The organism is Rhodococcus sp. 05-2254-2, assembly GCF_002259095.1.
Taxonomy (GTDB): Bacteria; Actinomycetota; Actinomycetes; order Mycobacteriales; family Mycobacteriaceae; genus Rhodococcoides.
Window position 1 is genome coordinate 566,910 of sequence record NZ_NOZJ01000001.1, and the last position, 114,227, is coordinate 681,136.

Annotated in this window: 111 protein-coding genes and 1 pseudogene (2 of these 112 cut by a window edge); 65 read left to right on the forward strand and 47 right to left on the reverse strand. The window is 65.1% G+C overall.

Annotation, left to right across the window (positions count from 1 at the left end; genetic code table 11):
* The 14 genes from CH283_RS02885 to CH283_RS02950 form a co-directional block, all read left to right on the forward strand.
* Positions 1–778: the end of an ATP-binding protein gene (locus tag CH283_RS02885; RefSeq protein WP_094641165.1), read on the forward strand. The gene continues 1,244 nt to the left of window position 1, outside the view; 778 of the gene's 2,022 nt are visible here — the last part of the coding sequence; the start codon falls outside the window, past its left edge; its stop codon occupies positions 776–778.
* A complete protein-coding gene (locus CH283_RS02890; protein ID WP_068283787.1) occupies positions 775–1,935 on the forward strand; it encodes an acyl-CoA dehydrogenase family protein in 1,161 nt (386 codons plus the stop codon). The genes CH283_RS02885 and CH283_RS02890 overlap by 4 nt, the downstream gene beginning before the upstream one ends.
* Positions 1,935–2,687, forward strand: a complete 753-nt coding sequence (locus CH283_RS02895) for an enoyl-CoA hydratase family protein (protein ID WP_094641166.1) — start codon at positions 1,935–1,937, stop codon at positions 2,685–2,687. Before CH283_RS02890 ends, CH283_RS02895 begins: the two co-directional genes overlap by 1 nt.
* A gap of 45 nt (positions 2,688–2,732) precedes the next feature.
* Positions 2,733–3,356, forward strand: coding sequence for a TetR/AcrR family transcriptional regulator (locus CH283_RS02900; RefSeq protein ID WP_094641518.1), 624 nt, complete (start codon positions 2,733–2,735; stop codon positions 3,354–3,356).
* A 61-nt stretch (positions 3,357–3,417) separates the two neighbouring features.
* On the forward strand, positions 3,418–4,824 hold the full coding sequence (locus tag CH283_RS02905; RefSeq protein ID WP_094641520.1) for a guanine deaminase: 1,407 nt from the start codon (positions 3,418–3,420) through the stop codon (positions 4,822–4,824).
* Between the two features lie 42 nt (positions 4,825–4,866).
* Positions 4,867–5,394, forward strand: a complete 528-nt coding sequence (locus CH283_RS02910) for a hypothetical protein (RefSeq protein WP_094641167.1) — start codon at positions 4,867–4,869, stop codon at positions 5,392–5,394.
* A 21-nt stretch (positions 5,395–5,415) separates the two neighbouring features.
* Positions 5,416–5,916: a DUF3558 domain-containing protein gene (locus tag CH283_RS02915; protein ID WP_373454795.1), complete on the forward strand. Its 501-nt coding sequence runs from the start codon at positions 5,416–5,418 to the stop codon at positions 5,914–5,916.
* Positions 5,913–6,440, forward strand: a complete 528-nt coding sequence (locus CH283_RS02920; protein ID WP_068052770.1) for a DUF3558 domain-containing protein — start codon at positions 5,913–5,915, stop codon at positions 6,438–6,440. Before CH283_RS02915 ends, CH283_RS02920 begins: the two co-directional genes overlap by 4 nt.
* 294 nt (positions 6,441–6,734) lie before the next feature.
* On the forward strand, positions 6,735–7,109 hold the full coding sequence (gene rpsL / locus CH283_RS02925; protein ID WP_008714048.1) for a 30S ribosomal protein S12: 375 nt from the start codon (positions 6,735–6,737) through the stop codon (positions 7,107–7,109).
* Between the two features lies 1 nt (position 7,110).
* A complete protein-coding gene (rpsG, locus tag CH283_RS02930; RefSeq protein ID WP_003941856.1) occupies positions 7,111–7,581 on the forward strand; it encodes a 30S ribosomal protein S7 in 471 nt (156 codons plus the stop codon).
* Between the two features lie 95 nt (positions 7,582–7,676).
* A complete protein-coding gene (fusA, locus tag CH283_RS02935) occupies positions 7,677–9,779 on the forward strand; it encodes an elongation factor G (protein WP_032380505.1) in 2,103 nt (700 codons plus the stop codon).
* 105 nt (positions 9,780–9,884) lie between these two features.
* Positions 9,885–11,075 carry an elongation factor Tu gene (gene tuf / locus CH283_RS02940; RefSeq protein WP_068052772.1) on the forward strand — a complete coding sequence of 397 codons (1,191 nt, stop codon included), beginning with the start codon at positions 9,885–9,887 and terminating at the stop codon, positions 11,073–11,075.
* A gap of 238 nt (positions 11,076–11,313) precedes the next feature.
* On the forward strand, positions 11,314–12,609 hold the full coding sequence (locus CH283_RS02945; RefSeq protein ID WP_373557656.1) for a 3' terminal RNA ribose 2'-O-methyltransferase Hen1: 1,296 nt from the start codon (positions 11,314–11,316) through the stop codon (positions 12,607–12,609).
* A complete protein-coding gene (locus tag CH283_RS02950; RefSeq protein WP_094641169.1) occupies positions 12,606–15,131 on the forward strand; it encodes a polynucleotide kinase-phosphatase in 2,526 nt (841 codons plus the stop codon). Before CH283_RS02945 ends, CH283_RS02950 begins: the two co-directional genes overlap by 4 nt.
* A gap of 65 nt (positions 15,132–15,196) precedes the next feature.
* On the opposite strand, the gene CH283_RS02955 is transcribed toward CH283_RS02950, so the two are convergent.
* The 5 genes from CH283_RS02955 to CH283_RS02975 form a co-directional block, all read right to left on the reverse strand.
* On the reverse strand, positions 15,197–15,586 hold the full coding sequence (locus CH283_RS02955; protein WP_094641170.1) for a hypothetical protein: 390 nt from the start codon (positions 15,584–15,586) through the stop codon (positions 15,197–15,199).
* Between the two features lie 33 nt (positions 15,587–15,619).
* Positions 15,620–16,138, reverse strand: coding sequence for a hypothetical protein (locus CH283_RS02960; protein ID WP_094641171.1), 519 nt, complete (start codon positions 16,136–16,138; stop codon positions 15,620–15,622).
* A gap of 293 nt (positions 16,139–16,431) precedes the next feature.
* On the reverse strand, positions 16,432–17,433 hold the full coding sequence (locus tag CH283_RS02965) for a GAF domain-containing protein (RefSeq protein WP_094641172.1): 1,002 nt from the start codon (positions 17,431–17,433) through the stop codon (positions 16,432–16,434).
* A gap of 132 nt (positions 17,434–17,565) precedes the next feature.
* On the reverse strand, positions 17,566–18,117 hold the full coding sequence (locus tag CH283_RS02970; RefSeq protein WP_094641173.1) for a hypothetical protein: 552 nt from the start codon (positions 18,115–18,117) through the stop codon (positions 17,566–17,568).
* Positions 18,117–19,055, reverse strand: coding sequence for a DUF6286 domain-containing Asp23/Gls24 family envelope stress response protein (locus CH283_RS02975; protein WP_176460391.1), 939 nt, complete (start codon positions 19,053–19,055; stop codon positions 18,117–18,119). The genes CH283_RS02970 and CH283_RS02975 overlap by 1 nt, the downstream gene beginning before the upstream one ends.
* A gap of 186 nt (positions 19,056–19,241) precedes the next feature.
* Here CH283_RS02975 and ilvA point away from each other — a divergent pair, with 186 nt between their 5' ends.
* Positions 19,242–20,405 carry a threonine ammonia-lyase gene (gene ilvA, locus CH283_RS02980; RefSeq protein WP_217901089.1) on the forward strand — a complete coding sequence of 388 codons (1,164 nt, stop codon included), beginning with the start codon at positions 19,242–19,244 and terminating at the stop codon, positions 20,403–20,405.
* A 22-nt stretch (positions 20,406–20,427) separates the two neighbouring features.
* Here the strand turns inward: ilvA and CH283_RS02985 are convergent, their stop codons facing one another.
* Entirely contained in the window at positions 20,428–21,564 is a 1,137-nt protein-coding gene (locus CH283_RS02985; RefSeq protein ID WP_176460390.1) for a hypothetical protein, read from the reverse strand.
* A 119-nt stretch (positions 21,565–21,683) separates the two neighbouring features.
* Between CH283_RS02985 and CH283_RS02990 the strand changes: the two genes are divergently transcribed.
* From CH283_RS02990 to CH283_RS03000, 3 genes are read left to right on the forward strand one after another with little or no spacing between them, the layout of a single operon-like run.
* The gene (locus CH283_RS02990; protein WP_094641176.1) at positions 21,684–24,815 is read left to right on the forward strand and encodes an arabinosyltransferase domain-containing protein; all 3,132 of its coding nucleotides are present in this window, start codon (positions 21,684–21,686) and stop codon (positions 24,813–24,815) included.
* A gap of 55 nt (positions 24,816–24,870) precedes the next feature.
* Entirely contained in the window at positions 24,871–25,839 is a 969-nt protein-coding gene (locus CH283_RS02995; protein WP_094641177.1) for an ATP-binding cassette domain-containing protein, read from the forward strand.
* Positions 25,836–26,630 carry an ABC transporter permease gene (locus CH283_RS03000; RefSeq protein WP_068052814.1) on the forward strand — a complete coding sequence of 265 codons (795 nt, stop codon included), beginning with the start codon at positions 25,836–25,838 and terminating at the stop codon, positions 26,628–26,630. Before CH283_RS02995 ends, CH283_RS03000 begins: the two co-directional genes overlap by 4 nt.
* A 70-nt stretch (positions 26,631–26,700) precedes the next feature.
* Here the strand turns inward: CH283_RS03000 and greA are convergent, their stop codons facing one another.
* Both greA and CH283_RS03010 read right to left on the reverse strand, forming a co-directional pair.
* Positions 26,701–27,195 carry a transcription elongation factor GreA gene (gene greA / locus CH283_RS03005; RefSeq protein WP_032394210.1) on the reverse strand — a complete coding sequence of 165 codons (495 nt, stop codon included), beginning with the start codon at positions 27,193–27,195 and terminating at the stop codon, positions 26,701–26,703.
* A 225-nt stretch (positions 27,196–27,420) separates the two neighbouring features.
* Positions 27,421–27,861, reverse strand: coding sequence for a DUF4307 domain-containing protein (locus CH283_RS03010; RefSeq protein ID WP_068052817.1), 441 nt, complete (start codon positions 27,859–27,861; stop codon positions 27,421–27,423).
* Positions 27,862–27,965: 104 nt separating this feature from the next.
* On the opposite strand from CH283_RS03010, the gene mca reads away from it, so the two are divergent.
* The 4 genes from mca (at position 27,966) to CH283_RS03030 (ending at position 32,151) form a co-directional block, all read left to right on the forward strand.
* The gene (gene mca / locus CH283_RS03015) at positions 27,966–28,841 is read left to right on the forward strand and encodes a mycothiol conjugate amidase Mca (protein WP_176460389.1); all 876 of its coding nucleotides are present in this window, start codon (positions 27,966–27,968) and stop codon (positions 28,839–28,841) included.
* Positions 28,838–29,110 (forward strand): hypothetical protein, encoded by a 273-nt coding sequence (locus tag CH283_RS03020; RefSeq protein ID WP_094641178.1) that lies wholly within the window; start codon positions 28,838–28,840, stop codon positions 29,108–29,110. Before mca ends, CH283_RS03020 begins: the two co-directional genes overlap by 4 nt.
* Complete coding sequence (locus CH283_RS03025; RefSeq protein ID WP_094641179.1) at positions 29,110–31,119, forward strand: thioredoxin domain-containing protein; 2,010 nt, start codon at positions 29,110–29,112, stop codon at positions 31,117–31,119. The genes CH283_RS03020 and CH283_RS03025 overlap by 1 nt, the downstream gene beginning before the upstream one ends.
* A 96-nt stretch (positions 31,120–31,215) precedes the next feature.
* Positions 31,216–32,151, forward strand: a complete 936-nt coding sequence (locus tag CH283_RS03030) for a diguanylate cyclase (protein ID WP_176460388.1) — start codon at positions 31,216–31,218, stop codon at positions 32,149–32,151.
* 6 nt (positions 32,152–32,157) lie between these two features.
* Here CH283_RS03030 and trhA read toward each other — a convergent pair whose 3' ends face one another.
* Positions 32,158–32,823 carry a PAQR family membrane homeostasis protein TrhA gene (gene trhA / locus CH283_RS03035; protein WP_068052828.1) on the reverse strand — a complete coding sequence of 222 codons (666 nt, stop codon included), beginning with the start codon at positions 32,821–32,823 and terminating at the stop codon, positions 32,158–32,160.
* A 146-nt stretch (positions 32,824–32,969) separates the two neighbouring features.
* On the opposite strand from trhA, the gene CH283_RS03040 reads away from it, so the two are divergent.
* Positions 32,970–33,752, forward strand: a complete 783-nt coding sequence (locus tag CH283_RS03040; RefSeq protein WP_037191390.1) for an isoprenyl transferase — start codon at positions 32,970–32,972, stop codon at positions 33,750–33,752.
* Positions 33,753–33,755: 3 nt separating this feature from the next.
* Here the strand turns inward: CH283_RS03040 and coaA are convergent, their stop codons facing one another.
* Complete coding sequence (coaA, locus tag CH283_RS03045) at positions 33,756–34,679, reverse strand: type I pantothenate kinase (RefSeq protein WP_037191653.1); 924 nt, start codon at positions 34,677–34,679, stop codon at positions 33,756–33,758.
* 165 nt (positions 34,680–34,844) lie between these two features.
* Between coaA and CH283_RS03050 the strand changes: the two genes are divergently transcribed.
* From CH283_RS03050 to CH283_RS03060, 3 genes are all read left to right on the forward strand, one after another.
* Positions 34,845–36,041 (forward strand): DUF885 domain-containing protein, encoded by a 1,197-nt coding sequence (locus CH283_RS03050; RefSeq protein WP_094641181.1) that lies wholly within the window; start codon positions 34,845–34,847, stop codon positions 36,039–36,041.
* Between the two features lie 46 nt (positions 36,042–36,087).
* Positions 36,088–37,371: a serine hydroxymethyltransferase gene (gene glyA / locus CH283_RS03055; RefSeq protein ID WP_037191396.1), complete on the forward strand. Its 1,284-nt coding sequence runs from the start codon at positions 36,088–36,090 to the stop codon at positions 37,369–37,371.
* Positions 37,372–37,903: 532 nt separating this feature from the next.
* On the forward strand, positions 37,904–39,229 hold the full coding sequence (locus CH283_RS03060) for a PhoH family protein (RefSeq protein ID WP_170945933.1): 1,326 nt from the start codon (positions 37,904–37,906) through the stop codon (positions 39,227–39,229).
* A gap of 86 nt (positions 39,230–39,315) precedes the next feature.
* Here the strand turns inward: CH283_RS03060 and CH283_RS03065 are convergent, their stop codons facing one another.
* Positions 39,316–39,723, reverse strand: a complete 408-nt coding sequence (locus tag CH283_RS03065) for a limonene-1,2-epoxide hydrolase family protein (RefSeq protein ID WP_176460387.1) — start codon at positions 39,721–39,723, stop codon at positions 39,316–39,318.
* A complete protein-coding gene (locus tag CH283_RS03070) occupies positions 39,720–41,312 on the reverse strand; it encodes a serine hydrolase (protein ID WP_094641524.1) in 1,593 nt (530 codons plus the stop codon). Before CH283_RS03070 ends, CH283_RS03065 begins: the two co-directional genes overlap by 4 nt.
* A 129-nt stretch (positions 41,313–41,441) precedes the next feature.
* Between CH283_RS03070 and CH283_RS03075 the strand changes: the two genes are divergently transcribed.
* On the forward strand, positions 41,442–42,299 hold the full coding sequence (locus CH283_RS03075; protein WP_068052840.1) for an acyl-ACP desaturase: 858 nt from the start codon (positions 41,442–41,444) through the stop codon (positions 42,297–42,299).
* 134 nt (positions 42,300–42,433) lie between these two features.
* On the opposite strand, the gene CH283_RS03080 is transcribed toward CH283_RS03075, so the two are convergent.
* Positions 42,434–43,834 carry a class II fumarate hydratase gene (locus CH283_RS03080; RefSeq protein WP_094641182.1) on the reverse strand — a complete coding sequence of 467 codons (1,401 nt, stop codon included), beginning with the start codon at positions 43,832–43,834 and terminating at the stop codon, positions 42,434–42,436.
* Positions 43,835–43,881: 47 nt separating this feature from the next.
* Complete coding sequence (gene glpX / locus CH283_RS03085; RefSeq protein WP_068052852.1) at positions 43,882–44,922, reverse strand: class II fructose-bisphosphatase; 1,041 nt, start codon at positions 44,920–44,922, stop codon at positions 43,882–43,884.
* Positions 44,923–45,057: 135 nt separating this feature from the next.
* On the opposite strand from glpX, the gene CH283_RS03090 reads away from it, so the two are divergent.
* Complete coding sequence (locus tag CH283_RS03090) at positions 45,058–45,630, forward strand: DUF4245 domain-containing protein (RefSeq protein ID WP_094641183.1); 573 nt, start codon at positions 45,058–45,060, stop codon at positions 45,628–45,630.
* Here CH283_RS03090 and CH283_RS03095 read toward each other — a convergent pair.
* From CH283_RS03095 to CH283_RS03105, 3 genes are read right to left on the reverse strand one after another with little or no spacing between them, the layout of a single operon-like run.
* Positions 45,627–45,851: an exodeoxyribonuclease VII small subunit gene (locus CH283_RS03095; protein WP_068052858.1), complete on the reverse strand. Its 225-nt coding sequence runs from the start codon at positions 45,849–45,851 to the stop codon at positions 45,627–45,629. The two genes, CH283_RS03090 and CH283_RS03095, sit on opposite strands and share 4 nt — an antisense overlap.
* Positions 45,852–45,865: 14 nt before the next feature.
* Positions 45,866–47,128, reverse strand: a complete 1,263-nt coding sequence (gene xseA / locus CH283_RS03100) for an exodeoxyribonuclease VII large subunit (protein WP_068052861.1) — start codon at positions 47,126–47,128, stop codon at positions 45,866–45,868.
* Positions 47,125–47,724 (reverse strand): lipid droplet-associated protein, encoded by a 600-nt coding sequence (locus tag CH283_RS03105; protein WP_094641185.1) that lies wholly within the window; start codon positions 47,722–47,724, stop codon positions 47,125–47,127. The genes xseA and CH283_RS03105 overlap by 4 nt, the downstream gene beginning before the upstream one ends.
* Before the next feature lie 122 nt (positions 47,725–47,846).
* On the opposite strand from CH283_RS03105, the gene CH283_RS03110 reads away from it, so the two are divergent.
* Positions 47,847–48,854, forward strand: coding sequence for a 4-hydroxy-3-methylbut-2-enyl diphosphate reductase (locus CH283_RS03110; RefSeq protein WP_068052876.1), 1,008 nt, complete (start codon positions 47,847–47,849; stop codon positions 48,852–48,854).
* Between the two features lie 62 nt (positions 48,855–48,916).
* Here the strand turns inward: CH283_RS03110 and CH283_RS03115 are convergent, their stop codons facing one another.
* Both CH283_RS03115 and CH283_RS03120 read right to left on the reverse strand, forming a co-directional pair.
* The gene (locus CH283_RS03115; RefSeq protein ID WP_176460386.1) at positions 48,917–50,089 is read right to left on the reverse strand and encodes a DUF6542 domain-containing protein; all 1,173 of its coding nucleotides are present in this window, start codon (positions 50,087–50,089) and stop codon (positions 48,917–48,919) included.
* A 20-nt stretch (positions 50,090–50,109) separates the two neighbouring features.
* Positions 50,110–51,276, reverse strand: a complete 1,167-nt coding sequence (locus CH283_RS03120; RefSeq protein WP_068052870.1) for a DNA recombination protein RmuC — start codon at positions 51,274–51,276, stop codon at positions 50,110–50,112.
* 122 nt (positions 51,277–51,398) lie between these two features.
* Between CH283_RS03120 and CH283_RS03125 the strand changes: the two genes are divergently transcribed.
* Both CH283_RS03125 and CH283_RS03130 read left to right on the forward strand, forming a co-directional pair.
* Positions 51,399–52,589, forward strand: coding sequence for an exonuclease SbcCD subunit D (locus CH283_RS03125; RefSeq protein WP_094641187.1), 1,191 nt, complete (start codon positions 51,399–51,401; stop codon positions 52,587–52,589).
* The gene (locus tag CH283_RS03130; protein ID WP_094641189.1) at positions 52,586–55,594 is read left to right on the forward strand and encodes an AAA family ATPase; all 3,009 of its coding nucleotides are present in this window, start codon (positions 52,586–52,588) and stop codon (positions 55,592–55,594) included. Before CH283_RS03125 ends, CH283_RS03130 begins: the two co-directional genes overlap by 4 nt.
* On the opposite strand, the gene CH283_RS03135 is transcribed toward CH283_RS03130, so the two are convergent.
* From CH283_RS03135 to CH283_RS03160, 6 genes are all read right to left on the reverse strand, one after another.
* Positions 55,576–56,856, reverse strand: a complete 1,281-nt coding sequence (locus tag CH283_RS03135; protein ID WP_082898946.1) for an AI-2E family transporter — start codon at positions 56,854–56,856, stop codon at positions 55,576–55,578. The two genes, CH283_RS03130 and CH283_RS03135, sit on opposite strands and share 19 nt — an antisense overlap.
* A 51-nt stretch (positions 56,857–56,907) precedes the next feature.
* Entirely contained in the window at positions 56,908–57,405 is a 498-nt protein-coding gene (locus CH283_RS03140) for a methylated-DNA--[protein]-cysteine S-methyltransferase (protein WP_094641191.1), read from the reverse strand.
* Positions 57,402–58,868, reverse strand: a complete 1,467-nt coding sequence (locus CH283_RS03145; protein WP_094641193.1) for a DNA-3-methyladenine glycosylase 2 family protein — start codon at positions 58,866–58,868, stop codon at positions 57,402–57,404. The genes CH283_RS03140 and CH283_RS03145 overlap by 4 nt, the downstream gene beginning before the upstream one ends.
* Before the next feature lie 57 nt (positions 58,869–58,925).
* Complete coding sequence (locus CH283_RS03150) at positions 58,926–59,096, reverse strand: YbdD/YjiX family protein (RefSeq protein ID WP_094641195.1); 171 nt, start codon at positions 59,094–59,096, stop codon at positions 58,926–58,928.
* Entirely contained in the window at positions 59,097–61,370 is a 2,274-nt protein-coding gene (locus CH283_RS03155; protein ID WP_094641528.1) for a carbon starvation CstA family protein, read from the reverse strand.
* Positions 61,371–61,511: 141 nt separating this feature from the next.
* Positions 61,512–62,693 (reverse strand): ROK family transcriptional regulator, encoded by a 1,182-nt coding sequence (locus CH283_RS03160; protein ID WP_094641197.1) that lies wholly within the window; start codon positions 62,691–62,693, stop codon positions 61,512–61,514.
* A 142-nt stretch (positions 62,694–62,835) separates the two neighbouring features.
* Between CH283_RS03160 and edd the strand changes: the two genes are divergently transcribed.
* Complete coding sequence (gene edd, locus CH283_RS03165) at positions 62,836–64,659, forward strand: phosphogluconate dehydratase (RefSeq protein ID WP_094641199.1); 1,824 nt, start codon at positions 62,836–62,838, stop codon at positions 64,657–64,659.
* A 29-nt stretch (positions 64,660–64,688) separates the two neighbouring features.
* Complete coding sequence (gene eda / locus CH283_RS03170) at positions 64,689–65,318, forward strand: bifunctional 4-hydroxy-2-oxoglutarate aldolase/2-dehydro-3-deoxy-phosphogluconate aldolase (protein WP_094641201.1); 630 nt, start codon at positions 64,689–64,691, stop codon at positions 65,316–65,318.
* Positions 65,319–65,337: 19 nt separating this feature from the next.
* Here eda and CH283_RS03175 read toward each other — a convergent pair whose 3' ends face one another.
* Positions 65,338–66,108 (reverse strand): SDR family NAD(P)-dependent oxidoreductase, encoded by a 771-nt coding sequence (locus CH283_RS03175; protein ID WP_094641203.1) that lies wholly within the window; start codon positions 66,106–66,108, stop codon positions 65,338–65,340.
* Between the two features lie 102 nt (positions 66,109–66,210).
* On the opposite strand from CH283_RS03175, the gene CH283_RS03180 reads away from it, so the two are divergent.
* The 5 genes from CH283_RS03180 (at position 66,211) to CH283_RS03200 (ending at position 70,073) form a co-directional block, all read left to right on the forward strand.
* The gene (locus tag CH283_RS03180; protein ID WP_094641530.1) at positions 66,211–67,047 is read left to right on the forward strand and encodes a helix-turn-helix domain-containing protein; all 837 of its coding nucleotides are present in this window, start codon (positions 66,211–66,213) and stop codon (positions 67,045–67,047) included.
* Between the two features lie 94 nt (positions 67,048–67,141).
* On the forward strand, positions 67,142–67,456 hold the full coding sequence (locus tag CH283_RS03185; protein ID WP_255183061.1) for a CD225/dispanin family protein: 315 nt from the start codon (positions 67,142–67,144) through the stop codon (positions 67,454–67,456).
* A gap of 176 nt (positions 67,457–67,632) precedes the next feature.
* Positions 67,633–68,712, forward strand: coding sequence for a redox-regulated ATPase YchF (ychF, locus tag CH283_RS03190; RefSeq protein WP_032386277.1), 1,080 nt, complete (start codon positions 67,633–67,635; stop codon positions 68,710–68,712).
* A gap of 216 nt (positions 68,713–68,928) precedes the next feature.
* Positions 68,929–69,282, forward strand: a complete 354-nt coding sequence (locus CH283_RS03195; RefSeq protein ID WP_068052898.1) for a DUF1801 domain-containing protein — start codon at positions 68,929–68,931, stop codon at positions 69,280–69,282.
* A gap of 173 nt (positions 69,283–69,455) precedes the next feature.
* Positions 69,456–70,073: a class I SAM-dependent methyltransferase gene (locus CH283_RS03200; protein ID WP_094641207.1), complete on the forward strand. Its 618-nt coding sequence runs from the start codon at positions 69,456–69,458 to the stop codon at positions 70,071–70,073.
* Between the two features lie 24 nt (positions 70,074–70,097).
* Here the strand turns inward: CH283_RS03200 and CH283_RS03205 are convergent, their stop codons facing one another.
* From CH283_RS03205 to CH283_RS03220, 4 genes are all read right to left on the reverse strand, one after another.
* A complete protein-coding gene (locus CH283_RS03205; protein WP_094641209.1) occupies positions 70,098–71,105 on the reverse strand; it encodes a polysaccharide pyruvyl transferase family protein in 1,008 nt (335 codons plus the stop codon).
* Positions 71,102–72,004 (reverse strand): glycosyltransferase, encoded by a 903-nt coding sequence (locus tag CH283_RS03210; RefSeq protein WP_094641211.1) that lies wholly within the window; start codon positions 72,002–72,004, stop codon positions 71,102–71,104. Before CH283_RS03210 ends, CH283_RS03205 begins: the two co-directional genes overlap by 4 nt.
* 66 nt (positions 72,005–72,070) lie before the next feature.
* Positions 72,071–73,243, reverse strand: coding sequence for a winged helix DNA-binding domain-containing protein (locus CH283_RS03215; RefSeq protein WP_094641213.1), 1,173 nt, complete (start codon positions 73,241–73,243; stop codon positions 72,071–72,073).
* A 4-nt stretch (positions 73,244–73,247) separates the two neighbouring features.
* Complete coding sequence (locus tag CH283_RS03220; protein WP_094641532.1) at positions 73,248–74,015, reverse strand: metallophosphoesterase family protein; 768 nt, start codon at positions 74,013–74,015, stop codon at positions 73,248–73,250.
* Positions 74,016–74,413: 398 nt separating this feature from the next.
* On the opposite strand from CH283_RS03220, the gene CH283_RS03225 reads away from it, so the two are divergent.
* On the forward strand, positions 74,414–74,746 hold the full coding sequence (locus CH283_RS03225; RefSeq protein ID WP_255183062.1) for a hypothetical protein: 333 nt from the start codon (positions 74,414–74,416) through the stop codon (positions 74,744–74,746).
* 7 nt (positions 74,747–74,753) lie between these two features.
* Here the strand turns inward: CH283_RS03225 and CH283_RS03230 are convergent, their stop codons facing one another.
* The 4 genes and pseudogenes from CH283_RS03230 to CH283_RS03245 all read right to left on the reverse strand — a co-directional run bounded on the left by CH283_RS03230 (position 74,754) and on the right by CH283_RS03245 (position 77,887).
* Complete coding sequence (locus CH283_RS03230) at positions 74,754–74,963, reverse strand: hypothetical protein (RefSeq protein WP_094641215.1); 210 nt, start codon at positions 74,961–74,963, stop codon at positions 74,754–74,756.
* Positions 74,964–75,094: 131 nt separating this feature from the next.
* Positions 75,095–75,562 carry a hypothetical protein gene (locus CH283_RS03235; protein ID WP_094641217.1) on the reverse strand — a complete coding sequence of 156 codons (468 nt, stop codon included), beginning with the start codon at positions 75,560–75,562 and terminating at the stop codon, positions 75,095–75,097.
* A gap of 148 nt (positions 75,563–75,710) precedes the next feature.
* Entirely contained in the window at positions 75,711–76,277 is a 567-nt protein-coding gene (locus tag CH283_RS03240) for a DUF2716 domain-containing protein (protein ID WP_094641219.1), read from the reverse strand.
* 236 nt (positions 76,278–76,513) lie between these two features.
* Positions 76,514–77,887 (reverse strand): annotated as a pseudogene (locus CH283_RS03245) (FAD-binding oxidoreductase).
* Positions 77,888–77,927: 40 nt separating this feature from the next.
* Here CH283_RS03245 and CH283_RS03250 point away from each other — a divergent pair.
* Positions 77,928–78,467 carry a hypothetical protein gene (locus CH283_RS03250; RefSeq protein WP_094641221.1) on the forward strand — a complete coding sequence of 180 codons (540 nt, stop codon included), beginning with the start codon at positions 77,928–77,930 and terminating at the stop codon, positions 78,465–78,467.
* Positions 78,468–78,473: 6 nt separating this feature from the next.
* Here the strand turns inward: CH283_RS03250 and CH283_RS03255 are convergent, their stop codons facing one another.
* Entirely contained in the window at positions 78,474–79,433 is a 960-nt protein-coding gene (locus CH283_RS03255) for an SDR family NAD(P)-dependent oxidoreductase (protein ID WP_094641223.1), read from the reverse strand.
* 71 nt (positions 79,434–79,504) lie between these two features.
* Here CH283_RS03255 and CH283_RS03260 point away from each other — a divergent pair, with 71 nt between their 5' ends.
* The 4 genes from CH283_RS03260 (at position 79,505) to CH283_RS03275 (ending at position 83,310) form a co-directional block, all read left to right on the forward strand.
* Complete coding sequence (locus CH283_RS03260) at positions 79,505–81,418, forward strand: alpha-amylase family protein (RefSeq protein WP_094641225.1); 1,914 nt, start codon at positions 79,505–79,507, stop codon at positions 81,416–81,418.
* A gap of 74 nt (positions 81,419–81,492) precedes the next feature.
* Positions 81,493–82,449 carry an alpha/beta hydrolase gene (locus tag CH283_RS03265; protein ID WP_094641227.1) on the forward strand — a complete coding sequence of 319 codons (957 nt, stop codon included), beginning with the start codon at positions 81,493–81,495 and terminating at the stop codon, positions 82,447–82,449.
* A 17-nt stretch (positions 82,450–82,466) separates the two neighbouring features.
* Positions 82,467–82,826, forward strand: a complete 360-nt coding sequence (locus CH283_RS03270) for a VOC family protein (protein ID WP_068283804.1) — start codon at positions 82,467–82,469, stop codon at positions 82,824–82,826.
* 10 nt (positions 82,827–82,836) lie between these two features.
* Complete coding sequence (locus tag CH283_RS03275) at positions 82,837–83,310, forward strand: SRPBCC family protein (RefSeq protein ID WP_094641229.1); 474 nt, start codon at positions 82,837–82,839, stop codon at positions 83,308–83,310.
* Here the strand turns inward: CH283_RS03275 and CH283_RS03280 are convergent.
* Positions 83,276–84,157, reverse strand: a complete 882-nt coding sequence (locus CH283_RS03280; RefSeq protein WP_068052950.1) for a PE-PPE domain-containing protein — start codon at positions 84,155–84,157, stop codon at positions 83,276–83,278. The genes CH283_RS03275 and CH283_RS03280 overlap by 35 nt on opposite strands.
* Positions 84,158–84,232: 75 nt before the next feature.
* Positions 84,233–85,600 carry a WS/DGAT domain-containing protein gene (locus CH283_RS03285; protein ID WP_094641231.1) on the reverse strand — a complete coding sequence of 456 codons (1,368 nt, stop codon included), beginning with the start codon at positions 85,598–85,600 and terminating at the stop codon, positions 84,233–84,235.
* A gap of 196 nt (positions 85,601–85,796) precedes the next feature.
* Between CH283_RS03285 and CH283_RS03290 the strand changes: the two genes are divergently transcribed.
* The gene (locus CH283_RS03290; protein WP_141215314.1) at positions 85,797–87,149 is read left to right on the forward strand and encodes a sialidase family protein; all 1,353 of its coding nucleotides are present in this window, start codon (positions 85,797–85,799) and stop codon (positions 87,147–87,149) included.
* Positions 87,150–87,203: 54 nt separating this feature from the next.
* Here CH283_RS03290 and CH283_RS03295 read toward each other — a convergent pair whose 3' ends face one another.
* A complete protein-coding gene (locus CH283_RS03295) occupies positions 87,204–88,025 on the reverse strand; it encodes a hypothetical protein (protein WP_068052956.1) in 822 nt (273 codons plus the stop codon).
* A 134-nt stretch (positions 88,026–88,159) separates the two neighbouring features.
* A complete protein-coding gene (locus CH283_RS03300) occupies positions 88,160–88,738 on the reverse strand; it encodes a TerD family protein (protein WP_068052993.1) in 579 nt (192 codons plus the stop codon).
* A gap of 226 nt (positions 88,739–88,964) precedes the next feature.
* Here CH283_RS03300 and CH283_RS03305 point away from each other — a divergent pair, with 226 nt between their 5' ends.
* Positions 88,965–89,714: a DUF1906 domain-containing protein gene (locus CH283_RS03305; protein WP_094641235.1), complete on the forward strand. Its 750-nt coding sequence runs from the start codon at positions 88,965–88,967 to the stop codon at positions 89,712–89,714.
* Positions 89,715–89,869: 155 nt separating this feature from the next.
* On the opposite strand, the gene CH283_RS03310 is transcribed toward CH283_RS03305, so the two are convergent.
* Positions 89,870–90,730, reverse strand: a complete 861-nt coding sequence (locus CH283_RS03310) for an Rv1157c family protein (protein ID WP_068052996.1) — start codon at positions 90,728–90,730, stop codon at positions 89,870–89,872.
* 303 nt (positions 90,731–91,033) lie between these two features.
* On the opposite strand from CH283_RS03310, the gene CH283_RS03315 reads away from it, so the two are divergent.
* The gene (locus CH283_RS03315) at positions 91,034–92,251 is read left to right on the forward strand and encodes a mannosyltransferase (protein WP_094641237.1); all 1,218 of its coding nucleotides are present in this window, start codon (positions 91,034–91,036) and stop codon (positions 92,249–92,251) included.
* On the opposite strand, the gene CH283_RS03320 is transcribed toward CH283_RS03315, so the two are convergent.
* A complete protein-coding gene (locus tag CH283_RS03320; protein ID WP_068052965.1) occupies positions 92,196–92,513 on the reverse strand; it encodes a 4a-hydroxytetrahydrobiopterin dehydratase in 318 nt (105 codons plus the stop codon). The genes CH283_RS03315 and CH283_RS03320 overlap by 56 nt on opposite strands.
* Positions 92,514–92,527: 14 nt before the next feature.
* On the opposite strand from CH283_RS03320, the gene CH283_RS03325 reads away from it, so the two are divergent.
* Positions 92,528–92,953: a (deoxy)nucleoside triphosphate pyrophosphohydrolase gene (locus tag CH283_RS03325; RefSeq protein WP_068052968.1), complete on the forward strand. Its 426-nt coding sequence runs from the start codon at positions 92,528–92,530 to the stop codon at positions 92,951–92,953.
* Here the strand turns inward: CH283_RS03325 and CH283_RS28175 are convergent.
* On the reverse strand, positions 92,919–93,095 hold the full coding sequence (locus tag CH283_RS28175) for a hypothetical protein (protein WP_094609726.1): 177 nt from the start codon (positions 93,093–93,095) through the stop codon (positions 92,919–92,921). The two genes, CH283_RS03325 and CH283_RS28175, sit on opposite strands and share 35 nt — an antisense overlap.
* 175 nt (positions 93,096–93,270) lie before the next feature.
* Here CH283_RS28175 and typA point away from each other — a divergent pair, with 175 nt between their 5' ends.
* From typA to CH283_RS03355, 6 genes are all read left to right on the forward strand, one after another.
* Complete coding sequence (gene typA / locus CH283_RS03335; RefSeq protein WP_068052974.1) at positions 93,271–95,208, forward strand: translational GTPase TypA; 1,938 nt, start codon at positions 93,271–93,273, stop codon at positions 95,206–95,208.
* 106 nt (positions 95,209–95,314) lie between these two features.
* Positions 95,315–97,096 carry an ABC transporter family substrate-binding protein gene (locus CH283_RS03340; RefSeq protein ID WP_094641239.1) on the forward strand — a complete coding sequence of 594 codons (1,782 nt, stop codon included), beginning with the start codon at positions 95,315–95,317 and terminating at the stop codon, positions 97,094–97,096.
* The gene (locus CH283_RS03345; protein ID WP_255183063.1) at positions 97,093–97,773 is read left to right on the forward strand and encodes a haloacid dehalogenase type II; all 681 of its coding nucleotides are present in this window, start codon (positions 97,093–97,095) and stop codon (positions 97,771–97,773) included. The genes CH283_RS03340 and CH283_RS03345 overlap by 4 nt, the downstream gene beginning before the upstream one ends.
* Positions 97,774–97,864: 91 nt before the next feature.
* Positions 97,865–98,758, forward strand: coding sequence for an N-acetyl-1-D-myo-inositol-2-amino-2-deoxy-alpha-D-glucopyranoside deacetylase (gene mshB, locus CH283_RS03350; RefSeq protein ID WP_094641538.1), 894 nt, complete (start codon positions 97,865–97,867; stop codon positions 98,756–98,758).
* A 43-nt stretch (positions 98,759–98,801) separates the two neighbouring features.
* Positions 98,802–98,960 (forward strand): hypothetical protein, encoded by a 159-nt coding sequence (locus tag CH283_RS28180; RefSeq protein WP_008714214.1) that lies wholly within the window; start codon positions 98,802–98,804, stop codon positions 98,958–98,960.
* Between the two features lie 45 nt (positions 98,961–99,005).
* Positions 99,006–99,458, forward strand: a complete 453-nt coding sequence (locus CH283_RS03355) for a hypothetical protein (protein ID WP_068052980.1) — start codon at positions 99,006–99,008, stop codon at positions 99,456–99,458.
* On the opposite strand, the gene CH283_RS03360 is transcribed toward CH283_RS03355, so the two are convergent.
* The 3 genes from CH283_RS03360 to CH283_RS03370 form a co-directional block, all read right to left on the reverse strand.
* Positions 99,385–100,080 (reverse strand): uracil-DNA glycosylase, encoded by a 696-nt coding sequence (locus CH283_RS03360; protein ID WP_094641241.1) that lies wholly within the window; start codon positions 100,078–100,080, stop codon positions 99,385–99,387. The two genes, CH283_RS03355 and CH283_RS03360, sit on opposite strands and share 74 nt — an antisense overlap.
* A gap of 1 nt (position 100,081) precedes the next feature.
* On the reverse strand, positions 100,082–101,530 hold the full coding sequence (locus tag CH283_RS03365; RefSeq protein ID WP_255183073.1) for a PH domain-containing protein: 1,449 nt from the start codon (positions 101,528–101,530) through the stop codon (positions 100,082–100,084).
* Between the two features lie 77 nt (positions 101,531–101,607).
* The gene (locus CH283_RS03370; RefSeq protein WP_068052988.1) at positions 101,608–102,087 is read right to left on the reverse strand and encodes a PH domain-containing protein; all 480 of its coding nucleotides are present in this window, start codon (positions 102,085–102,087) and stop codon (positions 101,608–101,610) included.
* A 160-nt stretch (positions 102,088–102,247) separates the two neighbouring features.
* Between CH283_RS03370 and CH283_RS03375 the strand changes: the two genes are divergently transcribed.
* The 5 genes from CH283_RS03375 (at position 102,248) to CH283_RS03395 (ending at position 107,931) form a co-directional block, all read left to right on the forward strand.
* A complete protein-coding gene (locus tag CH283_RS03375) occupies positions 102,248–104,848 on the forward strand; it encodes a bifunctional FO biosynthesis protein CofGH (RefSeq protein ID WP_373557657.1) in 2,601 nt (866 codons plus the stop codon).
* 36 nt (positions 104,849–104,884) lie between these two features.
* Positions 104,885–105,643 carry a hypothetical protein gene (locus CH283_RS03380; RefSeq protein WP_094641245.1) on the forward strand — a complete coding sequence of 253 codons (759 nt, stop codon included), beginning with the start codon at positions 104,885–104,887 and terminating at the stop codon, positions 105,641–105,643.
* A 113-nt stretch (positions 105,644–105,756) separates the two neighbouring features.
* On the forward strand, positions 105,757–106,080 hold the full coding sequence (gene fdxA, locus CH283_RS03385) for a ferredoxin (protein ID WP_008714223.1): 324 nt from the start codon (positions 105,757–105,759) through the stop codon (positions 106,078–106,080).
* Between the two features lie 4 nt (positions 106,081–106,084).
* Positions 106,085–107,188: a succinyldiaminopimelate transaminase gene (dapC, locus tag CH283_RS03390; RefSeq protein ID WP_068053014.1), complete on the forward strand. Its 1,104-nt coding sequence runs from the start codon at positions 106,085–106,087 to the stop codon at positions 107,186–107,188.
* A 125-nt stretch (positions 107,189–107,313) separates the two neighbouring features.
* Positions 107,314–107,931 carry a LysE family translocator gene (locus CH283_RS03395; RefSeq protein WP_094641247.1) on the forward strand — a complete coding sequence of 206 codons (618 nt, stop codon included), beginning with the start codon at positions 107,314–107,316 and terminating at the stop codon, positions 107,929–107,931.
* Between the two features lie 13 nt (positions 107,932–107,944).
* Here the strand turns inward: CH283_RS03395 and CH283_RS03400 are convergent, their stop codons facing one another.
* Positions 107,945–108,370: a hypothetical protein gene (locus CH283_RS03400; RefSeq protein ID WP_094641249.1), complete on the reverse strand. Its 426-nt coding sequence runs from the start codon at positions 108,368–108,370 to the stop codon at positions 107,945–107,947.
* A gap of 2 nt (positions 108,371–108,372) precedes the next feature.
* Between CH283_RS03400 and CH283_RS03405 the strand changes: the two genes are divergently transcribed.
* From CH283_RS03405 to CH283_RS03430, 6 genes are all read left to right on the forward strand, one after another.
* On the forward strand, positions 108,373–109,788 hold the full coding sequence (locus tag CH283_RS03405; protein WP_068053023.1) for an acyl-CoA synthetase: 1,416 nt from the start codon (positions 108,373–108,375) through the stop codon (positions 109,786–109,788).
* Positions 109,789–109,833: 45 nt separating this feature from the next.
* Entirely contained in the window at positions 109,834–110,892 is a 1,059-nt protein-coding gene (locus tag CH283_RS03410; RefSeq protein WP_094641251.1) for an ABC transporter substrate-binding protein, read from the forward strand.
* 71 nt (positions 110,893–110,963) lie between these two features.
* The gene (locus CH283_RS03415) at positions 110,964–111,623 is read left to right on the forward strand and encodes an SDR family NAD(P)-dependent oxidoreductase (protein ID WP_094641253.1); all 660 of its coding nucleotides are present in this window, start codon (positions 110,964–110,966) and stop codon (positions 111,621–111,623) included.
* A 190-nt stretch (positions 111,624–111,813) separates the two neighbouring features.
* Positions 111,814–112,326 carry an OsmC family protein gene (locus CH283_RS03420; RefSeq protein WP_094641255.1) on the forward strand — a complete coding sequence of 171 codons (513 nt, stop codon included), beginning with the start codon at positions 111,814–111,816 and terminating at the stop codon, positions 112,324–112,326.
* A 4-nt stretch (positions 112,327–112,330) separates the two neighbouring features.
* Positions 112,331–113,629 (forward strand): O-acetylhomoserine aminocarboxypropyltransferase/cysteine synthase family protein, encoded by a 1,299-nt coding sequence (locus tag CH283_RS03425; RefSeq protein WP_094629584.1) that lies wholly within the window; start codon positions 112,331–112,333, stop codon positions 113,627–113,629.
* Positions 113,626–114,111, forward strand: a complete 486-nt coding sequence (locus CH283_RS03430; protein ID WP_094641257.1) for a CoA-binding protein — start codon at positions 113,626–113,628, stop codon at positions 114,109–114,111. The genes CH283_RS03425 and CH283_RS03430 overlap by 4 nt, the downstream gene beginning before the upstream one ends.
* A gap of 13 nt (positions 114,112–114,124) precedes the next feature.
* On the opposite strand, the gene CH283_RS03435 is transcribed toward CH283_RS03430, so the two are convergent.
* Positions 114,125–114,227, reverse strand: partial view of an SDR family oxidoreductase gene (locus tag CH283_RS03435; RefSeq protein ID WP_068053041.1) — the 3' portion only. It continues 599 nt past the right edge of the window; 103 of the gene's 702 nt are visible here — the last part of the coding sequence; its start codon lies beyond the right edge, outside the window; the stop codon is at positions 114,125–114,127.

Consider the following 114,227-nt stretch of genomic DNA (forward strand, 5'->3'; position numbering starts at 1 on the left):
AGCGTTGCACAAGGCCACCGTTCACGGCCTGAAGACCAACCGCGATCTACTGGTCAACATCCTGCGGCATCCGGCGTTCCAGGCCGGGGATACCGACACGGCTTTCTTCGACACGCACGGGCTCGAGGTACTGGCTCAGCCGATCGCACACGGCCTCGCCGAGGAACTCTCGGCTCTCGCGGCTGCGTTGGCCGACGCAGCGAGCAACGTCGCGCAGGCGCGGGTGAACCGGGGACTGCCCGGCGGTTGGCGCAATCTCCGGTCTCAACCGCAGCGCAAGACGTACAACGACATCACCGTCGAATACTCGATCGGTCGCAGCGGACTCACCGCCTCGGTGGACGGCGTCGAACTCGAGGGCGTCGAACTGATAGAGCACACTCCGACGCGGGTGACGCTCGACGACAACGGAATTCGTCGTATCTTCCAGGTGAGCAGCTACGGTTCGGACGTCTTCGTCGATTCCGCGCTCGGTCCGGTCAGGTTGATCAAGGCCCCGCGGTTCACCGACCCCACCGACGAGGTCGCGGCCGGTTCGCTGCTCGCACCGATGCCCGGCAGTGTCATCAGAATCGCTGCAGCGCAGGGCGATACCGTCACCGCCGGTCAGCCCATCCTGTGGCTGGAGGCGATGAAGATGGAACACACGGTCACCGCGCCTGCCGACGGTGTGCTCACCGAATTGAACGTTGTGGAAGGCCAGCAAGTCGAAGTCGGCGCTGTTCTCGCCGTTGTCACCGAAGAAGCCGTCACCGAAGAGGGAGTGGAGCAATCATGAGTTTCATCGAAACCGAAGAGCAGAAGGGTCTGCGCAACGCAGTCTCGTCACTCGGCAAGCGCTACAACTACATCGACTACGTCCTGCCGAAGGCGCGCAAGGGTGAGCCGCTGACCGAACTGTGGAACGAGGCGGGCAAGCTCGGCTTCCTCGGCGTCAACCTTCCCGAGGAGTACGGCGGCGGTGGCGCGGGCATCTACGAACTCGCGCTCGTGCAGGAGGAGTTGGCCGCGCACGGTGCCGGTCTGCTGCTGGTCGTCGTCAGCCCGGCCATCTGCGGCACCATCATCGGCAAGTACGGCACGGCCGACCAGAAGCAGGAGTGGCTCACCGCGCTCGCCGACGGGTCCAAGATCATGGTCTTCGGCATCACCGAACCCGACGCCGGCTCCAATTCGCACCAGATCACCACCACGGCGCGTCGTGACGGTGACGAGTGGATTCTCAAGGGCAACAAGATCTACATCTCCGGCGTGGATCAGGCCGATGCGGTTTTGATCGTCGCACGCACCGAGGATTCGAAGACCGGCAAGCTCAAGCCGGCGCTGTTCATCGTGCCCACGGACGCTCCGGGTCTGCAGAAGACGCAGATGGAGATGGACATCGTCGAGCCCGATCATCAGTTCGTGCTGTTCCTCGACGACGTCAGGCTCCCCGCCGAAGCGCTCGTCGGTGAGGCCGACGCCGCCCTGATGCAGCTGTTCGCCGGCCTGAACCCCGAGCGCATTCTCGGTGCCGCGATGGCCGTCGGGATGGGTCGCTACGCCATCGACGCCGCCGTGAAGTACGCCAACGAGCGGACGGTCTGGAAGACGCCGATCGGAGCGCATCAGGGTCTCGCGCACCCGTTGGCGCAGTGCAAGATCGAGCTCGAGCTCGCGAAGCTGATGATGCAGAAGGCTGCGGTGCTCTACGATTCCGGCGACGACTTCGGTGCGGCCGAGGCGGCGAACATGGCGAAATATGCTGCGGCCGAAGCCAGCATCAAGGCGCTCGATCAGGCGATCCAGACCCACGGCGGTGCCGGCTTGAGCAGCGAGTACGGCTTGGCTGCGATGCTCGGGGCTGCTCGCATCGCCCGCGTCGCACCGGTGAGTCGGGAGATGATCCTGAACTTCGTGAGCCAGCACTCGCTCGGACTGCCGAGAAGCTACTGATGGCCGTTCTCGTCGAGTCGGGCAAGGACACAGCGTATTTGACGTTGGATTCGCCGGAGAACCGGAATGCGCTGTCCTCGGTGATGGTCGAGGAGCTGACAGCGGGACTCACCGCTGCGGCGCTCGACGACGACGTCAGAACGATCGTGCTCGGTCACACCGGCACCACGTTCTGTGCCGGAGCAGACCTCCGCGAAGCCGGGGCATCACCGGAACTTCGCACCCGGCAGATGCTGGATCTGATGCGGCTGATCATCGACACCCCGAAACCCGTCGTCGCGAAGATCGACGGACATGTGCGGGCAGGCGGGATGGGGCTCGTCGCGGCCTGCGACGTCGCGGTCGCCGGACCCGAGAGCTCGTTCGCGTTGACGGAGGTTCGGCTGGGCCTGGCCGCGTCGGTCATATCGGTGGCCGTGCTGCCGCGGCTGACGTCTCGCGCGGCGAGTCGCTATTTCCTCACCGGGGAGACGTTCGACGGGGCGACGGCCGAGGCGATCGGTCTGGTCACCGTGGCCGACGCCGTCCCCGCAGCCGTGGTGGCCGACTACATGATCGTGTTCAGGAAGTGTTCGCCGCAGGGCCTGGCCGAGTCGAAGCGCCTCACCACGGCCGCGATCAGGCGCGAGATGGACGAGCGTGGGACGGCCGTCGCCGAGCAATCGGCCAGGTTGTTTGCATCCGACGAGGCCCGAGAGGGGATGATGTCCTTTCTGGAGAAGAGGCCCCCGTCCTGGGCGGCCGAGAAGTAGAGCGGCCGAGAAGTCGGGTCGGTAGTAGGGAGTATGGCGATGGTGATGGCGCGCGAACCCAAGCAGGACCGCAGCCGGGTGACGCGTCAGCGACTGCTCGAGGCGACGATCGATTCGCTCGCCGAGCAGGGCTGGGTGGCAACGACGGTCGGGGTGGTCGCCGAACGTGCAGGCGTCTCCCGCGGCGCGACCCAGCATCATTTCCCGACGCGTGAGGACCTGATCACCGGAGCGCTCGAGTACATGTTCGACACTCGGATGGACAGCGCTCGCCGCGAGGCCCAGGAGATTCCGGCGGGCCCCGGCCGGACGACACTGGTGGTGGAGCGGCTCGTCGAGTACTACACCGGGCCGATGTTCAAAGCGGCACTGCAGGTCTGGACCGCGGCCTCGGCCGACCCCGAGTTGCGCGATCGGATCGTTCCTCTCGAAGAACGGTTCGGTCGTCGGGCCCACAAGATGGCCGTCGAGAACCTCGGGGTCGACGACAACGATCCCGTCACCCACCGTCTCGTTCAGGCAACCCTCGACCTCGCCCGCGGTCTGGGTCTGGCCGATGTTCTGACCGACGACGCACGACGACGTGCCGAGGTCGTGCGCTCGTGGGCAGAGGTGTTGGATGCGTCGTTGAACGCGCGGCTGTCCGCCGCGGGAGCGGTAGCGCAGTAGAGAGCCGCACGATCTGCAGTTCCGATCGACGTGTGCTTGAGTCTGGCGGGTGACTTCCGAAATCGCACGCGTGCACCGCGGCCATATCTTTCACGTCGCCGGCTCGCCCACGGTGCTCGACGCCGCCGCCGCGCTGGTGTCGATTCCCGACGGTGCCCTCGTGGTCGGCGACGACGGCAAGATCGAGTTCTGTGGTGAGTTCGATTCGCTCCCAACCGAATTCGCGCAGCATGCGGTTGCCGACCATCGGCCCGCGTTCCTGCTGCCGGGATTCGTCGACACCCACATTCACTTCCCGCAGACCTACGCCGGAGATTCCTACGGCGGCGGGCAACTGCTCGAGTGGCTGAACACGTGCATCTTTCCGTCCGAGTCCCGCTTCGCCGATCCCGAGTTCGCTGCCGCTGCGGCCAGAGACTTCTGCGCCGCGCGGATCCGGGCCGGAACCACGCAGGCAATGGTGTTCGGATCGGCGTTCCCGCATGCGCAGGATTCGCTGTTCGCCGAAACACTCGAGCACGGGCTACGCATCGTCAGCGGCCGAGGGGTCCAGACCACCGGCCCGGCGTCGGCGCAGGCATTGATCACCGGTGAGGACGAGGCCATCCGACTGGTGTCCGAGGAGATCGAGAAGTGGCACGCCGCCGACACCGGCGATGTCGACACGGCGATGCTGCACGTGGCCGTCGTACCGCGGTTCTCGCTCTCGGTGACGACGCAGACGCTGAAGAACCTCGGCGAGCTCTACGATTCCGTGCGCGCCCGAGGCGTCTACTTCCACACACACCTGAACGAGAACAACCGGCCGGGGACCGGCGAGATCGACGCCACCAAGAACGCCTACGGGGTGGAGACGTACCTCGACACCTACGACGGCAAGTTTCTGCCGGGCTCGCAGGTCGGTGGGAAGAGCTTTCTGGGCCCGCGCACCGTCCTGGCCCACGCGGTGCACTGTCAGGACGTCGAACTCGCGCGAATGGCAGAGACCGGCACGTCCATCGCGCACTGTCCCACCTCGCAGCAGTTCCTGGGCTCGGGCACGATGCCTTGGAAGCGAACCGTCGCCGCGGGGGTGAACATCGCCATCGGATCGGACTTCGGCGGCGGTGACGAGTGGCTGTTGCCGCAGGTCCTCGCCGACGCGTTCAAGGTGCACATCTCCGAGGCCGGTGACGCCGGACTGTCCCTGCATCCCGCCGAATTGCTGTTCACCGGAACCCTCGCCGGGGCACGAGCGCTGGACATGGAGAGCCGAATCGGCAACTTCGACGCGGGCAAGGAAGCCGATTTCGTCGTGGTCGATCCGTCCGCATGGCCCCAGCTCGCGGCGGCGATCGACCACGGCGTCCGCGCCGACGATGCCGAGCTCGCCCGAGACCAGACCCTGTTCGCGCTGCTGATGTCGATGCGCGAGCCCGCGATCGTCGGCGTCTACGTCCAGGGCCGGAAGCTCGCCGCTTCGCGGTAACGTATGGCGACTCGCTTCCAAAGGATCAGGAGACGCACAGGTATGGCTCGTCGGACTCGATTCGGTCTCCTCGCAGCCGCATTCGCGGCTGTGGGCACCATGGCCCTCGCGCCGGTCGCACAGGCGCAACCGCCTGCCGATGCGCCGCCTGCACCCACCGAGAACGCACCTGCACCCCAGCCCGGACCGGTTCCCGTCCCCGTTCTGCAGATTCCCAACCTCGGAGTCACCGTCGGCGGACTCATCGTTCCGGATCAGTGGATCGGCACGATCGAGGTCGCCGGTACCGAGACTCCGGGACTGACCCACATCTGGGGCCGTGCCGCCGATCCGCGGATCTGCACGTCGTACCAGAACTTCGCCAGCCTGCAGGTCGACTTCGTCAACATCGCCAACGGACGCACCGGGTCGGTCAACGCACCGATCTGCCGGCAGGGAAACGGCGTGTTCGAGCCCGCGGGGCCGGTCGTCGCCGATACCGGCAGCGGGCCGGTCCTGTTCACCGCGCACGTCCTTGCCTCCGGAATCGTGTTCGACATTCCCGGCGTCGGCGGATTCTCGGCCCCGTAGCAGATGACGAGACGGTTCGCGATGGTCGTGACGGCAACAGCCGTGCTGATCGCCGGGTGCGGCGGTGCGGAGGACGACGCTGCATCGACGCAAGAGACTGCTCCGACGACCACGGTCTACGAGCCGGGTCCCTTCTTCGGTGAATGCGGATCGATCACCGACGCCGAGGTGCAGTCCGCGTTCGGAGCGGGCCCGTTCGCTCAGATCACCCGTAATTCCGTCGGGTGCCAGTGGGAGACCACGGGGTTCGGCGGACCGGGAGTCAGCTTCTCCTGGTACCGCGGCAGCCCTATCGGACGCGAACGCGCCGGTTCCGAGCTGATCGGCCGTCCGGCGAAAGACATCGAGATCGACGGCAACCCGGGGTTCGAGGCCGAGCAGGACACCCTGTGCGAAATAGGCGTGCAGTTCGGCGACGACTTCTTTCACTGGTCGATCACGTACTCCCTCGGACCTGCCGCGCGCCCGCCGTGCGACGTCGGAAACGAACTCGCGACTCTGACCGTGGAGCGCAAGCAATGACGCGCAAACGAGTGGTCGCGGCGGCGTCGACCCTGTTGCTCGTCGCCGGGTGCGCCCAGACCGTCCAGGGAACTGCGAGACCGGCGAGCTTCGCAGGCTCCGGTGGCCAAGAATTCACCGAATTGTTGACCGAGTGCGATGCCGTCTCCGACGACCAGATCGCCGAGACCACCGGAGCCGACGCCATCGAACGCGGCTTCTTCGGGGCCATCTGTCGGTGGGATCTCGTCGGCTCCGCGGGCACGGTGAAAGTGACGTTCAACTGGTTCGAATCCGGCACTCTGGCCGCCGAGCGGGCGGCCGAGGAAAAGATGATGTACACCGTCACCGACACAACGGTGCAGGGCCGCAAGGCAATCCAGGCTCAGCGTCCGAACGATCCCGATTCGTGCGGAGTCTCGGCCGGGGCGGATCGGGACGGCATCTTCGGGTGGTGGGTGCAGTACCAGCCCGGTGCCGCTCATCCCGATCCGTGCCAGGCCGCGGCGAAGCTGGCCGACCTCACACTCAACCTGAGCAGATAGGTTGCGTATCAGGGCGAAGGGTGTTTTGACCCGAGGCCGCGCCGCCGGGTATCGTTATGGGTCGTGTCCGGCCTGGCCGGACCGTTTGTGTGCCTATGCGAGGTACAGCCGTGCGCACGTTCGCTCTGAGAGCGCGCAACCGGCTGGACGTGTGGGGGTATGCGACACACCCGACCGCGGGGTGCAAGAGACCCGCGGTAGCAGTACTGGAGCAGCAGCAGTACCGGGTGAGGAGCAGTGTTCTCTTGCTCCAACTGCTAGATCCCTGTTTATCGACACGAAGAAAGCCGGTTCATGCCAACGATCAACCAGCTGGTCCGTAAGGGACGCACCGACAAGGTCGCGAAACTGAAGACCGCTGCCCTCAAGGGCAGTCCACAGCGCCGTGGCGTGTGCACTCGCGTGTACACCACCACCCCCAAGAAGCCGAACTCCGCTCTCCGTAAGGTCGCGCGTGTTCGCCTGACCTCCTCGGTCGAGGTCACCGCATACATCCCCGGTGAGGGTCACAACCTGCAGGAGCACTCGATGGTGCTCGTTCGCGGTGGTCGTGTGAAGGACCTCCCGGGTGTGCGTTACAAGATCATCCGCGGCTCGCTCGACACCCAGGGTGTCAAGAACCGCAAGCAGGCTCGTAGCCGCTACGGAGCCAAGAAGGAGAAGAGCTGATATGCCACGCAAGGGCCCAGCACCCAAGCGGCCGCTGATCAACGACCCGGTCTACGGATCGCCGTTGGTCACGCAGCTCGTCAACAAGATTCTCCTCGACGGCAAGAAGTCGACCGCCGAGCGCATCGTCTACCAGGCGCTCGAGCAGGCTCGCGAGAAGACCGGCACCGACCCCGTCGTCACGCTCAAGCGTGCACTCGACAACGTCAAGCCGGCCCTCGAGGTTCGCAGCCGTCGCGTCGGTGGTGCCACCTACCAGGTGCCCGTCGAGGTTCGTCCCGGCCGCTCCACCACGCTGGCACTGCGCTGGCTGGTCACGTTCTCGCGCGCTCGTCGTGAGAAGACCATGGTCGAGCGTCTGGCAAACGAGTTGCTCGACGCCAGCAACGGCCTCGGTGCCGCTGTGAAGCGTCGCGAAGACACTCACAAGATGGCCGAAGCCAACAAGGCGTTCGCCCACTACCGCTGGTGATCTCCTCGCTCGGGCGGTATTCGGAACTATCCGATACCGCCGGAGCGTTGATCAGCTCAGGCAATACCTCTTCCAACACCAAGGCGGGTTAACTCGTGGCACAGGACGTGCTGACCGACCTCAACAAGGTCCGCAACATCGGCATCATGGCCCACATCGATGCCGGCAAGACCACCACTACCGAACGCATCCTCTTCTACACCGGTATCTCCTACAAGATCGGTGAAGTTCACGATGGCGCAGCCACCATGGACTGGATGGAGCAGGAGCAGGAGCGTGGCATCACGATCACCTCTGCTGCCACGACGTGCTTCTGGAACGACAACCAGATCAACATCATCGACACCCCCGGTCACGTCGACTTCACCGTCGAGGTGGAGCGCTCGCTCCGCGTCCTCGACGGCGCTGTCGCAGTGTTCGACGGCAAAGAAGGTGTCGAGCCGCAGTCCGAGCAGGTCTGGCGTCAGGCCGACAAGTACGACGTGCCGCGCATCTGCTTCGTCAACAAGATGGACAAGCTCGGCGCGGACTTCTACTACACCGTGCAGACCATCATCGATCGTCTCGGTGCCAAGCCGCTGGTCATCCAGCTGCCCATCGGCGCAGAGAACGATTTCGAGGGCGTCATCGACCTCGTGCAGATGAAGGCTCTCGTGTGGAGTGGCGAGACCAAGCTCGGCGAGAAGTACGAGATCCAGGAGATCCCGGAAAACCTCAAGGAGCGCGCGGACGAGTACCGCACCATGCTGCTCGAGACCGTGGCCGAGTCCGACGAAGCGCTTCTGGAGAAGCACTTCGGCGGCGAAGAGCTCACGATCGACGAGATCAAGGGTGCCATCCGCAAGATGACGGTCAACAGCGAGCTGTACCCGATCCTGTGTGGATCCGCGTTCAAGAACAAGGGCGTCCAGCCCATGCTCGACGCGGTCATCGACTACCTCCCGTCTCCCCTCGACGTTGCCGAGACCATCGGACACGCCGTCGGCGACGAGGAGAAGGAGATCACTCGCAAGCCGTCCGCAGACGAGCCGTTCGCGGCTCTCGCGTTCAAGATCGCCACTCACCCCTTCTTCGGCAAGCTGACCTACGTCCGGGTGTACTCGGGCAAGGTCGACTCCGGCGCTCAGGTCATCAACTCGACCAAGGGCAAGAAGGAGCGTCTGGGCAAGCTGTTCCAGATGCACTCCAACAAGGAGAACGCGATCGCGACCGCATCTGCCGGTCACATCTACGCGGTCATCGGCCTCAAGGACACCACGACGGGTGACACGCTCTGCGATCCGCAGAACCAGATCATCCTCGAGTCCATGAGCTTCCCGGACCCGGTCATCCAGGTCTCGATCGAGCCGAAGACCAAGTCCGACCAGGAGAAGCTGGGAACAGCAATCCAGAAGCTCGCCGAAGAGGATCCCACCTTCTCGGTGAAGCTGGACGAGGACACCGGCCAGACCGTCATCGGCGGCATGGGCGAGCTGCACCTCGATATCCTCGTCGACCGTATGCGTCGCGAGTTCAAGGTCGAGGCCAACGTCGGCAAGCCGCAGGTCGCGTACCGCGAGACCATCCGCAAGACGGTCGAGAAGCACGACTACACCCACAAGAAGCAGACCGGTGGCTCCGGCCAGTTCGCGAAGGTCATCATCAAGCTCGAGCCTTTCGAGGGCGAAGACGGTGCGACCTACGAATTCGAGAACAAGGTCTCCGGTGGTCGTGTGCCCAGGGAGTACATCCCCTCGGTCGACGCCGGTGCGCAGGACGCCATGCAGTACGGTGTTCTCGCCGGATACCCCCTGGTCAACGTCAAGGTCACACTGCTCGACGGTGCGTACCACGACGTCGACTCGTCGGAAATGGCCTTCAAGGTCGCCGGCTCACAAGCGTTCAAGGAAGCCGCCCGCAAGGCCAGCCCCGTCATTCTCGAACCCGTCATGGCCGTCGAGGTCATCACGCCCGAGGATTACATGGGTGAGGTCATCGGCGACCTGAACTCCCGCCGTGGTCAGATCCAGGCCATGGAGGAACGCAGCGGTGCCCGTATCGTCAAGGCACTGGTTCCGCTGTCGGAGATGTTCGGCTACATCGGAGACCTTCGGTCGAAGACACAGGGCCGCGCTAACTACTCCATGGTCTTCGATTCGTACGCAGAAGTTCCCGCGAACGTAGCGAAGGAAATCATCGCGAAGGTCAACGGAGAGTAATTCTCTCTTCGTTTGCTGGACCACGCTCGACCTGTAATAAGTAAGAACACATACGCGTGCCGGCCCCGGTCGGGGCCCGCACAGATCAGTCCAGGAGGACACACAGTGGCGAAGGCGAAGTTCGATCGGACGAAGCCGCACGTCAACATCGGCACCATCGGTCACGTTGACCACGGTAAGACGACGCTGACGGCTGCAATCACCAAGGTTCTGCACGACAAGTTCCCGGACCTGAACGAGGCCTCGGCTTTCGATCAGATCGACAAGGCTCCGGAGGAGAAGGCTCGTGGTATCACGATCAACATCTCCCACGTCGAGTACCAGACCGAGAAGCGCCACTACGCGCACGTCGATGCACCGGGTCACGCCGACTACATCAAGAACATGATCACCGGCGCGGCACAGATGGACGGCGCAATCCTGGTCGTTGCAGCAACCGACGGCCCGATGCCGCAGACCCGCGAGCACGTGCTGCTCGCCCGCCAGGTCGGTGTTCCGTACATCCTGGTCGCACTGAACAAGGCCGACATGGTCGACGACGACGAGATCATCGAGCTCGTCGAGATGGAGGTCCGCGAGCTCCTCGCTTCGCAGGAGTTCGACGAGGACGCACCGGTCATCAAGGTCTCCGCACTCAAGGCACTCGAGGGTGACGAGAAGTGGGGCGAGTCGGTCATGGAGCTCATGCAGGCCGTCGACGATTCGGTTCCGGACCCCGTCCGTGAGACCGACAAGCCGTTCCTCATGCCCGTCGAGGACGTCTTCACCATCACCGGTCGTGGCACCGTGGTCACCGGACGTATCGAGCGCGGCTCGGTCAACGTCAACGAAGAGGTCGAGATCGTCGGCATCCGCCCCGGCTCGACCAAGACCACCGTCACCGGAATCGAAATGTTCCGCAAGCTGCTCGACTCGGGTCAGGCAGGCGACAACGTCGGCCTCCTCGTTCGTGGCATCAAGCGCGAAGACGTCGAGCGTGGACAGGTCATCATCAAGCCCGGCACCACGACTCCCCACACGGAGTTCGAGGGTAACGCCTACATCCTCTCGAAGGACGAGGGCGGCCGCCACACGCCGTTCTTCAACAACTACCGCCCGCAGTTCTACTTCCGTACCACGGACGTTACGGGCGTCGTGACCCTTCCCGAGGGCACCGAGATGGTCATGCCCGGTGACAACACCGAGATGTCCGTCACGCTGATCCAGCCGGTCGCCATGGATGTCGGCCTCCGTTTCGCAATCCGTGAGGGCGGTCGTACCGTCGGAGCCGGTCGCGTCACGAAGATCGTCAAGTGATCTAGTTTCACCAGCTGTACCTGAAGCGGCACTCACCCGAAAGGGTGGGTGCCGCTTTTGCGTGCGTGCACCCCTCCCGTGACCGTCCACCTCCCCCTCCCAGTTGGGATCAATGTGGCTTTCAGTCACTCTGACTGCAACAAGGGGACATTCATCCCGGACCGGGGCAGGCGGGCGCCCGAAAAATGGGACGCATCGGGCGCGGCTGTCCCGTAACGTCGCTGCGGTGCTACTGACCGTGACTGCAAATGCCACAACCGATTTCCCGGACTCCTCCGACATCGGGTATTTGCTGCACAAGCACCCCGATCGTGTGCAGAGCTGGAACCTGCCCATGGGCACCACCACTGTGCTGTATCCGGAAGTCTCGGCCGAGCGCACCACCGTCGCAGTTCTGGTGAATGACGGCGCAGCGTCCGGGCTCGCGGTGGCATTGTCGCGACTGTTCAAGCAAACGCTGGCCGGGATGTGTACCGGAAGACCTGAATTACTCTCTGCTGCAATCGATCTGACGATCTCGATGCCTGCCGCGCCGTCTCGTGGTGCGACCGACCTGGCGTCACGGATGTTCGGTCCCCTCGGTTGGAAAGTGGACGCGACGCCCATCCCGCTCGATCCGACTCAGCCGCACTGGGGTAACTCCGAGTACGTCGATCTGGTCTTGACCGGAACATTCACGCTGTCGGCTGCCCTGCGGCACCTGTACGTCCTGCTTCCGGTCCTCGACGACGGGAAGCACTACTGGGTGGGCGAGGACGAGGCCGACAAACTCGTTCGAGCAGCAGGGGATTGGCTGGGGGATCACCCGGAGTCTTCGCTCATCGCCTCGCGCTACCTGGCGCACCGTCGCGAACTGGTGGCCTCGGCGCTCGACCGACTCGTGCCCGACGCTCCGCAGGGCGACGCAGCCCCGCGAGATCCGACGCTGGCCGAGCATCGGGTGCGTGCCGTGTTGGCGGCACTGACGGGTGCAGGCGCGAAGTCGGTGATCGACCTCGGTTGCGGTGAGGGTCGTCTGCTGCGAGAGCTGCTCGCGGACAACAGTTTCGATCGCATTCTCGGTGCCGATGTGAGTGATCGTGCACTCGCCAAGGCTCAGCGCAGGCTGCGTCTGGACGACATGTCCGACCGGCAGCGCGCTCGGATCGAACTGGTGCAGTCGTCGGCCACGTACCGCGACGTTCGGCTGCACGGATTCGACGCGATGGTGCTCATGGAGGTCATCGAACACGTCGATCTCGATCGGCTTCCGGCGTTGGTGCGTTCGGTATTTCTTCAGGCGCGTCCACGAACGGTTCTCGTCACCACACCCAACTCCGAGTACAACGTGCTGTATCCCGGCCTCGAACCGGGAACCTTCCGTCACGTCGATCACCGATTCGAATTCACCCGAGCGCAGTTCGAGCACTGGGGTTCGTCGGTAGCACGTGAACACGCCTACGACGTACGCATCGAGGGAATCGGCCCCGTCGACGATATGTACGGCACCCCGACACAGATGGCCGTCTTCACCCGAGAGGAGCAGACCCGATGAGTACCTTCGACATTCCGGATCGATCCCTCGTCGTACTCGTCGGCATCAGCGGGTCCGGCAAGTCGTCCTTCGCCGCGCAGCACTTCGGTCCGTACGAGACGGTGTCCAGTGATGCCTGCCGGGGCATGGTGAGCAACGACCCCAACCTGCAGAGCGCGACCAAGGACGCATTCGCGCTGCTGGAATTCCTCGTGGCAACCAGGCTCCGGGCCGGTCTGCTCACCGTCGTGGACGCCACGAACGTGCAACCCGCGGCGCGAAAGACGTTGATCGCGTTGGCCCGCGAACACGACGTGCTACCGGTCGCCGTCGTGCTCGATGTGCCCGAATCGGTGTGTGCACAGCGCAACGCCGAGCGCACCGACAGGATGTTCGGTCGAGATGTGCTGCGCCGCCAGCAGTCCCAGTTGCAACGCTCGCTTCGGGGACTGTCCAAGGAAGGCTTTCGCACGGTCCACGTACTCGACGGTGTCGAAGCGGTGGCGTCGGCGACGTTCGTTCGCACCCCGCTGCGCAGCGATCGACGTGAGCTGACCGGACCGTTCGATGTCATCGGCGACATCCACGGCTGCCTTGCCGAACTCGAAAGCCTGCTCGGCGTGCTGGGTTACACGATCGAGCGGGACGACGCCGGCCGCGCGGTCGGTGCGACGCCACCGCCCGGTCGGACTGCCGTGTTCGTCGGCGATTACGTCGATCGCGGACCGGACTCGGTGGAAGTCCTGCGACTGGTGATGGGAATGGTCGGTACCGGAGCAGCATTGGCAGTTCCGGGTAACCACGAGATCAAGCTCGTCAAGGCACTCCGCGGCCGGAAGGTCACTGCCTCGCACGGTCTCGCCGAGACCCTCGAACAGCTCGACGCCGAGTCGGCAGAGTTTCGCAGGGAGGTGCTCGAGTTCTGCGACGGCCTCGTCGCGCACCTCGTGCTCGACGGCGGCAAGCTCGTCGTTGCGCACGCGGGCTTGATCGAGAAGTACCACAACCGGGCGTCGGGCAGGGTTCGAAGTTTTGCTCTGTACGGCGACACCACCGGCGAGACCGACGAATTCGGCCTGCCGGTGCGGTACCCGTGGGCGCAGGACTATCGGGGCTCGGCGACGGTGCTCTACGGGCACACTCCGGTGCCGGAAGTGGAGTGGGAGAACAACACTGCGTGTCTCGATACGGGATGCGTCTTCGGCGGGAAGCTCACGGCGCTGCGTTACCCGGAGCGCGAGGTGGTGTCGGTTCCGGCCGAGAAGGTCTGGTACGAGCCTGCCCGCCCGATGGGCGCGTTCACGCGGGATGCGGCATCGCTCGATCTGTCCGACGTGATCGGCCCGACGGGCGTCGAGACGTCGCTGCGTGGGCGGGTATCGGTTCGGCCGGAGAATGCCGCGGGCGCACTGGAAGTGATGAGTCGGTTCGGCCTCGCTCCGCAGTGGCTGCACTATCTGCCGCCGACGATGGCACCGAGTGGAACATCCGAGCGCGAGGGCTATCTCGAATATCCGACGCAGGCATTCGACGCGTATCGCGCGCTCGGTGCGTCGACGGTGATCTGCGAGGAGAAGCACATGGGCTCGCGGGTGGTCGTGGTGGTGTGTCGAGATGCCGACACCGCTCGGGAGAAGTTCGATGCGCCGCAGGGATCGCTCGGCACCGCGTACACGCGGACGGGTCGTCCGGTGTTCGACGAGTCACTGACCGGCGAGCTGATCTCCGGGGTGTCCGACGCGATCGAGAAGGCCGGTGTGTGGGACGAATTGGATTCGAGCTGGCTGATTCTCGACTGCGAACTGATGCCGTGGTCCGCCAAAGCGGAGGGCCTGATCAAAACCGAGTACGCCGCGGTCGCTGCGGTGTCTCGGGCGAATCTCGTGGCCGAGGCGGCGGTGCTGGCATCGGCCGGTTCGCGTGGTCTGGATGTGCAGGAGTTGCTGGAACGGAACACCGTTCGGCAGGTCAACCTGGGCGAGTTCACCGGTGCGTATCGGCGGTACATCTGGCCGACGGACGGACTGGACGGGGTTCGGATTGCGCCGTTTCAGGTGCTGGCGTCGAACGTCGGGACGTATGCCGATCGTCCGCACGCCTGGCACCTCGATGTTGCCGACCGATTGGTGGCAGCAGCTCCCGATATGTTCGCCACCACCCGTCGAATCGAGGTCGATCTGTCCATGCCGGATTCGGTTGCGGCAGGGGAGAAGTGGTGGGAGGAGTTGACGGCGCAGGGCGGCGAGGGCATGGTCGTCAAACCGTCAGCGAACGCTCCTCGCGGAAAGATGCAGCCCGGCATGAAGGTTCGTGGCCGCGAGTATCTGCGGCTGATCTACGGTGCCGACTACACCGACCCGGATCGACTGACTGCCCTGCGCAACCGAAACGTGGGACACAAGCAGTCGATGGCCCTCCGCGAATATGCGCTGGGAATGGAAGCGCTGGATCGCTCGGTGCGCGGTGAGCCGCTCTATTCCATCCACCAGGCCGTGTTCGCCGTCCTGGCACTGGAATCCGAGCCGGTCGACCCGCGGTTGTAAGTGCCATGGGCAGTGGTGCGGTTATGTGCCGGCTGGGGCACATAACCGCACCACTGCCGCAGGCACTAGCCCCTCGGCGACGAGAAGGGACTGATGCCTGCACTGATCGGTGCCGCAATTGCTGCAACGACGGCTATGGACGCCCAGAACGTCGGTGAGTCCAGCATCAGACCGCCTGCGAGACCACACACGGCGACGACGCCGCCGCATCCCACCAGCAGTCCCGACCCGACGGTGACGTGAGCGAGGTGGTCTCGCGTCGGATCACGTCGGGCTCCGAGCCACACCATCGTTCCCGAGGTGACGAGGGCCAGAGGGGCGAAGAAGAAGAGGGAGCTGCCACCGAGCTTCGACGAGACACTGGCGATCAACAGCACGGATCCGAATGCCACCGGGGCGGCGAGGGGCATCCCGCCGGACCATCGCTCGAACTTGTTTCGGGTGGGAGCTGTCATGGCAATCGTTCCTTTCCTGGGGAGAAGGGCATGTCAGAGTAGGTACTCCGCGAATATTCCGCCGCCGCAGGACAATGCCGCGATCAGGCCGACTCGCCTCAGGACGAACTTGGCAGCCTTGTCCCACGAGTTCACCTGGCTTTCGATCGCCTCCCAAGCACCGACTGCGCCGAAGAAGTCGATTCCGAGGCAGGCACCGACTACTCGCTTGATTTCATCGGTGACTCCACGGGCCTGAGGTCCCGTGGGAGTCGGCTGCCGGTCGAGGACGTTGCCGGTCTCGTCGACGATCGTCACAGTCGCATCATCGCTGATCTGAAAGCCGGCTGTGCCGGCGGGGAGTGGATTGAGGCCTTGTTCTGCCAGCGAAGCATTGAGTGAGGCAACTTCTTCCGCGCTCACGGGGACGAATTCCTCGACGGTGGCGGACACCGCGGGTGGCGCGGGTTGAGCAAGAGCAACAGCGGCTCCGCTCATCGACGTCACGGCGATCATCGAGCCGGCGATCAGGGCGATGGATGCGGTGCGAGTCCGAGCAGAAATGCGGTTCATGATGTCTCCCGTTCGTGAGTAAGGGGCGATTCGGCGACGTGATGGTGGCTGTCGTTCGGACCGAGCCGGGTGCAGTGCCACAACGGATATGGGGCCACAACGGATATGGGCCGGTTGCGTACTCGATGGGATCGGCCTGGAACGAGAGCGCACGCTCGTCCGGCGATCTGTAGTTGTGCGGACCATCCCGAGAGACACAAGGTAGGTCGCGGGTTACGCCTCGTTGACCGAGTCATTGCGTAACACACCGAACTTTAAACCCGTCGGTGCCGAAGCGCCAGCGCTGCGCGCGATCAGATACAGGCCTCGGTCACCGTCACCAGCGCGAGCCGAGGTTCTTCGTCGTCAGGGAGAATCGGCAGAGCGCACGCGGTCACCGAGTGGGTGGTGTAGCCGCCGTTTCGGTCTCTGAACCGGACGGTGATGCTCGGCTCGTCTGCTGCGCCGCCGGCCCGGGACACTGATTTCGCGAGTGCGTCGACTGCTCCGTCGTCGTCCGGGTGCACTCGCGGTCGCGGGTCGGCTGGGTCGAGATTCCAGGCGATGGACGGTGGCGGCGGGCCGTGCCAGTACAAGGTCTCCAGGGTGCACAGATCGACTATTGCGGTGTGGCGTCGTGCGATGACCGAGGCACCCGCTACGAGCCCGCTCATCGTCTCCTGGACTCCGGTAGGGGATGGATGGTTCATGACGAACGGACCGCGGTCGATTGCGATGCCGCGCAGGTGACGAGCTTCCCCTTCGACGGTGGTGTGCGCCAGCACGCGAATTCGATGTAGCTCGTCCGTGGTCCAACGCTGGGTGGCGTCGAGATCCACGGTGTCGCCGACTGTGCTGGATACCAGCATCGCGAGGACGTCGGTGGCTCGCAATCCGAAATCCAACGTTGCCATCGCTTCTGCTACCGACAAGTGCGCCACATCGGAATTCAGCGCCGGGGAGTCCTTGGAGTGGGCAGTGCCGAGAGTCAGATTCCAGCGAAAGGCCCAAGCATTCGACGGCGGAGAATCGCACGTGCCCGGATGCAATCTGGCCCACACCGCCTGGACCGTACCGTCGTCCCCGAGAATCGGACGGGCCGAGACGTACCTGCCCGGCCCGCATTCGATGTCCACGTCCCTGCCCGATTCCGCGCACCGAGCCACCGCATCACGTGCGTGGATCGAGTCGGACGACCTCCTCAGGAACACCGCCATGGGAACCTGGCTCTTCTGCGTCGTCCCTACCGCCACCACGCACGCCACCGAATCCGGTTGGAGGAGAATCAACAGCCAGTCGCCGTTCCTACGCCCCATCGAGGCGGACTCCCTTCCACTCGAGTCGAGCTCTGCGGATCTTCCCTGCTTCGGGTCGTGTACCGACACCGTACCGGTGAATCCGACAGAAGGGACAGGTGACCGGGCCCGTCGCAACGCTGCGCGGCCGCGCTACCGCCGCTTGTCGACGTGCAGTTGGATGCGAGTGGCGACGTGTGCACCGGCGAGTGATTCGGCAACGAAGGCGGCACATGCTTCGGCGCGGGCGGTGAAGGCCACGACATCGAAATCGGCTGCAGCATGGACCGATACGGTGATGGTGGGCATTCCCCGATCGTCGATCGCCGTACCGCGGGCGCGTCGGACACCGGGGAACTCGGCCAGCTCCGCGGCGACGCCCGACGCGATGGCGCTCAGGTCCACGTGCGCCGAGAAGTGGGGCTTCTCGATGACGCTTGCCGTTCCGGTCGTGCGCGGAGAGAAGTTGCCGATCAACAGAAGCAGTGCCGTGACAACGGCGATGCAGCCGACCACGGCCAGGGTCGGCACCCACCAGCCCTGTTCCGGTAGGGCGGCGATTCGCGCACGATCGAAGCGAGAGAGCATCTCTCGTGCCCAGGGGGCGTCGTAGTACCAGGCCAGCGCGAAGCCACCTCCCGCGATCAACCCCACCCCGGCCGCGATGGCGAGGAGTCGGTCGATACCGGCAACGAAGGTCTTCATCACGACACCCTCGTCGGTGCTGCCACCGACTGCTTCACCGTCAGCCGTCGCTCGCCCGCAGCAACGGACAGCACAGGAGCGAGTGCCTCGCGCACGCCGACGTCGACACGGTCGGCATCGTACGCAGCGTCACGCTCCACCCGAACCTCGATCTTCTTCCGGGTGACGACGGTGTGCGCGTCCACGACTCCGCGGGTGGACTGCGCTGCAGCACTGCACAATCGAGCGATGTCGGTCGCCGTGGCCCAGACGGTCGACGCCGACTCGCCCAGGCCGGAATGCGTCTTCGTTCGGGGCTTGACCCCGATGAACACGAGGAACAACCCGAGGACGGCGGCTCCGATCGCGGCGGCGATCATCCAACTCTGCCAGTGCAATCGGGAGATCCAGGACACCGCGTCGGCGATCCACGGGCTACCACCGAGGTTGCCGTGTGTGATCAGGAATTCCCGGCCGGCGACAAAGGCCACACCGAGGAGGGCGAACCCGAACAACAGTGCCAACGGCATCGCGGCCGGGCCAGCAGTGGGTGGTCGAGGTGAGATGGGCTGCGATGCTTCGGTATTCGAGGTGGGCGAGGGGCCGGTGTCCAGTGTGGTGTCCGATACCAGGACGTTCACTCGATGCACGTGCAGGCCCGTCATCGTCGCCAACGCGGCCTCGACGGTGGCGTGCACGGATTCGGTCACCTCGGTGATCTGCGACGGCCAGGTCACCCCGATATAGAGGTTGACGGCAATCGTGTCCTCGCCGAGGGTGACGTCGGCGCGGGGGAGTTCTCGCCCGGTCAGCCGCGAGAAGCCGCCGGTGGTGCGCGTGACCCGAGGATCCTTCGATGCCGCCGCGATGGCAGTCCGCGACATGGCCCGATCCTTGATCTCGACGCTGCCACGCATCTCGCGGCCGTCGTCGACCTCGTCGGATCCAGCCTGCGTCATGTTCAGAGAATCCTTTGCGCCCGTCGCGGCTCGCCGTGGTGCGGCACGCGCTCCACAACTGTAGTGACGACCGGTGGCGGATGACGTCACGAGAGTAATTGTTCCTGGCATACTGCGATCGTGTCGGAAATTGTGCGGGTGACCGCGTCGGATATCGCGTCGGCCGAGGAGCTGCTGGAGCCGGTCATGCGCCGGACCCCCGTGGTGGCCTCGCGAATTCTGTCGGACCTGACCGGCCACGAGGTGCGGCTCAAGTGCGAGAACCTGCAGCGCACCGGATCGTTCAAGCCGCGCGGGGCGTACAACCGCATCGCCCGGCTCGACGGCGAGCAGCGCGCCCGCGGTGTCGTCGCGGCCAGCGCGGGCAATCACGCTCAGGGTGTCGCGTGGGCCGCCTCGCAGGTGGGGATCGACTCGACGGTGTTCATGCCGGTAGGCGTGTCGCTACCGAAGCTCGTCGCCACCAAGGCCTACGGCGCGACTGTTCATCTGGTGGGTAACACGGTGGACGAGGCGCTGAAGTCGGCGAGGGAATTCGCCGAACGCACCGGTGCCACTCTCATTCATCCGTTCGACCACCTCGACATCGTCGCGGGGCAGGCGACGTTGGGTACCGAACTGCTGCAGCAGATGCCGGACGTCGGCACCATCGTGATCCCCACCGGCGGCGGGGGACTGTTGGCCGGTGTGGCCGCGGCGGTCAAGCTGACCAAGCCCGGTATCAGGATCGTCGGCGTGCAGGCCGAGGGTGCTGCCGCGTGGCCTGCATCGCTGAAGGCGGGGCATCCGATCGCGTTGACGTCGATGTCGACGATGGCCGACGGCATCGCGATCGGCCTGCCCGGATCGGTGCCGTTCGATCACGTGCAGGCATGGGTCGACGACGTGGTGACCGTCAGCGAGGATGCGTTGTCGCGGGCGTTGGTGCTGTGCATCGAACGCGCGAAACTGATCGTGGAACCGGCCGGGGCGGCAGCGGTGGCAGCGCTGATGACGCATTCCGCGGACGAGCTCGGATTGACCGGTTCGGTGTGTGCCGTCCTCTCCGGCGGAAACATCGATCCGCTGCTGCTCACCCACGTCATCACTCATGGTCTCCGGGCCGGTGGGCGCTATCTCGCTGTGCGCGTGACGATTTCGGACAAGCCGGGCGGACTCACCGGGGTGCTCGGCGTGGTGCGCGACGCCGGTGCCAGCGTTGTCGACGTCGTCCACTCCCGTACGGGCGGACGCCTGGGGCTCGAAGAGGTCGACGTGATGTTGACCGTCGAGACCCGCGGACCGGACCACCGCGGCTCGGTGCTCGATGCCCTCGGTGCGGCCGGATACGCCGTGCACGTGGAGAACTGACCTGCTGGTCGACACAACCGATTCAACGCCGCAGACTTCGACGGATCACCTGGCCGATATACGAACCTGCACGACGCACGTGGAAAAGCGCCGGGGTCCAATGACTTCGGCGTATTGCTGTGTTCACGGCCCGCTGCAGTTCTGTGTCGGTGACACCGGCATCGTGCATCGCCGCGAGTGAGGTTCTCAGGTAGCCGCGATCGCGGCTTCTCATGTGCATTCGAGCCACAGCGCGCACATCCATGGTTTCGGGGAAAGTCGTGCACCGTGCACCCGCGGCCGCCAGCCCGATCTGTGTGCGAACGCATTTGGCACATCGGCCGCAATTGAATTCCCCGTCGAGGTTCTCCCAGCAGACCCGCAAATGGTTCATCGCGGTCCGGTTCTCGCCGATTCGACGAATTTTGCCCAAACGGTGCAGATCGAGTTCGTGATGCTCGAAGGCGACCGAGCTACTCGACCACAACGGGTCGAGGTCGGGATGAGAGCCCCACGGTGCGAGTTCCTCGCGGCAGTTCGAGGACGGGATGATGACGGTGCTCAGGTGCTGCGACAACGCCAGGCCGACGTGCGCCAACGCGGCACCGTGGAAGTCGTATCCCCAATCGAGAGGCAGTCGGTCGGCGAAGGCCGACCTGATCGTGGTCTTCACCTCGATCAACGGCTTTCCCAATTCCGCCGCCGACTCTCGAGCTCCGGCCAAAGCTCTGGCCGCCAAACTTTCGTCGCCGATACCGATATCGAAACCGTGCACGAAGATCAGGTGGGTCATGCGGTCGGATTCCATGATTGCCGAGTAGAAGCTGTCGACGCCCCCGCTGAAGAAGCAACCCACTCCCGTCGCGCCGGTGGCGACGCCGCCGGGTTCCGCCGCCATCGATACCTCTCGAAAACGCTTGGGATACCAGTCCAGGAAGATCTTCTGAGCCTCGGACGCACCTCGAAGTGCGGTCGAATCCACGGGGCCGTCGAAAGATAAATCCCACCCTTTGCGCATACCGGCGGTCAGGAGCGGAGGAAGCCAGGGAGTGGAGGAATGGTCCAGCGAGTAATTCGACTCGGTTCTCACTCGCACTTCGACACCCGATGGTGTCGTTATTCGCGCGGCAATGGAATCAGCACCGGTGTCGTCGACATGCACCTTCATCGGGCTGATCATCGGGCTGAGTGTGCCACAGCGAAGGTTGTCCGGGCCGGATTCGTATCGTCGGGCCCGCTCGGGCCCGACTGGTACCTTGATCAGCGACTTGGACCAGGACATCGGTGGGAGATATTTGCATGGCTCGGCTCGTCGCGATCGTCTCCGCAGTCCTGGGAATCCTGCTGACGATCGCGATACCGCTGTTGCCGATCGAGCAGCAACAGTCCTCCCTGACGTGGCCGCAGTCGGACACGATCGCCAGTGTCGAGGCTCCGCTCGTCGGATACACCCCGATCAGCGTCGACGCGACGGTCCCGTGTGCTGCCGCGAATCTGTTGCCCGACGGCGGGCTGTTGCTGTCCACCTCGCCCGAGGGATCGCCCGACGCCTATCGCTACGGTCTCGTCGCCGAGGTCACGGGTGGTGAGGCATCGCAACTGAAAGTGACGTTGCGTGATTCCGTCCTCCTCGAGGAGCCGATCGCGGAGCTGAGCTCTTCGACTGCTGGCGACTGCGCATTGACGATCACCTCGAACGGCACAGCGACCACCGTCGGGCTGACCGGTGCCGACACCGTCACTCGCGAGGGTGACGAGCGGCCTCAGCTGGTGGGCGTGTTCAGCGATCTTCAGGGCAACATTCCAGGTCTGTTGCTGCAGGCCGAGCTGGACAGTCGATTCTCGTCGACCCCGAGCGCGCTGAAGTGGTTCGCGATGATCGTCGGTGTACTCGCCACGGGCATCTCGCTGGTGGCACTGCACCGCCTCGACCTGTCCGACGGCCGACGTGCCCGACGGTTCCTGCCGCGTCGCTGGTGGACGTTCGGCGGTGCCGATGCGGTGGTGATCGGGACGCTGCTGGTGTGGCACATGATCGGCGCGAACACCTCCGACGACGGCTATCAGTTGGGCATGGCGCGTACGGCCGATCACGCCGGGTACATGGCCAACTACTTCCGTTACTTCGGTGTGCCCGAGACACCGTTCGGAACGCCGCTGTACGACATGTTCGGAATCATGTCGCACGTCTCGACGGCCAGTGTCTGGATGCGCCTGCCGACGCTGATCTGCGCGGTCGTGGCGTGGCTCGTCATCAGCCGCGAGGTGATTCCGCGGTTCGGGGCTGCTGCTCGCGCCTCGAAGACTGCCCTGTGGACGGGCGGGCTGGTGCTGCTCGCGTTCTGGCTGCCGTACAACAACGGCCTGCGCCCGGAGCCGTTCGTGGCACTCGGAGTACTGCTGACATGGTGTTCGGTGGAGCGCTCGATCGCGACCCGCAGGTTGCTGCCCGCGGCCGCGGCGATACTCATCGCTGCGTTGACGGTCACCCACGGACCCTCCGGTTTCATCTGCTTCGCACCGCTGATCGCCGGAGCCAGGCCGGTGCTGCAGATCGTCGTCGCTCGGGCCCGGCAGTTCGGTAGCACGGCCTTGGGCGCGGCGACGTTGCTCGCCCCGCTGGTCGCGTCGGGCACGGTGGTTCTGGTGTTCGCATTCGGCAACCAGACCGTGGCCGGCATGCTCGAGATGCAGCGGGTGCACAACGCGGCCGGGCCGAGTCAGGCCTGGTTCGACGAGTACCTGCGCTACCAGTGGCTGATGAACATGGACATCGACGGCTCGCTCGCGCGCCGCTTCGGAGTGTTCGTGATGATCGTCTCGCTGATCGCGGTCGTCGTCGCCATGCTGCGCAAGGGCGGCAAGATCCCCGGTACCGCAACGGGACCGGCTCGGCGGATCGTCGGCATCACCGTCGGGGCTATGGCATTGATGATGATCACCCCCACCAAGTGGACCCACCACTTCGGGGTCTTCGCCGGACTCGCCGCATCGGTTGCGGTGCTCGCAGCCGTGGCGACCGGCGCGGCGGTACTGCGATCGCGGCGCAACCGACTGCTGTTCGCCGCGTCGGTCTCGTTCGTGATGGCCGTCGCGTTCACCGGAACCAACGGGTACTGGTACGTCTCTGCCTGGGGAGTTCCGTTCTGGGACAAGCCGATCCTCGTTGCCGGTCTCGGCATCTCGACCATGTTCCTCGGCCTGACCCTGCTGCTGTTGCTCGCAGCCGTCTGGTTCCATCTCCGCGCGCCGTACGTGCGCACCGACAAACCGATGGCGCGATGGTGGTCGGTGCCGCCGATCGCTGTCGGGGCAGCACTGATGGTGCTGGTGGCCGTCGCGTCGATGGCCAAGGGTGCTGTGGCGCAGTGGCCGTCGTACTCGGTCGCGAAATCGAATCTCTCGGCGCTTGCCGGCGACACGTGCGGCCTCGCCAACGACGTGTTGCTCGAGACGAACCCCAATGCCGATGTGCTGCAACCGGTCACCGGGGATGCCTTCGCTGCGCTCGGCGAAGAGAACGACGGGTTCACCCCCGACGGTGTGGCGGGCGACCTCACCGCAGACAAGGAGTCCTCGGCGTCGGGCACCTCGAACACCGTCGACACCGACGAGCAGCAGCAGCCGACGTCGACCACCGGGGCCGGAACCGGCGGTAGCGCACTGCCGTTCGGATTGGATCCGGCCACCGTGCCGGTGCTCGGTTCGTTCGGGTCCGATGACAACGCCACGCTGACGACCGGGTGGTATGCACTGCCTGCCGATCCCGGCGACCTGATCTCGATCGCCGCTGCCGGACGCATCCGCTCGGTGGACTCCGACGGCATCGTCACGTACGGGCAGAGCCTCGAACTCGAGTACGGAGTCGACGGGCAGGCGCAGGGGCGGGTGACCCCCATCGACATCGGCCCGACGCCGTCGTGGCGCAACCTGCGTGTGCCGATGGATCGGATTCCGGCCGGTGCCAACACGATTCGGCTCGTGGTTGCCGACAACGATCGAGATTCCGACCAGTGGTTGGCGATCACCCCGCCGCGGGTTCCGCGAACCCAGACGTTGAACGAGGTCGTCGGCCGCGACGCTCCGGTGATGCTGGACTGGGAGGTCGGCTTCAACTTCCCCTGCCAGCATCCGTTCGATCACCGCCTCGGGGTTGCCGAAGTTCCGCAGTACCGGGTGCTGCCGGACCGCAGCGGTGCCGTCATCACCAACGCGTGGCAGGACCACTTCGGCGGTGGGCCGCTCGGGTGGATCGACATCGTCGCCTCCGCCCGCACCATCCCGTCGTATCTCGACGGCGACTGGGACCGCGACTGGGGGTCGATCGAGCAGTACATCCCGTACGACGAAACGGCGCAGGCGGCGCAGATCACAGCAGAAGAGGTCCAGCGTTCGGGTCTGTGGACGCCCGGTCCGATCAAGACCGGTTAATCTCTACGCGTTCGGAAGTCCTTACACCGACCAGTAGAGAAACGGGGAGAGGGCCATGGCGAACGCTATAGAAGTAGAGGACCTCGTACTTCGGTACGGCAAGAACGTCGCGCTCGACGGGATCGATTTCACCGTTCCCGAGGGCACGGTACTGGGTGTGCTCGGCCCCAACGGCGCGGGAAAGACCACGGCGGTCCGTATTCTCGCCACCTTGCTGCAAGCGACATCCGGCTCGGCCCGAATCTTCGGGCTCGACGTGGCGACGCAGGCCAACGAGGTGCGCCGCACGATCGGGCTGACCGGTCAGTTCGCGGCCGTGGACGAGTACCTGACCGGGTACGAGAATCTCGAGATGGTCGGCCGACTGTTCGGCCTACGCAAGGCCGAGGCCAAGAAGCGGGCCGACGAACTGCTCGCGCGATTCGATCTGGAGTACGCACGCGACCGGACGGCCAAGCAGTACTCGGGAGGTATGCGTCGGCGACTCGACATCGCGGCCAGCCTGATCGGTCGACCACGGGTGGTGTTCCTCGACGAGCCGACCACCGGGCTCGATCCACGTAGTCGAATCACCATGTGGGAGTTCATCGCAGATCTCGTTCGCGACGGCACGACCATTCTGCTGACCACTCAGTACTTGGAGGAGGCCGACCGGTTGGCCGATTCGATCATCGTGCTGAACAAGGGCAAGATCATCGCGCGTGGCACGGCCGACGAGCTCAAGGCCCAAACCGGCGGCGAGCGAGTCGAATTCGTGTTGACCGATCGGTCCCAGGCCGAGCGAGCGATGCAGATCCTCGCTCCGATCGGCGTCGAGCCACCCACCCTCGACGATCAGGTGGGCCGGATCGTCATGCCCGTCAACGGGGGATCGAAGGACCTGTCCACGGCGCTGGCCCAGCTGGAGGACAACGGAATCGGAGTGGTCGACGTCGGTCTGCGGCGGCCGAACCTCGACGATGTGTTCCTGAGTCTGACCGGTCAGACCACCGGCGAACCCGAGACGGCGGAGGAAGAGAAATGAGCAACGTTCTTCTGGATTCCGCGATCATCACCAAGCGAAATCTGATCAAGCTCAAGCGAGTTCCAGACCTACTGTTCTTCGCGACGCTCTCGCCGATCATGTTCGTTCTGCTGTTCGCGTACGTCTTCGGCAGTGCGATCGACGTCCCCGGAATCGACTACAAGAGCTTCCTGATGGGCGGCATCTTCGTACAGACGATGATCTTCGGTGCCTCGCTCACAGGGTCGTCGCTGGCCGAGGATCTGCAGAAGGGCGTGATGGATCGGTTCCGGTCGTTGCCGATGGCACGATCGGCAGTGGTGATCGGGCGGACCGCAGCAGATGTGGGCAACAACCTCGTCACCATCACGATCATGTCGCTCACCGGACTCCTCGTGGGGTGGCGCATCACGTCCTCGTTCTTCGATGCTCTGCTGGGGTACGTGCTGCTGCTGTTGTTCGCGTACTCGATCTCGTGGGTGATGGCCCTGGTTGGTCTGATCGTGCGGTCGCCCGAGATCTTCAACAACGCGTCGTTCATCGTGATCTTTCCGTTGACGTTCATCGCCAACACCTTCGTCCCGATCGACAACTTCCCCGCCGTGCTCAAGACGATCGCGGAGTGGAATCCGATCTCGTCGGTGACGTTGGCGGTGCGAGAGCAGTTCGGCAACACCAACCCGATGGCACCGCCGCCGGAGGTGTGGCCACTGCAGAACCCCGTGCTCTACACCCTGATCTGGGTCGTGTTGATGCTCGTGGTGTTCGTGCCGCTGTCGGTGCGCAAGTACCAGAAGACGATGACCGCCTGACATCCACGCAGAGAAGCACCCCCGGTCGCTCGGCGACCGGGGGTGCTTTCATGTCTTCTCGTGAGCAGGCCTAGGTGTGGTACGGCTCCGCGCTGACGAGGGTGACCTTCATGGTCTTGCCGTTGGGCAACGTGTACTCGCGGGTGTCGCCGACCTTGGCGTCGATGAGCGATCCGCCCAGAGGTGACGCGGGGGAGTACACCTCGAGCTTGTTGTCGCGGGCACCCTCTTCGCGGGTGGCGATCAGGAACGTCTCGGTATCGGACTCGTCGCCGTCGTAGTAGACCTTGACGACCGAGCCGGGCAGAGCGACGCCGGACTGGGTGGGTGCCTCGCCGACCTTCGCGTTGTTGAGCAGCTCCTGCAGCTGGCGGATACGTGCTTCCTGCTGGCCCTGCTCTTCGCGCGCAGCGTGGTAGCCGCCGTTCTCCTTCAGATCGCCCTCTTCGCGACGCTCGTTGATCTCGGCGGCGATGACGGGGCGATTGGAAATGAGCTGGTCGAGTTCGCTCTTGAGCCTGTCGTGTGATTCCTGGGTAAGCCAGGTCACCTGGGTCTCGGTCATCTCGATCACTCCCTCGTAGTCGGAATCTCGAGCTCGGATTCCGGTTTCTGAGCAGGTAGGGCACGCAACGAACAGGGGACTCCAATGGTTGGATCCCCTTGGTCGGCCCACATCCTGGAGCCGTCGTCATCGTTCGCAGGTGAACCCTGCCCGCAATGCAGCAATACACGGCACCTTCTGCGGTGGCCGTGTATGACCCGACCTTACCACGAACAGGCAGTTCGCCTATCGGGCTCGTAAATATTCGGGAACATCGAGGGTGCAGCCGTAGACGTCGCCGACGGCAGGGGCGGCCGACGTCGTCACCTCGGTGGTCATCTCCACGGTGGTGGACGCCGACTCCGGTGGGATGTACACCTCGCGCCTGCCGGTCTCGGAGCCGTCGCGCGAGCGAGCGCGGACGATGCAGACAGCGGGCTGCTCGGGATCTTGCCGGGTGACGCTGAACCTGATCGACATCGTGTCCTCGTCGACGATGTCGAACGAGAGCTGACTGCCCTCGATCGGTTTGACCGAGAACTTGCTGTACGCGTAGTAGGCCACGCCCAGCCCGACCAGCAGGACCAGAGCCACCAGTGCGATCTTCGTCGCACGTTTGGGGGCCTGTCGAATACCGCTCGGGCCTGAACCCGACGGGTATCTACCTGCGGGAAGTGCGTTGGTCATGGCCGCTCTCGGGATCGATTCGGGGGTGCCGCTGGGGGCCTGTCGGCGTCAGATGGAACTATAGGGGCAGGCAAGAATCAGGCGAATCCGAGGTGAGGAAGAACGTGTCCGGACTGCGGCTCATGGCAGTGCATGCCCATCCCGACGACGAATCCAGCAAAGGCGCTGCGACAACGGCTCGCTACGCGGCCGAAGGACACGATGTTCTGGTCGTCACCCTGACCGGTGGCGAGCGGGGAGACATCCTCAATCCGGCGATGGACATTCCGGGCGTGCACGAGCGTATCCACGAGGTTCGGCGTGAGGAGATGGCCGAGGCCGCCCGAGTGCTGGGCGTGCAGCAGACGTGGCTCGGGTTCGAGGACTCCGGGTTGCCCGAGGGCGATCCGCTCCCGCCGCTTCCCGACGGCTGTTTCGCGTTGGTCCCGTTGGAGGTCTCGACCGAGGCGCTGGTGAAGGTGGTTCGCGAGTTCAAGCCGCACGTCATCACCACGTACGACGAACGCGGCGGGTACCCGCACCCGGACCACATCCGGTGCCACGAGGTCTCGATGGCGGCATGGGAGGCAGCGGGCGATCCCGAACGCTTCCCCGACGCCGGTGAGCCCTGGACTCCGCTCAAGCTGTACTACTCGCACGGCTTCATTCGTAAGCGCATGCAGCTGTTCCACGACTGGTTCATCGACCGCGGTGAGGAGAGCCCGTTCGTGGACTGGCTGAAGCGGTGGGACGGCCAGCGCGACGAGATCATCGGCCGCATCACCACTCAGGTCACCGTCGGTGACTGGTTCGAGCAGCGCGACGACGCCCTACGCGCACACGCGACGCAGATCGATCCCAACGGCTCGTTCTTCGCCGTGCCGCTGGACGTGCAGCGCAAGCTGTGGCCCACCGAAGAGTTCGAGCTGGCCCGCACTCGGGTCACGACGTCGCTGCCCGAGACGGACCTGTTCGCCGGAATAGAAGAGACCGACAAATGATCGTTTCGATCCTCGCCCAGCAGCCGACCGGTCCCGAATTCGGTAAGTCCTCGCCCATCGGTCTGGTGATCCTGGTCGCGCTGTTGGTCGGAACGGCACTGCTGATCTGGTCCATGAACAAGAAGATCAAGCGTCTGCCCGCCACCTTCGAGCAGGAGGATCCGACGTTGGATCAGGCTCTCGACGAGGGCACCGATCGCGGCGGGTTGGCAGATCCGTTTCCGCCGGATCAGAACCGAACCAAACCCGTCGTCTCCGACGAGCCCTGATGCTCGACGCCAATGCCCTGGGTGAGTCCACCAGCCCGTATCTGAAGCAACATGCGGACAACCCGGTGCACTGGCAGCAGTGGGGACCGCAGGCACTGCAGTCCGCTCGCGATCGCGATGTTCCGATCCTGCTGTCGATCGGATACTCGGCGTGCCACTGGTGCCATGTCATGGCACACGAGTCGTTCGAGGACGAGGCGACCGCGTCGCTGATGAACGAGCATTTCGTGTGCATCAAGGTCGATCGCGAGGAACGACCCGACCTGGACGCGGTGTACATGAACGCCACCGTCGCGATGACCGGCCAGGGCGGGTGGCCGATGACGTGTTTCCTGACCCCCGACACCGAACCGTTCTACTGCGGTACCTACTTCCCGCCGGCTCCGCGTCAGGGAATGCCGTCGTTCCAGCAGTTGCTCACCGCGATCGCCGACACCTGGTCGACGCGGCGACAGGAGGTGTTCGACGCCTCCGCCGACATCGTCACCGAACTTCGCAAACACAGCGCAGGCGTGCCCGCAGGCGGTCGCCCGATCGACGCCGATGCATTGGCGGCCTCGGTCTCCGCGATCTGCGCCGACGAGGACACCCTCTACGGCGGCTTCGGCCGAGCACCGAAGTTCCCGCCCGGCGCGCTGCTCGAAGGGCTGCTTCGGCACTACGAACGCACCGGCGACACCGAGGTTCTCGGCGTCGTGCGCCGAACCGCGTCGGCCATGGCCCGCGGGGGTATCTACGACCAGCTGGGCGGGGGATTCGCGCGCTACTCCGTCGATGCCGAGTGGATCGTCCCGCACTTCGAGAAGATGCTCTACGACAACGCCCTGCTGTTGCGGTTCTACGCGCACGCAGCGCGAGTCGACGACGATGCGCTCGCCCGGCGGGTGGCGTCGGACACCGCGGAGTTCATGCTGCGTGAATTACGCACGGCCAACGGCTGTTTCGCGTCGGCACTCGATGCCGACACCGAGGGCATCGAGGGTCTGACGTATGCGTGGACTCCGGAGCAACTGACCGAGACACTCGGCTTCGAGGACGGTGTGTGGGCAGCAGGGCTGTTCGCGGTGAACTCGGCAGGCACGTTCGAGGCCGGCATGTCGGTCTTGCAGCTGCCCGCCGAACCCGAGGACTACGACCGGTTCGCCCGAGTGCGCAGCACGTTGTTCGCCGCTCGCGCGACTCGGCCGCAACCGGGCCGCGACGACAAGGTCGTCACCGCGTGGAACGGGTTGGCGATCACGGCGTTGGTCGAGGCCGGGACCGGGTTGGGACAACCGCGATGGGTCGACGCGGCAGTCGAGTGCGGCGAGCAACTGTTCGCCGGCCACGTCGAGTCGGGCCGAGTCCGCCGCGCCTCGCTCGGCACTGCAGTCGGGGAGGCCACGGGTGTGCTCGAGGACTACGCGGCTCTCGCCGTCGCGGCGGCAGCGTTGTTCCAGGCCACCGGAGACACGGTCTGGACCGAGCGCATGACGTCGATCGTCGATGCCGCGATCGACCACTTCGCGGACTCGGACGACGTCGGCGCGTGGTTCGACACCGCCGACGATGCCGAGACTCTCGTGACCCGGCCTCGTGACCCGATCGACGGGGCCACCCCGTCGGGCGCGTCGACGATGGCCGAGGCGCTGCTCACCGCAGCGGCGTTGGTCGATCACACGTCCTCGGCGCGATACGGCGAACTGGCGGCTGCGTCGCTGGCGCGATCGGCCTCGATTCTCGAACGAGCACCCAGGTCCGGTGGCCACTGGCTGGCGGTCGCGGAAGCGTCCGTTCGCGGTCCCATTCAGGTCGCGGTGTCGACGGCACCGGGCGGCGACCTGCTCTCGGTCGTCCGGGCTCTGGCTCCCGGCGGTTCCGTGGTGGTCGCAGGCGTGACGGATTCGTCGGTGCTGCTGACCGACCGTCCACCGGTCGACGGCCTCGAAACGGCGTACGTGTGTCGTGGCTTCGTGTGCGACCGTCCTGTGACCTCTGCCGAAGAATTGCCGTTCGCGCTGCGGAGTTGACCACGCTCGTCGATGCTTCGACGGAGCAACAGTACTGTTGCCGGGAGTTTCCTCGGCCTGGGGCGGTCGAGCGTCTACCAATGGATCGACGGTGTCATGAGCGAAGGTGTCATGAATGAGGGTGTGCTGCGTGCGGACACCGTGCACGAGGCTGTGACCGACGACCAGCGCGCTGCTGTCGCCCAGTTCGTGGCCGCGGTTCCGATGGCGGCCATGGTGCACTCGATGCACTACGAGGTGGTCGGGGCCAACACCCTGTGCGAGGGCGTGCTCGGGTGCGCCGTGGACGACATGATCGGCCGACCCGTTGCAGATTTCGTGCCGCTCGGGGATCGCGCGTCGGCGACGCGTATCGCGGTCCAACTCGAGCACCGCTACCCCGAGGCAGGCTCCACCGACCACGGTCGACCGATCGGAGCCTTGCGTCGAGTGCGGCGCGTCGACGGGGAGGTCGTCTCCTGCTGGATGCACGTCGGAATCTCGACGATCGCCGGGCGACGGTTCATCGTCGCACTGCTGGACCTGGTCAATCCCGTCGTCGACGACACCGTTCACTGGCGCGATCGCGCCGAGCGCGACGAGCTGACCGGATTGCTACGACGAGGTCCTCTGCTCGCCCACGTCGACGAATGGATCGCCGAGGATCTGCCGGTTGCCCTGGCCTTCGTCGACGTCGATCGGTTGAAATCGATCAACGACGCGCACGGTCACCCGGCAGGTGACGCCGTGCTCGAGGCAGCGGGCCGTCGACTGCACCAGTGGTCGCCGCGCGGGAGCGTCGTCGGCCGATACGCAGGAGACGAATTCGTGTTCGCGGTGACGTTCGACGGGTCGACGGGCCTCGACACCGCCGAAGTCACCGAATCGGTGCGGTCGGCGATCTGCGGCGAGCCGGTGCCGTTCGGATCGAATCTGCTCGGGGTATCGGTGAGCGTGGGCGTCGCAGTGCGTGAGCCGGGGGAGCCGAGAGACCGGCTGATTCAGCGCGCCGACGCACTGATGTATCGAGACAAGGCATCCCGAACCACCTGAGGTCGATCAGAACAGTACGAGCCAGACGGCAACCAGGTGGCAGGTTGCCGCCAATACCGTTGCCGCGTGGAAGAACTCGTGATGGCCGAAGGTCGTCGGCCATGGATTCGGCCACTTGGTGGCGTACAGCACGGCTCCGATGCTGTAGAAGACTCCGCCCACGAGCAGCAAGACGAACGGCGCGTAGCCGACATGGTCGATCAGCGTGGGTGCGACCGGGACGATCGCCCAGCCGAGGAGCAGGTACAGCGGTACCCCGACCCAGCGGGGAGCGGTGGGCCACAACATCTTCAGGGCCACCCCGGCGAGAGCCCCGGCCCATACGACGACGAGCAACGTGCGTCCGGTCGAGCCGGGGAGACCGAGCACGGCGAACGGGGTGTAGCTCCCCGCGATGAACAGGAAGATCATCGAATGGTCGGCGCGCTTCATCCAGATCTGCGACGCCGTGGTCTTCCAGTGCACGCGGTGGTAAGTGGCACTGACCCCGAACACGCCGCAGACGGTGATGGAATACACGCTCACGGCCACACCCGCACTGACCGAGACCATGCTGAACGCGAGCGTGACGAGAGTGATCGCGCACACCACCGCCACGCCGAACGCGTACAGGTGAATCCAGCCGCGCATACGCGGTTTGACGGGTATCTCGTCGAGTCCGAACATCGTCATGTCGATTGCCTCCCGTGTCGCCGCCTTGAACCTACGCAACCGTAGGTTCTGACGCTACTGTACCGGCGACCGCCTCGCAGACGTCGGCGTAAGGTGATCCTTCGTGGTGATGAGAGCAGCGGTGACGGGGCAGTGGTGACGAAGCAGTGGTGATCATTCCGCAGAAGGTCCGCGGCGTTCTCTACAACGTGTACGAGCGGCGTCTGCTGAGCCAGCTCGAAGGCGTGCAGCACCCGCGGCACGTTGCGGTGATGTGCGACGGCAATCGCCGCTGGGCTCGCGAGAACGGGTTCACCGACGTCGCGCACGGGCACCGCATGGGCGCACTGAAGATCGCCGAGATGCTCGGCTGGTGTGACGCAGCCGGAATCGAGATGGCGACCATCTACCTGCTCTCCACCGAGAATCTCCGCCGCGACGCCGACGAACTGGATTCTCTCCTCGACATCATCACCGACGTCGTCGAGGAGATCTGCGGACCCGAGATGAACTGGGGCGTCAAACTCGTCGGCACCCTCGATCTGCTGCCCGCGTCGACCGCGCGTCGACTCAAGGAAGCGGCTGCGCTCACCGAGGGACGGTCGGGAACACACGTCAACGTTGCCGTCGGATACGGCGGTCGGCAGGAAATCGCCGACGCCGTGCAGTCCCTGGTGACCGAGAAGATCGCCGAGGGCGTCAGCGGCGACGAACTGGTGGCCTCCATCAACGTCGACGAGATCGGTAGCCATCTCTACACCTCCGGCCAACCCGATCCGGACCTCGTCATCCGCACCTCGGGCGAACAGCGACTCTCCGGCTTCCTGCTGTGGCAGAGCGCCTACTCGGAAATCTGGTTCACCGAGGCCTACTGGCCCGAATTCCGACGCGTCGACTTCCTGCGGGCGCTGCGTGACTTCGCGGCCAGACACCGTCGGTTCGGTATCTGAGCTCTACAACTTACGAAGCCGCAGCCGGTTGATCGCATGGTCGTTGTCCTTGCGCAGCACCATGGTCGCTCGCGGTCGCGTCGGCAGGATGTTCTCCACCAGATTCGGCAGGTTGATCGAATGCCACAGATCCTCGGCCGCGATCTGCGCGTGGTCGTCGGACAGGCCTGCGTAGTGGTGGAAGTGCGAGGACGGGTCGGTGAACGACGTCTTGCGCAACGCGAGAAAGCGTTTGACGTACCAGCTCTCGATGTCCTCTATTCGCGCGTCGACGTAGATCGAGAAGTCGAACAGATCCGAGACCATCAACCGTGGTCCGGTCTGTAATACGTTGAGCCCCTCCACGATCAGGATGTCGGGCTGCCGGACCATGTGGTACTGGCCCTTGACGATGTCGTACGAGACGTGCGAATAGACCGGTGCGCCCACCTCTTCGGTCCCTGACTTGACCTCGGTGACGAATCTGAGCAGCTTGCGCCGGTCGTAGCTCTCGGGAAATCCTTTGCGGTGCAGTATGCCTCGACGCATCAGTTCGGCCGTCGGGTACAGGAATCCGTCGGTGGTGACCAGATCGACCCGCGGATGGTGGTCCCACCTGGCCAGGAGCGCCTGCAGCACACGGGCCGTCGTCGACTTTCCGACGGCGACGCTCCCCGCGACACCGATGACGAACGGGACCTGACGGTCGGGGTGCTTCTCGCCGAGGAACGTCGCGGTCGCGGCGAACAGCCGTTGCCTGGCCGCGACCTGGAGGTGAATCAGTCGTGCCAGCGGTAGGTAGACCTCGGCCACCTCGTCGAGATCGATCTGTTCGCCCAGACCACGCAGACCGACGAGTTCTTCCTCGGTCAGTACCAACGGCGTGGATTGACGCAGCGTGCGCCACTGCACACGGTCGAACTCGACGTACGGACTGGACTCGCTCACGCACGACTCCGACCAAAATCGTTCCGCAGGCTCCACTCTTGCCACATCGGAGCTGCAGAGGGTTCGGCTGAGCTCCTGTCGAGCGCGAGTCGCATGGTTCCAGATTGTGCTCGGTGCCGGTCGATCGCGCACGGGCGGGGTCGTTCGCCGTACTAGGGTTCGGTTATGGATGCTTCTACCCTGGTTCGCGAATACCTGTTGCTGGGCCTGAGTTTCGACCGGCTCGAAGACGGATTCGTCGACGCGTACACCGGCGATCCCGAGTTGCGTCGTATCACCGAGAACGCCCCGGCCCCCGAGCCGCGTGAGCTGATCCGTCGAGCACAGACACTGCGCACCGAGCTCGGCAACGTCGATCTGACACCCGAGCGCACGACGTTCCTCGACGTCCACCTGCGGGCACTCGAATGCTCGGCGCGCAAGTTCGCAGGCGAGGACATCGGCTTCGTCGACGAGGTCCACGCCTACTTCGACGTCCGAATCTCCGCCGGTGATCAGGACCAGTACCTGCAGGCACACCGCAAGATGGACGAGGTTCTCGCCGGTCCCGGGTCGCTCGGCGAACGGTTGATCGCGCATCGCCGTGCCGACGTCATTCCGGCCGACCGACTGCAGGACTGCGTCGAGGCGTTCTCGTCCGCGCTGCGCGACCGCGTCCGCGCCGAATACACGCTGCCCGACACCGAGAAGGTCACCTACGAGGTCGTCGGCGACAAGCCGTGGTCCGGATTCAACTACTACCTCGGCGATTTCCAGTCCACCGTCGCCATCAACTCCGACATCGAGCAGCAGATGGCCAATCTGCCGCACCTGATCGCGCACGAGTCCTACCCGGGTCACCACACCGAACACTGCCGCAAGGAGACCGGACTGGTCGGTGCGGGCCAACTCGAGCAGACACTGTTCGTGGTGAACACCCCGCAGTGCCTGATGGCCGAGGGGTTGGCCGATCACGCGCTCGGTGCCGTCGTCGGCGAAGGCTGGGGCCTGTGGGCTCAGGAGATCTACGCCGATCTGGGGCTGCGATTCGACGGCGAGAAGGCCGAGCGTCTCGCGGCCGCGTCGAGCCGGCTGTTGGGGGTGCGGCAGGACGCCGCGTTGCTGCTGCACGATCAGCACAAGAGCGAGGACGACGTGGCCGCCTACCTGGAGCGATGGTCGTTGGCATCGCCGCAGCGCGCCCGGCACAGCCTGCGGTTTCTGTCCTCCCCGCTCTGGCGGGCGTACATCAGCACCTACGTCGAGGGTTACAAGCTGCTCGCCGGCTGGCTGGACCGAGGTGAGACGGCCAGTGAGCGCGCGCAACTGTTCGGCAGGCTGCTCGACGAGCCACTGACACCCGGTGCACTGCGCGTCTCGTAAACTGGCCTGGCCCCCTTTATTCTGCTGTCCCTTGGAGACTCCTGTTATGACTGACGTCAACAACCTGTCACTGGCCGAACTCGATCCCGAGGTCGCCGAAGCGATGGCCGGTGAGCTGGGGCGTCAGCGCGACACGCTGGAGATGATCGCCTCGGAGAACTTCGTTCCCCGCGCGGTGCTGCAGGCCCAGGGCAGCGTCCTGACCAACAAGTACGCCGAGGGCTACCCCGGCCGCCGCTACTACGGCGGCTGCGAGCACGTCGACATCGTCGAGGATCTCGCGCGCAACCGCGCCAAGGAACTCTTCGGTGCCGAGTTCGCGAACGTGCAGCCGCACGCCGGAGCACAGGCCAACGCCGCGGTCCTGATGGCACTGATCAACCCGGGCGACAAGATCATGGGCCTCGACCTCGCGCACGGTGGCCACCTCACGCACGGCATGAAGCTCAACTTCTCGGGCAAGCTCTACGAGGTCGAGTCCTACGGGGTGTCGAAGGAAGACCACCGGATCGACATGGACGAGGTGCGCAAGCAGGCCATCGCCGCCAAGCCTCAGGTGCTCATCGCCGGTTGGTCGGCCTACCCGCGTCACCAGGACTTCGCCGCGTTCCGCTCCATCGCCGACGAAGTGGGCGCACTGCTCTGGGTCGACATGGCGCACTTCGCCGGACTCGTCGCCGCAGGCGTGCACCCCTCACCCGTGCCGTACGCGGACGTCGTCTCCTCCACCGTGCACAAGACCCTCGGCGGACCCCGCTCCGGCATCATCCTGGCCAAGAAGGAATGGGCCAAGAAGCTCAACTCCGCAGTGTTCCCCGGCCAGCAGGGCGGCCCGCTGATGCATGCCATCGCCGCCAAGGCCGTTGCGTTCAAGATCGCTGCGACGCCCGAGTTCAAGGAACGCCAGGAGCGCACCCTCCTCGGTGCATCGCTGCTCGCCGAGCGTCTCACCGGTGCCGACGTCGCAGACAAGGGTGTATCGGTCCTCACCGGCGGCACCGACGTGCACCTCGCACTGGTGGACCTACGCAACTCGGAAATGGACGGCCAGCAGGCCGAGGATCTCCTGCACGAGGTCGGCATCACCGTCAACCGCAACGCAGTGCCCTTCGACCCGCGCCCGCCGATGGTCACCTCCGGTCTGCGCATCGGCACCGGCGCACTGGCAACTCGCGGATTCGGCGAAGCCGAGTTCACCGAGGTCGCAGACATCATCGCCACCGCCCTGGCCACCGGTGAAGCCAGCGATTCCCTCAAGGACCGCGTCGTGAAACTGGCACAGAGCAAGCCACTCTACGAGGGCCTCGAAGACTGGGGACTGCTCGGCTGACGCTGGGCTCTTCTGCAGATTCGCCCACCCGGTCCGCGTGCGCCCTCGCCCGCGTGCACCCTTGTTTGCGTCAATGGACCATTGCAGTGCTCAGACGTCTGCAGTGGTCCATCCACACCGGCCGCCGATCTGCGTGAATGGACCATTGCAGCGCTCAGACGTATGCAGTGGTCCATTCACCCAACCTCGGTGGATCAATGTGGCTTTCAGTCGATCCGAGTGCAAGGAAGTCGCATTGATTCACCCCGGGGGAGGGCACTTTCGGCACCGGTCGGCCGGCGACCTGGGGCGATGTCGACGTAACGCGTTGTTCACCGACACGCCAGACTTCCAGCGAGCCGATACCCGATTTCGGCGGTACCGTCGGCAGTAACAGGCAGCGGGGAAGCTACCTGTGCGGGAGGTTCTGATACGTGACTGAGCTAGTGAGCGCGAGAGGGCCGGTACCCGGTCCTCGTGTCACCTGACACATCGGACCCGACCGGCCGAGCGACAGAGTTTGCGCGGTGCCGCGCAGACGTAGGAGCCCCACGTGACCACTTCACGCTCCGTTTCCGCCCCTCTTCGGACATTCGTGCTCGACACCTCGGTCCTGCTGTCGGACCCCTGGGCAGTCATCCGATTCGCCGAGCACAATGTGGTACTCCCGCTGATCGTCATCAGCGAGTTGGAGGGCAAACGCCACCATCACGAACTGGGATGGTTCGCGCGGGAATCCTTGCGCATGCTCGACGACCTGCGCGTAGAATTCGGTCGACTCGACCAGCCGGTTCCCATCGGAACCTCCGGTGGCACACTGCAAGTCGAGCTCAATCACACCGATCCTTCGGTTCTTCCCGTCGGATTCCGCACCGACTCCAACGATTCTCGTATCCTCGCCTGCGCCCTGAATCTGGCGGCCGAGGGCAAGGACGTGGTGTTGGTCAGCAAAGACATTCCGTTGCGCGTCAAGGCCGGTGCTGTCGGTCTCCCCGCCGACGAATACCACGCTCACGACGTCGTTCCCTCCGGTTGGACCGGCATGACCGAGCTCGACGTACCGTCCGATGCGGTCGACACGCTGTTCAACGACGGTGTCATCGACCTGGCGGAGGCGCGAGACCTGCCGTGCCACACCGGAGTTCGACTGCTTGCCGGACGGCAGAGTGCGCTGGGGCGCGTCACGCCGGACAAGCAGATCCAACTCGTTCGCGGTGAGCGTGAGGCGTTCGGTCTGCACGGTCGTTCGGCGGAACAGCGCGTGGCGCTGGATCTTCTGCTCGACGAGAGCATCGGCATCGTCTCGCTCGGCGGAAAGGCAGGCACCGGTAAGTCCGCTCTGGCGCTGACCGCCGGACTCGAGGCCGTTCTCGAACGTCGCTCGCATCGGAAAGTCGTTGTCTTCCGGCCTCTCTACGCCGTCGGCGGCCAGGAGCTCGGCTACCTCCCCGGTAGCGAGAGCGAGAAGATGGGCCCCTGGGGTCAGGCGGTATTCGACACCCTCGAAGGGCTCGCGAGCCCGGAGGTGATGGAGGAGGTCATCGCCCGCGGAATGCTGGAAGTGTTGCCGCTGACGCACATTCGTGGTCGATCGCTGCACGACTCCTTCGTCATCGTCGACGAGGCACAGTCACTCGAGCGCAACGTGCTGCTGACGGTTCTGTCCCGGCTGGGTTCGGGCTCACGCGTCGTACTCACCCACGACGTCGCTCAGCGAGACAACCTCCGCGTCGGACGTCACGACGGCGTTGCCGCAGTGATCGAAAAGCTCAAGGGACACCCACTTTTCGCGCACATCACCCTCACCCGCAGCGAGCGTTCACCGATCGCTGCACTGGTGACGGAAATGCTCGAAGAGTTCGGCCCGTCGGGAGCCTGACCCCCCTCGTGAGCGTGGAGCCTGCGGGTCGTTCCGCAGGCTCCACTCCTGCCTCGTAGCCCACTACGAGGTTCCGCTCACCTGGGTCACCGGCCCACGGCGACCCGGAAGATGCCTCGCACAACGCCTTTCAGGAAGTCGACGGTGTCGAAGTAGTCCCGCCACACGGCTATTCTGCCGTCGCGCATCTCGAAGGTTCCGCACACCCAGAACTCGATTCGGAGTCGCCGCCAGATCAGGACGTCGGTGCGCTCGGTGAGCACGACATTCCCGTCGGCCGCGATGTTGTGCACGATCACGTCGAAGCCGAACGCAGGTCTGGCCAGCATCGCCATGAACTTGCCCACGTTCGCGCGGCCGCGCACCTTGGGCAACCCGACGTTGTGCCAGACGATGCGGTTGTCGAGCAGAGACATCGCGCGATCGGTGTCTCGACTTCGCAACGCGTCGAACAGATCCAGCACGGTCTCGGTTGCCTGCTGTGTCTCGGTCATTTCGTGAACCGCCCCAATCCATCGCCGTCGAAGAACTCGAGCGTCAGCGTATTCGCGTCGAACGTCGCTTGGGAAATGGTTCCGTCGGGCGCGTTCTCGCCGGTCGGCTCGAACGTGAACGTGTCACCGTCCCAGGGCGACAACTCGTACGACGTCGAGTTCGGTCCGAGGGACAACAGCAGCTCACCGTTGACCTCCGCCACCGTCGCCGGCCCCCAGTAACTGTTCTGGTACACCCCGGTGTACGACGCGAGAGGTTGTGGCGCTGTGGGATTCGCGGGAGCGGTCTTGCCCGCGAGCTCGCCTTCCGGTTCGCTCATGCCGGCGAACGCATTCTTGTACAGCGTTCGCCAGTCCTCCCGCACCTCACCGAACTGAACGAGGTCTGCGAACTCGGCGGTCACCGTTTCGGCGATACCGAGGGGCGCGGCGTTGGTCAGTACGACGATGGCGACGTCGAGCGACGGAATCCACAGGAAGTTGGTGCCTGCCCCGAGCGCGAACGCTCCCGAGTGGCTCACCGTCGTGCGGCCGGCCGCACTGGTGGAGACGTTGAATCCGTACCCGTAGTAGCCGGAGCGTGAGTCCGGCGTCGCCGACGGGCTCGACACGATCTGCGCACTGACGGCGGGCAGGAGGGCGTCGGGATCGACGATCTCTCGTCCGTCGTGAGTACCGTCGGCCACCAGCATCGTCAGCCACTTCGCGAGATCGTTCACCGAAGAGCTGACGCCACCGGCCGGGGTCTGTGCATCGGGTTCCCGCTGATACTTCGCCTGATACTCGCCGTCGACGAGAACGTGAGGTACGGCCCGGTCGGCCCGCGCGATGTAGTCCGCGAACGACGAGCTGGTCGAGGTCATGCCGAGCGGGCCGTAGATCGTGTCCTGGCTGAGGGTGTCCCAGTCCTTGCCCGACGCCGCAGCGACGGCCTCGGCCGCGGCCGTGATTCCGAAGTTGGTGTAGTGGTACGTCGACCGGAACGGGTCGAGGGGCACCTCCCTGAGGCGTTCGAGAACCTGGCGCCGGTCGTAGCCGAGGTCCTCGAGCAGATCACCGGCATGCTCGGGAAGCCCGCTTCGGTGGGCGTAGAAGTCTCCGACCGTGATGTTCTCCGTCACCCAGGGATCGTCGAGCGCGAACCACGGCAGCTGCGAGACCACCGGCGTAGACCAGTCGACCACGCCCGCTCCCACCTGGGACGCGATGACCGTCGCACCGACCGATTTCGACAGCGAGGCCAACTGGAACACCGAGTCGCCGTCGACGGGGTCGTTCTCACCCACCTCGCGAACGCCGAAGCCCTTCGAGTAGACGACGTCCGAGCCGTGCACGACGGCAATGGCCATACCGGGAATGTTCGACGACGCCATCAACTCCTCGGCGATGCCGTCGAGCTTGCCGACCGCCTCGTCGACGCGGCCGGTCGGAACATCGACGCCTGCAACCTGACCGGGGGAGAGGTCGCTGGGCGGCGCGGGCTCCGATGTCGGCGGGCTTTCTGCGGCGGGTGTGTCGTTCGAGCACCCGACCAGCACGACCATCGAGCACACGACAGCAAGACACAGAAAATTTCGCCCCGACCGCATCATGAGGAGTCCTCACGTCGATGACTGGATGCACCTGAGAATAGACCCGCAACGACCTGGCGTTAGGAGAATTCACAATGGTCAGGGGCACGGCGTCGGGCGCTCGGGCGTAGGCGCTACGGTTACCGCATGTCTACGAACCTGTCCGACGGTGATCTGCTGGTCCGTTTGGAGCCCGCGGTCGAAGAGAATCTACGACGCCACATCGAGGCAGCCAGCGACTGGCATCCCCACGATCTCGCGCCGTTCGACGAGGGCAAGAACTTCGCGTTCCTCGGCGGCGAGGACTGGACGCCGGAGCAGTCGCACCTCAGTGATGTCGAAATCCTGTCCGCAACGGTCGGCGTGTTGGTGGCCGACAACCTGCCCGCGTACCACCGCGAATTGGCCCACGCCCTCACCGGTCTCGGAGCCTGGTGGAAGTGGACCGGCCGATGGACGTCGGAGGAGAACCGACAGTCGATCGTGTTGCGCAACTTCCTGGTGCTGACCCGCGCTGTCGATCCGGTCGCCCTCGAGCGCGTTCGGATGGAACACATGACGCTGGGATACGACGCCCCCAGCCAGCATCTGCTCGACATTCTCGCGCATTTCGCCATCGAGGAAGCCGCAGCCTCGCTGCGTAACCGCAACACCATCGCCCTCGGCAAGGATCCGGTGCTCGCCACCATCCTCGGCCGGATCGCCGACGACGACGCGCTGCAGTCGGCATTCTTCGCCAGCATCCTCGACGAGGCATTCGCCGTGGTGCCCGATCAGGCCGCTCGCGCCATCGCGGACCGGATCAACGGCTTCAAGATTCCCGAGGTCGACCTCCCGGACCGTGGCAGCAGCACCGCCGCGCTCGCCGAAGCCGGAATCTACGACGCCGACCAGGAACGCGACAAGGTGTTCAAGCCGCTGCTCGCAGGCTGGAAGATCTTCGACCGCACCGATCTGGGCGAGGACGGCCTGAAGGCACGCGAGGAACTCGCACACCTCGCCTGAGGTTCGGCCCTTTTCGAACGAACCCGCCCCCGGTTGGGATCAATGCGACTTTGTTGCAGTCAGAGTGACTGAAACCCACATTGATCCCACCGGGGGCGGGCTGTTTCAAGCGTCCGACGGGGCGAACGGGAAAGCTAGTCCTTGACCTTCGCCATGGCGAGTACGTCGAGGCGCTTGTCCAGTTCTGCTTCGCTGAGCTTGTCGCCGATCAGTCCGCGGTCGATGACCGTCTGACGGATCGTCTTCTTCTCCTTCAGTGCCTGCTTTGCGACGGCGGCAGCTTCCTCGTAGCCGATCGCGGAGTTCAGCGGCGTCACGATGGACGGGGAGGACTCGGCGAGGGTCTTGAGGTGCTCGACGTTGGCTTCGAGGCCGACGACACATTTGTCGGCGAACAGGACCGAAACGTTGGCGAGCAGCTTGAACGACTCGAGCACGTTGCGCGCCATCATCGGGATGTACACGTTGAGCTCGAATGCGCCCGACGCGCCGCCGAATGCGACTGCCGCGTCGTTGCCGATGACCTGAGCCGCGACCTGCGTAACAGCCTCGGGGAGAACGGGATTGACCTTGCCGGGCATGATGGAGCTACCGGGCTGCAGGTCGGGGAGGGTGATCTCGCCGAGTCCGGTGAGCGGTCCCGATCCCATCCAGCGAATGTCGTTGGCGATCTTGGTCAGTGAGACCGCGATGGTGCGCAGTGCGCCCGATGCCTCGACGAGTCCGTCACGTGCGGCCTGTGCCTCGAACGAATCCTTGGCCGCGGTGAGTGCGTCGATCCCGGTCGACGCAACCAGTGCTGCAACGACTTTCGGGCCGAAGCCGTCGGGTGCGTTGAGGCCGGTGCCGACGGCGGTGCCGCCGATGGGCAGTTCACCGAGCCGCGGCAGGGTGGCCTCGACGCGTTCGATGCCTGCTTCGATCTGACGGGCGTAGCCGCCGAATTCCTGACCGAGGGTGACCGGAACGGCGTCCATGAGGTGGGTGCGGCCGGACTTCACGACGTGCTTCCACTCGGTGGCCTTCACCACGAGAGCCTCGTGGAGGTGGCGCAGTGCGGGCACGAGCGACGTCACGGCGGCCTCGGTGGCGGCGACGTGCGTTGCCGTCGGGAACGTGTCGTTGGAGGACTGCGACATGTTCACGTGGTCGTTGGGGTGTACTTCGACGCCGGCCGCCTTCGCGATCGACGCGATGACCTCGTTGGCGTTCATGTTCGAGCTGGTGCCCGAGCCGGTCTGGAAGACGTCGATCGGGAACTGGTCGTCGTGCTTGCCGTCGGCGATCTCGGTGGCAGCGGCGATGATCGCGTCGGCCAGTGCGCCGTCGAGCAGACCGAGATCCTTGTTGACCTGCGCGCAGGCTGCCTTGAGCAGGCCCATCGCGCGAATCTGAGTGCGTTCGAGCGGACGGCCCGAGATGGGGAAGTTCTCCACGGCACGCTGCGTCTGGGCACGCCAGAGCGCATCGATGGGAACGCGAACCTCTCCCATGGTGTCGTGCTCGATCCGGAACTGCTGTTCGTTCTCTGTCATTGACCTCTTGCCTCGGTAGGGGAGCGGAAACTTCGTCGAGCGGACGGTCAGAAGGACGGGATGGCGCCGGAGGTGTCGCCGTCGAAGTCGATGGTCGAGTACTCCTTGAGCTTGTTGAGCTGGTGGTACGCGTCGATCATGCGGACGGTGCCGGACTTCGAGCGCATCACGATGGACTGCGTGTGCGCGCCGCCGCCCGAGTATCGGACGCCCTGGAGCAGGTCGCCGTCGGTGACGCCGGTGGCGGTGAAGAAGACGTTCTCGCCCGAGACCAGGTCTTCGGTGGACAGGACACGATCGAGATCGTGTCCGGCGTCGATCGCCTTCTGGCGTTCGTCGTCGTCGGTCGGAGCCAGCATGCCCTGGTGCGCGCCACCCATGCAGCGCATGGCGGCCGCGGCGATGATGCCCTCGGGAGTTCCGCCGGTGCCCATGAGGATGTCGATGGGGGAGGTGGGACGGGCGGCGGCGATGGCGCCGGCGACGTCGCCGTCGGAGATCAGTCGAATGCGAGCGCCGGTGTCGCGCACCTGCTGGATCAGCTCGGCGTGCCGGGGGCGGTCGAGGATGCACACCGTGACGTCGGAGGTGGATCCCTTCTTGATCTTGGCGACGCGGGCGATGTTCTCCGCGACCGGTGCGGTGATGTCGATGACGTCGGCGAAGTCGGGTCCTACGGCGATCTTCTTCATGTAGAAGACGGCGGACGGATCGAACATCGCGCCACGCTCGGCGACGGCGAGAACCGAGATGGCGTTGGGCATGCCCTTGGCCATCAACGTGGTTCCGTCGACGGGGTCGACGGCGAAATCGACCTCGGGGCCGTTGCCGTTGCCGACCTGTTCGCCGTTGTAGAGCATCGGCGCTTCGTCCTTCTCGCCCTCGCCGATGACGACGACGCCGCGCATCGAGACCGAGCTGACCAACTGACGCATGGCGTCGACTGCTGCTCCGTCGCCACCTTCCTTGTCGCCGCGACCGACCCAGCGACCCGAGGCGAGCGCACCGGCCTCGGTGACGCGTACGAGTTCGAGTGCGAGGTTGCGATCTGGCGCCATGGCGCGAGTGGACTCGGTGCTGGCCGTCATCGGTTTGTAGCCTCCTGGTTGGTGGGGTGTTACCCAGGCGCGATTATCTCACTTCTGTGATGTCTGCCGTGGGGTCGGGTGGTCTGTGAGGCACGCGCCGACCGAGCACTGCTGCGCAGAGGGGATACTGGTGGGGTGGCGAACAGCAAACCTCGGATTCTCAACAACAGTCGCGACATGGTGTGGTCGCTCATTCCGCTGGTCATCGCGTGTTTGTTGATTGCGGGCATCGCCAGTCAGTGCTCGCTGAGCCCCGGCGGGCCCCAGCAGGGGCCCATCCCCAACTTCGACGTGGACACCGCGTTGCAGTACGACGCGTCGGAAATCGGCTTTCCGGTGCGTAATCCGGCTGTTCCGGAGGATTGGACGCCCAACTCGGGCAGTCGTCCGACGATCTCCGGCGACAACGGGGGACCGGTGTCGACTGTCGGGTACATCACCGGATCGGGTGCGTATCTGCAGCTGACCCAGACCAGCGCCGTCGAGGAAGTGTTGGTCCCCTTCGTGGCCGGCGACGAGACGGTGTACGCGTCGGGCGCGCAGAACGTGTCGGGTCGAGACTGGGTCGTCTACGGCGAAGAGGGTTCGCGGAAGTACTGGGTCTCCGACTTCGGTGACGTGCGAATCCTGCTGGGCGGTACCGCGAACGACGCAGACTTCACCACGCTCGCCGAGGCCCTCGAGGTCGCCGAACCGCTGGAGCCCTAGCTGTCCTTCTCGGTGCTCGCGAGCGCGGTCTCGATCCGCTTGCGGGCTCCGGCGAGCTGCTCCTCACAGCGGGTGGCCAGCTGCTCTCCGCGCTCCCACAGGGCCAGGGAGGCGTCGAGATCGAGCCCGCCCTGCTCGAGGATCTTCACCACGCCCACCAGTTCGTCCCTGGCCTCTTCGTAGCCCAGTTCCGATACCGGCTTGTCTTCGTTCTCGCTCATACGTACTCCTTCTGTCATTTGACTCGCCCCATGACTGCGGCGGTGACGGCACCGTCGGCCACTCGCACTCTGATCTGTGTACCCGGTGGCGCGTCCTCGACCGAACGGAGAACCTCGGGATCCGAACCCGCAACCACCCGCTGTACGACGGCATAGCCCCGAGCAAGTGTGGCAGCAGGCCCCAGCGTCGACAGCCTGGCCCGCAGATGCTCGACGAGCGTGTCCTGGGTGGTGAGTTCGCGTTGCACGTCGCGTCGCGCCGCCTCCAGCAGACGTCGAACCTCCTCGCGGCGTTGCTCGAGCGAGGCCAACGGGTCCGCCAGTACCGGACGGTGTCGGAGCATGTCCAGTCCGCGTGCCTCGCGCTCGACCCAATTGCGCAGCGCTGCAGCACTTCTCGACTTCAACTCCGAGACCAGGGCTTGTTCGGCGACGGCGTCGGGCACCACGAGTTTGGCGGCATCGGTGGGAGTTGCGGCGCGCAGGTCCGCGACGTGATCGCTCAGTGGGCTGTCGGGCTCGTGGCCGATGGCACTGACGATCGGCGTGGTGGCGCGCGAGATGGCGCGGCACAGGGCTTCGTCCGAGAACGGCAGCAGATCCTCGACGCTTCCGCCGCCGCGGGCGAGGATGATGACATCGACGCTGGGGTCGTCGTCCAGATCTTTCAGCGCATCCAGAATCGCCGGCACCGACTGTGGCCCCTGGACCGGAGTGTTGCGAACCTCGAATCGAACCGCGGGCCAACGCCTCTGCGCCACGGTGAGCACGTCCTTCTCGGCTGCGCTGGCGCGCGCAGTGATCAGGCCGATGGTGCCCGGCAGAAACGGCAACGGGCGCTTGAGGCGTGGGTCGAACAACCCCTCGGCGGCGAGGAGCGCTCTGAGCCGCTCGATGCGGGCCAACAGTTCGCCGACGCCCACCGCGCGAATGTCCGTGGCGCGCAGCGAAATGGTTCCGCGGCCGGTGAAGAACGACAGCTTGCCGTAGAGGATGACGCGCGCACCCTCGGTCAACGGAACCGGAGAGCGGTCGAGCAATTGCGGCGAACACGTCACCGACAACGACATGTCGGCCGACGGATCACGCAGCGTCAGAAACGCCGTCCTCGTACCGGGACGCGCGTTGATCTGCGTGAGCTGGCCCTCCACCCAGATGGAGCCGAGCTTGTCGATCCAGCCCGCCACCTTCATGGCGACGGTACGCACCGGCCACGGCTGTTCGGCGGTGCTCGAGCCTGGCTGGGTGGGACCGGACTGGGTTGAGGGAGTGCTCACTTGGCCTTGGCGGTGGTGATGCGGTTGGCCAACATGGTCTGGAACGGTGCGCGGGCGAGCGTGTCGTTCTCGTAGTCCAGCAGAGTTTCGAGGTCCTCGATCGAAAGCGTGCGCAGGCGTGCGCGCAGCTGGGCAAGGGCGAGGGTGTCGAAGTCGATCATCTCGACGATCTCGGGCTTGTCCGCAGAGGGCGCGCGCTTGGCCGAGGTGTCCTGCACCGGCTCGTCCAGCGGAGGCGTCGAGTACAAGGCGAAGCGGCCGTTCGCCGCGACCGGCTCGGCCACGGGGGCGTCCGGCACATCGACGTCGTCGGTGACGACCAGGGCGTCGAACACGTCGTCTTCGTCCTCGTCGAAGCTGGCCCAGGAGGGCTGCTCCTCGGTGGGGGTCCCGATCACCGGCAAGCTCGCGATGATCAGATCGCCCTTGATGGCCAACGCCGTCACCTGCTGCTGAAATCGCATCCCGCGGGCCAGCGCTTCGCTGACGACCGTCATCGGCAGCATCAGAGCGGAACCGGGAAGCTTGCGAGCCTCTTCCACGACGGTCACGGCGACGCCTGCAGCCACACGCGCTGCAAAGGGGACTCGAGTCATGCCCACCAGACTGCCCGAAACGGTGAACTTTGGGTAGCCGACAGGCTGTAGGACCCGTTGCAGCCGGGGCCGGAGGACATGGAAACGAGGCAGGCGAGCTCGGTGCACGTATCCTGGGAGGTATGTCTTCGGCTGTTCCTCTGAATCTTGGTATTGCACAGTCCGCCGGTACGGGTAAGTCCTCGTACGCCGGGGGTAAGCGAGTGCTGCTCGCGGAGCCGCGGGGCTACTGCGCTGGTGTCGATCGTGCGGTCGAGACCGTCGAGAAGGCGCTCGAGCAGCACGGTGCGCCGGTGTACGTGCGCAAGGAGATCGTGCACAACAAGCACGTGGTCGAGACGTTGTCCGATCGCGGCGCGGTGTTCGTGGAAGAGACCGACGAGGTGCCCGAGGGATCGCTGCTCGTGTTCTCCGCGCACGGCGTCTCGCCCGCCGTGCACACGTCCGCGGCCGAGCGGAACCTGCGCACGATCGACGCCACCTGCCCGTTGGTGACCAAGGTGCACCAGGAAGCCAAGCGCTTCGCTCGCGACGACTACGACATCCTGCTCATCGGCCACGAGGGCCACGAGGAGGTCGAGGGCACCGCAGGCGAGGCACCCGAGCACATTCAGCTGGTGGACGGCCCCGACTCGGTTGCCAACGTCACCGTCCGTGACGAGAGCAAGGTCATCTGGCTGTCCCAGACCACGCTGAGCGTCGACGAGACGATGATGACGGTCGCCAAGCTTCGCGAGCGCTTCCCGACGCTCCAGGACCCGCCGAGCGACGACATCTGCTACGCCACGCAGAACCGTCAGGTCGCGGTGAAGGCGATGGCACCGGAATGCGATCTGGTGATCGTCGTCGGGTCGAAGAACTCCTCGAACTCGGTGCGGTTGGTCGAGGTCGCACTGGGCGCGGGTGCGCGGGCGAGCTACCTCGTCGATTACGCCAAGGAAATCGACCTGGCCTGGCTCGACGGGGTCGAGACGATCGGCATCACCTCGGGTGCATCCGTACCGGAGATCCTGGTGCAGGGCGTCATCGAACTGTTCGCCGAGCACGGCTACGCAGACGTACAGCCGGTCACCACCGCCAACGAGACCCTGGTGTTCTCCCTGCCTCGCGAGCTGCGCCCAGCCCGCTAGCAGCGGGAAAAGAGTTCACGGCCCCGTACAGGAATTCCTGTACGGGGCGTTTCTCGTTCGAACTAGTCGCTGTGACGGTCGCGGTAGCGAACCTTCGGCACCGGGTGCGGGGGAATGTCGTCCCGGCGCGGGGCAGGCAGAGAATGGCTGCCCTGGCCGTTTCCGGCGGTGTAGTCGGTGGCAGCGGGGGCGCTCGTCCGAGGAGTCAGGACCGGCCGAGCTCCGGAGCCGTACGGATCGGCAGCCTCCCGCGGAGCGTTGACCCGAGTCGATCGCTCGCGACGAGGTTCGGTCGAATACCGCGGCTCTGCCGAGTAGCGAGGCTCCGGCGCAAAACGCGACTCGGACGGTTGCGGCCGCTGTGCATCACGTGCTTCACGGGACTGCGCTCGACGAGACTCTGCCTGCGGATACTGCGTTCGTGGGTATTCAGGCTTCTGGTGCTCGGGCTTGTGGTCCTGACGCGGGGCCTCGGCGGAGTATCGAGTCTGCGGTGCCGAGGTCGGGGTAGACGATCGCCGGGGGCTCACGGTGGGATCTGCCGCAGCACGAGAGCCGGTGCGAGGGGTCGAACGCGGGCGAGGATCGGTGCTTCTGCGACCGACGTACGGCCCGGGCACGATGTCGGTCGCCTCGGCCGCGGAGTCGGTGCTGCGATCGGCTGCGCGCCTGCGGGAGCGTTCGGGGCGCTCTTCCTGTGCTCGACGCTGTGCTCTGGTGGGCTTGTCGTCGCTGGGCTTCGGGCTGCGTCGCACAGTGCCCTCGGCCTTCTGGCTTCGTCGAAGGGTGGGGGCATGCGTGTTCTGCCGTTTGAGCACGATGCGCAGGACTCCGAGTCCGACGGCGACCAGGGTGCCGAGCAGCATCAGCGGAAACCGGTTGACCAGCGGAATGGCCACGTTGAGGATGATGTCCTTGAGGCTGGTGCCTGCGTTGTCGGTGAAGTACTGGTACGACAGCGGCACGGCCACGAACAGGATCAGCGGGGCTTGCACCATCGCGGTGAACAGTCCACGGAAGCGGACGAGAAGGACGCCGGCGATGCAGCCGAGGACGTACATGAACGCGAACGCACCGGTCAGCTCGGTACCGCGTGCGGCATCGATCAGAAATCCGAGAAAGGTCAGTCCCGCGGCGATCGCGACGGCACCCCATGCGGGAACGCCGGGCAGGGTCGCGAGGATGGATCGGTGATCCAGCGGTACCCCGGAGCGGGCACGTTGGGAGGTAGACACCCCCCGAGGTTAGCCGTTGTTCAGCCCACTGCATCGCTGACATGACCGAAGTCGTGCCGGTAGCGGGACGAATCGGACAGTTTGGGTCGCTCGTCCACTCGGGCGATGTCCACCGGATCGGCGTCGAACAGCTCGAGTTCGTGCAACTTTCTCGCCGTCACGCTCACCCGGGTATCGACGGACCCGACGGTGGAATTGAAGGATTCCACGGCCTTGCCGAGGTGGGCACCGAGCTTGTCCAGGTGTGTCGAGACGACACCGATTCGCGTGTACAGCTCGCGTCCCAGTTGCTGGATGCGCGCAGCGTCCTCCGCCAGCGACTCCTGCTTCCACGTGTAGGCAACGGTTCGTAGTAACGCGACCAGGGTGGTCGGGGTGGCCAGGATCACGTTCCTGCCGAAGGCGTACTCGAGCATGCCGGTGTCCGAGGTCAGGGCCGCGTCGAGAAACGGGTCGCCGGGAACGAACAGCACAACGAACTCCGGCGTCGGCTCGAACGCCTGCCAGTACGCCTTGTCGGCCAGCTGGTCGATGTGAGTGCGCAGTTGCTTGGCGTGGCGTCGCAGATTCTTCTCCCGCGCGGCGGGATCCTCGTCCTGGGCGGCATCGAGGTACGCCGCGAACGGCACTTTGGCGTCGACGACGATCTGTCGACCGCCGGCGAGACGCACGATCATGTCGGGTCGGATGCCGTCCTTGCTCACCTGCGTGTCGAAATCGCAGTGCTTGACCATGCCCGCGAGTTCGACGACCCGCTCGAGCTGGATCTCGCCCCACCGGCCCCGGATCTGCGGTGCACGCAATGCCGTGACCAGCTGACCGGTCTGGGTGGACAGATGCATCGACGCTCGATGCATCCCGGTGACCTGCTCGGACAATCCCGCGTACGCCCGAATGCGATTGTGCTCGACCTGGCGCACGTGCTCGGAGAGCGCATCGACGGCGTCGTGCAGCGGCTCGACCAGGTGTGAGACCTGCTGGCCGATCACGGTCGAATTGCGTCGCGCGGAATCCTCGTTGACCGCACTCAACGACTGCCGAAGCATGCCCTCGTGCTCGCGGAGCGCGGCCAGCTGGGCTTCGGCTCGAACGGCACGGTCGCCCACCCGCGAGGCGTGCAACAACCAGCCGACGACAGCCCCGATACCGAGAGCGACGAGCAGGCCGAACGCGGTGAGAATGTTCATGGACCAGATGATGCAGGACGGCACCGACAACTTCGGTTCGCGACGGCATGCACCGCAGCTCACGTCCGACAGGCCGAGGCGCCTCGAGGAGTTTGTCGGTGGTTCCCGATAGCGTCGAACGCATGAGAATTCTGCACACCTCGGACTGGCACATCGGTCGCACCTTTCACGGTGTCGACCTGTTGGCCGATCAGGGCGCTGTGCTGGAGTCCATCGCGGAACTGGTTGCGGCGCAATCGATCGATGTGGTGGTGGTGCCGGGCGATATCTACGACCGCGCTGTTCCCAGTGCCGATGCCGTCCTGGTCTGCAACCGCGGACTCGAGGCGATCAGAGCGGCAGGCGCGGTGATCGTCGCGACGTCGGGAAACCACGATTCACCCGCTCGGCTGGGCGCGGGTGCCGCGTTCGCCTCGGCGGGAGGGCTGCATCTGATGACGCGGGTGGGCGACGTCGCCACCCCGGTCGTCATCGAGGACGAGCACGGCTCCGTTGCGTTCTACGGCATTCCCTACCTCGAGCCCGAGACGACGCGGGCCGAGCTCGACGTTCCCACCGCGCGGACGCACGCGGAGGTGCTCAGCGCTGCCATGGATCGGATCCGGGGTGATCTCGCGACGAGAAACGAAGCGGGACAACATCATCGCTCGGTCGTACTCGCGCACGCGTTCATCGTCGGCGGTGAGGCGACCGGCTCGGAGCGGTCGATTTCCTCCGGCGGTATCGAAACTGCGCCTGCGTCGGCGTTCGACGGGGTCGACTACGTGGCGCTCGGGCACCTGCATTCGCCCCAGACCCTCACCGATCGAGTGCGGTACTCCGGTTCCCCTCTGCCCTATTCCTTCGGTGAGCGGTCGCATCGCAAGGCGGTATGGATTCTCGATCTCGACGCGAACGGGCTCGGCACCGTCGAGCGAGTCGACCTGCCGGTGGTACGCGGACTCGCCCGCATCGAAGGCACGGTCGAGCAATTGACAACGGACGCAGCGTATTGCGAGTACGAAGATCATTACGTCTCCGCTGTGCTCACCGACGAGGTACGTCCGGTCGACGCAATGCGCTTGTTGCAGCAGCGTTTCCCGCACGCGATCCACTTGGAATGGCGTCGCCCCGAGGGATCCGGCGAGCTTCGCTACCGCGACCGTGTGCGCGGCCGTAGCGATCTCGACATCGCCACCTCGTTCGTGACGGACATGCGCAGCGTGCCGACGGCAGCGGAGTCCGGGCTCCTGGCTCGCGCGCTGGCCTCCGTGCATCGCGAGACCGAGGCCATCCGCGGGACGGCCACCACCGCCGACCGCGGTGCTGCATGAGACTGCATTCACTCGAGATCACCGCCTTCGGCCCCTTCGCGGGCACCGAGACGGTGGACTTCGACGCACTGGGAGCCGACGGGCTCTTCCTGTTGCACGGGCAGACCGGAGCAGGCAAGACGACGGTGCTCGACGCCGTGGCGTTCGCGCTGTACGGAACAGTGCCCGGAGCTCGTCGTGAAGGCAAGCGACTGCTGTCCGATCACGCAGCCAAAGGCGCGGTGCCACAGGTCACGTTGGAGGCGACACTCGCTGGGCGACGCATCAGAATAGTGCGCAGTCCGGAGTTCCTGCGGCCCAAGCTCCGCAGCACGGGCACCACCAAGCAGCACGCCAAAGCCAGTCTCACCTGGCTCGACGGCCGCGGGCAGAACCTCACCCGGCTCAACGAGATCGGTGACGCCGTCAACGCGCTGCTCGGAATGAGTGCCGACCAGTTCTTCCAGGTGGTGCTGTTGCCGCAGGGTGAGTTCGCGCGATTCCTCCGAGCCGACAGCGACGAACGCGGCAATCTGCTCGAAAGGCTCTTCGACACAGGCCGATTCGGTGATGTCGAAGAGTGGTTCGCGCAGCGCCGCCGGGAGCTGGCCGCCGAACTCGCGGACGCTCACCACGCCATCGACATCATGCTCGGCCGGGTGTCGCAGGCATCGGGGATACCCGAGCCCGCGGGCGAGGACGGCGAGCAGCCGGACCCGCTCGAGTGGGCGGCCGACGTCCTGGCCGATGCCCGGCAGAATCGGACTCTCGCGCAAGGTCGGGCGGTGCTGATCGATGCGGCAGCTCGGCGTGCGTCGACAGCTCTGACGAAGGCCACCACCGTTCTCGATCTGCAGCGTCGTCGGGCTCTCGCCGAGGCGCAGCTCGTGCAGTATCGGGAGGGCGAGACGGCGCGAGCTGCGCGCAGAACCGAGCTCGCCGATTCCGCGGCCGCCGGACCGATCGCGGCCACTGCCGCAGACCTCCGTCTCGCCCGCCAGACGGCCGAGGCCGCGACCTCCTCACTCGCGGCGGCGGAGCGTGCGCTGCCGGCAACGGGGGAGGGTCGACGCTTTCACACTGCGTTGCAGTGGCCACCTGCGCCGGCGGATCCGTCGGACGAGCGCACGGTCGTTGCACAGTTCGTGCGTGACTGGACCACCGACGTCGCGCGGTTGCAGTCGCTGCTCGGTCTCGCCCGCGAGGCCGACCGACTCGACGGCACCCTCGTCGAATATCGTGCGCAGCAACGTACTACCGCAGCGGCGATCGAACGCACCGGGCAATCGCAGGCCTCGATGCCCGAGAAGATCGCAGCGGTCGAATCACGGATGGCACGAGCCGCCTCGGCTGTGGCGGAGTTGCCGGGCCTAGAGGAGCGCTGCAGTCGGGCCCGCGCGGCAGCCGAGTCGGCTCTCGAACTGGTACGCACACGTGCGACTCTGGCCGAGGCCGAACGTGCCCGCGACAGCGCCCGGGCAGCGCACAACACCGCCCGGGAGCACCTGCTCGATCTCCGTGAGCGACGCCTCGACGGGATGGCCGCCGAGCTGGCGGCCCGTCTGGAGGCGGGCGAGCCGTGCGTCGTGTGCGGATCGGAGGTGCACCCGTATCCCGCTGCGACGTCGACGTCGACGGTGACCAAGGCACAGGAAGACAAGGCCGCTGCCGCAGAACGCAAGGCCGCTGCCGTGCTCGATCAGGCGGTCGCGGTTGTCGCTCGAGCTCAACGGGACGTGGATCTGCTGCACGACCGCACCGGTGGGGCCTCCGCTGCGGAGTCGGCCCAGACGCTCGATGCCGCGACCACCGCAGTGCAGGACGCGCGTGCGCGTGCCGCCGATGTCGAACCGGCAACCGCTGAGCTCGATCGCCTGCGGAGCGAGTCGGACGCGCTGACGGTCACGCTCCACGACCTGGTTGCCTCGCGGAGTGCCGTGGACGAGCGCATCGCGGCCACCGAGGAATCGCTGACGCAGATGCGTGCGTCGGTGGCCGAGGAAGTGGACGAGGGCGCGTCGCTGGCAGACCGAATCGCGGAGCGAGAAGCGTTGATCGACGGTGCCCGGCGAATTCAGGAAGCGCGCATCGCCTGGCTCGACGCCACTGCGCGGGCCGATGCGCTGGCAGCAGAACTGGACCGTCGGGTGGAGGCGTCGAACTTCGAGTCCGTCGACGCCGCCGCCGGGGCAGTCCTGACCGCAGACCGCGTCGAGCAGCTCGAGACCGAGCTGCGTACCGCCGAGGAGACGCGTGCGCATGCCGAGCACGTGCTGCGCGAGCCCACCATCGTGGACGTGGCCGGTCGGCCGCCGGTGGATCTGGCCCCGCTGGAGCAGGCGTGTGCCGAGATGGACGACGAAGTCAGGGTCGCCGCTGCGTTGGTGGCGGAATGTCGAAGGCGCGCAGACGATCTGGAACGGTTGATCGCCGAATTGTTCACCGCGGCCCAGGCCATCGCGCCGCAACGTGCGGAATTCGACGAGCTCGCCAACCTGGCGGACGTGGTGGCAGGCCGGGGACAGAATGCACGCAAGATGTCGTTGCGCTCGTACGTCCTCGCGTCTCGACTCGAGGATGTCGCCGAGTCCGCATCCGCGCGGCTGCGTCGAATGTCCTCGGGACGATACGAATTCGTGCACTCCGACGAGGCAGGCGTCCGCGGCAAACGGGGCGGTCTCGGACTGGACATCAGGGACGACTACACCGGTGTGGTGCGCTCGGCCAAGACACTGTCGGGCGGTGAGGCATTTCTCGCGTCGCTCTCGCTCGCGTTGGGCCTCGCCGATGTCGTGGCTGCCGAATCCGGTGGTGTCGTCCTCGACACCATGTTCATCGACGAAGGATTCGGCACGCTCGACGCCGACACCCTCGAATCGGTGATGGCGGTTCTCGACGAACTACGTGCGGGCGGACGCGTCGTCGGCGTCGTCAGTCACGTCGACGAGATGCGTCAGCGCATTCCCAGTCGCCTCTACGTCAAGCGGGAGCGCACCGGATCCACGCTTCAGGTAGTGGCTTCCTGACCCGAGTCCTTCTTGTCGGAGTTCTTCTCCTCGTCGAGGCCGGCCTGCTCCTCGGTCAACCCGTCGGGCGGCGGGATTTTGTCCTCTAGCTCGTCCTGGTCCGGTTCGTTCGAGCGCGCATCGATCTGCTCGGACAGGTACCGGATCAGCACGGCCGCAACCGCCGCAGCCGGGACGGCCAGGAACGCGCCGATGATGCCGAACAGTGAGCTGCCTGCCGTCACGGCGAGCAGCACGATCGCCGGATGCAGGTTCATGCTGCGGCTCTGCAGGATCGGCTGCAGCACATTGCCTTCCAACTGCTGTACCGCGACGATGATGGCGAGCACGATCAGTGCAGTGGTCAGCCCGTTCGCAACCAGGGCCACCAGCACAGCGAGTGCGCCGGCGACGAACGCTCCGACGATCGGAATGAAGCCACCGATGAACGTCAGGGTCGCCAGCACCAGCGCCAGCGGAACGCCGAGAATGACCAACCCGAGACCGATGAAGAATGCGTCGATGAAACTGACGATGGCCTGAGTTCGGATGAATCCGCCGAGGGTCGCCCACATCCGTGAGAGCACCTCGCCCAGATGGGTTCCGGCGCGGCCACCGGAGAACCCGTGCAACCACGGCAGAAACTTCGGTCCGTCCTTGACGAAGAAGAACGTCAACACCAACACCAACGCCAGAGTGACCAACAGCGAGCCGGCGGCGGATACGCCGGTGAACACGCCGGTGGCGATGACCTCCCCGCTGTCCTGTAGCCGCGACACGATCGCCGACACGGCCGAGTCGATCTGGTCGTCGCCGATGTTCAGCGGCGGCCCCTTCAACCAGTCCTGTACCTGTGCGATACCGCCCGATGCCTGGTCTACCAGCTCCGGTGCCTGCTCGGCGACCGACGGAACGATCAGAGTGATGATGCCGCCGATGACGACGAAGAACACCACGAGCGATACCGACGCGGCGAGGGCGGGAGGAAATCCCAGACGCATCATCAGTTTGGCCGGCGGCCACAGCACCGTCGCGACGATGACGGCGAGCAGGACCGGCAGCAGGATCACCCAGAACTGCCCGATCAGCCAGCCCAACACCCACGCCCCGGCTGCGATCGCAATGAGGATCAGCGACCACTTGGCCAGCCACATACCGCCGACCCCGATGAGGTCACCACGATCACTGCCGGACGTCGTGGACTTCGACGGACTGCCGGGCACTGCCGATTCGGTCACTGTGGCTTCCTCACATTCGGCGGATGGCGGATCGTGAAGAACCATAACGTCTCGGTAGGCCCAGCTGTATGTCACCGCCGTCCAAGGCGAGGCCTTTCAGGCCGCCTCGTGTGCCAACAGCCATTCCTTGACGGGCAGGCCCCAGCGAAAACCGCCGAGGGCCCCGCCGATTCGAACCACCCGATGGCACGGCACGAACAGTGCAGCCGCATTGCGCGCGCATGCCGACGCAGCACCACGGATGGCTGCCGGTCTACCCGACAGTTCTGCGAACTCGGAGTAGGTCACCGTCGCACCGGGTTCGACAGTGCGCAGAACTCCCCAGGCGTGCATGAGAAATTCGCCGGATCGTTGCGCGACGGCAACGGAGTCGATGACGGTCAGTTCACCGCGGTGATAGCTCTCGACGGCGCGCGTCACATCGCCGAGATCGGCCGCCGTGCGCACGCTGTCGGGGCGCATCGTCGGGTGGATCAGGACGCGGAGTTCTTCGACATCGGCGGTCCACCCGGATGCCACAACGCGCTGATCGGCGTCGACGATGGTGGTGAACGGGCCTATCGGGGTGTCCTGGGTGGCGGCGGTGGCAGTCATTGCTGTCTTCTTTCCAATGCGGTGATCCACAGGTGCATCGAGACGTACGAACGCCACGGTGCCCAGCGCTGCGAATTCTTCAACGAAACGTCCAAAGCCTCTGCGCCTTGGCGGACGACGAGATCGGTATCGAGCAGAACATCGGGATCGCCGAGCAGCCGCATCACGACGTATCGGGCGGTCCAGGGTCCGATTCCTTTGAGCGCGAGCAGTTCTCGCTCCAGTTCCGGCCCTTCTCGCGCAGGATGGAGCACGACGGTTCCCGACGCGATGGCGTCGGCGACGCGGATGACGGTCTGGACCCGGGCGGCAGGTCCGGTGAGTACCTCGTGGCCTCGTTCGGCGATGACGGCAGGTTCGGGAAACAGTCTGGTGACGGTGTCGTTGCCGAGATCGAGTGGTGCACCGAGAGCGTCGACGAGTCGGGCGGTGTGGGTGGCCGCGGCCTTCAACGAGATCTGTTGTCCGATCACTGTGCGCAGCAACATCTCTGCGCCGTCGACCACTCCCAGGGCGCGGATACCCGGGTGGGCGTCGACGCTCGGTGCCAACTGAGGGTCTGCGCTCAGTGCGTCGTCGACGGCGAGTGGATCGGCATCGAGATCGAGGAGGTGTCGGATGCGGGCGACGGCAGGAGCCAGATCGCGCATGTCCTGCAATGTCACTGCGGCGCTGACGAATCCGTCCATCACCCGTAGTGCCACGAGCCCGGCGGCGTGCGGCAGGCTCAGAGATCGCACGTATTCGCCGTCCTCGGAGAACGATTCGATGCCCTCGACCACGTGGCCCCGCAGGAACCACTCGATCCAGCCGCGGTCGAGTGGCGGGCGGTACGGCAAGCGCAGGGTGACGGTTCCGCCCGCGGTCGGTACGGCAGTGCGGTGCGCTTCTCGACGCAATGTCGACGGGTCGACGGCGAAGACTTCCTTGATGGTGTCGTTGAACTGCCGGACGCTGGAGAAGCCGGCCGCGAAGGCGATGTCGGCCATCGACATGTCGGTGGTTTGAATCAGTGTGCGGGCGGTGTGGGCGCGGTGCGCGCGGGCCAGCGCGAGCGGTCCTGCACCGACCTCGGCGGTGAGCACTCGGGTCAACTGCCGGGTCGAGTAGCCGAGGGTGCTGGCGAGGCCGTCGACGCCACCGCGTTCGACGGCTCCGTCGGAGATCAGCCGCATGGCACGAGAACTGAGGTCCGAGTGGATGTTCCAGCGTGGGGAACCGGGGGTGGCGTCGGGCTGGCAGCGGCGGCAGGCTCGGTAGCCGGATTGTTGCGCCGCCGCTGCGGTGGCGAGAAACGAGACGTTGCCCGGCTTGGGTGTGCGGGCCGGGCAGGAGGGTCGGCAGTAGATGCCGGTGGTGGAGACGGCGGTGAAGAACTGGCCGTCGAACCGTGCGTCACGCGAGGAGACCGCGCGATAACACCGATCGAAGTCCAGTTCTTGCACCTGCCGTTCACTGCTCATGCACCTACTGTGTCAGCGCGGACTCTTCGGTGCTAGCGGAAATCGGACATCACCGTGTCAGCAGCATCGAGCTCCTGGGTTCCGGTCCGCCTCCGCGTGCCTGTCCTTCCAGTACTGCCGCACGGTGGGCGGTTCCTGATCCGGATGGTGGCGGGCCAGATGGGCGACGTAGCGGTCGTAATCGTGATCGCCCATCACCGAGGTGATCCACCACCACAGTCCGCGCATCTAGTGCGCCGATCCGGGGCGACGGACGGTGCCCGCCTCGATCAGCTCGTCCCATTCGGCCTGGATCTTCTTCTCGGCCGGGGTGAGCACGAAGCCGGTGGGGCCGAAGATCTTCGACGGCACCTCGGGCTCCTCGTTGTCGGGCAGGTTGTCTCCTCGAACTGCCTTGATGCACACCCATACTCCGGCGAACACGACGACCAGGACCAGTACCGCGAAGATGATCGACAGCGTGCCCTGAATGAAGGTGTTGCGGATGACGGCGTCGATGGCCTCGGGGGTCTTGGCGCTGCCGAACTCGCTCAGGCCCTGCGCCTTGGCGTCGCGGAACTGGGAATGCTGCGTCCAGTAGCCGATGGCCGGGACGGAGGAGAAGATCTTCTGGTACGACGCGGTCATGGTGACGATCAGGTCCCACGCCAGCGGAACCCCGGGAATCCACGCCCACTTGTAGAGGCCGCGCTTGACGACGATGACCATCACCACCGTCAACGCGATGGCGGCGAGGAGCTGGTTGGCGATACCGAACAGCGGGAACAGGGTGTTGATGCCGCCCAGTGGATCGGTGACGCCCATGAGAAGGATTGCGCCCCAGGCTGCGACGACGATCAGCGAGCAGATCCAGGCGCCGGGGCGCCACGACGGATCCTTGAACTTCTTGGCCGAGGCTCCGGGGAGGTTGCCGATGCTGTCGGAGAGCATGAAGCGTGCGACGCGGGTGCCTGCGTCGACCGTGGTGAGGATGAACAGTGCCTCGAACATGATCGCGAAGTGATACCAGAACGACTTGAGCGATTCGCCGCCGAACACCTGGTGCAGTACCTCTGACATGCCGAACGCGAGTGTCGGTGCGCCGCCGGTGCGGGAGATGATCGTTTCCTCACCCACATCGGTTGCCGCCTGGCTCAATTCGGCCGGGGTGATGTCGCCGCCACTGAGGCCCAATCCGTTGACGTACGTCGCTGCAGTTTCCGGGGTGCCACCGGTCAGCGTGGAAGGAGCATTCAACGCGAAGTAGATGTGCTGATCGAGAACACAGGCGGTGATGAGCGCCATGATGGCGACGAACGACTCGGTGAGCATGCCGCCGTAGCCGATCATGCGCATCTGCTTTTCCTTCTCCAGCAGCTTCGGCGTGGTGCCGGAGGAGATCAGAGCGTGGAAGCCCGACAGCGCGCCGCAGGCGATGGTGATGAACAGGAACGGGAACAGCGAGCCTGCGAACGCCGGGCCGTTGCCCTCGGTGGCGAAGCTCGTCATTGCGGGCATCTGGATCTCGGGACGCGCGATGAGGATGCCGACGGCCAGCAAGGCGATGGTGCCGACCTTCATGAACGTCGACAGGTAGTCGCGCGGGGCGAGCAGCAACCACACCGGCAGGATGCAGGCGAGCAGGCCGTAGCCGATCAGCAGCCAGGCGACGGTCACCTTGGAGAGGGTGAACCAGTCGGTGCCCCAGTCGGTCTCGGCAACCCAACCGCCGGCGACGATGGCGAGCAGCAGCAGGACGACGCCGATGAGTGAGACTTCGGTGACGTTGCCCGGCCGCAGGAAGCGCAGGTAGACGCCCATGAACAGTGCGATCGGAATGGTCAGTGCGATGGAGAAGACGCCCCACGGGCTTTCGGCGAGAGCGTTGACGACGACGAGTGCGAGGACCGCGATGAGGATGATCATGATGACGAACACTGCAATCAGGGCGGCGGTGCCGCCGACGACTCCGAGTTCGTCGCGGGCCATCTGGCCGAGGCTGCGGCCGTGGCGACGCGTCGAGATCCACAGCACCAGGAAATCCTGTACGGCACCGGCGAACACGACGCCGATGATGATCCACATGGTGCCGGGCAGGTAGCCCATCTGAGCGGCGAGGACGGGGCCGACGAGCGGGCCTGCTCCGGCGATCGCGGCGAAGTGGTGGCCGAACAGCACCCGACGGTCCGTCGGCATGTAGTCCTTGCCGTTTTCCAGAATCTCGGCAGGAGTGGCGCGGTCGTCGCGTGGGAAGACGATCTTTCGTTCGATCAGCCTGGCGTAGAAGCGAAAAGCGAAGATGTACGTACACACCGCGGCGATGACGAACCAGACGGCGTTGGGATTCTCTCCGCGGACGATCGCGATGATCGTCCACGCAACACCGCCGAGTATGCCGATGGCGACGAGCATCAGGCGCTTGATCGGGGTCATCGGATGTGACTCGACGACGCCGACCGGCGGTAGGTCGGGATCTGTCTTCAGCAATTCGACGTGTGGTTCGTCGGCCGCTTTCAGTGACATGTGTGGGGTCTCCAGGATCGCAGGTGTGACTGCGATCACCCTATGTGGGCCGCCGGTGTGCGTCCTCGAATCGACGCATCGCGGTGCGCCCGGCGGTCGCTGGAGTGCGACGAGCGGCAATCGCGGCGACGATGCCCGCGGTCAGCCGCCCAGTGCGTCGTCGACGGCCCGGGCGCTGAGCACCTGATCCAGCACCAGCGCCGCACTGCCGATCACCCCGGAGAGGTCACCGTGGGTGGTGGCCTGGATGGTGAGGGCCTTGGTGGCCAGCGCGGTGGCGTTTCCGTAGACGGTCTCGCGGAGGCCGGCGACGAAGATGTCGTATGCGTTCGCCATGTCGCCACCGACGATGAGGACCTCGGGGTTGAGCAGGTTGACGGCACCGGCCAGAGTTTCACCGATATGGCGTCCGCTGTCGCGAATGAGCCTGCGCGCTTCGGGGTCACCGCTCACCGCGAGATCGACGACGCCGCGAACGTGGCCCACTTCGCGGCCCTGCTCGTTGAGTGCGCGCACCAGAGCCCAGCCGCCCGCGATGGCTTCGAGGCAGCCGCTGTCGCCGCACCTGCACGCGACGCCTGCCGCGGCTGCAGTTTTGGTGTGGCCGAATTCGCCTGCAGCGCCCAATGATCCGCGCTGCAATGCGCCGCCCGCGACGATTCCGGCACCGAGCCCGGTCGAGGCCTTGACGAGTAGGGCGTTCTGGAAGCGATCTCGATTGTCTCGACGTTCGGCCAGCACCATCGCGTTGGCGTCGTTGTCGAGGAAGACCGGAGCAGACGTGGTGTCGGCGAAGAACGGTGCCAGCGGCACTCCGTCCCAGCCGTGCATGATCGGCGAGTCCAGGCTGCACCCTCGGTCGGTGTCAGCGGTGCCGGGGATGGACAGTCCGACGCCGAGGATGCGGTGGTCGGTTCGGTGCGATTCGTCGAGCAATGCCTGCAAGCGCTTGGTGATCTGCGGCATCAGCTCGTCCGGGCCGACGCCGATTTCCTGATCGACGGTATCGCTCGCGAGCAACTCGCCGCCGAGGGTGAACACGCCCAGTTGGGAGCGGCTGCGTCCGATCGCGGCGGCGAGCACCACACCGGCGTCGATGTCGAAGGACAGTCTCGCCGGGGGTCTACCGCCGGTGGAGTGCGTGTCCTCGGTTTCGATGACCAGGCCGAGCTCGGTGAGCGCGGCGACGCGGGAGGCGACGGCCGACCGTGAGAGTCCGGTGATTCGGCCGAGTTCGGCACGAGTAGCTGCTTCTCCGTCGCGAATCAGAGCGAAAACCTCACCTGCCGTCGCAGGTGGAGCGCTCAGGCGCGGCATGGACATAGACGCCATTCAACCAACTGGCAACTTTTACGGCAACAGCCTAAGAAGTGCCACTTATAACTTTGAAAAGCATAAGTTGGGTTGTCGATCGACCTAATGGGCCTTAGGGTTAGTGATGAGAGACCGAACATCGGAGATAATCATGGACACACTCCATCCGGTCCTGCGTCAGGTCACCGACCGCATCGCAGACCGCAGCCAGTCCGACCGCACCACCTACCTCGCGCGAATCGCATCGGCCGGGGATCGAGGCCCGGCCCGTGGCCGCCTCGCCTGCGCCAATATCGCTCACGGCTTTGCAGCCTCCGGCAAGGCCGACAAACAGGCCCTGCGCGGCATGGTGAAGCCCAACATCGCGATCGTCTCCGCCTACAACGACATGCTCTCGGCACACAAGCCGTTCGAGACCTACCCCGCCGTGCTGAAGAAGTCGGTCATCGACGCCGGCGGCATCGCACAGTTCGCCGGTGGAGTTCCCGCCATGTGCGACGGCATCACGCAGGGCCGTGACGGCATGCAGCTCTCGCTGTTCAGCCGCGACATCATCGCGATGTCGACCGCAATCGCGTTGTCCCACGACATGTTCGACGCCACCCTGATGCTCGGGGTGTGCGACAAGATCGTCCCCGGAATGCTCATCGGCGCACTGAGTTTCGGTCATCTGCCTGCGGTGTTCGTGCCCGCTGGGCCGATGACGTCCGGACTCCCCAACGGGGAGAAGGCAAAAGCGCGCCAGCTCTACGCCGAGGGCAAGGTGGGGCGCGAGGCTCTGCTCGACGCCGAGGCCGCGTCGTATCACGGCAGTGGCACCTGCACGTTCTTCGGAACGGCCAATTCCAATCAGTTGCTCATGGAGGTCATGGGCCTGCTCCTGCCGGGATCGTCGTTCGTCAACCCCGGAACCGCGATGCGCGACGCGTTGACCCGCGAGGCGGCGCACGTCGTCACCGGTCTGACGTCGATGGGCGACAACTACACTCCGGTGGGGGAGGTCGTCGACGTCAAGTCGATCGTCAACGGCTGCGTCGCGTTGCTCGCCACCGGTGGTTCGACCAACCACACGATGCACCTCGTCGCCATCGCCAAAGCCGCCGGAATCACGCTGACGTGGCAGGACCTGTCGGATCTGTCGGCCGTCGTGCCGCTGATGGCCCGGATCTACCCGAACGGCAAGGCCGACGTGAATCACTTCCACGCGGCCGGTGGACTCGGGTTCGTCATCGGGTCTCTGCTCGACGCCGGGTTGATGCACGAGGATGTGAAAACCGTTGCCGGGCAGGGTCTACGGCGCTACACGCAAGAGCCGAAGCTCGACGGCGACGGGGTGATGTGGCAGGACGGTACTCGGATGAGCCACGACGACACCGTGTTACGAGGCGCGAACGAGCCGTTCAGCGCCGACGGCGGACTGAAGATGCTGACCGGGGCGATCGGCAAGTGCGTCATCAAGACTTCTGCACTGGCACCCGAACATCGCGTGGTCACCGGACCGGCACGAGTGTTCGACGATCAAGCCGACTTCCTCGAGGCATTCGACGCAGGGCTACTCGACGGCGACTTCGTTGCCGTGCTGCGTTATCAGGGCCCGCAGGCCAACGGTATGCCCGAGTTGCACAAGCTCACCCCGGCTCTCGGAATTCTGCAGGACAAGGGACGGTCCGTCGCGCTGATCACGGACGGCCGAATGTCCGGTGCCTCCGGCAAAGTCGCTGCGGCAATTCACCTCACGCCCGAGGCCGCGAGTGGGGGACCGATCGCGAAAATTCTCGACGGTGACATCATCACTCTCGATTCCCTCGGTGGCACACTGTCGATCGACGTACCGCTCGACGAGTTCGAGGCACGGCCGGTCACCGGCCGAGCCTTGGGCAAGGACGAGTGGTCCAGCACCGGTCGCGACTTGTTCTCGGGCATGCGTGCGCTCGTCGGCCCGGCCGACGAGGGTGCAATGTTCGTCATGCGCTGAGCCCCGTAACTCCAGAAGAAGGTAAGAACGTGACTGCATCTCTGCTCGACCGCGTCCCCGTCATCCCCGTCGTCGTCATCGAGAACCTCGATCATGCCGTTCCGATCGCCCGCGCCCTGGTGGCGGGCGGAGTGCCCGTCATCGAGCTGACCCTGCGGACACCGGTGGCCCTCGACGCCATCGAGCGCATCGCCGCCGAGGTCCCCGACATCCTCGTCGGTGCCGGCACCATCATCACTCCCGGCCAGGCCAAGCAGGCCGCAGATGCGGGCGCTCAGTTCCTGGTGTCGCCGGGCTGCACTTCGGGATTGACCAAAGCCATGCGAGACACCGGGCTACCCCACTTGCCCGGTGCTGCAACGGTGTCCGAGGTGCTCACCCTCCTCGAAGCCGGCTACACCGAGCTCAAGTTCTTCCCGGCCGAGGCGTCGGGCGGGGCGAACTTCCTGAAGTCGATCCACTCGCCGATCCCGGCCGCACGCTTCTGCCCGACGGGTGGAATCTCGACCGCCAATGCGTCGACGTACCTGGCCCTGCCGAACGTCGGCTGCGTCGGGGGATCGTGGCTCACTCCGGGTTCGGCCGTGGCGCAGGAGGATTGGGACGCCGTCACTCGGTTGGCCGAGGCCACCTCGACGCTGAAGACCTCAGCTCAGTAGCGGTCTTCGGTACGCGCGTTCATCCGCGGGTGACCGAGATACCGCCGTCGACGTAGAGCGTTGTGCCGTGCACCATCGCGGCGTCGTCGGAGACCAGGAACAACACACCGTTCGCGATGTCCTGTGGTGAAAGGACAATGCCTGCAGGCGTTCCAGCCGTCATGGCATCCAATACCTCCCGCGCGTCCTCGTTGCCCGGCGTCAGCGTCGCACCGGGTGCAAGGGCGTTGACCCGCACGCCGCGTGGACCGAATTCGGCAGCCCAACTGCGCGTGAGTTGTTCGTCGGCGGCCTTGGTTGCGGAGTACATCGCGGCGAACGGGCTCCCCATCGTGGCCATCCACGACCCGATGTTCACGATGGTGCCGCTCCCACGCTCGGCCATGGCCGGTGCCAATTCACCGACGAGCACGTGCGGGGCCCGTACGTTGACGGCGAGCATGGCGTCGAGTTGGTCGTCGGGAATGTCGGCGGTCGCGGTGGCCGGATAGATACCGGCGTTGTTGATCAGAATGTCCACGCGACCTTTCAGAGCTTCGGTGGCGGCCCCAGCGAAGTCGCGAATGTCCTGGTAGCTGCCGGCGAGGTCCACCGGCACGAAACTCGCGGCACCGCCAGCCGCGGAGATTCCATCGACCACCGCCGAACCCTTCGCGGTGTCACGGCCGCTGACGACGATCGATGCTCCGTGCGCGGCGAGAGTCGAGGCGATGGCGGCACCGATACCGCTGGTGGATCCGGTGATGACGGCGGTTCGTCCGGAAAGTCGCTGTGATGCAGAAGAAGTCATGACGTCATGTCTACGGACGCTGAACACGGCCAACCAGGCGTCACTCGACCTAGGTCTGACATGACCAGGCTGGCAACCATCGGTGTCGCTACTGTGGAATTCGTGAGCAACGACAGGTCCGCCCTCAGCGCATTTCTGCGTGATCGGCGCGACCGCATCACCCCGATCGAGGCCGGACTGCACACGTATCCCGGTGCCCGACGAGTGCCTGGACTGCGGAGGGAAGAACTTGCTGCGATGGCCGGAGTGAGCCCGGACTACTACAGCAAACTCGAACAGGGTCGGCAGGCGAACGTGTCGATCGAGGTGCTGCGAGCGATCGCTCGGGCATTGAAGTTGAACGAGGTGGAGTCGGCTCATCTGCTCGACCTTGCATCTCCCGCCGGATCCGTCGATGACGCCACCGAGCGACCGGATCCGGGATTGCTCCAAGTGATGAGGACGCTCGATCACGTTCCGGTGCTGCTACTCGGACGCTCGGGCACCATCCTGGCCAGCAACGCATTGGTTCGATCGGTGCTGAGTCTGCCGTCGTCGGCCGGAGACTCGCTGTTCGACTATCTGTTTCGCAATCCCATCGCCCGCGAGCGAATCGTCAACTGGTCGCAGTTCGCGGCCGCCGCGGTCGCCAATCTGCGCCGCGACCTCGCCCGTCGACCCGGGGACGGTGTGCTCACTGCGTTGATCGACGAATTGCGTTCCACCGAAACTTGTTTCGAGCAATGGTGGAGTGACCACGAGGTCCGTGAATTCGAACGTGCAACCAAGATCATCCAACATCCGGCGGCGGGGACCCTCGAATTCGGTATCGAGTTTCTGACCTCGCCCAGCGAGCCGGGGCAGAGTCTCATCGTCTACACGGTCGAGGACGGGTCGAGCACCGCCAAGATCCTGTCGATCCTGGCGAGCTGGGACCCCAATTCGGCAATCACCACCTGAACTCGAGATCGACCGGATTCGATTCGATGGAACCCGACGCGTCGGTGCGGCGTCCTACTAGCTGTCCGTCATCGAACAATCGGGGGAAATGGTCATGTCGAATCCGTACGAGCAGTCGGAGTTCCAGCAGCCCTATCCGGCAGCGCAGTCCTATGTACAGGCACCGACTCTGCCGTCGTCCAATGCGGGATGGGCCGTCGTCGCCGTCATCTTCTTCTGGCCGCTGGCCATCCCGGCCTTCAATCACGCACTGAAGGTGCATCCGCTGTGGATGATGGGGGACGCTCAGGGCGCGCTCTATTCGTCGAATCGTGCCGGGTTCTTCGGCAAACTGTCGCTGGGGATATTCGTCGTCCTGATGGTCCTGTACTTCGCCTTCATTGCACTGGTCGTCGCGAACTCGTACTAGGTCCCGACACTTGACCTCGACATGACTCAGGTTTTTCGCATCGCGGGCGTGGACACAGAGTCCGATCCCGATCGTGCCGCGCTGACGTGGTTGTGTCGGCTCCCAGGGTGCCCGGCCTCGTCGCTGGCCGGGCACTGTCCGAGCTGGTGGTGTCGTCAAAGTAGACTCCATAGACCGTGAGCCTCACCCTCGGAATCGTCGGACTGCCCAACGTCGGCAAGTCCACCCTCTTCAACGCACTGACCAACAACGATGTGCTGGCCGCGAACTATCCATTCGCCACCATCGAGCCCAACGTCGGTGTGGTCGCGCTGCCGGATCCCCGGCTCGAGAAGCTGGCCGAGGTGTTCGGTTCGGAGAAGCTCGTGCCTGCGCTGGTGTCGTTCGTCGACATCGCCGGCATCGTCAAGGGTGCGTCCGAGGGCGCAGGTCTGGGCAACAAGTTCCTCGCCAACATTCGTGAAGCCGACGCCATCTGCCAGGTCGTTCGTGTCTTCGCCGACGACGACGTGGTGCACGTCGACGGTCGCGTCGACCCGACCGCCGATATCGAGGTCATCGAAACAGAACTGGCGATCGCAGATCTGCAGACCCTGGAGAAGGCCATCCCGCGCCTCGAGAAAGAGGTGCGGATCAAGAAGGATCGCAAGCCTGCACTCGACGCGGCGCTGGCAGCGCAGGCTGTGCTGAACGACGGCAAGACGCTGTTCTCTGCCAAGGCGAAGCTGGACTTCGAGCTGCTCGGTGAATTCCAGCTGCTCACCACCAAGCCGTTCCTCTACGTCTTCAACGCCGACGAGTCGGTGCTCACCGACGACGCGAAGATCGGTGAGCTCGCGCGTCTCGTTGCTCCCGCCGACGCCGTGTTCCTCGATGCCAAGATCGAATCCGAGTTGCTCGAACTCGACAAGGAATCGGCAGCGGAACTGCTCGAATCCGTCGGACAGACCGAGCCCGGTCTCGACGCGTTGGCTCGCGCCGGCTTCCACACCTTGGGCCTGCAGACCTACCTCACCGCAGGCCCGAAAGAGGCTCGCGCGTGGACCATTCATCGTGGTGACACCGCACCTCAGGCAGCGGGCGTCATTCACACCGACTTCGAGCGCGGATTCATCAAGGCCGAAATCGTCTCCTTCGACGACCTCGTCGCCGCGGGTTCCATGGCCTCGGCCAAGGCTGCAGGCAAGGTACGCATCGAGGGCAAGGACTACGTCATGTCCGACGGCGATGTGGTGGAGTTCCGCTTCAACGTCTAGAGCGACGAATCCGCCGAATCGGTGGCGCAGTACGACCGCAGGTCGGATATTCTTACCGCGGTGGTACGCGCCACCGACTGCGCTTCCACGTGGCAACCACGTGAATCATCGAGGAGAGGCCTGACCAGCTCAGGACATGTCCGGATGGGGTGCGGCGCAGAAATGCGCCATCTTCATTCCGCCGATGCCCGACATCGGTTGACGAAAGGACATGACATGTCGTCGAAGGACGAGAAGAACCTGACTCAGGTGATCGAGAAGATCTCGAAGATGGAGGAACCGCGGCGTTCGGTCATGCAGCGTGTGCACGACATCATCGTGTCCGCGGCCCCCACGTTGAAGCCGCGGATCTGGTACGGAATGCCCGCCTACGCGAAGTCGGCGAGCACGCCGGCGCTTGTGACACTGCGCAACGACGATCGATTGAATCTGGCCATCACCGAGAAGGCGGCATTTCACGCTGCCGGTGGTGCGGACGGGCAATTGATGCCGGCGGCGTGGTATTTCGAGACTGTGGACGACGCTACGGCGCAGCGTATCGCCGAGATCGTTCGTTCTGTCGTCGACTGAGCGAGCACGCTCGGTAGACCGAGGGTCCCGGGGGGACAACGAGGCTCACGGGACCCTCGCCGTGACGGAAGATCCAACAGGTCCGTGGTGGCGTGATCTGCGAGTGGGGCGTCGTCGTCTGCGCCGCCCACCGATGCTGACTACGCTCCGAATCAGACGATAGGAGAACGTGAATGGGTCTGCAGGAACTCGAGGCATTGGTGCACCGAACCGCCACTGCTGGGGAACCTTTCGAGCGGGGAGCCGACGAGGCGGAGCAGGCATATTTGTCTTCGCTTGCGGCACGGCCGAGTACGAAGCTGATCTGTGAGGTCGGGTTCAATGCCGGCTTCTCGAGTTGGGCGTTCCTCGACGCATCGACCGACACGACCGTCGTGTCGTTCGACCTGGCCGCCTATGCCTACAGCGACGCCGCGAAAGTCCATATCGACGAACACTTTCCGGGCCGACACACGCTGATTCAGGGTGACTCGCACACCACTATCGCGGCCTATGCGAAGGAACATCCGGACATGCGGTTCGACGTCATCTTCATCGACGGAGACCACTCGGTGGAGGGGGCTCGCACAGACCTCGACGATCTACGTGCGCTCGCTACCGCAGAATCGGTCGTGATCATGGACGACATCACCCCGTGGCTCTGGTTCGGCGAAGGCCCCACTAAGGCGTGGCAGGAAGCGGTCGACGAGGGTCGGATTCTGCACACGCAGTACTTTCGCGACGGTGAACCTGTCGAGGCGGTGGAACCTCCCGCCGCTCGCGCCTGGGCCGAGGGCCGCTACCCCTTCTGAACTTCCGCGCGGTGCAAGCAGCGTTCATCCACGACAGTCGGACACGGCCTGCCGAACCAACTCGGCAGCCTCGTCGGAGTTCGATGCGTAGTGGACATTGTCGAAGCGGTGCAGGTAGGCGTCGTAGATGCTGGAGACCTTCTTGTTCGCGTTGTCCATCGCCACGACACGCTTACCCATCATTGCGGCCAGTACGGCAGCGTGCAGTCGATCGGTGAGGACAACGGGCGCAAGGTTCAGAATGCGTTGCGCCACACGAAGGTTGAGCTTGGCTGTTTGCTCGTACGAGCGTAGGAGAGCGGGGTAGAGCAGCCGATTCGTTCTGGGGAAACGTTGCGCAATCAGAGTCGGCAGCATCACCGCCGTCGAGATCGCCAGATCCGTTCCGCGTAGGCCCCAGTCGTAGTGCACGGACGAGGCGTCGATGTTCACCGCCGCGTGGCCGAGGCTTTCCGAATCGGCGCGCAGGAGTTTCACGACGTCCACAGCAGATCCTTCGGTGCTTCGAGCGATGTCGGCACCGAACGCCATGTCCGGACAGTATTCGACGCGGTTGCTCGGGAAATGGGCGAGCGCCAACTCGTACGAACGCTTTTCACGCAGCATCAGGGTCAGATCCGGGTGCTGTGCGTACAGGGCTGCGGTCCGCGTAAGGGCGTCGGTGTCGGCAAAGTCGATGCTCTGGGGGAGGCAGACGATCTTGTTGCGAGGAAACCGCGCAACGATCGTTTCACGGAATTTTTGGTCGATCGGCCACCGGTCACCGAAATTTCCCCCGCCTTGCAGAAACAGGGTCCCGTCACCGATTCGTTCCTCGAGAAGAGCATGGTTGTGAGTGAACGGATCCGACACGTAGTCGACGTGCACGTTCAACCGCTTCAAATACTCGACCTCGCCGGCGTAGATGAGCGAGTCGCCGGCGTTGTAATGATTCGGAAAATCCAAGTGAGCCACACGATCTCCCGGTGCCGCGTGAGTCCGTAGGACGGCGAGAGTCTCCTCGCGTATCGCGTCGATTGTCTTGCGGGTCATCGGACGCTCGGTCGCTGTCGTCGGCCCAGCGTCGTCACTCGAATCCGCAGTGCGCCGTAGTGAATCCCGATGTAGTGAGCCCACAGACCGACGGGCATCGGTCTCAGTAATTTCGGTAGCCACGGATTACGAACTGTCGCAAGATAAAAGATCGACACTGCATGTACGGGGATCCGGACGAACGACGACGGGTGCGGGCAGCCCGCCGCACGGTGCTTCGTCGACAGTTGGTAGGACGTGTGCCCGTAGGCGCGGCCTTGCACGAACGATCGGCGGACAGTGGTTCTGATGCGGTAAGCGACCAACGCATCGGCGGCATGTCCGAGCGTCAATCCCGCTTGCTGAATCCTCCACGAGTAATCGACGTCCTCGGCACCGCCGATGAGGTCCTCGTCGAAGTCTCCGACCTTCTCGAAAACTTCACGCCACATTGCGAAGTTGCTGCCCGGCGCGTACGGCAGGTAGGCAGTGGAAAACAGAGCACCGGGTGGCGGTACATTTCGCCACTCCGCCACGTCCGCCGAATTGAGGGATTCGATTTCCAGTGCGCCGCCCACGGCGTCGAAGCTGTCGAGCGCACGCACCATCGCAGTCAGCCACGTCGGATGAGCGACGTCGTCATGGTCGACGACGGCCACGATGTCACCGCGTGCGGCTTTCACTCCGACGTTTCTGGCGTACGACACTCCACGCTTGGCGGAGGCGTCGACCCTACGCATCGACAGAGGCAGGGACAGTTCTTCGAGGTGTGCGCGCAGGCCATCGCTCGAGCCGTTGTCGCTGATTATGAGCTCGACATCGCCCGTGTAGTCCTGTGCGGCGATGGCCTCGAGCTGGTCGTCCAGATCGGGCAAACCGTTGTACACGGGGAGGACGATGGAAACCAGACTGATCGGCACGGTCTGACCCTACCGCGAATTCGAGCGCCGATCGGTCGCGTGCACCGCTGACCAGGCGCAGGTCGGCTACTTCTTCCCACGAAGTTTCTTCTCCAGCGGTGTCGGGAAGGAGGGGACCACCGGGGTGCCGTCGAGCAGGGTGGTGAGTCGTTCGGCCTCGGCTGCAACTGCTTTCGATGCCGTCGATCCGACGTCCTTGAGCAATTCGGTGACCACCTCGCCGGAACCGGTCACCGCCCAGCCGCCGACGATGCGGCCCCCGGACCAGATGGTCGGGCCGATGTTGCCGAAGGTGTCGAACAACGGGGCCTTGTGTTCGCCGAGATACCAGGTGCGGTGCTTCCAACCCATCGGCGTCGGATCGAGTGCAGGTAGCAGCATGACACTCGTCTCGGACGGCTTGTCGAAGGTAGTGCTGGACAACATGATTCCGTCGCCCTCGGTCAGTTCGACCGTCTCGGTGTCGAGGCCCGAGACCGCACCGCGAGTCTGCGTCTTGTTCCAGCCCGTCCACCACTGCAGGTCGTCGAGGGTTGCGGGTCCGAATACTTCGAGCCATCGTCGTGCCAGGACCGTCCTCGCCTCGGTCTCGTCGAGTTCGGGAATCCCGTCCGGCCACCAGTGATCGATCGGTGCCCATGCGTGCCGTCGGGAAGTCCACGCGCCCCGCGGTTCGACGCGCACCAATTTTCCCTCGGCAGCCATCATCACCAGCACCTCGGAGGTGACGTACCTCTTGACGTCGTACACCTTGTCGGTGGTCGGTAGCAGCGCGGTCTTGAGCCCGGGCACGGCGGCCGAGAGCTCGGCTCCGGTCGCGGTCCCCATCGATCGCAACGCCGATTCGGTCTCGGCTTCGGTTGCGGCGAGCCATGATTCGACGTCGTCGATCACCGGTTCGGTGGGCAAAGTGGAGACCTGCTTGATCAGCCGCGCTCGCATGGTGCGCGCAACCCCGAGGCTCGCCGCAGCGTGAATCATCGGAACGTCGTCATGAGCGACGACGAACATCGTGCGCCGCATCGCCATCAACCGCACCAGGCTCCGGCGCTCGTACATCGCATCACGAACATCCGAGAGTCCCAGTGTTCGAGCGCGGGCGAGCACCGACAGATACACCGTCGCCGGATCGGTCGCATGCAACGCGAGGAGTGACGACACCACACCTTCGGTGGTCGAGGCACGGGCGAAGTGCTGCGCGACGAGCCGGTGTCGGCGCTGAGCGTCGGTGATCTTCACGCGATCAGTGTGACTGCTCTTGTGGCGCAGGGCCGACGAATCCGGTGAGAAGAGCGTCGGCGATGTCGTTCATCCCGTGTGCGCGGGCGTCGTCTGCCGCACCGACGTGGTCGTATTCGACCAACTCGAACGACACTGTCCAGCTGCCACTGTCGTGGTCGTCGAGCACCGCGTAGCGGGCATGCGGAGACCCGGATTCCATGACGTGAGGGTAGGGGAGATCGTCGTCGTACGCGGGGGTGCCGACGCTTCCGGGATTGACCACGAGTGTGCCGCTGGGGAGAGTCCACTGTCGCTGCAGGTGGGTGTGTCCGCAGGCGATGACAGCTTTGTCGGTGAAACCTGCTGCCCGGTCGAGAATTTCGGCATCGGTTGCCTCGCGAGAGCCGTCGGGGTCGACCGAGTGCAGAAAGTACTGCTGATCATCGGTGGGCGTTCCGTGCACTGCGAGGATTCCGTGATCGAGGTCGAGTGAGAACGGCAGCGAGCCCAGCCACTGTCGATGCTCGTCGTCGAGTCGATCATGGGCGTGCCGATCCCAACTACCCATCGAATCGGGATGCTGTTCGAGCAGATAGCGATCGTGATTGCCCGCGATCGTGGGCATGTCCAAGGCCATAAGGCGATCCGCAGTTCGACGCGGATGCAGGCCACCGGAGAGCAGATCGCCGAGATTGATCACCGAGTCGACGCGATGACGTTCGATGTCTTCGAGGACGGCGTCGAGCGCCGCGATGTTGCCGTGAATATCGGCAATGAGAGCTACTCGCACGACCACAGAATCGCAGCGTGGGCAGTCGACTGCAACACGGCAGCCGTAACGCGATCGAAGCAGGTTGTGGTTCCGCCGGACATACTTGCAGGATGGCAAGTCGTGGGCGGGTCCGGAGCTGGGAGATTCTCGGCATGCAGGGCGTGATCGATTCCGAAGACACCCCGGGAGGAAGTTGGACGCCGTCGGGATCCGTCGCGGTTCGCGGATTTCCTGCTCTGACTCCAGGCGAGGATGTGTAGTTCGAATGGCAGGCCCAGGAGGAACCTCGGTACGGGTACAACTTCTTCACAGTTCGCGCCTGGCCGGTGGACACCGAGCCGGTCGAACAGGCGAGTCGTCCGACGTCCGGTGCTGGGGATATTGCCCCTGACGGCACCATTACCGAAATCACAGACGTGGATTGGGAAGAGCCGGTTCGGGTCGGAACGTGGTCCGTCGGGGTTGTGTCCGTGTGGAACGGCGAAGAAAGTTGGGGCGTCATCGATTCCGAGGACACTCCAGGTGGGTGCTGGGCATTCTTCAGTGCACTCCATCCCGATGAAGTCGTCGACTCTCGATCGGTAGGAGGCTTCAGCATCGGTGGGGGTGTGTCCAACCTCGAGGTAGGCGAGCAGGTCGACTTCGAGTGGGAACCTGCTATCGATCAGGACGGCTATCGATTTCGTGCGATCAAGCTCCGACCGCGTCGCGAGATTCCGCCGTGGCGGATCGAACGGTTCGAGAGCTGACGCGGCTCTACCCGTACGGGCGGGGTGGCAAAGGATTGATGTCGTCGCTGTCCCAGGTGACCTTTCGGTATGCGCTGGTGTCGATCACTTCCAAGTCGGGATGCGAAGACAGTGCCAGGGCGCATGCAGTCGAGGAGCCGACGTAGGTCGACATCAGGTCGATGTCGGAGACTACGAACCACGCCCGGTCTTGGGGCCACCACAGATTCGGCCGCACGCTCCGAACGTGCGAACTGCATCGTGCACCGTCCCGCGCGTCAAGTAATTGCCTCGGCCCGGAATACGAACGAGCGGAACGGAATTGGGTAGTTTCATGCGATGTCCGGAACGGCCTTCCCGCAGGCCGAATCAGCATTCGTCCGGAGTGCTCGTGTGTTGGACGAGGACCTCGGCCAGCGCCGCGAATTGTTGTTCCGGCATGTCGCCTTTATCGGGTTCCTCGTTCCAGACGTCGTCACTCCCGTCACCGGAACCGGCAAGTCTGCCAGCGTGGAGTAACGATTCCCATTCGACGGTCTGATGGATCACGCCGCCTGTATGCGCGGCTACGTCGGCCCAACGCACCGAAATTCGCTCGCCGGTGTCGCGGTCGATACGAGCCGCGGGATGCAATACCCGTGAATACAGGGTGTAGATCGGCGGCACCAGCGATCCGATTGTGTACTCGAAACTGGGCAGCGCCTGGGCGATCCAATCGCCGGGCGATGCATCTGCTTCTACGTCGTCGACCCGCCACACCGACGACTCATGGGTTGGGTCGATGTGGTGGTCGGGGTGCTGAGGACCGCCGGCACCGGAGTTTTCGCGGTCGTTCACAAGCCCGAGCCTGCCACGCCGACTCAACCCGCTGCCCCTACGTCACGTCGGCCCCGTCACGTTGTTATCGTTCATCTCGCAAAACATGCGGACTCTGGTTTCGCATCGTTGACTCGTCGTCAATGAGACAACGGTGGGTCGGGCGCGGTTACATTCGGCGATCCGCGACCAGTTCGCCGTCGACGCGGACCGTGGGGAGCCATGTCGCCAAGGTGCGTCCGAGCGTGGCGACCATTCGCGGTCCGAAGACGCACAAGGTGCGTTCCCACGGGTGGCCGAAGGTGCCTTCGGCGAATCCGTCACGCGCGAAGATGTAGTAGTCGCCGTTCGGGTGGACGGGCACCCGCCATTCGGCGTTCTCGGCAGCGTCGGCATGTGCTTCCGCGTCGAAGCTGTAGCCGGGGTGTTGCCAGTCCAGGGCGACAAAGGTGGGGCTGTCCGCAAACTCGGTGACGAAGCAGCGCAAGGCTTCCGCGTTGACAGCGTCGGCTCGGGCAGACCAGGAGGCCGTGGTGCGGACAGAGTGGGCAGACAGGTCGAATGTCATGGATGGTGCAGGCTCGGCAATGGCCGGCCACGACTCAGGTTTGGTCCCGGGTCGAAAATCGAACCTCCTCTTGAACACCGACCAGTGCTCAGCTTCGACATTGCGGTCGAGTTCGGTCCACCCGATGGGTAACGCAGATCCGAAGTTCCTCGTCAGCTTGGTCGTCATCGGCCTATCGTCCCAGAGGCTGAGAAACCAGGCTGACAGGAACCGATAGGGAAAAGGGTGACTGTCGCATGGTGGCTACGGTGTGTGCCATCACCTTCGCTGTGCTGCTGCACATCGTCGCCGCTCGAATCTCCGCTCGTGAGAACTACCGCCGTAGATTGCCCACTGCGAACGGCTCGTATCCGGTCAGACCTGCACAACGGCAATCTGCGATCACAACCACAGGGCTGAAACCGTTACGGCGCGAACACCTTGCCGGGGTTCAGGATTCCGTGGGGATCGAGCGCCTTTTTCACCGCTCGGTGCATGTCCAACACCACCGGATCGAGTTCTTGCACCAGACCGTCCATCTTGAGCAGTCCGACTCCATGCTCGCCGGTGACGGTGCCACCGAGTTCCAGTGCCGCGTCGATGATTTCGGCAAAGGCGGCCTGAGCGCGTTCCCGGGCCGGAAGGTCGTCGTGTGGCGTGATGAGCAATGGGTGCAGGTTTCCGTCGCCTGCGTGGGCGATGTTGGCGATCGTCGTTTCGTAGCGTAGGCCGATCTGCTCGATGCGCGAGAGCATCTCGGGCACATGCTTCTTCGGCACGCAGACATCCTCGGTCAATACCGGCCCCAGGCGCTCCATCGCCGGATACGCCAACCGTCGGGCACTGAACAGCGCGTCGGCCTCCTCCTGATCCGTCGAGACCGCGGACCACGTGGCCCCGGCCTCCTCGAAGCAGGAGAGCATCTTCTCGGCTTGCTGATCGCCGATCGGTCCGGGATCGTCGATCCGCCCGAGCAGCACCACATTCGCCTCCACCGACAGCCCCATGTTCTTCCAGGCGTCGACGGCGATAAGGCACTGCTTGTCGATCAGCTCCAACGCGGAGGGCGTCAATCCGGCGGCGGCCACCGCGGCGACGGCACGCCCGGCGTCGACGATCGAATCGAAGTAGCCGGCGACGGTCCGCTGCGGATCCTGGAGCGGACGCAGCTTGAGGGTCACCTCGGTGATGATGCCGAGCGTGCCTTCCGATCCGACCATCAGGCCCGTAAGATCTTATCCGGCAACGCCTTTCGCGGTCTTTCGCCCGAGCCTCACCAATTCTCCGGTACCGGTGACCACCTGCATGCCCATGACGTAATCGCGGGTGACGCCGTACTTCACGCAGCACAGTCCGCCGGCGTTGGTGGCGACGTTGCCGCCGATGGTCGACCACGGAGCGCTGGCCGGATCCGGCGGGTACCAGAGACCCTGTTCGGCGACCACTGCCCGCAAGTGGTCGTTGACCACCCCCGGCTCGACGACGGCGTAGCGTTCGAGCGGGTCGATCTCCTTGATCGCGTCCATGCCGTCGAGGGCGAGTACGACACATCCCTCGGTGGCGTTCGCGCCGCCGGACAGCCCGGTGCCCGCCCCGCGAGTGACAATGGGCGCGCCGTGAACGAGGCATGCGCGAACGACGGCCTGCACTTCCTCGGCGGAGCGGGGCCGAACGACCGCGATCGGGACCGAATACGGTGCCCACTCTGCCTCGTCGTGTTGGTACGACGCGATGACGTCGGGATCGACAACGATCCGATCCGTGGGGAGCGAGTTCGACAACCGATCGACGAGCGACATGTCTCGACTGTAGCTATGCGATGTCCGATAGCGTCGGGTCATGGCAGTCGACTTTTCGTGGTCTCAGTTTCTGTGGATTGTCTTCATTTTCGTCGGCGTGCCGTCGACGTTCTGGGCTCTTGCTCTGTGGGCCGTCTTCGCGAAGCGTCGAGAAGGAAGGGGAACCGGTCCGCTCGGCTTGTGGGCCACCGGATCGACTGCTGCCGCATCGGGTTTCGTAGCGTGTGCAGGGTGGCTGAGCTGGTCTGCCGACTACCGAGGCGAAGTGCGTGGCCCGGGTCTCCCGGCCCCGAACGAGTTCCCATCATGGCAAGTCGCAGCGTGCGGTGCGACGGTCGTATTGCTGTGCCTGCTGGCCGCGCATCTGTCACGATGGCCGAAGACCGGCGGACACGTCGCTGCGTTGGGCACGACGGCGGGGTTCTCAACGGCGTTCTGCGTCGAAGCGAGTACCGATGTCACCGGGCAGTCGGGTGTGGGTGTCATTCTGTGCATGCTCGGCTGGGGATTCAGCTTGACCCTGCTGATCCTCATTCGAAACGCGGTCGTTGGGCGGAAACAGCCTGCACGCGAGCCGTGAACGACGTCAGATTTCGATACCCGTTGCCTCGACCACGCTGGCCCACAGGGCATCTCGCACGCGAGGTGAATCACCCCGCCACGACGGGTAGTGCGTCGGACGCGGGGCTCGGTCGTGCCAGAACGTGCCGGTACTGGTCAATGCCTGGTCGGATGCGACGAGCCAGACGATGGTATCGGCCCCGTCGTCGGCACTGCGCAGAATCGGCTTCATCACCGAACCGAACAGTGGCATCGATCCGGTGACGCCGGGTGTCGCCGCCCAGCCGGGATGCATGCTGTGCACCACCGGATCGTCTTCGAGCGAGAACCGCTCGGCCAGTTGCTCGGTCACCACCACCTGCATGCGCTTGGTCCTGGCGTACGCCGTCATACCGGAGTACTTGCCGTTCTCGTACTCGAAATCCGCGGACTGCAGCGGCACCGGATACATGCCGCCGCTGGAGACGAACACGACCCGCGATCCGGCGTCGAACAGTTCGCGCAGTCCCACCGTCAGTGCGACCGGCCCGAGAACGTGGGTGGCGAAAGCAGATTCGTGACCTTGTGCGGACAGCTGCCGCCCGTCCGGCATGACCCCGGCGCAGTGCACGAGCGCGTGCACAGCGGTGAGTTCCGACGCCAATGACGCGATCAACTCGGCAACGGAATCGAGGTTGCTGATATCGCACTCGCGCACCACGAGCGAGGCGTCGGGCACGTCGTCTCGGATGGCGGCGGCCGCGGACTCCAGCCGATCGGCAGACCTACCGACCAGATGTACCCGTGCCCCCAACCTGGCCAGTTCCTTCGCCGTGGCTGCGCCCAAGCCGGACGACGCACCGGTCACCACCATGTCGATGGGGGAGGGGAACGGCGTCGGATCCGCGGCCCAGAATCGGCGACGCACCGTGGCACCGATGCGGGAGTATCCGGGAACGACTGCTCTGTCGAGGATCGTGTCCAGCGTGCGGGTCAGCAATGACATGCCGCTTTGATACCCCGCGGTAACCGGATGTATGCGCGCCCGCACGCTGGGGTCGATGCCAGAATGTGTCCATGGTTCACCCCGCCGTCTCCGACGTCACCCGCGAGATCCTCGCCGAACTTCCCGCCCACCGACGCGAGACGTTCGAGTTGCGTCTCGAGCAGTGGTTTCCCGATCTGCACGACGCGGTGACTGCCGTCTACCCCGATCCCGACGCCGTGGCGGCCACCCTCGTGGAGATCGCTGCGCGCGCCTATGCCGCCCGCCCGGAGGATCTGCACCGGCTCGATCAGCGTCGTTTGCTCGAACCGGACTGGTTTCAGCAGCCGGACATGTTCGGTTACGCCTGTTACGTCGACCGGTACGGCCGAACCCTGCGCGGGGTGGGGGACCGGCTCGACCATCTGACCGATCTGGGTGTCACCTACCTGCACCTGATGCCGCTGCTGCAACCGCGGCCCGGCGACAACGACGGCGGCTACGCGGTGATGGACTACCGAGCGGTGCGCGAGGATCTCGGTACCAACGAGGACTTACGGGCACTCGCGGAGACGTTACGCGGCCGCGGCATCAGTCTCGTGGTCGATCTGGTGCTCAATCACGTTGCTCGCGAACATGAATGGGCCGAGAAGGCGCGCGCAGGCGATCCGAAGTATCGAGACTACTTTCTGATCTATCCCGATCGCACCACCCCGGACTCGTACGAGCGCACTCTCCCCGAGGTGTTTCCGGACTTCGCGCCCGGCAGCTTCACCTTCGACGACACCCTCGGCGAGTGGGTGTGGACGACGTTCAACGAATGGCAGTGGGATCTGAACTGGGCCAATCCCGCTGTGCTGCAGGAGTTCGCGAGTATCGTGCTGCACCTGGCAAACCTCGGGGTGGAAGTGCTGCGCCTCGATGCGATCGCATTCCTGTGGAAGCGGCTGGGAACCAACTGCCAGAACCAGCCCGAGGTGCACGCGGTCACCCAGGCCTTGCGCGCTACTGCTCGACTCGCTGCTCCGGCCACGTTGTTCAAGGCCGAGGCGATCGTCGGACCCCGGGATCTGCTGCCGTACCTGGGTCAGGGGCGGCACACCGGCCGAGTCTCGGACATCGCCTACCACAACTCGCTGATGGTGCAGGTGTGGTCGATGTTGGCAACGGGCAGTACAGCATTGGCGCGACACGCTTTGGCGTCTTTGCCCCCGACGCCGCCGAGTGGCACCTGGGTGACCTACGTTCGCTGCCACGACGACATCGGCTGGGCCATCGACGACGGCGACGCGGCGTCTCTCGGGCTCTCGGGCGCAGGGCATCGCCATTTCCTGGCCGACTGGTACTCCGGGGACTTCGACGGCTCCTGGGCCGAAGGCCTTGTATTCCAGTACAACCCGGACACCGGCGACCGCCGGATCAGTGGAACCGCAGCAGCGCTGACCGGTCTGGGCCCGTCCCGCCTGGATCCCGACGGCGCGTTCGGGCGAATCTTCTTGGCGCACGCCGTCATTGCTGGATGGGGCGGAATTCCGGTTGTGTGGAGCGGCGACGAGCTCGGCTCCCCGGGCGATCCGAACTGGGCCGAGGAGCCAGCTCATGCCGAGGACAACCGGTGGGTGCATCGGCCGCGCGTGACCGACGCCGATCGCGCCGGCCGATTCCAGCAGGGGAGCGACGCGCAACGAGTGTTCGACGGGATCGCGCGGATCGCGAAGGTGCGCGCCGGACTACCGATGTTGCACGCCGAGGCACCGGTGGACGTACAGAGTGAGTCGGACGACGGTCTGCTCGTGGTGCGCAGGCGGCATCCGAGCGGCACCCTCGTCGCCCTCTACAACGTCACCGCCGAACACCGGCAGTTCCCGCACGCGCAGCTGATCGAACTCGGAATTCCGGCCCCGGTCGAGGTCCTCTCGCAGCACGATCTGCAGGTCGACGACGCCGGCTGGGTGTGGTTGCCGCCGTACGCGGCGTGGTGGATCGTCGACAGCCCGCTGCGTTAGGAGAGGCGGAGCCGTGACCGGGCTGTTACCCTCCCCGAGACGGTCGGCTGGATACGAACAAGGGGACAATCTTCATGCTGCATGGTCGGATACGAAGTCTGGTGCTCGCTGTAGTGGCGGTGTTGGTCGCCACGATGGCAACGGTGCTGATGGGGACCGGTGTGGCGAAGGCCGACTCCGAGCTCGTCTACGTCTACTCGCCGTCGATGGACAAGAACATTCCGGTCAAGGTGCTCAAAGCTGCAGGCGGCGGCCCCGCACCCACCCTGTATCTGCTCGACGGCCTGCGTGCGCCCGAGAACGACAACGGCTGGCTCATCGAGACCGACGTCGAGAGCTTCTTCGCCGACAAGCACGTCAACGTGGCCATCCCGTTCGGCGGCGGCGGCACCTTCTACTCCGACTGGCAGCGTGACGACCCCAAGCTCGGGCGTGTGAAGTGGGAAACCTTCCTCACCCAGGAGCTGCCTCCGTTCATGGCGGATCGCTTCGGCAGCGACAACGTCAACAACGCGGTGGCCGGACTGTCGATGAGCGGAACCTCGGCGCTCAACCTGGCCGCCCACCACCCCGACTTCTACAAGGCCGTCGCATCGTTCAGCGGCTACCCGACCGCCAGCAGCCCCGGGTTCGCTCAAGGTATCGCCGTCGCCGTCGGCGAGATGGGCGGCAACGCTCGCAACATGTGGGGTACCTGGCCGTCCGCGGACTGGATCCGCAACGACCCGTCCCTCAACGTCGGTGCGCTGCGCAACACGGCAGTCTTCGTCTCCTCGGGAAGTGGCTCACCGGCCACGGACCCTGTGTTCAACCCGGCCAGCAGCAGCTTCGACCCGGTCAGGTTCGCGCAGATGGTGCCGCTCGAAACAGCCGCAGGCATGAGCAGCCGGGCATTCGTTCCGCTGCTGCAGGCTGTCGGTGGTCGACCCAACGTCAAGATCACCGGTACCGGCGTGCACTGGTGGAACCACTGGGAGCAGCACCTGCACGACGCATGGTTCGAGACAATCGCCCCTGCCGTCGGCGGCTGACAGCTACTCTTTCCGCCATGACGCCACCGCGGATCACCGTCGACTACACGGTGCTCGATTGCCCGGATCCAGCTGCGCTTGCCCGCTTCTACAGCACAATTCTCGGCTGGGAGCCTGCCGGCGACGACGGTGACTGGGTGGTGATTCACGGCCCGGGCGAGCTGCGGTTGGCGTTCCAGCGTGCGCCGGAGTTCACTCCGATCGACTGGCCGAACGACGGGATCAAGATCCACCTGGACCTCGTGGTCGACGACATGGAACAGGCCAGGGACTTCGTCGTCGACGCCGGGGCCGAACTCATCGACCACGCGCAGCCCTCGTTCTGGGTGTACCGCGATCCCGCGGGGCACATCTTCTGCTTGTGCAAAAGAGAATGAAGGAACCGTCATGGTCAGCGAAACCCACCCGGTACTCGTCGAGCGATCAGCCCTCGTCCGCGCCGACGCCGCGACCGTGCACGCTCTGATCGACAACTTTCACCATTGGCAACAGTGGTCGCCCTACGAGGGACTCGACCCTGGTTTGCAGCGCACCTACACCGGTCCCGACGCGGGAGTGGGGGCGTCGTACTCGTGGTCGGGTAACCGCAAGGCCGGCGCGGGGACGATGACCATCACCGAATCGATTCCCGAAGAACTGATCGTGCTCGACCTCGCGTTCACCAAGCCGTTCAAGAATCGGAACGTCACGGCGTTCCTGCTCGAGCCTGTCGCCGACGGGACCCGGGTGACCTGGCGTATGTCGGGAAAGCAGAGCAAGCTGTTCGCTCTGATCGGAAAAGTGTTCTCGATGGACAAGCTCGTCGGACCGGATTTCGAGAAGGGGCTCAGGCAGCTCGCCGTTGTGGCCGAGAAGGGCTGAGTCGGTTCTCCCGTAGATCCGCCTGCTCGCCGAGCCAGCGGGCGAGAACCTGGCAGCCGGTGAGGCCGTCTGCATAATCCTCGCGCGCATAAGCGATGTGTCGGCCACCGCCGGGGTTCGACCACTCGAATCGACGCCAGCGCATCGACTGCGGCAGATACCCGCCCAATTCTGCGGCCGCAGTGCGGAGGCGTCGAACATCTTTCGCCCACTGCGAGGGTCGAAGGCGCGTCCGGGTCGCGTTTTGGAAGCTGTTGCTGCGCAGTAAGTTCAGTAGTTCACGCAGCCAGATTTTCGGAGTGCGAAACGACATCCATCGGGTCAGGTCGGCAACGTCGCGAATGAGACTGTCGTCGCTTGCGTTGCAGATCATGTCGGACTTCAGACCGATCCACTGAACCGGAATCGACTCGGGCAGAGCCGGACCCGCACCGGCGACGCCGCGCCCGGTGCAGCCGTCGACGGCACCCACCGGCTGCTGAGGATCCGACACCAGACCAGCGGCAACGATGCGGCTGCCGTCGATCGTCCCGTCGTGGACGAGACCGAGGACCTCGCGCACCACCGTCGCTCCCTGGGAGTATCCGATCAGCGCAATCGGCCCGGCAGTGCTCTCGAGTGTGCGGCGTAGACGCCGGACACCGATGTCTGCACTGTGCCGAAAGCACAGTCCACCGAGCGCGACCGGACCGTACGACGCCGGATAGCCGATCCAGCGGCCGACGAAGCGGTCGTCGAGCTCGCGGGTGACGCAGGCCAGCAGGCCCGTCACTCGTGTCCGGTGGTCGGACGGGTGTGATTCACCGGTACCCCCGACGGCGAGTACGGTGACCGTTTCTTGGCTCATGGCTGTCAGTCTGGTCGGGGAACCTGAGCCCGACGCCCGACAAATGCTGAGAACTGTCTGGCAGTTCGGTCCCGGTCAGGTCAGAGCAGTGCGTACCTCGTCGAGGGCGTCGCGAAGGAGTGCCTCGTACAGATCCGGGTCGGGTACGGCTGCGCTGTTCGACGTGATTCCGATGGTGACGGTATCGCCGATGCCGTGGACTCCGTGGGTCAGGCTCATGGCGGGGGACAGGGCCGGAAAACCTGCGGTGAATCGGACGCGGCCGCCGCCGAGCGTCAGGTCTGCAGCACCGCGCGAAACACTGGACACGACGGTGTTCCCGGTGACCATCGGAGGGGCTGCGGTCGGATCGAACTGCGCGACGCCCCATTCGGCCAGAAACGCCGGCACGTGTACTTCGACGTCGTCCTGTGAGGCGCGGGCTGCCCGCGACAGCGGATGATTCGCGCGAGCTCGGCGCGCAGCCAGATCGGCGGCGACGAGCTGACTGCGAGTACGAATGTCCGGTTCGGCGGGAAACAGTCCGACGCCGACGTTGCCGAAATTGTTTCGCGCGTCGGCTCGCTCATCCCTGGCGACGGTGACCTCGGCGGCCAGATCCGGACCGTCGCCGAGAAGCCGTTGCAGTGCAACGGATACTGCAGTCAGCACGAACGTGGTGACGGTGGTCCCGCCGGACTGCAGCTCGGTTTTCGGAAGCACGATGGTCCGCACCGACATCCGGCCGGTGGGCGGCACGTCGAGGTCGGTCGGAGCGCGCGAAGGTGCGGGCGGGGGAATGTCGCCCGAATCGGTACCTCGCCCGAGGCTCAGCGCGTCGCGTCGCGCGCGGACACCGCCGCGAACCATCTGCGCCAGCCGAAGCGGAAGAGTTGCGGCGGCAACGATTGTGGATGCCGACTCGAACGCCGCACGAGGCTTTACTTGGACGCACGCCGGTGGGAGTGGATGCGTGCCGAACAGGTCGCGAGCAGCGCGCGCGGCCAGTGTTCCGTCGGCCGCCGCGTGCGAAAGCTGCAGCACGGCAACGAGGGCCGTGCCGCCTGGAGCCTCGACGATGTTCGGATACAGGTGCAGGTGCCACACGGACACTCGGGGGTCGACCTGACGTGCGAACGATGCAGCGATCGCCTCGAGGCACTCCGACCACGTGCTCGTTTTCCGGTGGACGGAGATCGCGTCGGAGCGCGGGCCCGCCTCGGTCCAACGGGGATAATCGAGGCCGCACGCGACGTCACTGATGCGTCGACTCAGGACCTCGATGCGGCTGCCGCGCTCGTGCAATCGGGCCACCTCGGAATCGAGGTCTCCCGATCCGCTGGCGAAGCAGTACAGCAGAAACTGGTCGCTCGGAATCTTCGACGCCATCCAGTACGCACGCGCGTCGGTCGGATGCAGGCGGGTCGATCCGGGGCGGTTGTGGGCGGCTCGAACGCGGGGCACGCGTCGAGCCTATGCGTCCCTGTGTGAACCGGAAATCCACAGACTGGCTGGTCCCATTCTGTGAACTGTCACCAGGATGGGCCGAGGACTTCTTCGATTGCCTGGAGGTCCGCCGGCGCCATGGGCGCTAGCCTGATCCAATGCATCGACCAGCACTGTGGCCGCGACGCCGCGGCGGCACCCAACGGCGGGTGTCGTGACGCCCAGAGTTGCCTCGGGCTATCGGGCTGGACTGCGTTCCTCGACCAACGCCGCCGCATCGGCCGACTTCGTCACCGACATCTCCTACACCGAGTACGGCTCCGCGGCCTGCACCCTCGGGGTCGCGGCGGACAACACCGTGTTCGTCGCACCCGCGTTCACCGTGGACGGCATCGGGGTACTGTGCTCGTCCGATTTCGGAAAGTCATGGCGTGCATCGGTTCCCGAGGGCCTGCGGCAGGGTCGGAATCGTCCGTATCTGTATTTCGACGACGTCGACGAGCGTCTGTTTCTGCACGCCGGACGATTCGACGCGGTGCCGCCCCATCAGATGCGAACGGGCTTCACCCTGGGGGTCAGTGACGATCGGGGCGAAACCTGGCGCACGCGCACAGTGGCATCGAAAGCCAGAATGGATGCCAAAGTGTTTGCCGGTCCGAGCAATTCACGGGCCGGAAGGGTTACGTATCTCTCCGCGCCCACGCCGTTCGCAGTACGTGTGCGGCCACTGATCAACGTCACCCGTCAGGTCATCTGGCGGTCCTTCGACGGCGGGGTGAAGTGGGAAGTAGCCGGTGGTTTCGACATCGATTCCAAGAACATCCCCGGATTGCCGAGTCGGGAGTACGTCTCGTTCGGTAAGGGTGTGGTCGGTCCGGACGGCACCGTCTACATCGGTGGCCGCTACGGTCGACGGTTCGCTGTGGCGGTCAGTCGCGACGAGGGTCTGACGTGGGACGTTCGGATGGTTCCGGGATCGGCGCTGGCGAAGTACCACAACGCAGTGCATTTTCTGCTGCTCGGTTCGCGCTATCTGCTGCCGGAGTCGATGGCCGTCGACGACGACGGAAACGTGTACGCGGTGTGGCCGGACCGCGACGGATTGCTGCATGCTTCCTGGTCCTCGGACGGCGCGGCGAATTGGTCGAGGCCGGTGGTGGTGTCGGCACCGGGAGTGCGCGACGCCCGCTTCGGCGCGATCACCGCCACCGGGTCCGGGCGGGTGGGCATCGCATACTACGGACGCGAGAAGGGGCGTGCCTTCCACGGCTTCATCGCGCAGTGCCGCGACTTCCGTACCGGCAGCCCGGTGTTCGTCGGCGGTAAGTACAACGAACCCGATGCACCGCTGTTTCCCTACGGATTCTGCAGTGGCGTTGCGGGTTTCGGTTTGGGTCGCTCACTCAACGAGATAGTCCGCGTGCATTTCGCCCCCAACGGTGACCTCGTGACCGGGGCCGCGATGCAGATGCGGGGACGAAACAGGCAACGCCCCTGGGCGGCGCGCTCGCAACACACCGAGATGCAGGCGGTCCTGGGACGGCTGGGTCGCATCGTCAGGGCATAGACGAAAGGCCCTGCAGCACAGCGCTGCAGGGCCTTTCGTGGTCTTGCTTACCTACTAGGCGACGTTGATCATGCCGACTGTGGGGAAGAAGAAGCAGCTCTTGTCCGAACCGTCGAGGGCCTTGTGGTTCACCGTGCCGAACACCGCGGCCAGAACGGTTCCCGATCCGGTTTCGACGGGTACGGCGCGGGCACCGGCGGCAGGCAGCGAGTCGATCGCTCCGATGACGAACGGCCGAACGATGTCCTTCGCGGCGTCGGGCACACCGGAATTGGTGAGGATCGAATCGGCGAGAGTGGTTGCCAGGCCGCCGAAGTCGGCGAATCCGCCCTGCAGGGTGTTGACGTTGAACCAGGCGACCTGCATCCCGGTCTTGTTCTCGGAATCGTTCACGATTCCGGCCGGGACGAACGCGAACATCGTCTCGCCCTTGTCGACTGCATTGAGCTCGGGAATCTGGATGGACGGCAGGAACGGCAACGTGGGGATGGCAGGCGCGGTCAGCTGCGGCCACGGTCCTGCCGCTCCGCCTGCGACACCGGGAACGATGCCGAGGGGCGAGCCCGCCGTTGCGGAGCAGTTGATCGCTGCGGTGGGGTAGAAGAACGGCGTGATGCCGAAGTCGGTGAGGGCTTTGTTGGCTGCGTTCAGTGCGGCGAACGGATCGACGTTCGCATCCTCGGCGACCGGGGTACGTGAGTCGGCGATCGCGGTCGCGGCGTCGAGCGAGGCACCACCCTGTCCCTGCAGTGCGGCGATCGCCTGCGCCAGCGGATCGGCCGGTGCCGGATCCGCTGCGGCAGTGGCGGGAACAGCGAGCAATGCCGCGCAGGAGAGCGCGAGCGCGCCCGCCAGACGGCTGAGGCGACGAGACATGTGTGACTCCTGTGACTGATGTGGCTTATGTTGCGGTTGCGCTGATATCACCACACATCATCTCGACGTCACAAGCTCAGAAAGATTCCGTTGTTCAATCGAGACGGTCCCAACAAGCCGGGCTGTGACTGTCGTCACCCCACGTCGATGCCGAAGTCGCGCACGATTCCCTCCAGCCCCGAGGCATAGCCCTGGCCGATGGCGCGGAACTTCCATTCGGCCCCGCGTCGGTACAGCTCGCCGAACACCATCGCGGTTTCGGTGGAGGCGTCCTCGCTGAGGTCGAAACGGGCGAGTTCGCGCCCATCGGACTTGTCGACCACGCGAATGAAGGCGTTGACGACCTGACCGAAGTTCTGGCCAAGGGCGTCGGCGTTGTGAATGGACACCGGGAAGACGATGGAGTCCACTTCCGGGGTCAGGGCAGCCAGGTCGACATCGATGCTCTCGTCGTCACCTTCGCCCTCGCCGGTCCGGTTGTCGCCGGTGTGCTCGATGGCACCGTCGGGGGAGCGCAGGTTGTTGTAGAAGACGAAGTAGCTGTCGCTCAGTGCCTTCTTCGTGGTGCGAAGTCCGATGGCGCTTGCGTCGAGATCGAAGTCTCCGCCGGTGGTGGCGCGGACATCCCAGCCGAGTCCCACGCTCACCGCCGTCAGATTCGGTGCTTCTTTGGTCAGCGAGACATTTCCACCCTTGGCAAGCGTTACGCCCATGTCCATCCACTCCTCAGCGCGTTCGTCCGTGCGTCGTCCTCCCCACCATATTCATGTTCGTGACGTGGGTGCGCGAGGTGCTCGTGTGAAGCCGGAGGGGAACGGGGTGGGTGTGAGCAGTGGGGCTGGCGGTACCGATGGGATTGTGGTGGGATACGACAAACGATGGAAGATAGCAGTGGTTGTGCGATTTATCGGGTAGGCGCGCCGCCGCGATCGAACGACGATGGAGATTTTTGTGCAGGTTTCGCGACGTGAACTGTTCAAGTACGCCGCCGCGGGGTCCGCGGCCGCCGTCGGATTGGTTGCGTTGGGTTCGACGACCGCGCACGCCGACGCCGGGCTCGGCACACTCGTCGACTACTCGGGTGGGGTGCCATCGGCATCCGCGATCAAGAATGCCGGTCACCTCGGAGCTGTCCGCTACGTGTCCGATCGGCGACCGGATGCGAACTGGATGATCGGGAAGCCGATGCGCAAGTCCGAGGCCGATGCCTTGACATCCGCGGGCCTGGAAGTGGTCTCGAACTACCAGTTCGGTAAGGGGGCCACGTCCGATTGGCGTGGCGGGTACGCAGCGGGAGTGAAGCACGCAGAGCGAGGCCTCGAGCTCCACCTCGCCGCCGGTGGTCCGGCAGACCGCCCGATCTACGCGTCGATCGACGACAACCCCACCGCTGTGGAGTTCGCAACCCTGATCGCGCCGTACATCCTGGGCTGGCAGTCGGTGATCGGAGCCGAGAACACGGGAATCTACGCCAATTCACCGACCATCGAATTGGCCTCGGTCGCAGGCCTCGGCCGGTGGTATTGGCAGCACAATTGGGGAACGCCGAAGGGCTTCGTTCATCCCGACGCGCACATTCATCAGATCCGAATCGACAAGGATTTCGTGGGCGGAGTCGAAGTCGACATCAACAATATTCTGAAGGCTGATTACGGGCAGTGGTCGAAATCTGCCGCTGACATTCTCTGAAACAACATCGATGTAATTCTTTTCCGACAATCTACGAATGCAGCACGGCATTCGTAGAACCCGTGCATATTCTTTCCGAATTCACCCCACGAACAGTTCGCCCCCGGCTTCTCGCGGAAGCCGGGGGCGAAGTGCGTCAGTAGTGCAGATACGAGCTACGGGACGTAGACCGTACCGATGGTGGGCAGGAAGGTGCAGCTGCGCGGTGCTGCCGCCGGGTCTTCCTTCGACTGCGTGGTGATCGAACCGGAGACGACCGAGAGAACGCGTCCGGGGCCGGTGTCGGCGATCGCGGACAACGTCGCCGGACCGTCGGTGTTGATCATGGATGCGCCGGTGAGATCCTGGGTGCCCGAGCGACGGTTGTCGATGTTGAGCCAGGTCACCGTCAGAGGAGCTGCCTGCTCGGCGGCAATCGGGGCGGTGCCGAGAGCGGTGAAGACGAAGCCGGCCTGACCTGCGCCGGGTCCGGGAGGCGGCAGGGTGGCTGGGCCGGGTACGGCCAAGGCGGTTCCGACGGAATCGGCGGTGTCGGAGATGCATCCCACGCCGAGCGTCGGGTACAAGAACTGGGCGATGACGGGTCCGTCGGACGGCAGTTCAGGTCCGCCGCCGCCGGAGCCGTCAAGGAACGTGATGACCCGTTCGAGCAGGGACTTGACCTGGTCCGGCAGCTGCGCCGTCTCGAGCAGCGCGCGGGCCTGACCGAGCAGGTCGGCGGCCGGGGCGGCTCCCACGTCGGCAGGTCCGGCTGCGGCACCGACGATGGCCGGTGCGAACGAGGCGAGTGCTTCCACCTCGGCCAGGTTGGGCATCGGCTCACCGGGGGCGGGAAGGAACTGAGCGATCAGAGCAGCGGGATCGGCCGGTGCTGCGGGCAGATCTGCCGGTGCCATCGGCACCAACGGCTGTGCGGATGCGCTGGTCGGCACGACTAGTGCGGCGGCTGCGGCTACGGCGAAAGCTGTAACTACGCGACGCGTTCCGCGGGTACGAAGCACGGTGATATTCCCCATTCTGATCATGACGCGGGCCCACGGCGACAGCCGGTGCTCGAGGGGTCACTCTATGTAGCGCAATCCCCGATGTACAGCTGTTGTCGATCGAGCCCTCCCCCGTCGCATCTATGCCAGGGCAGTCTATTGGTCACACGCTGCGAATTCTCCGCAGACGCACACGATAACCTGTTACTGAAGTTGTCAGTGTGAAAGGTGATGCAAATGTTACTCGGGTGCATCGGTGGTTGGGGCGCGTGAGCTGAGCCCTATAAGCTCGACGATCGATACACGGCATCGATACCGAACGGAACCGCACGCACAGTGAACCGACTTGTTCGGCTGGCCCCCGTTCTGCTCGCGGTCTCGGTGATCAGCCGATTCGTCTGGGCCTTCGCGACGCCCAACGGTATGAACCTCGTTGACCTGCACGTCTACGTCGACGGCTCCGCGACACTTCTCGGCGGAAATCTGTACGACTACACGTACTCGGTGCAGACCCCGGACTTCCCGCTCCCGTTCACGTACCCGCCTTTCGCCGCGCTCGTGTTCTTTCCGCTGCACTATCTGCCGTTCACGCTGGTCGGAGTGCTCTGGCAGGCCGCGACCATGATCGCGCTGTTCGCCGTGGTGAAGCTGACGCTGTCGATGGTTCTGGGCGACGAGCGTGCCGCCGAGCCGCGCTGGGTGCGTATCGCGATGCTGTGGACCGCGCTTGGTCTGTGGTCCGAACCCGTTCGAACGACCCTGGACTACGGCCAGGTCAACGTGTTCCTGGTGCTGCTGGCGATTGTCGCGGTACGCAGCAGCAGATGGTGGGTGGCAGGCGGGCTGGTCGGGTTCGCTGCCGGAATCAAGCTGACCCCGGCCATCACCGGCCTGTACTTCCTGGCCACTCGGCGGTGGAAGGCAGCGGCGTTCTCGGCAGTGGCCTTCGCCCTCACCGTCGCGGTCAGCTACGCGGCGCTCGGACACCAGGCGGCCACCTACTTCACCACGCTGCTCGGCGATGCCGACCGAATCGGCCCCGTCGGCTCGGTCTGGAATCAGTCCCTGCGGGGCGCGCTCAGCCGGATCGCGGGGGAGGACGTCGGGCAGGGGCCGGTGTGGCTCGCCGCCGCCGTACTCGCGACAGGACTTGCGATCGCGGCATGGCGGGCGATCGGGCGCGAGGACCATCTGGGCACGCTGGTGATCGTGCAGCTCCTCGGCCTGCTGATCTCGCCCATCTCGTGGTCGCATCACTGGATCTGGGTGATCCCGATGGTAATCTGGCTGGTGCACGGGCCGCTACGCGACGTCGCCGGGTCGAAGATCGTCGCGGGCTACTGGTTGGTGACGGTCACCGTGGGTGTGCCGTGGCTGCTCAGCTTTTTCCAGGAATCGATCTGGACCATTCCCCGTCCCGGCCTCGAGGCGTGGGCCGGTGCGGTCGATGTCGTCGGAGCGGCCCTGTTCCTGGGCTGGGTCGTCTATGCCGGACGCATCAAGTCGCAATCAGGGCATCGATCCGACGCGCCAGATCCACATCCTTCTGTGTGAGCCCGCTGACCTTCTTCTGGGTCGTTCCTGCAGGCTCCACTCCCGCGCTGTGCGTCGAGAGCGTGAACGTGAGCGTCCGCCATCTGATGTCGATGTCGGGGTGATGATCCGCCTCTTCCGCGGCCTCGGCCACGCGGTTCACCGCCTGGATCGCCGCTGGAAACGACGCCAGTTCGACGGTGCGCGTCAGCGATTTCCCGTCCACGGTCCATTCGGCGAGTCGGGCGTCCTCGATGTCTCGGTCGGTCAGCAGTTCGGTCATAGAAAGATGGTGGCATGTCCGGTACCCCCGCCGCTGTGGTTGTCGCAGCCGCATTGACGCACCAGGGCAGGCTGCTGCTCGCCCAACGAACTCGTCCGCCCGAGCTGGCCGGCCGGTGGGAACTGCCCGGCGGCAAGGTGGAGCCGGGGGAGTCGGAGGACGCGGCCCTGGTGCGCGAGCTGCGTGAGGAACTGGGAGTGGAGTGCTCGATCGGCGCGGCGCTCACCGGCGACGTCGACCTGCCCGGCGGTCTCGTGCTCCGCGCGTACCGGGCCTGCCTCATCTCGGGAGTTCCTGCAGCACTTGAACATTCGGCTCTACGGTGGGTGGACGCAGAAACCCTGCCGACGATGGATCTGGTCGATGCCGACCGACTCTGGATGCCCGAGTTGCAGGAAATTCTGCTCACTTCGCCCGAGCGGTCTTCAGGCCTTTCTTGAGGTCTTTCTTGGTCGCGCCCGCGGATTCCAGCTTCTTCATTCGCATGATCACGACGGGGCATTTGATGCAACGAACCTTCTTGCGGCAGCATTTTTTCTTGGGCTTCATCCCCGAGACATCTGCGGCCTTTATCTTGCCCATGAGCACCAAGACTAATGGGTGGCGCAGGTCACAGACCTGAGGGTGGCGCGGGGCACTGCCGAACTACGGGTAAACTCGATCAGTCGCGAGAACCTCGCGGTGCAGCGCGCTTCTCTAGCGACATAAGCCCGCTAGCGAACAAGAGCCCGCATTCGACTCCAGGAGAATTTTTCGCGTGAGCGCCCCAAGCAGTGCAGACAACATCGACAGCACCACCACTTTCCGCAACGTCGCCATCGTTGCACACGTCGACCACGGCAAGACCACCCTGGTCGACGCCATGCTTCGACAGTCCGGCGCGTTCGAGGAACGTGCCGAAGCGATCGACCGCGTCATGGACTCGGGTGACCTCGAAAAAGAAAAAGGCATCACGATCCTGGCCAAGAACACGGCCGTCCACAAGCGCAATGCCGACGGCACCATCACCGTCATCAACGTGATCGACACCCCCGGCCACGCCGACTTCGGCGGAGAGGTCGAGCGCGGCCTGTCCATGGTCGACGGTGTCGTCCTCCTCGTCGACGCATCCGAGGGCCCGCTTCCGCAGACCCGCTTCGTGCTCCGCAAGGCGCTCGCCGCCTCGCTGCCGGTGATTCTGGTCGTGAACAAGACCGACCGTCCCGACGCGCGTATCGAAGAGGTCGTCTCGGAGAGCCACGATCTGCTCCTCGACCTCGCGTCCGACCTGGACGACGAGGCATCCGAAGCCGCCGAGTTGGCGCTGGACCTTCCGGTTCTCTACGCCTCCGGCCGTGAAGGCAAGGCCTCGAAGGTTCAGCCCGAGAACGGCCACGCCCCCGACGCCGAGAACCTCGACGAGCTCTTCGAGGTCCTGCTCAGCTACGTCCCCGCGCCCAAGGGCAACGTCGACGCTCCGCTGCAGGCGCACGTCACCAACCTCGACGCGTCGGCCTTCCTCGGTCGCCTCGCCCTGGTTCGTATCCACAACGGACAGCTCTCCAAGGGCCAGACCGTGAGCTGGATGCGTGAGGTCGACGGCGAGCCCGTCGTCCAGAAGGCCAAGATCACCGAGCTGCTCAACACCATCGGCGTCGAGCGCGTGCCCGGCGAGAAGGGTGTTGCAGGAGACATCGTCGCCGTCGCAGGCTTCCCGGACATCATGATCGGCGACACCCTCGCCGACCTCGAGAACCCGGTTGCCCTGCCGCGCATCACCGTCGACCAGCCGGCCATCTCGGTCACCATCGGCACCAACACGAGCCCGCTCGTCGGACGCGTCAGCGGCCACAAGCTGACCTCGCGCATGGTCAAGAGCCGTCTGGACCAGGAGCTCATCGGTAACGTCTCGCTCAAGGTCCTCGACATCGGTCGCCCCGATGCCTGGGAGGTCCAGGGTCGTGGCGAGCTCGCTCTCGCCATCCTCGTCGAGCAGATGCGTCGTGAGGGCTTCGAGCTCACCGTCGGCAAGCCCCAGGTGGTCACCCAGACGGTCGACGGCAAACTGCACGAGCCCTTCGAAGAGCTCATGGTCGACACACCGGAGGAGTACCTCGGTGCCGTCACTCAGCTGCTCGCCGCACGCAAGGGCAAGATGGTCCAGATGACGAACCACGGCGCAGGCTGGGTTCGCATGGAATTCATCGTTCCGTCGCGTGGCCTGATCGGTTTCCGCACCGAGTTCCTCACGGACACTCGCGGTACCGGTATCGCCAACGCCGTCTTCCACGGGTACGCACCGTGGGCCGGTGAGATCCGCGCGCGCCACACCGGCTCGCTCGTGTCGGACCGTCACGGCACCGTCACTCCGTTCGCGATGATCCAGCTGGCCGATCGCGGCACGTTCTTCGTCGAGCCGGGCGCAGACACCTACGAGGGCATGGTCGTGGGCATCAACCCGCGTCAAGAAGACCTCGACATCAACGTCACCCGCGAGAAGAAGCTGACCAACATGCGTCAGTCCTCCGCAGACGTCATGGAGACCCTGGCCAAGCCCAAGAAGCTGGACCTGGAAATGGCCATGGAGTTCTGTGCTGGCGACGAGTGCGTCGAGGTGACCCCCGAGGTCGTCCGCGTCCGCAAGGTGCACCTCGATTCCAACGAGCGCGCTCGTGAGCGTTCGCGGAGCAAGACTCGCGACAAGGCTGCTCTCTAAGACTCACTTCGTGCGGCAGAAGCGACGTGTCACCCTTGTGGGGCGCGTCGCTTCTGTCGCACAAGGTAGCCGACTACGAAGGAGATCCTCGTTGCGCAAGGTGCTGATGCCGACGGTTCTGGTTTCTGCCATCGCTCTGGTACTCACCGCGTGCACTGCGGATCCCCCGCCCCCGATCGAGAGCATCGAGACCACGGTCAGCACCACGATGGTGCCGGCGAAGACCGGTGACCCGGTCGTCGTCGCCATCGACGATGTCGGCATCGGCTTCAACCCCCATCTTCTGGCAGATCAGTCGCCCGCCACTGCCGCGGTCGGTTCGCTGGTACTGCCCAGCCCGTTCCGTCCCTCGCGCGACCCGGACACCGGGGTGACGACCTGGGAACCGGACCTGTCGCTGTTGATCTCGGCCGAGGTGACGTCGCAATCGCCGTTCACCATTCGCTATCAGCTGCGCAACGAGGCCCAGTGGTCCGACAGCGCGCCGATCGCCGCCGAGGATTTCCGCTACCTGTGGCAGCAGATGACCACTCAGCCCGGCGTCGTCGATCCGGCCGGGTACGCCTTGATCGACGACGTCGCATCCTCGGGCGGTGGCAAGACGGTCGACGTGACACTCTCGGCGCCGTACCCGGCCTGGCAGCGACTGTTCGCCGATCTGGTGCCCTCGCATCTGCTCAAGGACTCACCCGGCGGTTTTCAGGGCGGCCTGACGGACAATGTGCCGGTCTCCGGTTCTCGGTTCAACATCAAGACCGTCGACCGGGGTCGGGACGAGATTCTGCTCGAACGCAACGACCGATTCTGGGGCGAGCCCGCATCACCCGACCAGATCCTCATCCGCCGCGGGGGCACCTCCGCGCAGCTGGCCGATTCACTGCGGTCCAGTGACGCTCAGATCGCCCAGGTTCGTGGCGACTCGGCCCTGCGAGCCCAACTCTCGGCAATTCCCGGCGTGCGGACCGACACCATCCGGCAATCCCGAGTGCTGTCGATGACGGTCAACGGGCGAGCGCCGAACATGTCGAATTCGATTGTGCGACAGGGGATACTGGGTCTACTCGACCCCGATCTGCTGGCGACGGTCGGAGCAGGCGGTGGCGCGACGGATCGCCGGGCTGCAGCGCAGCTGTCCTCGCCGTCCGACCCCGGATACACCGCGACGGCACCGGCCCCCATCGGCAGAACAGCTGCCCTCCAACTGCTCGAACGGGCCGGGTTCGTACCGACACCCGATGCCGTGGTGACATCGACCCCGAACCCGAGCGCGCCGACCACCGCCGCTCCGACGACAAGTCCTGACCCGACGGCCACCAGCGCTCCGGGCCCGAGTGTCACCAGGCTTGCGGACGCGACCGGCACCGCGTTGCGGTTCGTGATCGGTGCCGTCGAGAACGACGACATCGCGCTCGCGGTCGCCGGAACGGCCGCAGACGAACTCGTCGGCGCAGGCATCGATGCGACCGTGACCCCACTTCCCGCCGACGAGCTGTACTCGACGGCGTTGACCGACGGAACCGTCGACGCGGTGGTCGGATGGACCAGCGCGGGAGTCGACCCCGCCACGGCCCTCGCCTCCCGGTTCGGCTGCGTCGACGAGCCCGCCGACAGCAGCGGCGACGGCGTCGAGATACCGCGAAATCTGTCCGGCCTGTGTGTTCCGGAACTGCAACCGACGATCGACAGGGCACTGGTGGGCGGTCTCGAGTCCTCCGTGGCCAGAAACGACGTCGAGCCGAGGCTGTGGTCGCTGGCGTCGACGCTGCCGATCATGCAGGACGCGTCCGTGGTGGCCGCCGTACCCGGCATCACCGGCGTCTCGCTGACCGGCCCGGTCGAGGTCGGGATCTTCGCCGGCGCTCCGCAGTGGATGCGGACGCCCCGGTGACTCGCATCGATCGCCCCGCCGTCATCGTGTTCGACGTGAACGAGACGTTGTCCGACATGTCCACGATGCCGGCACGGTTCGCCGACGTGGGCGCTCCGCCGCACTTGTTCGCGACGTGGTTCGCGGGCCTGCTCCGTGACGGCTTCGCGTTGGCAGCAGCGGATGCTGCCCAGCCCTTCGCCGTCATCGGTTCCGGTTCGCTTCGTTCGCTGCTGTTCGACACCGCCTCGAACTCGGATCTGGACGCCGCGGTGGACCACATCATGGGTGGTTTCGCGGAGCTCGACGTTCATTCCGATGTGGTCGAGGGAGTGACTGCTCTGGCAGCACTCGGCATCCGGCTGATCACTCTGAGCAACGGTTCGGTCCAGGTGGCACAGACTCTGCTGGACAAGGCCGGAGTGCGCGAGACTTTCGAGTCGTTGCTGTCGGTGGAGGCCGCCGGTCGATGGAAGCCGCACGCGGACTCCTACCGCTACGCACTCGAACAGTGCGGCGCGAAGCCCGAGGACGCCATGCTCGTCGCGGTTCATCCCTGGGACATCGACGGCGCGCATCGTGCAGGCTTGGCGACCGCCTGGATCCATCGCGACGGCGGGCCGTACCCGGATTACCTTGCTGCACCCGATGTGACGGCACTATCGCTGCCGCATCTGGCGCAGCTGCTCGGCCGATGACAGCAGTGATGCCGATGCCGGCAGTGACACGGACGACAGAACGAACGGCGAGTAACCAGCGATGACAGGGCAGGCAATGACGGATCAGGCGATGACGGAGCCACAGCGGTTGCTCCTGGTACACGCGCATCCGGACGACGAAACCATCACCACCGGCGGCACCATCGCGCATTACGTCCGCGCCGGGGCCGAGGTCACGGTGCTCACCTGCTCGCTCGGCGAGGAGGGAGAAGTGATCGGTGAGACATGGGCCGATCTGGTGGTCGATCGCGCTGATCAGCTCGGCGGCTACCGGATCCTGGAATTGCACCGCGCGCTCGCTGCCCTGGGCTGCAACCCGCCGCGCTTTCTCGGCGGTGCCGGACGCTGGCGGGATTCCGGGATGGCAGGGACGTCGGCGGCTCGCAAACCGCGCGCATTCGTCAACGCGGACCGTGACGAGGCCCTCGGAGCGCTCGTGGCGGTCATGCGGGAGCTCCGGCCGCAGGTCGTCGTCGGTTACGACCCCGAGGGCGGGTACGGCCACCCCGATCACCAGCAGGTGCACTCGCTGGTGACCGAGGCCGTCGAGATCTGCGGAACCGAGGTCTACCCCGTTGCCGGAGCGCCGTGGGAGGTGTCGAAGTTCTACTGGACCGTCACCGGACACGATCAACTGCAGTCGGGTCTCGCCGCGATCGACGAGCTTCCGGCCGGATGGCGACTGCCGGTCGACGGTGAGCTGCCCAGCGTCCCGGAAAGCACGATCACCACCAGTATCGACATTCGGGGCGTGCTCGACGCCAAGCGGGAAGCACTGCGCGCACATGCGACTCAGGTGACCGTCGCGCCGTCGGGCAACGAGTACGCACTGTCCAACGACATCGCCCAGCCGATATTGCTCGACGAGCAGTACGTGCTCGTGCGGGGCGAATCCGGCAGCGATGCGACGGGCAGGGAGACGGACCTTTTCGCAGGCGTACTAGGCTGTGCTTCGCATCACTGAATGACCACGGCATCGATCTCACCACAGCAGGGGCGGAACACACATGTACAACTGGGTAGTGCAGGACGCCATCGTCGCGTTCGTCGATTCTCTCAAGCCGCAGTTCGGCGCACAGGCAGATCTGTACCAGTACGTTCTGGGTCAGATCGCCATGGGCGCGAGCAATCTGCTCACCTCGCTCGGGTACCCGCCGGTTTCCTGAGTGCCGGCGCACTGAAACAACCAGGGTCAAGGCAGTATTGGGCGCATGATCTCGAAAGCTGCATCCAATACTGTCGCCCTGGTGTCCTGGGCGACGGTCGCAGTGCTGGTGTTCGACGGCTTTCTGTCCGGAATTCTGTCGGTCTTCTTTCTCCCGACCTACCTCGGTTCGGTGCAATTCCCCGTCAGCGCACTGCTCGGCGGAGTTGCCAACGTCGCGTTGATCCTGGCGGCGCGCAAGGTCGCCGAGCGGCCGCTCTGGGTGGCGTCACCCTTGATCGGATGGTTCGCCGCGGTTCTGCTGTGCATGTTCGGCGGGCCTGGCGGCGACGTTCTCCTGCTCGCCGATTGGCGCACCATGCTGCTGATCGTTGCCGGAGCGGGCCCCGCGGGAGTGCTGCTGTTCATGTTCCGGATGAAGGCGATCACAGCAAGTGTGCATGCCGACCCGCATCCCGCAGTACGTCCTCGATCATCGTCGGAGTCAACAGTCCGGTGAAGGTGTTTCGCTGGCTGACGTGATAGCTGGCGAACACGGTGATCGAGCCCAGATCGAGCTTGGCTCCATGCCCGAACTTCGGTGCAGGCCTTGGTATCTCCCATCCATTGGCCGCCAGTATGGGCAACAGGGACTGCCAGCCGAAGGCGCCGAGAACGAGCACCGACCGTAGCGTCGGGCGCAGCAACCGCAATTCGTCGTCCAGCCAGGGCCTGCATGCATCTCGCTCGGCGGGAGTCGGCTTGTTCTGCGGTGGAGCGCAGTGCACCGGCGCGGCAATGCGAACTCCGTTGAGCGCCAACCCGTCTCCGATATGTGTCGCGGTGGGTTGGTTGGGCAAACCGACCGCATGCATCGCGCGATAGAGAACGTCCCCGCTTCGGTCTCCGGTGAACATCCGGCCGGTGCGGTTGCCGCCGTGCGCTGCCGGGGCCAGCCCGACGATCAGCATGGCCGCGTCGGCGGGTCCGAAACTGGGAACCGCTCTACCCCAATATGTTTCGTTCGCAAAAGCGGCTCGCTTCTCGAGCGCGACCTGCTCGCGCCATTGCACCAGACGCGGGCAGGCGCGGCATTCCGACACTGCGAGGTCGAGTTCCTCGATGCTCTGCGGCCGCGTCATGTCAGGTTCGGTGCAGCCAGATGTCCCCGGCACCAGGGGTGACGGCGTCGATCATCGCCCACGCGTTCTCGATGGGGATGTCGATCACCTCGTAGTGGCCGACGCCGGCCGGAGTAGCGGCGACGATGGTGGCCACCCCGGCGCGACGCTGGAAGAACGTCTGCCGCACCGTCCAGCCGATGATGCCTGCGGCCTCGAGGCTGTGCCGACTCCTGTCGAGCGAGCCGTGTCGGGTGATGAGCCAACCGGGCAGTACCGCGTGGCCGAGTCCACGGAAGCGATCGTGCGCGAGCCCGAAGGCGGCGAGGAACAACACCCCGAGCGTGATCCAGGCGAGTATCGGGATGGGCGCGCCGACGTACTGCGCGATTGAAAGGCCGGCCGCGATGACCACCACCGGCAGCACCGCCCGGGTGTGGCGGCGACGCCGCGCCGCAGGTCCGTGCTGCAGCAGGGGGCGGTCGGCACCGCCGTGCAACCCGGCGTCGCCGAGGACCGTGGTCATCATGCGGAGTGCCTCGGCGCGCGGGGCCTGGGGGAGCAGCAGCGACGATTCCTTCTTCTCGGCGCTGACGCCGGTCATGATGGCGTCGAGCCTGGCACCTTTCACCGCGCGCAGCAGCAGTGGTTCGGACAGTGACGTGCCGCGCAGCCGCTTGCGATCGAGTGTCGACTGACGGGTCCGCAGCAGTCCGTGACTGACGTGCAGCGTGCGCCCCTGATCGGTGACCGTCAGGTTGGCGTAGGTCAACAGGTAGCGAACGCACGCGAAGATGCTCGACACGACCAGCAGCGCAATCAGGGCCACGACCACGAACAATGCGATTCCCAGTTGCTCTGCGGAATCGATACTGTTGGAGACCACCGAGGACTCCGCCAATGTTCGCCCGAGTCCGTACTGGAACAGCACACCGACGGCCGCGGCGATGGTGACGATGCCGGTGATGGAGAACGGTGCGAACCGCACCCACGAGAACTGCCAGTGAGCGATCTCCACTTCGGGCCCCGATGCCGCCGTTGGCATCCCGTCGGACGTCGGTATCTGTCCAGAGACCCGCTGCAGCAGATCTCCACGAAGCGCAGGCACCAGTGATGTGTCGAGAGCGTTGAGCTCGAAGGCCTCGCCGTTGCCCGCTTGTCGGCCGGTGCCGATACGCAGGATGGACAGCCCCAGCACCCGGTGCAGAACGTTGGCCTCCACATCGACCGACCGAATCCTGTTGCGCGGAATGGACAGAACTTTCTTCTGCAGCACCCCGCTGCGCAGCTGCACGTGCACCGGACCGATCCGGTAACTGGTGGTGAACCACCGCAGGATCGCGAACACCACGACGACCACGAGAATGCCGAGACTCCAGTAGTGGTTACCGCTCTGGCTGCCGACGAAGAACGAGATCAGCAATACGGGCAGGAGCTTGATGCCCTCGTTCACCGGATGTACCAACAACATTCGCTTGTCCAGGCGCAGCCACGGTTGCTCCTCCTCGACGGCCAGCAGTTCTGCCTGATCCTGAGGGTCACCAACGGTCACGTTGCGTCTCCGACGGTACGGCCGGCGATGTCGGTGAGTCGCGCGACCGTCTTGTCCGCGACTTCCTGGTCGAGCGCCGTGATCTTCACCGCGCCGGCAGAGGACGCCGTCGTGACCGTGACCGTGGCCAACCCCAGCAGGCGATCGAGAGGTCCGCGCTCGGTGTCGACGGTCTGTACCCGCGAGATCGGTGCGATGCGTCGCTCCTGGCTCAGCCAGCCGGTGCGGGTGTAGACCGCGGTGTCGCTGATCTCCCAGCGATGCACGCGATACCGCCACTGGGGCACGATCGCGATGTGCAGCACAGCGAGCACCACCGAGGCGACGAGGACGGCCACATGCGGCCAGGTCGTCCAATTCGAGTCGACGATTGCCCACACGATCTGGGCGACGAAGATCGGTACCCACAGCAGACCGGCACTCAGAGCCCAGAGCAGACGTGCGCGCGGAGACGGTTGCCACTGTGGATCGGTCATCGTTGTCACGGGTACAAACCTATGGGTGTCGTTTGGTATCCACCACCCCGGAGCCTGCGGAACGACCCGAGTAGCCGGGAGTGGAGCCTGCGGAATGACCTAGCAAGCCGGGAGTGGAGTCTGCGGAATGACCTAGCAAGCCGGGAGTGGAGTCTGCGGAATGACCCGAGTAGGGGAGGGGTGGGTGGCACGTGCGTACCAGGAAGCGCATGATCGACTGGTGACTTCGTTGCCTGACACCGCTCCAGCTGCTTCTGCCATGCGCCGCGTTCTGCGTCGTGCCCGGGACGGAGTCTCGTTGAACGTCGACGAGGCGACGGTTCTGCTGTACGCGCGTGGGGACGATCTGGTGGATCTGATGGCGTCGGCTGCGCGGGTTCGTGATGCGGGTCTCGAGTCGGCGGGGCGTCCGAAGACGGTGTCGTACTCGCGAAAGGTGTTCGTACCCATCACCCGGTTGTGCCGCGACAAGTGCCACTACTGCACGTTCGTCACGGTCCCGGGCAAGCTCAACGCTTCCGGGCACGGGATGTTCATGGATCCCGACGAGATCATCGACGTCGCCCGCAAGGCTGCCGCGCTGGGCTGCAAGGAAGCGCTGTTCACTCTCGGCGACCGGCCGGAGGAGCGGTGGCCGGAGGCCAAGGCGTGGCTCGACTCCCGCGGCTACGACTCCACACTCGACTACGTGCGTGCGATGTCGATCAGGGTGCTCGAGGAGACAGGTTTGCTGCCGCACCTCAATCCCGGTGTGATGTCGTGGCAGGAACTCTCGCGCCTCAAGCCGGTCGCTCCGTCGATGGGGATGATGCTCGAGACCACCTCGCGTCGGTTGTTCGAGGAGAAGGGGCAGGCGCACTACGGCAGTCCGGACAAGGATCCCGAGGTTCGCCTGCGCACGCTGACCGACGCGGGACGGCTCAACATTCCGTTCACGACCGGCATTCTGGTCGGTATCGGCGAGACGCAGCGTGACCGCGCCGAGTCGATCATGGCAATTCGCAAGGTGCACAAATCTTTCGGGCACGTGCAAGAAATCATCGTGCAGAACTTCCTGGCCAAGTCCGATACCGCGATGCGGTCCGTTCCCGACGCCGGTCTCGAGGAATTCCTGGCGACGATCGCGGTGACGCGGATGGTGGTCGGCCCGTCGATGCGGATTCAGGCTCCGCCGAACCTGGTGGCAGCGGAGGAGACCGCAGCGTTGCTGGGCGCAGGCGTCGACGATTGGGGCGGGGTCTCGCCTCTGACCCCCGATCACGTCAATCCCGAGCGGCCGTGGCCGAACCTCGACACCCTGGCGGAACTGTCCGACAAGGCGGGCTACCGCTTGGTGGAACGTGTTGCAGCGCAGCCGCAGTACGTCCTCGCCGGTGCTCCGTGGATCGATCCGCGCATATCGGCGCACGTGCGGGCGCTGGCCGATCCCGAAACGGGCATGGCGCGCGAGAACGTGAACCCGACGGGGCTGCCGTGGCAGGAGCCGGACGAGGAGTGGGAGTCCTCGGGCCGCGTCGACCTGAACACCGAGATCGACACCCAGGGGCGTAACACCGAGACGCGTTCGGATCTGGCGAATGCGTTCGGCGACTGGGATTCGATCCGCGAGCAGGTGCGTGATCTCGCGGGCCTCGAACGGGTGGACCGGGACCTGGTCTCGGCGTTGACGGCTGCGGAGAAGGACCCGGCCGGGTTGTCCGACGAGCAGTACCTCGCGCTCGCGACCGCCGAGGGCCCGGGAATGGACGCTGTCGCTGCCCTCGCCGACGATCTGCGCAAGCAGGTCAACGGAGACACCGTCACCTACGTGGTGAACCGGAACATCAACTTCACCAACATCTGCTACACCGGCTGCCGTTTCTGCGCGTTCGCTCAGCGCAAGGGTGACGCCGACGCATTCACGTTGTCCACCACCGAGGTCGCCGATCGGGCGTGGGAAGCGCACGTCGTCGGGGCCACCGAGGTGTGCATGCAGGGCGGGATCGACCCCGAACTGCCGGTGACGGGTTACGCCGATCTGGTTCGCGCGGTCAAGGCCAAGGTGCCGTCGATGCACGTGCACGCCTTCTCTCCGATGGAGATCGTCAACGGGGCATCGCGGGGCGGTCAGTCGATCCGTGAGTGGCTCACCGAACTCCGGGCCGCGGGGCTGGACTCGATCCCGGGAACGGCCGCGGAGATTCTCGACGACGAGGTCCGCTGGGTACTCACCAAGGGCAAGCTGCCCGCGGCCGAGTGGATCGAAGTGATCACCACCGCGCACGAGGTCGGTCTGCGGTCGAGTTCGACGATGATGTACGGCCACGTCGACAATCCGTCGCACTGGGTCGGCCATCTGAACGTGCTCAAGAAGATCCAGGACAAGACCGGTGGGTTCACCGAGTTCGTGCCGCTGCCGTTCGTGCACCAGTCCTCGCCGCTGTATCTGGCCGGGGCCTCGCGACCCGGCCCGACCAACCGGGACAACCGCGCCGTGCATGCTTTGGCCCGGATCATGCTGCACGGCCGAATCGACAATATTCAGACCTCATGGGTGAAATTGGGAATCACGGGTACACAGGCGATGCTGAACGGGGGCGCGAACGATCTGGGCGGGACCCTGATGGAGGAGACGATCTCACGCATGGCGGGTTCGCAGAACGGTTCGGAGAAGACCGTTGCGGAACTGCACGAGATCGCCGACGGCATCGGACGACCGGTTCGTCAGCGCACCACCACGTACGGCCCGGCTCCGGCGGTGTCCGTTGCCGGCCTGATCTGACCCTCGGGGTCACTCTCGAAATGGAGCTTGTCTGACATGGACGACCGTCGCGTCGCCGCGGTGCTGAGCAGTGCCGTCGCCATCATCCATCCCGTGCTCGACATCCTCGCGACACGCGACCCGATAGGGCTCAAGGGCAGGACGTTCCGCGAGTCCTCTGCGGATGATTCGACCCTCGACAACGTCATCGATTTCCTCGCGAAGGCCTTCGACACCACCGACTTCCCGGGCACCGCAGGCTGGGAGAAGCTCGGCAGTGACGCTCGGTCGCAGTGGTGGGTCAATCGCATCGGAGCTCTCAACACCGTTGCCGTCGCGTTTCCCGGTGTGTTCGGCATCCTGGTCAACCGCCTGCCGATCCAGGATCTGCTCGGGTTCGCCAACCAGGCGATGGTGCTCGTCGCCGTGGCCCGTGAATCAGGGGTGACCGACCGCGAGACGCATGTGGCGCTACTCGGTTCGGTGCTGTGCAAGCGCGACCTGACGTCCCTGGCCGACAGTGCTCCGGCGAAGAAGGAAGAGTCCCCCAAGTCGGGTCCGTTCGCGCTGCTGCGCGGCATGTGGCAGATCGCCAACGTGCTGCGCGACGTCGCAGGCGAGTTGGAGAAGCGTCCGCATCCTCGTGGCATCTACCGCGTGCTCGGTGCCATCCCGGTCGTCGGTGGTGTCGCCGGATACTTCGGCGAGCGAGGCGCGCTCTCTCGTGCCGCCAAGCAGGGCCGCAAGTGGCTTGCGGCCCACAAGAATGCCTCGAACCTCGGGGCCGACTCGCCCGCGAAGCAGCTGCGGCGATAGCCGATCGAGCCAGGTGAGGTCACCCTGGTCGGTTTGCTCCAGGTTCGGACCGCGATACTAGGATGCTCAGGGCGCGCGAGCGCCCACGATCGATACAGGAGGGGAGAGCAGCAGTGACCTACTCGATTGCAGAACCGTGCGTAGATGTACTGGACAAAGCGTGCATCGAAGAGTGCCCGGTGGATTGCATCTACGAGGGTAACCGAATGCTGTACATCCACCCCGACGAATGCGTCGACTGCGGAGCCTGCGAGCCCGTGTGCCCCGTCGAGGCCATTTTCTACGAGGACGACGTGCCCGAGCAGTGGAGCGCATACGTCGGTGCCAACGTCGACTTCTTCGACGACCTGGGATCTCCAGGCGGCGCTGCGAAGCTCGGCAAGACCGACTACGACCCGCCGTTCATCAAGGCTCTGCCTCCCATGGGCGAGAACTGACGCCTTGGCACGCAGAGCGGTGGCAGCGGCGCTGCCCGATTTTCCATGGGACTCGTTGACCGCTGCCAAGGAGAAGGCGTCGGCGCACCCGGGCGGCATCGTCAACCTGTCGGTGGGTACACCGGTGGATCCGGTTGCGCAGGTGATCCGTACGGCCTTGAATTCCGTTGCGGGCGAGCCCGGTTACCCCACCACGGTCGGTACCGTCGCGTTGCGCGAGGCCGCGGTGGCCGCGCTCGAGCGTCGGTACTCGATCACCGGTCTCTCGCCCGACGCGGTGCTCCCGGCCATCGGCACCAAGGAAATGATCGCTTGGCTGCCGACGCTGCTCGGCCTGGGAGCCGACGACCTGGTTGTCATCCCCGAATTGGCCTACCCCACTTACGAAGTGGGGGCACTGCTGGCGGGCGCGCGAATTCTGCGAGCCGACGGGCTGTCGCGTCTGGGCCCCGAGCGGGCGTCGCTGATCTTCGTCAATTCACCGTCCAACCCGTCCGGCAAGGTGCTCGGAGTCGAGCATCTCCGCAAAGTCGTCGAGTGGGCCCGCGAGCGTGACGCCATCGTCGTCTCGGACGAGTGCTACCTGGGACTGACCTGGGACGCCGAAGCGGTCTCCGTGTTGGATCCGCGCGTGTGCGACGGCGATCACACCAATCTGCTTGCGGTGCACTCGCTTTCGAAGACCTCGAATCTGGCCAGCTACCGCGCCGGCTTCGTCACCGGCGACGCATCCCTGGTTGCCGAGTTGCTCGAGGTACGCAAGCACGCGGGCATGATGGTGCCGTTGCCGATCCAGGCCGCCATGACCGCCGCACTGGCCGACGACGAACACGAGAACATCCAGCGCGAGCGTTACCGATCACGCAGGACTGTATTGAAGGAAGCCGTCGAAGCAGCCGGATTCACCGTCGACCACTCCGAGGCCGGGCTGTACCTGTGGGCGACGCGGGGCGAAGCGTGCCGCGACACCGTCGACTGGCTCGCCGAACGCGGCATCCTCGCTGCACCGGGAGAGTTCTACGGTCCGAACGGTGGACAGCACGTGCGCATCGCACTCACGGCCACGGACGAACGCATCGAGGCTGCGGCGGATCGCCTGCGCGGGTAGTCGGGTTTCTCTGGTGCGCTGAGTGTCCACTATTCGGTTCGGCGAACGGGATTCCGCTTCTCGATGAGAATTGTGGACACTCACGTCAGTTGGACCCAACTCGAACCGGGTGTTCTCATGTACCCATGACCCTCAGCCTGCTGCTCAGCTTCGCCGGTGTGTGCTTTCTGCTGGCGATTCTGCCCGGGCCCGATTCGTTTCTGGTGCTGCGTTACAGCATCGGCGGTCTCAAGCCCGGGATCGCGGCGGCGATGGGCGTCGCGATCGGTGGACTGTTCTGGGCGGTGCTGGTAGCCGTCGGGCTGGCGGCGATCGTCGAGCAATCCGCGACCGCGTATCGCGTCGTCAAGATTCTCGGCGGACTGTATCTGCTGTACCTGGGCGTGAAGGCTTTCCGCGCCCGACGGAAGAACAAGGTGGCCGGTGAGCCGCTGGTGCCTGTCGCTGCGTCTGCGTGGTCGGCGTTCGGCGCCGGAGTTCTCTCGTGCGCGCTCAATCCCAAGGTCGGGCTGTTCTACCTCGCAGTGGTGCCGCAGTTCCTCACCGTGGTCACCTTCACCGGTGCCATGACGCTCGGGCTGGTCGAGGTGGTGGTGGCCGCTCTGGTGATGGGAGTGTTCTCCGTTCTCGCCTCACGTGCGGTGGCTCTGCTGAGCAGGCCCGCGGTGACCGACTGGCTGGACCGCATCAGCGCCGGATTCCTGGTCGCGCTCGGCATCGGAACTGTCGGGTCCGCCGCCTAACGGAGCGCGCCGATCACGGCTCGAGGTCCGGCTCGCCCACGTCCCAGCCGCCGCGTCGGATGCGCAGGATGTAGACCAGTTCGTTGCTGCCGAACGCCTCGACGGTGGTGAAGCGTTTGGGCTCCGTGTTGACCTCGGGATTGCGTGCGTGCGCTTCCTCGTAGAGCTGAGTGGCTCGAAGATCGGCCAACTCCACACGGGTCCAGAAGTCGTCGGACTGCACCGAGTAGACCAGCCTGGGCGCGCCGTCGGTGACGTGTGCGATGTCGATGTCGTCATCGTCGGAATCGGAGTCCTCGAGGTCCAGGTCGAGGTCGTCCTCGGAATCGGTGTCCTGCTCGGCGTCGGTTCCGATCAGATAGACACCCGCCTGCAGGTCACCGGCGGCGACCGTCATGTACTCGGCGTAGTCGCCGGTGTCGATTCCGTCCACGTCCATGTATGTACGGTAGCCATGTGCTGCTTCGTTCACTGAACCCACTCGCCGTTGCGCGGGGAGACGACATTCCCGACGCCATCACGATCGACGGAGTCTCGCTCTCCCGTGCCGACATCCTTGGCGCGGCGACGTCCGTGGCCGAACGCATCTCGCGTGCCGACCGGCTGGCGGTCTACGCGACGCCGTCGGTGAAGACGGTGCTCGCTGTTGTGGGTGCACTCATCGCCGGTGTCACCGTGGTGCCGGTTCCGCCCGACGCCGGGGTGGCCGAACGTGAGCACATCCTCCACGACTCGGGCGCGCAGGCGTGGCTCGGTGAAGCGCCGCCGGACACCTCCGGACTCGAGGTCCTGCCGGTGCGTCAGCATGCACGGTCGTGGCACAGCTACCCCGAACCGCAACCGTCCTCGGTCGCGTTCGTGCTCTACACCTCCGGTACCACCGGCCCGCCGAAAGGCGTGTTGATTTCTCGCAGTGCCATCGCGGCCGGGCTCGACGCGTTGGCGCAGGCCTGGGCCTGGACATCGAGAGACACTGTGGTGCAGGGACTTCCGTTGTTCCACGTGCACGGTCTCATCCTCGGCGTCCTCGGCCCCCTGCGAGTGGGCAGCCCGCTGATCCACACCGGGAAGCCGACGCCGGAGCTCTACGCGGCAGCGCGCGGATCCCTGTACTTCGGGGTGCCGACCGTATGGTCGCGTGTCGCCGCGGACGAGGCGTCGGCCCGCGCCCTTGCCGGTGCCCGACTGCTGGTTTCCGGTAGTGCGCCGCTCCCGGTCCCGGTGTTCGAGAAGCTACGTGAACTCACCGGCCAGGCCCCGATCGAGCGATACGGCATGAGTGAAACCCTCATCACCATCAGCACCCGCGCCGACGGGGAGCGTCGAGCAGGCTCGGTGGGACTGCCGGTCGCAGGCGTCGAGACCCGGCTGCGCGGTGAGAAGGGTGAAATCCTGCCGCACGACGGCGAATCCATCGGAGCGTTGCAGATCCGCTGCCCCATGCTGTTCGACGGCTACCTGAACAACCCGGACGCGACGGCGAAGACCTTCACCGAGGACGGGTGGTTCGACACCGGAGACGTCGCTCTCGTCGAGCCCGACGGCTTCCACCGAATCGTGGGACGAGCCTCGACCGATCTGATCAAGTCCGGCGGCTATCGCGTCGGCGCAGGGGAGATCGAGACGGTGTTGCTGGGGCATCCGAGCGTCGACGAGGTGGCCGTGGTCGGTGTGCCCGACGACGACCTCGGCCAGCGCATCGTGGCGTACGTCGTCGGCACCGATGTGGAGGATCGAGTGCTGATCGATCTGGTGGCCACCGAGCTCTCGATTCACAAGCGGCCCCGCGAGATTCGAGTGGTCGACTCTCTCCCACGCAACGCGATGGGCAAGGTCCAGAAGAAGTTGCTCGGCTGATGACCCCTTGACGGCATAGGTTAGGCATGCCTATTGTTTCCGGTCATGACCGCACCTGCGCCTGAATCGGCCGCCGCTTTCGCTCTCGGAGCACACCGATCGGAGGCAACCATCATCGAGGCGGCGACGCGTCGTGAGTTCCTCATCGGCAGCGTTGCCCTCGCTGCGTTGATCGCCGGCTGCGGTAGCGGTGAGGAGCAGGCCACGGGCGATGGGACGGTAGGGGACGGCTATCCCCGCACGATCGTCGACGATGCGGGTGAGTCCGTCGTGATCGACCGTCGACCGCAGCGGGTTGCCTGTGTGGCCAACCTGTGGGATCTCGATACAGTACTTGCGCTCGGGGTCGTCCCCGTGCAGTTCGGGGTGCGCGAGGGCTTCGCCGAGATGATCGGCGCACCGAACAGATCATGGGAGTGGCACGAGAACGCCCTCGCCGAACTCGGTGGGACGAGTGAGCGGATCTCCCTCGGTGAGTCGATCGACACCGAGCGCATCGCAGCCGCCGAACCCGATCTCATCATCGGCGACGACGGGGTGGCCGATTCCCGTTCTCAGCTCGAATCGCTTGCCCCGGTGGTGCAGATCGCGTCGTTCGATTGGCGGGCCAACCTCGAGATGATCGGTGAGGCACTCGACCGGCGAGATCGCGCCGACGAGCTCATCGCGGACACCGACGCCAGGATGTCCGCCGCGCTCGAAGGGCTCGACGTCGGCGGTGCCACCGTCGGCTTGATCGCCGCCTACGACACGTCCATGTTCTACGGGCTCGGTCACGAGTCGATCCCCGCCGTCGATCTGTTCCGGCGAGCCGGGTTCACGACGGTCGCCGCACTGTCCGACGGAGCGACAGCCGACGCCCCGCGTCCCGAATTTTCCGCCGAGAACGCCGACGTCCTCGCCGATGCCGATGTGCTCGTCGTGTTCGACTTCGGCTCGGCCGGAATCGTCGAGACCGGACTGTTCACGTCGTTGCCGAGCGTCGCAGCGGGCCGGGTGGTGGTGCTCGAACAAGGTGAAGTGGCTCAGGGCTTCTCGACGTTGAGCCCGCTCAATCTCGACCTCTGCATCGACGTGGTTCGCCGTGCGGCCGAACTGCTGTGAGTACACGCCCCGGGCAACGTCGTTCGGCCGGTCGTCAGCGAGCGTTCGAGTAGGCGGTTAGCCTCGAAATCATGACCACTCTCGACGGCGCACGCATTCTCGTATTCGGTGCCAGCGGCGGTCTCGGCGGACCGATCGTCGAGCAGCTCGCGAAGGCCGGGGCTCGGTTGACTCTGAGCGGCCGGAGCATCGAGTCGGACCATCACACGGTGAACGCCGATCTGACGCTGCCCGATTCGGCCCGATCGGTGGTCGCGGAGGCCGTCGAACACCACGGCGGGTTGGACGGAATCGTCATCGCCGCAGGTGTTGTGGCGTTCGGGCCGGTGACCGAGGTGGACGACGACACCGTCGACGAATTGCTGCTGCTGAACTACCTGGCACCGCTGCGTGTGCTTCGAGAAGCACTGACCACGCTGGACCAAGGCGGGTTCGTGCTCAACATCAGTGCAGTCGTGGCCGACAAGCCGATGCCGAACATGGGTGCCTATTCGGCGAGCAAGGCAGCGGTGAGCGCGCTGCTGAAAAGTGTTCGTACAGAAGCGCGGAAGTCGAAGATCAGGATCGTCGACGTGCGTCCGCCGCACACCGAGACGGGGCTTGCGACGCGGCCGATCGCCGGGCAGGCACCGAAACTACCGCAGGGTCTGACGCCGGATGCGGTGGCAGCACGCATCGTCGCGGCGATCACCGACGACGAGACCGATGTCGGCGCGGATCAGTTCTCGTAAGCTATTGTCGGCATCGTGACCGAGACACACGTGACCGACGCAGCCAGAAGGCTCGTGCGTCGTCGCACCATCGACTTCGGTCTCGTCTGCACTTCTTCCTGTTCGTAACTGTCGATCGAACCCATCCCCGACGAGCATTTCGCGCTCCTCGGGTAGTTCCGGCAACCCTCGAATCGAACAGGAATTCTCCATGACCACTTCTGTGTCCCACATCGGCGGCGTCATCGCTGCCACCGACGATGCCGTGCAGGCCGACGCCAAGAACGCCCACGCGGTGTTCCGTGCCTCCGCCACCGCGCACGATGCCGTCGCGAGCACCGTCACCTTGGGCAAGTTCAGCGTCGAGGTCGACGAGCCGCCCGCCCTCGGCGGTGAGAACAAGGCCGCCAACCCGGTCGAGTACTACCTGGCTTCGCTGCTGTCCTGCCAGGTGGTCACCTACCGCGTTTGGGCCGAGAAGCTCGGTATCGTCGTCGACGACATCAAAGCCAAGGCGGAGGGTGACCTCGACGTTCGCGGATTCTTCGGTTTCGACGACAACGTCCGTCCCGGATTCGGTGAGGTGCGCGTCGTCGTGACCGTCACCGGTCCCGAGAGCCGGGAGCGGTACGAGGAGCTGCAGAAGGCCGTCGACGACCACTGCCCCGTGCTGGATCTGACGCGCAATCCCACCCCGATTCACACCGTTCTCGAAACGGCCTGATGTCATGAGCGAACGGACATTCGGCCTGCGTACCAGAGCAATTCACGCCGGAGCGAGACCGGATCCTTCCACCGGTTCGCGTGCTGTGCCCATCTATCAGACGGCCAGCTACGTGTTCGAGAATTCTGCGGACGCAGGCGATCTGTTCGCTCTGCAGAAGTACGGCAACGTCTACAGCCGCATCGGCAACCCCACGGTCGCCGCCTTCGAGGAGCGCATCGCGAGCCTCGAAGGCGGCATCGGGGCGGTGGCGTTCGCCAGTGGGTTGGCGGCCGAGTTCGCAGTGTTCGCTGCGCTTGCCGGCACCGGCGACCACATCGTCGCCGCGGCCGGGCTCTACGGCGGCACGGTGACCCAGCTCGACGTCACACTACGTCGCTTCGGCGTCGAGACCACGTTCGTTCCCGGTACCGATCCTGCGGATTACGCAGCAGCGGTGACGGATTCGACCAAGCTGATCTACGCGGAGATCATCGGCAATCCGTCGGGGGAGATCGCCGACCTCGAGGGTCTCGCCGCCGTGGCCCACGATCACGGAATTCCGTTGGTGATCGACGCGACGATGGCGACGCCGTGGCTGAGCCGGCCCATCGAATTCGGTGCCGACATCGTGATCCACTCGGCCACCAAGTTCCTCGGTGGTCACGGATCGACGCTCGGGGGAGTGGTGGTCGAATCCGGGCGATTCGATTGGGGCTCGGGCAAATTCCCGCAGATGACGGCCCCGGTGGATTCGTACGGCGGTCTGTCGTGGTGGGGGAACTTCGGCGAATACGGCTTTCTGACCAAGCTGCGCAGCGAGCAGTTGCGCGACATCGGTGGCGCACTCGCACCGCAATCGGCATTCACGTTGATCCAGGGAGTGGAGACGCTGCCGCAACGCATGGACGCGCACGTCGCCAATGCTCGGGTGGTCGCCGAGTGGCTCGAGGCAGATCCCCGGATCGAGTACGTGAGATGGGCCGGGCTGCACAGTCACCCACACCACGACCGAGCAGCGAAGTACCTCCCCACCGGTCCCGGTGCGGTGTTCGCCTTCGGAATCGACGGTGGCCGCGAGGCCGGGCAGGCGTTCGTCGAGAGCGTCCAGGTCGCCAGCCACGTCGCCAACATCGGTGACGTGCGCACGCTGGTTATCCACCCGGGCAGCACCACGCACCGACAACTGACCGACGAGCAACTGCGCGGAGCAGGTGTCGGTCCCGAGCTGATTCGTATCAGCGTCGGCCTCGAAGACGCCGAGGACATTCTGTGGGACCTGGATCAGGCCCTGACACTGGCAACAGGAAAGGCTCGGTCATGAGCGAACGCACCTGGCAGGGCCCGTCCGCGCCGCAGCGGCAACGCATCCTGCGAGAGACGACGACCGTCGCGATCGTCGGAGCGTCCAAGAACCCCTCGCGGGCAAGCTACTTCGTCAACCGCTACCTCTCGTCGACGAGCAACTACGAAATCTTTCTGGTCAACCCGACGGTCACCGACATCGAAGGAACGACGGTCTACCCCACACTCGCCGACCTACCGAAGCCGCCGGATCTGGTCGACGTGTTCCGCAAGTACGACGACCTTCCTGCAGTGCTTTCGGAAACCATTGCAGCGCAGGCGAAGACGATCTGGCTTCAATTGGGGCTGTGGCACGAGCAGGTGGCCCAGGACGGCGAGGCAGCGGGATTGAACGTCGTCATGGATCGGTGCCTCAAGATCGAACACGCCCGATTCCACGGGGGATTGCACCTGGCCGGATTCGATACGGGAGTGATCGATTCGCGTCGGACACGGGGGTAGGCGCGCGTACGCCTCACCACGTGAGGACGGTGTTGTCCTCGAAAACCAGTCCGGTGGGTCCGTCGGCGTCGAGGGTGGCGAGTCGAATCGCCACGGCCGCACCCTCGTCCGGCGAT

Bases quoted from the DNA above. Each gene is read 5' to 3' on its own strand.
- CH283_RS02890 (WP_068283787.1), top strand. From the start codon at position 775: ATGAGTTTCATCGAAACCGAAGAGCAGAAGGGTCTGCGCAACGCAGTC.
- CH283_RS02895 (WP_094641166.1), top strand. From the start codon at position 1,935: ATGGCCGTTCTCGTCGAGTCGGGCAAGGACACAGCGTATTTGACGTTG.
- CH283_RS02900 (WP_094641518.1), top strand. From the start codon at position 2,733: ATGGCGCGCGAACCCAAGCAGGACCGCAGCCGGGTGACGCGTCAGCGA.
- CH283_RS02910 (WP_094641167.1), top strand. From the start codon at position 4,867: ATGGCTCGTCGGACTCGATTCGGTCTCCTCGCAGCCGCATTCGCGGCT.
- CH283_RS02915 (WP_373454795.1), top strand. From the start codon at position 5,416: ATGGTCGTGACGGCAACAGCCGTGCTGATCGCCGGGTGCGGCGGTGCG.
- CH283_RS02920 (WP_068052770.1), top strand. From the start codon at position 5,913: ATGACGCGCAAACGAGTGGTCGCGGCGGCGTCGACCCTGTTGCTCGTC.
- rpsL (WP_008714048.1), top strand. From the start codon at position 6,735: ATGCCAACGATCAACCAGCTGGTCCGTAAGGGACGCACCGACAAGGTC.
- rpsG (WP_003941856.1), top strand. From the start codon at position 7,111: ATGCCACGCAAGGGCCCAGCACCCAAGCGGCCGCTGATCAACGACCCG.
- CH283_RS02950 (WP_094641169.1), top strand. From the start codon at position 12,606: ATGAGTACCTTCGACATTCCGGATCGATCCCTCGTCGTACTCGTCGGC.
- CH283_RS02955 (WP_094641170.1), bottom strand. From the start codon at position 15,586: ATGACAGCTCCCACCCGAAACAAGTTCGAGCGATGGTCCGGCGGGATG.
- CH283_RS02960 (WP_094641171.1), bottom strand. From the start codon at position 16,138: ATGAACCGCATTTCTGCTCGGACTCGCACCGCATCCATCGCCCTGATC.
- CH283_RS02965 (WP_094641172.1), bottom strand. From the start codon at position 17,433: ATGGGGCGTAGGAACGGCGACTGGCTGTTGATTCTCCTCCAACCGGAT.
- CH283_RS02970 (WP_094641173.1), bottom strand. From the start codon at position 18,117: ATGAAGACCTTCGTTGCCGGTATCGACCGACTCCTCGCCATCGCGGCC.
- CH283_RS02975 (WP_176460391.1), bottom strand. From the start codon at position 19,055: ATGACGCAGGCTGGATCCGACGAGGTCGACGACGGCCGCGAGATGCGT.
- ilvA (WP_217901089.1), top strand. From the start codon at position 19,242: ATGCGCCGGACCCCCGTGGTGGCCTCGCGAATTCTGTCGGACCTGACC.
- CH283_RS02985 (WP_176460390.1), bottom strand. From the start codon at position 21,564: ATGATCAGCCCGATGAAGGTGCATGTCGACGACACCGGTGCTGATTCC.
- CH283_RS02990 (WP_094641176.1), top strand. From the start codon at position 21,684: ATGGCTCGGCTCGTCGCGATCGTCTCCGCAGTCCTGGGAATCCTGCTG.
- CH283_RS02995 (WP_094641177.1), top strand. From the start codon at position 24,871: ATGGCGAACGCTATAGAAGTAGAGGACCTCGTACTTCGGTACGGCAAG.
- CH283_RS03000 (WP_068052814.1), top strand. From the start codon at position 25,836: ATGAGCAACGTTCTTCTGGATTCCGCGATCATCACCAAGCGAAATCTG.
- greA (WP_032394210.1), bottom strand. From the start codon at position 27,195: ATGACCGAGACCCAGGTGACCTGGCTTACCCAGGAATCACACGACAGG.
- CH283_RS03010 (WP_068052817.1), bottom strand. From the start codon at position 27,861: ATGACCAACGCACTTCCCGCAGGTAGATACCCGTCGGGTTCAGGCCCG.
- CH283_RS03020 (WP_094641178.1), top strand. From the start codon at position 28,838: ATGATCGTTTCGATCCTCGCCCAGCAGCCGACCGGTCCCGAATTCGGT.
- CH283_RS03025 (WP_094641179.1), top strand. From the start codon at position 29,110: ATGCTCGACGCCAATGCCCTGGGTGAGTCCACCAGCCCGTATCTGAAG.
- CH283_RS03030 (WP_176460388.1), top strand. From the start codon at position 31,216: ATGAGCGAAGGTGTCATGAATGAGGGTGTGCTGCGTGCGGACACCGTG.
- trhA (WP_068052828.1), bottom strand. From the start codon at position 32,823: ATGACGATGTTCGGACTCGACGAGATACCCGTCAAACCGCGTATGCGC.
- CH283_RS03050 (WP_094641181.1), top strand. From the start codon at position 34,845: ATGGATGCTTCTACCCTGGTTCGCGAATACCTGTTGCTGGGCCTGAGT.
- glyA (WP_037191396.1), top strand. From the start codon at position 36,088: ATGACTGACGTCAACAACCTGTCACTGGCCGAACTCGATCCCGAGGTC.
- CH283_RS03065 (WP_176460387.1), bottom strand. From the start codon at position 39,723: ATGACCGAGACACAGCAGGCAACCGAGACCGTGCTGGATCTGTTCGAC.
- CH283_RS03070 (WP_094641524.1), bottom strand. From the start codon at position 41,312: ATGCGGTCGGGGCGAAATTTTCTGTGTCTTGCTGTCGTGTGCTCGATG.
- CH283_RS03075 (WP_068052840.1), top strand. From the start codon at position 41,442: ATGTCTACGAACCTGTCCGACGGTGATCTGCTGGTCCGTTTGGAGCCC.
- CH283_RS03080 (WP_094641182.1), bottom strand. From the start codon at position 43,834: ATGACAGAGAACGAACAGCAGTTCCGGATCGAGCACGACACCATGGGA.
- glpX (WP_068052852.1), bottom strand. From the start codon at position 44,922: ATGACGGCCAGCACCGAGTCCACTCGCGCCATGGCGCCAGATCGCAAC.
- CH283_RS03095 (WP_068052858.1), bottom strand. From the start codon at position 45,851: ATGAGCGAGAACGAAGACAAGCCGGTATCGGAACTGGGCTACGAAGAG.
- CH283_RS03105 (WP_094641185.1), bottom strand. From the start codon at position 47,724: ATGACTCGAGTCCCCTTTGCAGCGCGTGTGGCTGCAGGCGTCGCCGTG.
- CH283_RS03110 (WP_068052876.1), top strand. From the start codon at position 47,847: ATGTCTTCGGCTGTTCCTCTGAATCTTGGTATTGCACAGTCCGCCGGT.
- CH283_RS03120 (WP_068052870.1), bottom strand. From the start codon at position 51,276: ATGAACATTCTCACCGCGTTCGGCCTGCTCGTCGCTCTCGGTATCGGG.
- CH283_RS03125 (WP_094641187.1), top strand. From the start codon at position 51,399: ATGAGAATTCTGCACACCTCGGACTGGCACATCGGTCGCACCTTTCAC.
- CH283_RS03130 (WP_094641189.1), top strand. From the start codon at position 52,586: ATGAGACTGCATTCACTCGAGATCACCGCCTTCGGCCCCTTCGCGGGC.
- CH283_RS03135 (WP_082898946.1), bottom strand. From the start codon at position 56,856: ATGGTTCTTCACGATCCGCCATCCGCCGAATGTGAGGAAGCCACAGTG.
- CH283_RS03140 (WP_094641191.1), bottom strand. From the start codon at position 57,405: ATGACTGCCACCGCCGCCACCCAGGACACCCCGATAGGCCCGTTCACC.
- CH283_RS03145 (WP_094641193.1), bottom strand. From the start codon at position 58,868: ATGAGCAGTGAACGGCAGGTGCAAGAACTGGACTTCGATCGGTGTTAT.
- CH283_RS03150 (WP_094641195.1), bottom strand. From the start codon at position 59,096: ATGCGCGGACTGTGGTGGTGGATCACCTCGGTGATGGGCGATCACGAT.
- CH283_RS03155 (WP_094641528.1), bottom strand. From the start codon at position 61,370: ATGTCACTGAAAGCGGCCGACGAACCACACGTCGAATTGCTGAAGACA.
- CH283_RS03160 (WP_094641197.1), bottom strand. From the start codon at position 62,693: ATGTCCATGCCGCGCCTGAGCGCTCCACCTGCGACGGCAGGTGAGGTT.
- edd (WP_094641199.1), top strand. From the start codon at position 62,836: ATGGACACACTCCATCCGGTCCTGCGTCAGGTCACCGACCGCATCGCA.
- CH283_RS03175 (WP_094641203.1), bottom strand. From the start codon at position 66,108: ATGACTTCTTCTGCATCACAGCGACTTTCCGGACGAACCGCCGTCATC.
- CH283_RS03185 (WP_255183061.1), top strand. From the start codon at position 67,142: ATGTCGAATCCGTACGAGCAGTCGGAGTTCCAGCAGCCCTATCCGGCA.
- CH283_RS03195 (WP_068052898.1), top strand. From the start codon at position 68,929: ATGTCGTCGAAGGACGAGAAGAACCTGACTCAGGTGATCGAGAAGATC.
- CH283_RS03200 (WP_094641207.1), top strand. From the start codon at position 69,456: ATGGGTCTGCAGGAACTCGAGGCATTGGTGCACCGAACCGCCACTGCT.
- CH283_RS03205 (WP_094641209.1), bottom strand. From the start codon at position 71,105: ATGACCCGCAAGACAATCGACGCGATACGCGAGGAGACTCTCGCCGTC.
- CH283_RS03240 (WP_094641219.1), bottom strand. From the start codon at position 76,277: ATGACGACCAAGCTGACGAGGAACTTCGGATCTGCGTTACCCATCGGG.
- CH283_RS03250 (WP_094641221.1), top strand. From the start codon at position 77,928: ATGGCAGTCGACTTTTCGTGGTCTCAGTTTCTGTGGATTGTCTTCATT.
- CH283_RS03255 (WP_094641223.1), bottom strand. From the start codon at position 79,433: ATGTCATTGCTGACCCGCACGCTGGACACGATCCTCGACAGAGCAGTC.
- CH283_RS03260 (WP_094641225.1), top strand. From the start codon at position 79,505: ATGGTTCACCCCGCCGTCTCCGACGTCACCCGCGAGATCCTCGCCGAA.
- CH283_RS03265 (WP_094641227.1), top strand. From the start codon at position 81,493: ATGCTGCATGGTCGGATACGAAGTCTGGTGCTCGCTGTAGTGGCGGTG.
- CH283_RS03270 (WP_068283804.1), top strand. From the start codon at position 82,467: ATGACGCCACCGCGGATCACCGTCGACTACACGGTGCTCGATTGCCCG.
- CH283_RS03275 (WP_094641229.1), top strand. From the start codon at position 82,837: ATGGTCAGCGAAACCCACCCGGTACTCGTCGAGCGATCAGCCCTCGTC.
- CH283_RS03280 (WP_068052950.1), bottom strand. From the start codon at position 84,157: ATGAGCCAAGAAACGGTCACCGTACTCGCCGTCGGGGGTACCGGTGAA.
- CH283_RS03295 (WP_068052956.1), bottom strand. From the start codon at position 88,025: ATGTCTCGTCGCCTCAGCCGTCTGGCGGGCGCGCTCGCGCTCTCCTGC.
- CH283_RS03300 (WP_068052993.1), bottom strand. From the start codon at position 88,738: ATGGGCGTAACGCTTGCCAAGGGTGGAAATGTCTCGCTGACCAAAGAA.
- CH283_RS03305 (WP_094641235.1), top strand. From the start codon at position 88,965: ATGGAGATTTTTGTGCAGGTTTCGCGACGTGAACTGTTCAAGTACGCC.
- CH283_RS03310 (WP_068052996.1), bottom strand. From the start codon at position 90,730: ATGGGGAATATCACCGTGCTTCGTACCCGCGGAACGCGTCGCGTAGTT.
- CH283_RS03320 (WP_068052965.1), bottom strand. From the start codon at position 92,513: ATGACCGAACTGCTGACCGACCGAGACATCGAGGACGCCCGACTCGCC.
- CH283_RS03325 (WP_068052968.1), top strand. From the start codon at position 92,528: ATGTCCGGTACCCCCGCCGCTGTGGTTGTCGCAGCCGCATTGACGCAC.
- CH283_RS28175 (WP_094609726.1), bottom strand. From the start codon at position 93,095: ATGGGCAAGATAAAGGCCGCAGATGTCTCGGGGATGAAGCCCAAGAAA.
- CH283_RS03340 (WP_094641239.1), top strand. From the start codon at position 95,315: ATGCCGACGGTTCTGGTTTCTGCCATCGCTCTGGTACTCACCGCGTGC.
- mshB (WP_094641538.1), top strand. From the start codon at position 97,865: ATGACGGAGCCACAGCGGTTGCTCCTGGTACACGCGCATCCGGACGAC.
- CH283_RS28180 (WP_008714214.1), top strand. From the start codon at position 98,802: ATGTACAACTGGGTAGTGCAGGACGCCATCGTCGCGTTCGTCGATTCT.
- CH283_RS03355 (WP_068052980.1), top strand. From the start codon at position 99,006: ATGATCTCGAAAGCTGCATCCAATACTGTCGCCCTGGTGTCCTGGGCG.
- CH283_RS03360 (WP_094641241.1), bottom strand. From the start codon at position 100,080: ATGACGCGGCCGCAGAGCATCGAGGAACTCGACCTCGCAGTGTCGGAA.
- CH283_RS03365 (WP_255183073.1), bottom strand. From the start codon at position 101,530: ATGTTGTTGGTACATCCGGTGAACGAGGGCATCAAGCTCCTGCCCGTA.
- CH283_RS03370 (WP_068052988.1), bottom strand. From the start codon at position 102,087: ATGACCGATCCACAGTGGCAACCGTCTCCGCGCGCACGTCTGCTCTGG.
- CH283_RS03375 (WP_373557657.1), top strand. From the start codon at position 102,248: ATGACCCGAGTAGGGGAGGGGTGGGTGGCACGTGCGTACCAGGAAGCG.
- CH283_RS03380 (WP_094641245.1), top strand. From the start codon at position 104,885: ATGGACGACCGTCGCGTCGCCGCGGTGCTGAGCAGTGCCGTCGCCATC.
- CH283_RS03395 (WP_094641247.1), top strand. From the start codon at position 107,314: ATGACCCTCAGCCTGCTGCTCAGCTTCGCCGGTGTGTGCTTTCTGCTG.
- CH283_RS03400 (WP_094641249.1), bottom strand. From the start codon at position 108,370: ATGGACGTGGACGGAATCGACACCGGCGACTACGCCGAGTACATGACG.
- CH283_RS03405 (WP_068053023.1), top strand. From the start codon at position 108,373: ATGTACGGTAGCCATGTGCTGCTTCGTTCACTGAACCCACTCGCCGTT.
- CH283_RS03410 (WP_094641251.1), top strand. From the start codon at position 109,834: ATGACCGCACCTGCGCCTGAATCGGCCGCCGCTTTCGCTCTCGGAGCA.
- CH283_RS03415 (WP_094641253.1), top strand. From the start codon at position 110,964: ATGACCACTCTCGACGGCGCACGCATTCTCGTATTCGGTGCCAGCGGC.
- CH283_RS03420 (WP_094641255.1), top strand. From the start codon at position 111,814: ATGACCACTTCTGTGTCCCACATCGGCGGCGTCATCGCTGCCACCGAC.
- CH283_RS03425 (WP_094629584.1), top strand. From the start codon at position 112,331: ATGAGCGAACGGACATTCGGCCTGCGTACCAGAGCAATTCACGCCGGA.
- CH283_RS03430 (WP_094641257.1), top strand. From the start codon at position 113,626: ATGAGCGAACGCACCTGGCAGGGCCCGTCCGCGCCGCAGCGGCAACGC.